Source organism: Solimonas marina, from assembly GCF_012241385.1.
GTDB classification, from domain to species: domain Bacteria; phylum Pseudomonadota; class Gammaproteobacteria; order Nevskiales; family Nevskiaceae; genus Solimonas; species Solimonas marina.
Window position 1 is genome coordinate 172114 of record NZ_JAAVXB010000004.1, and the last position, 115343, is coordinate 287456.

Annotated in this window: 101 protein-coding genes, 1 tRNA gene and 1 other RNA gene (2 of these 103 only partly in view); 68 read left to right on the forward strand and 35 right to left on the reverse strand. The window is 65.5% G+C overall.

From position 1 onward, the window contains the following. Positions 1 to 307: the 5' portion of a Maf family protein gene (locus G7Y82_RS09120; protein ID WP_168147737.1), read on the reverse strand. It extends 299 nt beyond the left edge of the window; the window shows 307 of its 606 coding nt (coding positions 1-307); the start codon lies at positions 305 to 307; the stop codon falls past the left edge of the window. Positions 308 to 495: 188 nt separating this feature from the next. On the opposite strand from G7Y82_RS09120, the gene G7Y82_RS09125 reads away from it, so the two are divergent. The 4 genes from G7Y82_RS09125 to glk all read left to right on the forward strand — a co-directional run bounded on the left by G7Y82_RS09125 (position 496) and on the right by glk (position 3275). Further along, positions 496 to 888 (forward strand): YceD family protein, encoded by a 393-nt coding sequence (locus G7Y82_RS09125; protein ID WP_168147738.1) that lies wholly within the window; start codon positions 496 to 498, stop codon positions 886 to 888. 25 nt (positions 889 to 913) lie between these two features. Beyond that, positions 914 to 1114 carry a 50S ribosomal protein L32 gene (gene rpmF, locus G7Y82_RS09130; RefSeq protein WP_168147739.1) on the forward strand — a complete coding sequence of 67 codons (201 nt, stop codon included), beginning with the start codon at positions 914 to 916 and terminating at the stop codon, positions 1112 to 1114. Positions 1115 to 1137: 23 nt separating this feature from the next. Beyond that, positions 1138 to 2178: a phosphate acyltransferase PlsX gene (gene plsX, locus G7Y82_RS09135; RefSeq protein ID WP_168147740.1), complete on the forward strand. Its 1041-nt coding sequence runs from the start codon at positions 1138 to 1140 to the stop codon at positions 2176 to 2178. A 101-nt stretch (positions 2179 to 2279) separates the two neighbouring features. After that, positions 2280 to 3275 (forward strand): glucokinase, encoded by a 996-nt coding sequence (gene glk, locus G7Y82_RS09140; RefSeq protein ID WP_168147741.1) that lies wholly within the window; start codon positions 2280 to 2282, stop codon positions 3273 to 3275. A 201-nt stretch (positions 3276 to 3476) separates the two neighbouring features. Here the strand turns inward: glk and gspF are convergent, their stop codons facing one another. The 4 genes from gspF to gspC all read right to left on the reverse strand — a co-directional run bounded on the left by gspF (position 3477) and on the right by gspC (position 9383). After that, entirely contained in the window at positions 3477 to 4691 is a 1215-nt protein-coding gene (gspF, locus tag G7Y82_RS09145; protein WP_168147742.1) for a type II secretion system inner membrane protein GspF, read from the reverse strand. Between the two features lie 107 nt (positions 4692 to 4798). Further along, positions 4799 to 6283 carry a type II secretion system ATPase GspE gene (gspE, locus tag G7Y82_RS09150; protein ID WP_168147743.1) on the reverse strand — a complete coding sequence of 495 codons (1485 nt, stop codon included), beginning with the start codon at positions 6281 to 6283 and terminating at the stop codon, positions 4799 to 4801. After that, positions 6283 to 8433, reverse strand: coding sequence for a type II secretion system secretin GspD (gene gspD / locus G7Y82_RS09155; protein WP_240954189.1), 2151 nt, complete (start codon positions 8431 to 8433; stop codon positions 6283 to 6285). The genes gspE and gspD overlap by 1 nt, the downstream gene beginning before the upstream one ends. Before the next feature lie 86 nt (positions 8434 to 8519). Then, a complete protein-coding gene (gspC, locus tag G7Y82_RS09160; protein WP_168147744.1) occupies positions 8520 to 9383 on the reverse strand; it encodes a type II secretion system protein GspC in 864 nt (287 codons plus the stop codon). A 287-nt stretch (positions 9384 to 9670) separates the two neighbouring features. On the opposite strand from gspC, the gene clpS reads away from it, so the two are divergent. From clpS to G7Y82_RS09175, 3 genes are all read left to right on the forward strand, one after another. Continuing rightward, entirely contained in the window at positions 9671 to 9994 is a 324-nt protein-coding gene (gene clpS / locus G7Y82_RS09165; protein WP_168147745.1) for an ATP-dependent Clp protease adapter ClpS, read from the forward strand. A 129-nt stretch (positions 9995 to 10123) separates the two neighbouring features. After that, positions 10124 to 12400 carry an ATP-dependent Clp protease ATP-binding subunit ClpA gene (clpA, locus tag G7Y82_RS09170; RefSeq protein ID WP_168147746.1) on the forward strand — a complete coding sequence of 759 codons (2277 nt, stop codon included), beginning with the start codon at positions 10124 to 10126 and terminating at the stop codon, positions 12398 to 12400. Positions 12401 to 12613: 213 nt separating this feature from the next. Continuing rightward, positions 12614 to 13795, forward strand: coding sequence for a S53 family peptidase (locus tag G7Y82_RS09175; RefSeq protein ID WP_168147747.1), 1182 nt, complete (start codon positions 12614 to 12616; stop codon positions 13793 to 13795). 198 nt (positions 13796 to 13993) lie between these two features. Here G7Y82_RS09175 and infA read toward each other — a convergent pair whose 3' ends face one another. The 4 genes from infA to G7Y82_RS09195 all read right to left on the reverse strand — a co-directional run bounded on the left by infA (position 13994) and on the right by G7Y82_RS09195 (position 16224). Beyond that, positions 13994 to 14212, reverse strand: coding sequence for a translation initiation factor IF-1 (gene infA, locus G7Y82_RS09180; RefSeq protein WP_168147748.1), 219 nt, complete (start codon positions 14210 to 14212; stop codon positions 13994 to 13996). Between the two features lie 80 nt (positions 14213 to 14292). Then, positions 14293 to 15012, reverse strand: coding sequence for an arginyltransferase (locus tag G7Y82_RS09185; RefSeq protein WP_168147749.1), 720 nt, complete (start codon positions 15010 to 15012; stop codon positions 14293 to 14295). Further along, a complete protein-coding gene (gene aat, locus G7Y82_RS09190; RefSeq protein ID WP_168147750.1) occupies positions 15009 to 15755 on the reverse strand; it encodes a leucyl/phenylalanyl-tRNA--protein transferase in 747 nt (248 codons plus the stop codon). The genes G7Y82_RS09185 and aat overlap by 4 nt, the downstream gene beginning before the upstream one ends. 133 nt (positions 15756 to 15888) lie before the next feature. Beyond that, entirely contained in the window at positions 15889 to 16224 is a 336-nt protein-coding gene (locus G7Y82_RS09195) for a hypothetical protein (RefSeq protein WP_168147751.1), read from the reverse strand. 166 nt (positions 16225 to 16390) lie between these two features. Here G7Y82_RS09195 and G7Y82_RS09200 point away from each other — a divergent pair, with 166 nt between their 5' ends. The 15 genes from G7Y82_RS09200 (at position 16391) to G7Y82_RS09270 (ending at position 35347) form a co-directional block, all read left to right on the forward strand. Next, entirely contained in the window at positions 16391 to 18838 is a 2448-nt protein-coding gene (locus G7Y82_RS09200; RefSeq protein WP_240954190.1) for a DNA translocase FtsK, read from the forward strand. 66 nt (positions 18839 to 18904) lie between these two features. Then, positions 18905 to 19558: an outer membrane lipoprotein periplasmic chaperone LolA gene (gene lolA / locus G7Y82_RS09205; RefSeq protein ID WP_168147753.1), complete on the forward strand. Its 654-nt coding sequence runs from the start codon at positions 18905 to 18907 to the stop codon at positions 19556 to 19558. Positions 19559 to 19768: 210 nt separating this feature from the next. After that, positions 19769 to 21028 (forward strand): replication-associated recombination protein A, encoded by a 1260-nt coding sequence (locus G7Y82_RS09210; protein WP_240954191.1) that lies wholly within the window; start codon positions 19769 to 19771, stop codon positions 21026 to 21028. A gap of 72 nt (positions 21029 to 21100) precedes the next feature. Beyond that, entirely contained in the window at positions 21101 to 22381 is a 1281-nt protein-coding gene (gene serS / locus G7Y82_RS09215) for a serine--tRNA ligase (protein WP_168147755.1), read from the forward strand. A gap of 456 nt (positions 22382 to 22837) precedes the next feature. Then, positions 22838 to 24688: a DNA mismatch repair endonuclease MutL gene (gene mutL, locus G7Y82_RS09220; protein WP_168147756.1), complete on the forward strand. Its 1851-nt coding sequence runs from the start codon at positions 22838 to 22840 to the stop codon at positions 24686 to 24688. 669 nt (positions 24689 to 25357) lie between these two features. Further along, the gene (locus tag G7Y82_RS09225) at positions 25358 to 26416 is read left to right on the forward strand and encodes a YjgN family protein (protein ID WP_168147757.1); all 1059 of its coding nucleotides are present in this window, start codon (positions 25358 to 25360) and stop codon (positions 26414 to 26416) included. A 3-nt stretch (positions 26417 to 26419) separates the two neighbouring features. Beyond that, the gene (locus G7Y82_RS21885) at positions 26420 to 27448 is read left to right on the forward strand and encodes a M48 family metallopeptidase (protein ID WP_168147758.1); all 1029 of its coding nucleotides are present in this window, start codon (positions 26420 to 26422) and stop codon (positions 27446 to 27448) included. A 92-nt stretch (positions 27449 to 27540) separates the two neighbouring features. After that, a complete protein-coding gene (gene miaA / locus G7Y82_RS09235) occupies positions 27541 to 28452 on the forward strand; it encodes a tRNA (adenosine(37)-N6)-dimethylallyltransferase MiaA (protein WP_240954192.1) in 912 nt (303 codons plus the stop codon). 77 nt (positions 28453 to 28529) lie between these two features. After that, positions 28530 to 28784 carry an RNA chaperone Hfq gene (gene hfq / locus G7Y82_RS09240; protein WP_168147760.1) on the forward strand — a complete coding sequence of 85 codons (255 nt, stop codon included), beginning with the start codon at positions 28530 to 28532 and terminating at the stop codon, positions 28782 to 28784. Positions 28785 to 28843: 59 nt separating this feature from the next. After that, positions 28844 to 30157, forward strand: coding sequence for a ribosome rescue GTPase HflX (gene hflX, locus G7Y82_RS09245; RefSeq protein ID WP_168147761.1), 1314 nt, complete (start codon positions 28844 to 28846; stop codon positions 30155 to 30157). A gap of 129 nt (positions 30158 to 30286) precedes the next feature. After that, positions 30287 to 31420, forward strand: a complete 1134-nt coding sequence (gene hflK, locus G7Y82_RS09250) for an FtsH protease activity modulator HflK (protein WP_168147762.1) — start codon at positions 30287 to 30289, stop codon at positions 31418 to 31420. Further along, the gene (hflC, locus tag G7Y82_RS09255) at positions 31420 to 32286 is read left to right on the forward strand and encodes a protease modulator HflC (RefSeq protein ID WP_168147763.1); all 867 of its coding nucleotides are present in this window, start codon (positions 31420 to 31422) and stop codon (positions 32284 to 32286) included. The genes hflK and hflC overlap by 1 nt, the downstream gene beginning before the upstream one ends. Continuing rightward, positions 32283 to 32486 (forward strand): DUF2065 domain-containing protein, encoded by a 204-nt coding sequence (locus G7Y82_RS09260; protein WP_366515646.1) that lies wholly within the window; start codon positions 32283 to 32285, stop codon positions 32484 to 32486. Before hflC ends, G7Y82_RS09260 begins: the two co-directional genes overlap by 4 nt. A gap of 34 nt (positions 32487 to 32520) precedes the next feature. Then, on the forward strand, positions 32521 to 33498 hold the full coding sequence (locus G7Y82_RS09265; protein WP_168147764.1) for an ATP phosphoribosyltransferase regulatory subunit: 978 nt from the start codon (positions 32521 to 32523) through the stop codon (positions 33496 to 33498). Positions 33499 to 34054: 556 nt separating this feature from the next. Further along, positions 34055 to 35347 carry an adenylosuccinate synthase gene (locus G7Y82_RS09270; RefSeq protein ID WP_168147765.1) on the forward strand — a complete coding sequence of 431 codons (1293 nt, stop codon included), beginning with the start codon at positions 34055 to 34057 and terminating at the stop codon, positions 35345 to 35347. A 60-nt stretch (positions 35348 to 35407) separates the two neighbouring features. Here G7Y82_RS09270 and G7Y82_RS09275 read toward each other — a convergent pair whose 3' ends face one another. Further along, the gene (locus G7Y82_RS09275) at positions 35408 to 36382 is read right to left on the reverse strand and encodes a pyridoxal-phosphate dependent enzyme (protein ID WP_206370516.1); all 975 of its coding nucleotides are present in this window, start codon (positions 36380 to 36382) and stop codon (positions 35408 to 35410) included. Positions 36383 to 36538: 156 nt separating this feature from the next. On the opposite strand from G7Y82_RS09275, the gene G7Y82_RS09280 reads away from it, so the two are divergent. Then, complete coding sequence (locus G7Y82_RS09280) at positions 36539 to 39061, forward strand: TonB-dependent receptor (RefSeq protein WP_168147766.1); 2523 nt, start codon at positions 36539 to 36541, stop codon at positions 39059 to 39061. 82 nt (positions 39062 to 39143) lie between these two features. On the opposite strand, the gene G7Y82_RS09285 is transcribed toward G7Y82_RS09280, so the two are convergent. Continuing rightward, a tRNA-Leu gene (locus tag G7Y82_RS09285) sits at positions 39144 to 39228 on the reverse strand. Positions 39229 to 39372: 144 nt separating this feature from the next. On the opposite strand from G7Y82_RS09285, the gene rnr reads away from it, so the two are divergent. The 8 genes from rnr (at position 39373) to alr (ending at position 47239) form a co-directional block, all read left to right on the forward strand. Then, positions 39373 to 41703, forward strand: a complete 2331-nt coding sequence (gene rnr, locus G7Y82_RS09290; RefSeq protein WP_240954193.1) for a ribonuclease R — start codon at positions 39373 to 39375, stop codon at positions 41701 to 41703. Then, the gene (locus tag G7Y82_RS09295) at positions 41700 to 42395 is read left to right on the forward strand and encodes a YiaD family glycine zipper/OmpA-like lipoprotein (RefSeq protein WP_168147767.1); all 696 of its coding nucleotides are present in this window, start codon (positions 41700 to 41702) and stop codon (positions 42393 to 42395) included. The genes rnr and G7Y82_RS09295 overlap by 4 nt, the downstream gene beginning before the upstream one ends. A gap of 111 nt (positions 42396 to 42506) precedes the next feature. Beyond that, complete coding sequence (gene rlmB / locus G7Y82_RS09300) at positions 42507 to 43262, forward strand: 23S rRNA (guanosine(2251)-2'-O)-methyltransferase RlmB (protein WP_168147768.1); 756 nt, start codon at positions 42507 to 42509, stop codon at positions 43260 to 43262. A gap of 237 nt (positions 43263 to 43499) precedes the next feature. Further along, on the forward strand, positions 43500 to 43913 hold the full coding sequence (gene rpsF / locus G7Y82_RS09305) for a 30S ribosomal protein S6 (RefSeq protein WP_168147769.1): 414 nt from the start codon (positions 43500 to 43502) through the stop codon (positions 43911 to 43913). Positions 43914 to 43916: 3 nt separating this feature from the next. Then, positions 43917 to 44147, forward strand: a complete 231-nt coding sequence (gene rpsR / locus G7Y82_RS09310; RefSeq protein WP_168147770.1) for a 30S ribosomal protein S18 — start codon at positions 43917 to 43919, stop codon at positions 44145 to 44147. A 12-nt stretch (positions 44148 to 44159) separates the two neighbouring features. After that, complete coding sequence (gene rplI, locus G7Y82_RS09315) at positions 44160 to 44618, forward strand: 50S ribosomal protein L9 (protein WP_168147771.1); 459 nt, start codon at positions 44160 to 44162, stop codon at positions 44616 to 44618. 126 nt (positions 44619 to 44744) lie between these two features. Further along, positions 44745 to 46121, forward strand: coding sequence for a replicative DNA helicase (dnaB, locus tag G7Y82_RS09320; protein WP_168147772.1), 1377 nt, complete (start codon positions 44745 to 44747; stop codon positions 46119 to 46121). Further along, positions 46118 to 47239, forward strand: coding sequence for an alanine racemase (gene alr / locus G7Y82_RS09325; RefSeq protein WP_168147773.1), 1122 nt, complete (start codon positions 46118 to 46120; stop codon positions 47237 to 47239). Before dnaB ends, alr begins: the two co-directional genes overlap by 4 nt. On the opposite strand, the gene G7Y82_RS09330 is transcribed toward alr, so the two are convergent. From G7Y82_RS09330 to G7Y82_RS09345, 4 genes are all read right to left on the reverse strand, one after another. Further along, complete coding sequence (locus tag G7Y82_RS09330; RefSeq protein WP_168147774.1) at positions 47219 to 47491, reverse strand: hypothetical protein; 273 nt, start codon at positions 47489 to 47491, stop codon at positions 47219 to 47221. The two genes, alr and G7Y82_RS09330, sit on opposite strands and share 21 nt — an antisense overlap. A gap of 74 nt (positions 47492 to 47565) precedes the next feature. Beyond that, positions 47566 to 48228 (reverse strand): FHA domain-containing protein, encoded by a 663-nt coding sequence (locus G7Y82_RS09335; protein ID WP_168147775.1) that lies wholly within the window; start codon positions 48226 to 48228, stop codon positions 47566 to 47568. A gap of 10 nt (positions 48229 to 48238) precedes the next feature. Then, complete coding sequence (locus G7Y82_RS09340; protein ID WP_168147776.1) at positions 48239 to 49060, reverse strand: Stp1/IreP family PP2C-type Ser/Thr phosphatase; 822 nt, start codon at positions 49058 to 49060, stop codon at positions 48239 to 48241. Between the two features lie 4 nt (positions 49061 to 49064). Beyond that, positions 49065 to 51695: a CHASE2 domain-containing serine/threonine-protein kinase gene (locus G7Y82_RS09345; protein ID WP_366515647.1), complete on the reverse strand. Its 2631-nt coding sequence runs from the start codon at positions 51693 to 51695 to the stop codon at positions 49065 to 49067. Between the two features lie 176 nt (positions 51696 to 51871). On the opposite strand from G7Y82_RS09345, the gene radA reads away from it, so the two are divergent. Then, on the forward strand, positions 51872 to 53239 hold the full coding sequence (gene radA / locus G7Y82_RS09350) for a DNA repair protein RadA (RefSeq protein WP_168147777.1): 1368 nt from the start codon (positions 51872 to 51874) through the stop codon (positions 53237 to 53239). An 18-nt stretch (positions 53240 to 53257) separates the two neighbouring features. Here radA and G7Y82_RS09355 read toward each other — a convergent pair whose 3' ends face one another. Both G7Y82_RS09355 and G7Y82_RS09360 read right to left on the reverse strand, forming a co-directional pair. Further along, entirely contained in the window at positions 53258 to 54550 is a 1293-nt protein-coding gene (locus G7Y82_RS09355; RefSeq protein ID WP_168147778.1) for an HlyC/CorC family transporter, read from the reverse strand. A gap of 83 nt (positions 54551 to 54633) precedes the next feature. Then, a complete protein-coding gene (locus G7Y82_RS09360; RefSeq protein WP_168147779.1) occupies positions 54634 to 55416 on the reverse strand; it encodes a cytochrome C assembly family protein in 783 nt (260 codons plus the stop codon). 75 nt (positions 55417 to 55491) lie between these two features. Here G7Y82_RS09360 and G7Y82_RS09365 point away from each other — a divergent pair, with 75 nt between their 5' ends. From G7Y82_RS09365 to G7Y82_RS09465, 21 genes are all read left to right on the forward strand, one after another. Continuing rightward, a complete protein-coding gene (locus tag G7Y82_RS09365; protein ID WP_168147780.1) occupies positions 55492 to 56259 on the forward strand; it encodes an MBL fold metallo-hydrolase in 768 nt (255 codons plus the stop codon). 170 nt (positions 56260 to 56429) lie between these two features. Beyond that, complete coding sequence (locus G7Y82_RS09370) at positions 56430 to 56651, forward strand: hypothetical protein (protein WP_168147781.1); 222 nt, start codon at positions 56430 to 56432, stop codon at positions 56649 to 56651. After that, entirely contained in the window at positions 56644 to 59367 is a 2724-nt protein-coding gene (locus tag G7Y82_RS09375) for a TonB-dependent receptor (RefSeq protein WP_168147782.1), read from the forward strand. The genes G7Y82_RS09370 and G7Y82_RS09375 overlap by 8 nt, the downstream gene beginning before the upstream one ends. Before the next feature lie 115 nt (positions 59368 to 59482). Further along, a complete protein-coding gene (locus G7Y82_RS09380) occupies positions 59483 to 61786 on the forward strand; it encodes a family 20 glycosylhydrolase (RefSeq protein ID WP_168147783.1) in 2304 nt (767 codons plus the stop codon). A 176-nt stretch (positions 61787 to 61962) separates the two neighbouring features. Continuing rightward, positions 61963 to 62673 (forward strand): GntR family transcriptional regulator, encoded by a 711-nt coding sequence (locus tag G7Y82_RS09385; protein ID WP_366515649.1) that lies wholly within the window; start codon positions 61963 to 61965, stop codon positions 62671 to 62673. Next, on the forward strand, positions 62670 to 63776 hold the full coding sequence (nagA, locus tag G7Y82_RS09390) for an N-acetylglucosamine-6-phosphate deacetylase (RefSeq protein WP_168147785.1): 1107 nt from the start codon (positions 62670 to 62672) through the stop codon (positions 63774 to 63776). The genes G7Y82_RS09385 and nagA overlap by 4 nt, the downstream gene beginning before the upstream one ends. After that, the gene (locus tag G7Y82_RS09395; protein WP_366515648.1) at positions 63773 to 64795 is read left to right on the forward strand and encodes an SIS domain-containing protein; all 1023 of its coding nucleotides are present in this window, start codon (positions 63773 to 63775) and stop codon (positions 64793 to 64795) included. The genes nagA and G7Y82_RS09395 overlap by 4 nt, the downstream gene beginning before the upstream one ends. Before the next feature lie 34 nt (positions 64796 to 64829). After that, on the forward strand, positions 64830 to 67382 hold the full coding sequence (gene ptsP, locus G7Y82_RS09400; protein WP_168147786.1) for a phosphoenolpyruvate--protein phosphotransferase: 2553 nt from the start codon (positions 64830 to 64832) through the stop codon (positions 67380 to 67382). Between the two features lie 46 nt (positions 67383 to 67428). Then, a complete protein-coding gene (gene nagE / locus G7Y82_RS09405) occupies positions 67429 to 69156 on the forward strand; it encodes an N-acetylglucosamine-specific PTS transporter subunit IIBC (protein WP_240954195.1) in 1728 nt (575 codons plus the stop codon). Between the two features lie 87 nt (positions 69157 to 69243). Beyond that, positions 69244 to 70605 (forward strand): signal recognition particle protein, encoded by a 1362-nt coding sequence (gene ffh, locus G7Y82_RS09410; protein ID WP_168147788.1) that lies wholly within the window; start codon positions 69244 to 69246, stop codon positions 70603 to 70605. A gap of 5 nt (positions 70606 to 70610) precedes the next feature. Continuing rightward, on the forward strand, positions 70611 to 71129 hold the full coding sequence (locus tag G7Y82_RS09415) for a TlpA family protein disulfide reductase (protein ID WP_168147965.1): 519 nt from the start codon (positions 70611 to 70613) through the stop codon (positions 71127 to 71129). 141 nt (positions 71130 to 71270) lie between these two features. Further along, positions 71271 to 71522, forward strand: a complete 252-nt coding sequence (rpsP, locus tag G7Y82_RS09420; protein WP_168147789.1) for a 30S ribosomal protein S16 — start codon at positions 71271 to 71273, stop codon at positions 71520 to 71522. 17 nt (positions 71523 to 71539) lie between these two features. Beyond that, positions 71540 to 72058 (forward strand): ribosome maturation factor RimM, encoded by a 519-nt coding sequence (rimM, locus tag G7Y82_RS09425; RefSeq protein ID WP_168147790.1) that lies wholly within the window; start codon positions 71540 to 71542, stop codon positions 72056 to 72058. Beyond that, the gene (gene trmD / locus G7Y82_RS09430; RefSeq protein ID WP_168147791.1) at positions 72058 to 72792 is read left to right on the forward strand and encodes a tRNA (guanosine(37)-N1)-methyltransferase TrmD; all 735 of its coding nucleotides are present in this window, start codon (positions 72058 to 72060) and stop codon (positions 72790 to 72792) included. The genes rimM and trmD overlap by 1 nt, the downstream gene beginning before the upstream one ends. A 20-nt stretch (positions 72793 to 72812) precedes the next feature. Further along, a complete protein-coding gene (gene rplS / locus G7Y82_RS09435) occupies positions 72813 to 73166 on the forward strand; it encodes a 50S ribosomal protein L19 (RefSeq protein WP_168147792.1) in 354 nt (117 codons plus the stop codon). A gap of 164 nt (positions 73167 to 73330) precedes the next feature. Continuing rightward, entirely contained in the window at positions 73331 to 74029 is a 699-nt protein-coding gene (locus G7Y82_RS09440; protein ID WP_168147793.1) for a CerR family C-terminal domain-containing protein, read from the forward strand. After that, positions 74022 to 74966, forward strand: coding sequence for an HlyD family secretion protein (locus tag G7Y82_RS09445; RefSeq protein ID WP_168147794.1), 945 nt, complete (start codon positions 74022 to 74024; stop codon positions 74964 to 74966). Before G7Y82_RS09440 ends, G7Y82_RS09445 begins: the two co-directional genes overlap by 8 nt. Then, positions 74963 to 75901 (forward strand): ABC transporter ATP-binding protein, encoded by a 939-nt coding sequence (locus G7Y82_RS09450; RefSeq protein ID WP_168147795.1) that lies wholly within the window; start codon positions 74963 to 74965, stop codon positions 75899 to 75901. The genes G7Y82_RS09445 and G7Y82_RS09450 overlap by 4 nt, the downstream gene beginning before the upstream one ends. Next, a complete protein-coding gene (locus G7Y82_RS09455; protein WP_168147796.1) occupies positions 75898 to 77037 on the forward strand; it encodes an ABC transporter permease in 1140 nt (379 codons plus the stop codon). The genes G7Y82_RS09450 and G7Y82_RS09455 overlap by 4 nt, the downstream gene beginning before the upstream one ends. 100 nt (positions 77038 to 77137) lie before the next feature. After that, positions 77138 to 79012: a molecular chaperone HtpG gene (gene htpG / locus G7Y82_RS09460; protein WP_168147797.1), complete on the forward strand. Its 1875-nt coding sequence runs from the start codon at positions 77138 to 77140 to the stop codon at positions 79010 to 79012. A 129-nt stretch (positions 79013 to 79141) separates the two neighbouring features. Further along, a complete protein-coding gene (locus G7Y82_RS09465; RefSeq protein ID WP_168147798.1) occupies positions 79142 to 80077 on the forward strand; it encodes a hypothetical protein in 936 nt (311 codons plus the stop codon). A 25-nt stretch (positions 80078 to 80102) separates the two neighbouring features. Here G7Y82_RS09465 and G7Y82_RS09470 read toward each other — a convergent pair whose 3' ends face one another. The 3 genes from G7Y82_RS09470 to trxB form a co-directional block, all read right to left on the reverse strand. Further along, on the reverse strand, positions 80103 to 80561 hold the full coding sequence (locus tag G7Y82_RS09470) for a C40 family peptidase (protein ID WP_168147799.1): 459 nt from the start codon (positions 80559 to 80561) through the stop codon (positions 80103 to 80105). After that, positions 80558 to 81184 (reverse strand): glutathione S-transferase family protein, encoded by a 627-nt coding sequence (locus G7Y82_RS09475; protein WP_168147800.1) that lies wholly within the window; start codon positions 81182 to 81184, stop codon positions 80558 to 80560. The genes G7Y82_RS09470 and G7Y82_RS09475 overlap by 4 nt, the downstream gene beginning before the upstream one ends. Before the next feature lie 134 nt (positions 81185 to 81318). Next, complete coding sequence (trxB, locus tag G7Y82_RS09480; RefSeq protein WP_168147801.1) at positions 81319 to 82275, reverse strand: thioredoxin-disulfide reductase; 957 nt, start codon at positions 82273 to 82275, stop codon at positions 81319 to 81321. A 246-nt stretch (positions 82276 to 82521) separates the two neighbouring features. Between trxB and phoB the strand changes: the two genes are divergently transcribed. Further along, complete coding sequence (phoB, locus tag G7Y82_RS09485) at positions 82522 to 83214, forward strand: phosphate regulon transcriptional regulator PhoB (protein WP_168147802.1); 693 nt, start codon at positions 82522 to 82524, stop codon at positions 83212 to 83214. A 70-nt stretch (positions 83215 to 83284) separates the two neighbouring features. Beyond that, positions 83285 to 84688: a phosphate regulon sensor histidine kinase PhoR gene (gene phoR / locus G7Y82_RS09490; RefSeq protein WP_240954197.1), complete on the forward strand. Its 1404-nt coding sequence runs from the start codon at positions 83285 to 83287 to the stop codon at positions 84686 to 84688. A 352-nt stretch (positions 84689 to 85040) separates the two neighbouring features. On the opposite strand, the gene pstB is transcribed toward phoR, so the two are convergent. From pstB to pstS, 4 genes are all read right to left on the reverse strand, one after another. After that, complete coding sequence (gene pstB / locus G7Y82_RS09495; RefSeq protein WP_168147967.1) at positions 85041 to 85832, reverse strand: phosphate ABC transporter ATP-binding protein PstB; 792 nt, start codon at positions 85830 to 85832, stop codon at positions 85041 to 85043. Between the two features lie 56 nt (positions 85833 to 85888). After that, complete coding sequence (gene pstA, locus G7Y82_RS09500; protein ID WP_206370523.1) at positions 85889 to 86746, reverse strand: phosphate ABC transporter permease PstA; 858 nt, start codon at positions 86744 to 86746, stop codon at positions 85889 to 85891. Continuing rightward, positions 86743 to 87717, reverse strand: coding sequence for a phosphate ABC transporter permease subunit PstC (gene pstC / locus G7Y82_RS09505; RefSeq protein ID WP_436286667.1), 975 nt, complete (start codon positions 87715 to 87717; stop codon positions 86743 to 86745). Before pstC ends, pstA begins: the two co-directional genes overlap by 4 nt. Positions 87718 to 87826: 109 nt before the next feature. Then, positions 87827 to 88870, reverse strand: coding sequence for a phosphate ABC transporter substrate-binding protein PstS (pstS, locus tag G7Y82_RS09510; RefSeq protein ID WP_436286668.1), 1044 nt, complete (start codon positions 88868 to 88870; stop codon positions 87827 to 87829). Between the two features lie 312 nt (positions 88871 to 89182). Here pstS and phoU point away from each other — a divergent pair, with 312 nt between their 5' ends. Further along, on the forward strand, positions 89183 to 89899 hold the full coding sequence (gene phoU, locus G7Y82_RS09515; RefSeq protein ID WP_168147804.1) for a phosphate signaling complex protein PhoU: 717 nt from the start codon (positions 89183 to 89185) through the stop codon (positions 89897 to 89899). Between the two features lie 99 nt (positions 89900 to 89998). Beyond that, a complete protein-coding gene (locus tag G7Y82_RS09520; protein WP_168147805.1) occupies positions 89999 to 90769 on the forward strand; it encodes a DUF2057 family protein in 771 nt (256 codons plus the stop codon). Positions 90770 to 90993: 224 nt separating this feature from the next. On the opposite strand, the gene G7Y82_RS09525 is transcribed toward G7Y82_RS09520, so the two are convergent. Further along, on the reverse strand, positions 90994 to 92019 hold the full coding sequence (locus G7Y82_RS09525; RefSeq protein WP_168147806.1) for a porin: 1026 nt from the start codon (positions 92017 to 92019) through the stop codon (positions 90994 to 90996). A 251-nt stretch (positions 92020 to 92270) separates the two neighbouring features. Between G7Y82_RS09525 and mrcB the strand changes: the two genes are divergently transcribed. The 4 genes from mrcB to tsaB all read left to right on the forward strand — a co-directional run bounded on the left by mrcB (position 92271) and on the right by tsaB (position 97996). Further along, positions 92271 to 94577, forward strand: a complete 2307-nt coding sequence (mrcB, locus tag G7Y82_RS09530; protein ID WP_168147807.1) for a penicillin-binding protein 1B — start codon at positions 92271 to 92273, stop codon at positions 94575 to 94577. A gap of 68 nt (positions 94578 to 94645) precedes the next feature. Continuing rightward, positions 94646 to 95197 carry a tetratricopeptide repeat protein gene (locus G7Y82_RS21890; RefSeq protein ID WP_168147808.1) on the forward strand — a complete coding sequence of 184 codons (552 nt, stop codon included), beginning with the start codon at positions 94646 to 94648 and terminating at the stop codon, positions 95195 to 95197. Positions 95198 to 95204: 7 nt separating this feature from the next. Then, complete coding sequence (gene yoaA / locus G7Y82_RS09540; RefSeq protein WP_168147809.1) at positions 95205 to 97118, forward strand: DNA repair helicase YoaA; 1914 nt, start codon at positions 95205 to 95207, stop codon at positions 97116 to 97118. Positions 97119 to 97297: 179 nt separating this feature from the next. Beyond that, positions 97298 to 97996 (forward strand): tRNA (adenosine(37)-N6)-threonylcarbamoyltransferase complex dimerization subunit type 1 TsaB, encoded by a 699-nt coding sequence (gene tsaB / locus G7Y82_RS09545; protein ID WP_168147810.1) that lies wholly within the window; start codon positions 97298 to 97300, stop codon positions 97994 to 97996. Between the two features lie 10 nt (positions 97997 to 98006). Here tsaB and G7Y82_RS09550 read toward each other — a convergent pair whose 3' ends face one another. The 8 genes from G7Y82_RS09550 to G7Y82_RS09585 form a co-directional block, all read right to left on the reverse strand. Then, positions 98007 to 98414: a DUF6691 family protein gene (locus tag G7Y82_RS09550; protein ID WP_168147811.1), complete on the reverse strand. Its 408-nt coding sequence runs from the start codon at positions 98412 to 98414 to the stop codon at positions 98007 to 98009. Next, positions 98411 to 98854 (reverse strand): YeeE/YedE family protein, encoded by a 444-nt coding sequence (locus G7Y82_RS09555; protein WP_168147812.1) that lies wholly within the window; start codon positions 98852 to 98854, stop codon positions 98411 to 98413. Before G7Y82_RS09555 ends, G7Y82_RS09550 begins: the two co-directional genes overlap by 4 nt. A 28-nt stretch (positions 98855 to 98882) precedes the next feature. Continuing rightward, positions 98883 to 99170 (reverse strand): cyd operon YbgE family protein, encoded by a 288-nt coding sequence (locus G7Y82_RS09560; protein WP_168147813.1) that lies wholly within the window; start codon positions 99168 to 99170, stop codon positions 98883 to 98885. Continuing rightward, positions 99167 to 99286 carry a cytochrome bd-I oxidase subunit CydX gene (gene cydX / locus G7Y82_RS09565; protein ID WP_168147814.1) on the reverse strand — a complete coding sequence of 40 codons (120 nt, stop codon included), beginning with the start codon at positions 99284 to 99286 and terminating at the stop codon, positions 99167 to 99169. Before cydX ends, G7Y82_RS09560 begins: the two co-directional genes overlap by 4 nt. Before the next feature lie 18 nt (positions 99287 to 99304). Beyond that, positions 99305 to 100441 (reverse strand): cytochrome d ubiquinol oxidase subunit II, encoded by a 1137-nt coding sequence (gene cydB / locus G7Y82_RS09570; RefSeq protein ID WP_168147815.1) that lies wholly within the window; start codon positions 100439 to 100441, stop codon positions 99305 to 99307. Between the two features lie 11 nt (positions 100442 to 100452). Beyond that, positions 100453 to 102018, reverse strand: coding sequence for a cytochrome ubiquinol oxidase subunit I (locus tag G7Y82_RS09575; RefSeq protein ID WP_168147816.1), 1566 nt, complete (start codon positions 102016 to 102018; stop codon positions 100453 to 100455). Next, the gene (gene cydP / locus G7Y82_RS09580; protein WP_168147817.1) at positions 102008 to 102235 is read right to left on the reverse strand and encodes a cytochrome oxidase putative small subunit CydP; all 228 of its coding nucleotides are present in this window, start codon (positions 102233 to 102235) and stop codon (positions 102008 to 102010) included. The genes G7Y82_RS09575 and cydP overlap by 11 nt, the downstream gene beginning before the upstream one ends. Positions 102236 to 102543: 308 nt before the next feature. Beyond that, positions 102544 to 103848 carry a sigma-54 interaction domain-containing protein gene (locus G7Y82_RS09585; protein WP_168147818.1) on the reverse strand — a complete coding sequence of 435 codons (1305 nt, stop codon included), beginning with the start codon at positions 103846 to 103848 and terminating at the stop codon, positions 102544 to 102546. A gap of 244 nt (positions 103849 to 104092) precedes the next feature. On the opposite strand from G7Y82_RS09585, the gene G7Y82_RS09590 reads away from it, so the two are divergent. The 7 genes from G7Y82_RS09590 (at position 104093) to ffs (ending at position 111179) form a co-directional block, all read left to right on the forward strand. Further along, the gene (locus G7Y82_RS09590; protein ID WP_168147819.1) at positions 104093 to 104977 is read left to right on the forward strand and encodes an MBL fold metallo-hydrolase; all 885 of its coding nucleotides are present in this window, start codon (positions 104093 to 104095) and stop codon (positions 104975 to 104977) included. 30 nt (positions 104978 to 105007) lie between these two features. Then, positions 105008 to 106675: a bifunctional protein tyrosine phosphatase family protein/NAD(P)/FAD-dependent oxidoreductase gene (locus tag G7Y82_RS09595; RefSeq protein WP_168147820.1), complete on the forward strand. Its 1668-nt coding sequence runs from the start codon at positions 105008 to 105010 to the stop codon at positions 106673 to 106675. Between the two features lie 2 nt (positions 106676 to 106677). Beyond that, entirely contained in the window at positions 106678 to 107502 is an 825-nt protein-coding gene (locus G7Y82_RS09600; RefSeq protein ID WP_168147821.1) for a sulfite exporter TauE/SafE family protein, read from the forward strand. A 107-nt stretch (positions 107503 to 107609) separates the two neighbouring features. After that, positions 107610 to 109238 carry a PgaA family protein gene (locus G7Y82_RS09605; protein ID WP_168147822.1) on the forward strand — a complete coding sequence of 543 codons (1629 nt, stop codon included), beginning with the start codon at positions 107610 to 107612 and terminating at the stop codon, positions 109236 to 109238. Continuing rightward, on the forward strand, positions 109235 to 110491 hold the full coding sequence (gene pgaC / locus G7Y82_RS09610) for a poly-beta-1,6-N-acetyl-D-glucosamine synthase (protein WP_168147823.1): 1257 nt from the start codon (positions 109235 to 109237) through the stop codon (positions 110489 to 110491). Before G7Y82_RS09605 ends, pgaC begins: the two co-directional genes overlap by 4 nt. Continuing rightward, entirely contained in the window at positions 110488 to 110973 is a 486-nt protein-coding gene (gene pgaD, locus G7Y82_RS09615) for a poly-beta-1,6-N-acetyl-D-glucosamine biosynthesis protein PgaD (protein ID WP_168147824.1), read from the forward strand. The genes pgaC and pgaD overlap by 4 nt, the downstream gene beginning before the upstream one ends. A gap of 109 nt (positions 110974 to 111082) precedes the next feature. Further along, positions 111083 to 111179, forward strand: an RNA gene (ffs, locus tag G7Y82_RS09620) — signal recognition particle sRNA small type. Between the two features lie 79 nt (positions 111180 to 111258). Here the strand turns inward: ffs and G7Y82_RS09625 are convergent. Further along, on the reverse strand, positions 111259 to 114360 hold the full coding sequence (locus G7Y82_RS09625) for an efflux RND transporter permease subunit (RefSeq protein ID WP_168147825.1): 3102 nt from the start codon (positions 114358 to 114360) through the stop codon (positions 111259 to 111261). After that, on the reverse strand, positions 114357 to 115343 hold the 3' portion of the coding sequence (locus G7Y82_RS09630; RefSeq protein WP_168147826.1) for an efflux RND transporter periplasmic adaptor subunit. Its footprint extends 168 nt past the window's final position; the window shows 987 of its 1155 coding nt (coding positions 169-1155); its start codon lies beyond the right edge, outside the window — the gene reads right to left on this strand; it ends in the stop codon at positions 114357 to 114359. The genes G7Y82_RS09625 and G7Y82_RS09630 overlap by 4 nt, the downstream gene beginning before the upstream one ends.

Genomic DNA, 115343 nt, shown 5'->3' on the forward strand with positions numbered 1-115343 from the left:
GCTGGGTGCGTGCCGCGTCCGCCGTGCCGGGTTTGCCGAGAGCGCGGCCGTCGAGCGCCGCAGCCTGGTCGGAGCCGATGATCCAGGCCTGCGGGTGGCGCTTGGCGAGCACCGCGGCCTTGCCGTCGGCGAGGCGTTGGACGAGTTCCTCGACGGGTTCCTCGGGCCATGGCGTTTCGTCGATGTCGGCGGCCTCGGCAGTGAAATCGAGGTGGAGACGGCGCAGCAATTCGGCGCGGTAGCGCGACGACGACGCAAGGGTCAGCGCGGCTTGCGCAGGAGACGGCGGCTGCAAAGATTTAATCATTGATTCTTTTTGACTTTTGAAGGGCGCGTGTCTATGATTCGCGCCCTTTTTCCGGGACCGGGTCAGGCATGCCGATTCCGCGCAAAGTGACGGTGTCTTCGGCGGTGGCGCAGCGGCAAGCGTACCGCGGCGAGCTGCCGGCGCGCAGTCTCGAACGCTTGTCGTCGTCGTTGGCCGATGATGCGGCCATGCTGGATGTGGCGCTGGAAGCGGGCAAGTCGCACGGGCGGCAGATGCTGAGCGGCACGATCGACGGCGAACTGACGCTACGGTGTCAGCGCTGCGAGGGGCCGATGCCGTGGACCCTGCACGTCGACGTCGATCTGCGTCTGGTCGAAACGGAAGAGGAAGAGGCGGCCGCTCTGCACGAAGCGGACCCGTATCTGGTGCAGGACGACAGCCTGCCCCTGCAGGAAGTCGTCGAGGACGAAATTCTGCTGGCGCTGCCGATGCTGCCGCGGTGTGAATCGTGCGAAAATATTGTTCAGGCTGCGCCGCAGGAAGATCGCGACGAGGCCGTCCGCCGGGAACCGAATCCTTTCGCGGCGTTGAAAGACCGTATAGGCAAACAGAAGCAGTAGGGCAGTCGCCCGACGGAGCACTAAGATGGCAGTTCAAGATTCCAAGAAGTCCCGTGCCAAGCGCGGCCACCGCCACGCGCACTGGAAGAACAAGGCGACCGTTCCGGCGCTGTCGACCGACCCGACCTCGGGCGAGACCCATCGTCGTCACCATGTGACGGCCGACGGTTACTACCGCGGCAAGAAGGTCATCGACACGACTCCGGCCTCCGAGGCCGGCGAGTAAGTCATTCGAACGACGCCGTCGGCATGAACGCCACGGCTCCCGTCGTTCTTGCGATCGACGCCATGGGCGGCGATCACGGTCTGAAGACGACCGTGGACGCTGCCCTTTTGGCGTTGGCTGAATTTTCCACGCTGCAGCTGATTCTGGTCGGCGACGAGCGGCAGATTCTGGCGGCGCTGAAGAAGCGCAAGGCCGCGGCCGATGCACTGGCGCGGATCGCCGTCCAGCATGCCAGCGAAGTGGTGGCGATGGACGAAGCGCCGTCAAAGGCGCTGCGCAACAAGAAAGACTCGTCGATGCGTGTCGCGATCAACCTCGTTCGCGACGGTCGCGCGCAGGCCATCGTCTCGGCCGGCAATACCGGCGCACTGATGGCCACCGCCAAGTTTGTGTTGAAGACGATGCCCGGCATCGACCGGCCGGCAATGATCTCGCCGATTCCGTCGATGAATGGCCATGTCCATATGCTCGATCTCGGCGCCAATGCCGAGTGCAATGCCGACCAGCTGTTTCAGTTCGCGGTCATGGGCTCGGCGCTGCTGACCGCGACGCAGGGCATCGCGGAACCGCGTGTGGCGCTGCTCAACATTGGCGAGGAAGAGATCAAGGGCAACGAGGTGATCAAGCAGTGCGCGCAGCTGCTGCAGACCTCGAAGCTCAACTACGTCGGCTTCATCGAGGGCGACGGGGTGTTCCTGCGCGATGTCGACGTCGTGGTCTGTGACGGCTTCACCGGCAATATCGCGCTGAAGACCGGCGAGGGCGTCGCCAAGCTGATCTACCACTTCATCAAGCAGGAATTCACGCGCTCGCCGTTGACCAAGTTGGCAGCCCTGGCGGCGATGCCGGCGCTCAAGGCGCTCGGCAAGCGTATGGACCCGCGCAACTACAACGGCGCGAGCTTCGTCGGCGTCAACGGCATCGTCATCAAGTCGCACGGCAGTGCCGATGCTCCCGCGTTCGTCGCCGCGATCCGTGCGGCGCTGCGTGAAGTCGAGAACGATGTTCCGACACGTATCGCGCATTTGCTCGTCGACGCGCTGCCGCAGAGCGCAGCCGCCTGAGCCGCGGCGCTGAGGCGCCGCCACCGTCATCGCTTGGCCATTCAGCGCGCGCCATGCCGCGTGTCATAAGCTAGACGCGTTCCCTGTCTCACGAGACGACGATGATGCAAGCATCAGCTTCGGTCCGACTGGTCGCCGACATCGGCGGCACCAATGCACGCTTCGCGCTTGCAAGCCCGGGCGCTGGCAGGCTTGAGCTGATGGCCATCGAGGAGCTGCAAGCTGCCGCGTTCCCGACGCTCGCTGATGCCGCGAGGGATTATCTGTCGCGTCGTGCCGAAGGCAGCGTGGCGCAGGCGGTATTCGCGGTGGCGTCGCCAGTCACCGGCGATCGCATCAAGATCACCAACAATCCCTGGGAGTTCTCGGTCGCGTCGCTGCGCGATGCGCTGGCACTGCAGGTGCTCGACGTCATCAACGACTTCGTTGCCGTGGCGGCAGCGGTGCCGCAGCTCGAACGTGCCGACGTGCAGCCGCTGGGGTGCGAGGCGCCGGCGTTGGCGCGCGAGCATACCGATGGTCACTTTTCTGTTCTCGGACCCGGCACCGGTCTTGGCGTCGCGCAGCTGGTCCTGCAGGGCGGCCGTAGCATTGTGCTGGGCACCGAGGGCGGGCATGTCAGCTTTGCGCCGACGAGGCCGGAACACGTCGAGCTGTTGAAAGTGCTGTGGCGCGAATGGCCACGAGTCTCGGCCGAGCGCCTGCTGTCGGGGGCCGGACTGGTGGCCTTGTATCGTGCGGTCTGTGTGGTTGCCGGCTGGCCAGCCGACGAGCTGACACCCGCCGAGGTCAGTGCCCGCGACGCGCAAGGCGATGACGAAGCCGCCGCGCGTGCCGTCACGCTGTTCTGTGAGCTACTGGGCGCCTTCGCCGGCGACACTGCGCTGATGCAGGGTGGCTGGGGCGGCGTCTATCTGGCGGGCGGCATCACACAGAAACTGCTGGCGCGCATCGAGGCGAGCGCGTTTCGCGAGCACTTCGAAGACAAGGGCCGCTTTCGACCGTTGTTGCGTACGGTTCCGACACTGGCGATCACCCATCCCCATGTCGGCCTGCTCGGCGCGGCGGCAAGGGCGTTCGCGGCGGGAAGGCTTTAACCGCAGATTACGCAGATTGCCGCAGATTTAACGGCAAGAATGTTTTGAGGCGTGGCGGCCTCACTTTTGAGCTAGCAGCCTGTTCGGCACGGTGATTGATGCGGATCGGGTCAAACGCTGGTTTGGCAGACGAACCGGAAATGAAGCCTCCGCTTCTCCTCTGTGAAATCTGCGTAATCTGCGGTTAAAAAGCTTTCGCTCTTACTTGACGAGCTGGTTGAGGTCGAAGATGGGGACCAAGATCGCCAGGACGATCAGCAGCACGACGCCGCCCATGACGACGATCAGCGCCGGTTCGAAGATGCTGACGGTGGTCTGCACCAGCATTTCGACTTCGCGTTCCTGATTTTCCGCCGAGCGGTCGAGCATTTCGTCGAGACGGCCCGACGACTCGCCGCTGGAGATCAGGTGCACGGTAATCGGCGGGAACAGCTTGCTGGCCGATAGCGAGCGACTCAGCGTTGCGCCTTCGCGGACCTTGATCGTCGCTTCGTCGATGGCTTCGCGCATCGGCAGATTGGTGACGACCTGGGTGCCGATGCGCATGGCGTCGAGAATCGGCACGCCGGAGCCGAACAGGATGCCAAGCGTGCGCGTGAAGCGGCCAGTGTTGGCGCCGCGCGTCAGGCGGCCGACCAAGGGCACGCGCAGCAGGAAGGCATGGACACGGCGGCGGAACGGCTGTGCCCGCATCATGCGTGCAAAGACAAAAATCCCGATGCCGATCAGGATCGCCAGGTAGACGCCCCATTCGCGCAGGAAATTCGAGACCGCAATCAGGCCGCGTGTCAGCAGCGGCAGCTGTGCGCCGATATTGTCGAAGACGCCGACGACCTGCGGCACGACATAGGTCAGCAGCGCGACCACCACGCCGATCGCGACGACGGTCAGGATCACCGGGTAGATCAGCGCCAGGCTGACGCGCGACTTCATGACCTGACGACGCTCGACGTAGTCGGCGAGGCGTTCGAGGATGTAGTCGAGCTTGCCGGATTGCTCGCCGGCTTCGACGGTGGCGCGAAACAGTGGCGGAAACGCGGCCGGAAACTGATTCAGCGAATGGGCGAGGGCGTTGCCTTCGATGACGCCGGCACGCACGCCGAGCGCGATGCGTTTGACGCGCTTGCTCTCGCTCTGCTCGGAGACGGCGGTCAGCGCTTCGTCGAGTGGCAAGCCGGAACGCACGAGGATCGCCAGCTGGCGCGTGAACAGCGCCAGCTCGGCGCTGCTGATGCTGCCGCCGCGACGAAACGGCGAACCGCCGTTGGCCTTGGCTTCGGAGACCTGATGCACTTCGAGCGGCGTCAAGCCGCGGTCGCGCAACATTTGTCGCGCGTGGCGCGGCGTGTCGCCTTCGATCAGGCCCTTCTTCTCGCGGCCCTTGGCGTCGAGCGCGCTGTATTCGTAGGCGGCCATTGTTGGTTACGTGAGGCGTGAGGCGTGAGGCGTGAGGCGTGAAGTGGCGCAGGTGGCCCGGTCCTGTTTTTTACGCCTCTCGCCTGTCGCCTCCCGCCTCACGTTAATCAATCTTCGATCGTCACGCGCATGACTTCCGGCAAAGTCGTCGTGCCGGCGATGACCTTGTTGCGCCCGGACTGCAGGATGCCGGGGCCTTGGGTTCGGGCATAGGTTTCGAGCTGTTGTTCGGAGGCATTGTCGTGGATCATCGATTCGAGCTTGCGATCGACTTCGATGACCTCGTGGATGCCGGTGCGGCCGAGAAAGCCGGTGTGACGGCACTGCGGACAGCCGACCGGCTTGTGCAGGGTCAGCGGCTGCGAGACGTCGACGTCGAGCTGTTCCTTCTCGGCGGTCGTCGCCTCGTACGGCTCCTTGCAGTGCTTGCACAGCTGGCGCACCAGGCGCTGCGCCATCAAGCCGATCAGCGAGCTCGACAGCTGGTAGGGTTCGACGCCCATGTCGCGCAGGCGCGTGACGGCGCCCACGGCAGTATTGGTGTGCAGCGTCGACAACACGAGGTGACCGGTCTGTGACGCCTGCACGGCGATTTCCGCCGTTTCGAGGTCGCGGATTTCGCCGATCATCACCACGTCGGGATCCTGGCGCAGGATCGCACGCAGGCCGCGCGCGAAGGTCATTTCGACCTTGGTGTTGACCTGGGTCTGACCGACGCCATCGATGTAGTACTCGATGGGGTCTTCGACCGTCATGATGTTGCGCGAACGGTCGTTGAGCACCGACAGCGCCGAGTACAGCGTCGTCGTCTTGCCCGAGCCGGTCGGGCCGGTAACGAGCAGGATGCCGTAGGGGTGATGGATGATGCGCTTGAGCGCAGAGATCGAGTGCGAGTCCAGACCCAGCTGTTCAAGATCGAGCTTCTCGGCCTGCTTGTCGAGAATACGCATCACCACGCGTTCGAGGTTGACGCCGGTCGGGATTGTCGACACGCGGACGTCGACCTTGCGGCCACCGAAGGCGCGTGAGATGCGGCCGTCCTGCGGCAGGCGCTTTTCGGCGATGTCGAGCTTGGCCATGACCTTGATGCGTGACACCAGGCGCGGCGCCAGCTGGCGCGGCGGGGCCATCACTTCGCGCAGCACGCCGTCGACGCGGAAGCGAATCTGCAGGCGCGCCTCGAAGCTTTCGATGTGAATGTCGGACGCGTTCTCGCGAATCGCCTCGACCAGTAGTCCATTGATGAACTTGATGACCGGTGCGTCATCATCGGATTCGAGCAGGTCCTGATTTTCCTGCAGCGCCAAGGCCAGTGCGTCGAGGTCCGCCTCGTCGTCCTGCAGGCGATCCATCAGGCTCGCGGTGGCCGAGGTCTGACCTTCATAGGTGCGCGACAGCAGCGCGTCGAACTCCGATGGCGTCACCGACTGCAGGCGCAGCGGACGTCCGACGAAGCGACGCGTCTCCTGCACGGCGTCGATCGCGATGCCGGGCCGCGCAACGGCCAGCACATGATCGCCGCGATCTTCGGTGACGATCAGACCATGCCGTTTCGCGAACGTGAACGGCGGGCGGCGCACACCGCTTTCCATCAGTTCTGCTGCGCCTCGCCGTCGTTGCCGTCGTCGGTCTTGGCCGGCGGCGGTGTTTCGCCGCTGGCGGCGCCCGGCGCCGTGTCGGTTGCCGGTGCGCTGCCCGGCAGCACGACCGGCGCATCGCCGGCCGGCGCCTGCGCTGCAGGCGTAGGGTCGGCGCTGCCAGGCGCGGTCACCGGGGAGGCGGGCGCCGTCGCTTCATTGGCCGGCGGCATCGTCAGACTGCCGTCGGCGGCGGGCGGCTTCGACGACACCGGCGGGCTGTCGTGCAGGAATTCGTCATAGGAGCGCAGCAAAGGCGCGTCCTTGCTGCCGCTGCGGTTTGCCGCATCGAGCAGCTGTTGCTGAACGACCATGTACTTCTTGCGCGAGTAGTAGTCGACGTCCTGCTGGTCGCGCAGGATCGACGGCCGGATGAACAGCATCAGATTCTGCTTGGTCTTCTTGACCGATGTGCTCTTGAACAGATTGCCGAGCAGCGGAATGTCGCTGAGGAACGGGATTGCCGACTTCGATGCCTGGATCTGATCATCGATCAGGCCGCCGATGACGAGGATCTGGCCGCTCTCGACGCTGACGACATTGCTCAGCGTGCGCTTGTTGGTGATCAGGTTCGACGAGCCCGCCGTGCCGCTGGCGATGCCGGAGATTTCCAGATTCAGCTTGAGCTTGACGGTGTCACCGGCGCCGCTGATCTGCGGCGTCACCGACAGCGTCACGCCGACGTCCTTGCGGTCGATGGTCTGGAACGGGTTGACGACGCCGCTCGACGAGGTGGTGCCAGAGTTCGAATAGCTGCCCGACAGGAACGGCACTTCCTGACCGACCGAGAACTTGGCTTCCTCGTTGTCGAGCGTGACCAGCGACGGCGTCGACAGCACATTGGTGTCGCCGTCGCTACGCAGCGCCTTGATCAACGCGCCGAACAGCGAGCCGGTCGACTCGTTGTAGCTGCCGACCAGGGCAGTTCCGCCGCTGCCGAGCAGCGACGCGCCGGCGGCGGCATAGCTGGCAGCGCTGCTGGTGCTCGAGGCGCTGGAGGCAAGGCTCGAAAGCGCGCTCGACGTCGAGCTGTTGAGGATGCCGGCGGCGGCGATCTTGCTCGGGTCGTAGGCGATCCAGTCGATGCCCAGGTCTTTTTGCTTGTTGGCGCTGACTTCGGCGATCACGCCTTCGACCAGCACCTGTGCCCGACGAATGTCGAGCTGCGCGATGACGTTGCGGATCTGCCGCATTTCCTTCGGCGGCGCGGTGATGATCAGCGCATTGGTGTCCTTGTCGGCGATCACCTTGACATCGCCATTGCTGCCGCCGCTGGCGGCGCTGGCGGTTTTGGTCGCAGCGGCACCGCCGTTGGCGGAATCCTGCTGCTTCACCTGCTGGGCATAGCCCTCGAGGATGGGCGCCAGGTTTTCGGCGCTGGCGTTGCGCAGGTAGACCACCTGCGTGCCGCCGCCGTCCGGCAGCTTGACGTCGAGCTGACGGACGATGGCGGCCAGCCGTGCGCGGTCGGCCTTGTCGCCGCTGATCAGAATGCTGTTGCTGCGCTCGTCGGCGATCACCGACGGCGGCTTGTTGCTCGGGTCGGCCTTGGCGTCGGACTGCGCCATTGACGTCAGAACGCGAACGACCTCGGAGGCCGACGCGTACTTCAGGTGAATGTTGTCGATGTCACGGTCGCCGGCCTGGTCCATTTCCGCGATCAACTTGCCGAGACGCGCCACATTGGCGGCGCGGTCGGCGATGATCAGCGTGTTGTTGGCCTGGTAGGCCGCCAGATGCGCCCACTGCGGCATCAGCGGGCGCAGAATCGGCACCAGCTGCGCGGCGCTGACGTTCTGCAACTGGAAGACGTGGGTGACGACCTCGTCGCGCGGCAGGTGACGGCTGTCATTGGTGTAGCCGCCGCCCTCCCACTTGACGTTGGCGTCCGGCACGATCTTGATCGCATCGCCGGCCGGTACGGTCGCAAAGCCGTTGACCTCGAGCACGGCGAGGAAGGTCGCGTAGAGGCTGTCCGAACTCATCGGCGACGCCGAGATCACCGTGACCTTGCCTTTCACGCGATTGTCGACGATGAAATTCTTGCCGGTGACATCGCTGACCGTGGCGATCAGCGTATTGATATCGGCGTCCTTGAGATTCAAGGTGATATCCGCGTACGCGGGCACGGCGCTCAACCAGATGAGCGATGCCGCCGCGCAAACCGCGAGTTTGCGGAGCTTCATAAGAATCAATTGAGGTTCACGTTGAAATTCTGCGTCTGACCGCCGCGCTTGACGGTCAACGAGATGTTGTTGGCCTTGCTCAACTGCGTGAGCATCTGCAGGGCTTTCTGACTATCGTCCAATTGTATGCCATTGACCGCAGTGACCAGATCGCCGGGGCGCAGACCGATCTGGTTGAATGCGCCGCGCTCGCGGCCAGGGTAGACGCGAAAGCCGGCGAGCTTGCCGTCGATATTGGCCGGCCGCACCCGAATGAACTGCGAGGCCTTGGCCGGGTCGGCGAGCACCTGATCGCGAATCTGCGTCAGCATCTGCGCAGTGCCCGGCGACACCGAGTTGGCCGCGACTGGCGCGGTGCCGGTGGTCGGGGCTTCCTTGTTGAGGCGCAGCGTTTCCAGGGTGCCGTTGCGCGACAGCACGACGCGGTCAGGGAAGATCGCCTGCAGGCTGACGCCGCGAATCACGTCGTCGCCGATCGCATAAGGCTTTTCATCACCGCCGGATGCGCCGATCAGGGCGCGCGATTCACCATCATTGCTGTCGGCGAGGATGCCCATCAGTGTCAGTGACAGCCGGGTTTCCGGCGCTTCGGCGGCATTCTGGTCGGTGGCTTGCGGTTGGTAGGCACCGAACAGGTGTTCATTGACGATGCCCTGCAGGTCGGCCTGGCGCGCTGCGCCGTTCGGGCCGGCCGGCAGCTGCGGGGGCTGCCAGCGCGCGGCCTGCGGTGTCGGCACCAGTGCCCACACCAGCCGGGCACCCAGCCAGGCGATGACAATGACGAGCAGCAGCATGACGACCGGCGGCAGTTTGCGGCCGTGCTGCTCGTAGAGCCGGGCGAACGGCTGCAGGCTGAAGCTGGGACTCATGGCGGCGATCATAACCGCGCTGTCGGCAAGGAAATAGCCGTTTTCGGTAACAAATTTACCCCCAAACCCCTGAACAGGACCGCCGGTCGGCGGTTCTTGGCCCCGCTGCGGCAAAGCCCGACATGATGACGCCGCTGGATGACGTTCGCGAGTCGGAAGCCCGGCGCGCTGTCGGCTTTGACCCGGCGCAGCCGCCCGCGTTCCCCGTGCGGACGGACTTGTGGATGGTACAGCTTGAGTTGCCCGCCGTAGTCCCCACAATGGAGGGACGACGGTAAACTGACACCATGAGCAACGACGTCAAACGCGGCGACAACGGGCAGGGCCTGGCGGTCGAGGAGGACAAGCCGAAGCTGGCGCGCCCACCGATGTGCAAGGTTGTCGTCATCAATGACGACTACACGCCGATGGAGTTCGTGGTCCAGGTCTTGCAGGACTTCTTCCGACATTCGCGGGAGAAGGCGGTACAGATCATGCTTGAGATTCATACGTCGGGTCGTGGAGTGGCCGGTGTCTATCCGGCGGAGATTGCCGAGACCAAGACCGCGCAGGTCAACGCCTACGCCCGAAAGAATCAGCATCCATTGCTGACCGTGATGGAAAAAGTCTAGGGCTTTGCAGTTGACGAAGGTCGCAAGGACCGGAAGGATGGATTGCAGGCTGGTCGGTGGTAGGCGGTTGCCGTTCGTAGTCGTCATGAATTCGAGTGCATACATCGCGCGCGAGCGCGGAGGTTGCTGATGCTCAGCGAGGAACTTCAAAAAGCCCTGGATGCCGCGTTCGTTTCGGCGCGCATGGAAGGTCACGAGCTACTGACGGTCGAGCACTTGTTGCTGGCCCTGTTGTCGGATACCCACGTTGCCGAAGCGCTGGGGTCCGGTGGTGCCGACACCGAGAAGCTCGAAGCGGCGCTGAAGGATTACATCCGCAATCACATCCAGTCGATCCGCGACGTCGAGAAGCACGAAGTGCAGCCGACGCTGTCGTTCCAGCGCGTGCTGCAGCGCGCGATCTATCACGTCCAGGCCGCCGGCAAGAAGCAGGTGTCGACGCTCAACGTGCTGGTGGCGATCTTCTCCGAGAAGGACACCCACGCCGTGTTTCTGCTCAACGAGCAGGGCGTGACGCGCCTCGACATCGTCAATTTCATTTCGCACGGCATCGCCAAGAACGGCGCCGCGCCGGAAAAGCCTGCCGATCAGGAAGCCAGCGAAGAGGGCGGCGAGAAAGGGCAGACGCAAAGCGCGCTCGAGCAGTACGCCGTCAATCTCAACGAACGTGCTGCCGAGGGCCGCATCGACCCATTGATCGGTCGCGATCTCGAAGTCGAGCGCGTCATGCAGACGCTATGCCGTCGGCGCAAGAACAACCCGCTGCTGGTCGGCGAGGCCGGCGTTGGCAAGACCGCGATCGCCGAGGGGCTGGCCTGGCTGGTCGTCGAGGGCAAGGTGCCGGATCTGCTGAAGAACGCGGTCGTCTACAGCCTCGACCTCGGCGCACTGATCGCCGGCACCAAGTATCGCGGTGACTTCGAGAAGCGCTTCAAGGCCGTCATCAACGAGCTGCAGAAACGGCCGGGTTCGATCGTCTTTATCGACGAGATTCACATGATCATCGGCGCCGGCGCAGCCAGCGGCGGCGTCATGGATGCGTCGAATCTGCTCAAGCCTTTGCTGGCCTCGGGCGAGCTGCGCTGCATGGGCTCGACCACCTATCAGGAATACCGCGGCATCTTCGAAAAGGACCGCGCGCTGGCGCGGCGCTTCCAGAAGATCGACGTCGGCGAGCCGAGCGTCGACGATGCCATCAAGATTCTCGAGGGCCTGCGCGCGCGCTTCGAGGAACACCATCAGGTGCAGTTCACGCGCGGCGCTTTGCGCACCGCAGTGGAGCTGTCGTCGCGGCACATCACCGACCGGCATCTGCCGGACAAGGCGATCGACGTCATCGACGAGGCGGCGGCGCGCCTGCGCTTGCTGCCCGAGTCGAAGCGCCGCAAGACCGTGCAGGTCCGTGATATCGAGGAAACGGTAGCGCGCATTGCCCGCATTCCGCCGAAAAGCGTGTCGAGCAACGACCGCGACAAGCTGGCAACGCTGGAACGTGATCTGAAGCTGGTGATCTTCGGTCAGGACAACGCGATCGAGCAGCTGACCTCGTGCATCAAGCTGTCGCGCTCGGGGCTCGGTAGTCCCGACAAGCCGATCGGCAACTTCCTGCTCGCCGGTCCGACCGGCGTCGGCAAGACCGAGGTGACGCGCCAGCTGGCGCAGCTGCTCGGCATCGAGCTGATCCGCTTCGACATGTCCGAATACATGGAGCGGCACACGGTGTCGCGCCTGATCGGTGCGCCGCCGGGCTATGTCGGTTTCGACCAGGGCGGTTTGCTGACGGAAGGCGTGATCAAGCATCCGCATTCGGTGGTGCTGCTCGACGAAATCGAGAAGGCGCATCCGGATGTCTTCAACCTGCTGCTGCAGGTCATGGATCACGGCACGCTGACCGACAACAACGGTCGCAAGGCGGACTTCCGTAACGTCATCCTGATCATGACGACGAACGCCGGCGCAGAAGAATCGTCGCGTCGCTCGGTCGGTTTCTCCGAGCAGAACCACACGACCGACGCCATGGAAGTCATGCGCAAGATGTTCACGCCGGAGTTCCGCAACCGCCTCGACGCGATCGTCCAGTTCGCGCCGCTGGAGCGTCGCGAGATTCTGCGCGTCGTCGACAAGTTCATCCTGCAGCTCGAAGAGCAGCTCAGCGCCAAGAGCGTGCAACTGGAGGTCGACGAGTCGGCGCGCTTGTGGCTGGCCGATCGCGGTTACGACGTGAAGATGGGGGCGCGGCCAATGGCGCGCGTCATCCAGGAAAGCCTCAAGCGCCCGCTGGCCGAGGAACTACTGTTCGGCAAGCTCGCCAACGGCGGCCGTGTGCACGTTCAGCTCGGCGAGGGCGATACGCTGACCTTCGAACTCGAGGCCCGTGAGAAGGCGACGCAGCTCGAACCGGTCTGACGTCGACATTTCGCTGTTTCGATGTAGGAAAAGCCCGCGACCTCGCGGGCTTTTCCTTTTTCCTACAGGACCTTGCACGAATCCTGGCGATCTGCACGAAGAATCGGTGCATTCCGACAGGCGCTAGGGGAATGTCTTCATTGACGGCCCGGCGTCAGCAAAAAGTAAATTCGGAACTGCCCAGTTCCGGGCGAATGTCAGGGAGAGCGCAACATGAAACCGATAGGCCTGGGCCGACTGTTGGTCGGACTGCTGCTGTCGGCATCCGCAGCCGTCAGCGCGAGCAGTGAAGCGGCGACGCCGAGTCGTGTGCCCTTGTTGTCCATCTTGCATGCGGCGGTTTGCGCAAGGCCAACAGTGGCGCTGACGGCGCGCTGCAACTCGCAGATCCTTGTCGACAAGCAGGGGCTGCCATTGGTGACGCGCACGCCGTCGGGCTACTCGCCGGCCGAACTGCGCGACGCATACAAGATCACCAGCAGCGGGAGCTCGAGCACCGTCATTGCGATTGTCGATGCCTATGACTACGCGAAAGCCGAGCGTGATCTGGGCGTTTACCGCGCGCAATTCGGCTTGCCGGAATGCACGACGGCCAATGGGTGTTTCAAGAAGGTCGATCAAAACGGCGGCAGCAACTATCCGCGACGCAATCAGGGCTGGAGCCAGGAAGCGGCGCTGGACCTCGACATGGCCAGTGCGATGTGTCCGAACTGCAAGATCGTACTGGTCGAAGCGGACAGCGCGTCGTTCCAGGATCTGGCGACGGCGGTCAACACGGCCGCGGCGATACCGGGCGTCCATGTCATCAGCAATAGCTACGGTGGCGACGAAGCCGGGAGTGCGAGCTTCGAGCCCTACTACGATCATCCTGGCATCGCCGTGACGGTGAGTTCGGGCGACGACGGCTACGGTGTCGAATTCCCGGCATCGTCGCCCCATGTGATCGCGGTCGGCGGGACGTCGCTGAGCCCGGCGAGCAATGCGCGCGGCTGGACGGAGACCGCCTGGAGCGGCGCCGGCAGCGGCTGCAGCGCGGTCTATGCCAAGCCCAGCTGGCAAACCGACAGCGGCTGCGCGATGCGCACCGTCGCCGACGTCTCGGCGGTCGCCGACCCGAATACCGGCGTTGCCGTCTATGGGCCACGCCTGGGACTGATCTCCGGCTGGTTGGTCTTCGGCGGGACCAGCGTGGCGGCGCCGCTGGTAGGCGGCATCTACGCCGTCAATGGCGGCACGGCGACCTATGCGAGCGAGCCGTACGCGCAGCCGGGCGGACTGTTCGACGTGCTGTCCGGCAGCAACGGCAGCTGCGGCGGCTCGTATCTGTGCACCGCCGGTAGTGGCTACGACGGCCCGACCGGGCTGGGTACGCCAGACGGCAGCGGCGCGTTCTGAGGCGGCCTTTCAGCGCGCGTGGCGCGCGACGACGAGGCCCGCTGCGGCGGGTCTCGTCACATTTGGCGCTCGCCGACGATGCTGCGCCCTGAAAACGACGAAGCCCGCTGATGCGGGCTCTGTCGTACTGGCCGATTGCAGATCGGCGATGCAGCCCGGACCGCGAACGTGGTCCGGCGAGTGGCTGGGCCACTCGTCTTACTTGTCGCGGAACGTGATGCGTCCCTTGGTGAGGTCGTACGGCGTCAGCTCGACCTTGACCTTGTCGCCGGTCAGGATACGGATGTAGTGCTTGCGCATGCGACCCGAGATGTGTGCGACGACGATGTGGCCGTTTTCCAGCTTCACGCGGAACGTCGTGTTGGGCAACGTTTCCAGGACCGTGCCCGTCATCTCGATGTGATCTTCCTTCGCCATACGCCCTTCGGTTCTCGTAGAAGGGCGGCATTATCGGGAAACCCCGGTCCCGCATCAACCTGCAATGTGCGATCGGCCGCCTATTTGGGCGCGGCAGCGGCTTCTTCGAGCTCGCGCCACTGCACACCCTGCAGGGCTTCGAGCGGGTGATAGCGGCGCTTGTAGTCCATCTTGCGGCTGCCGTCGACCCAGTAGCCGAGATAGACGTGGTCGAGCCCGGTGACACGTGCAATGCGGATCTGCTCGAGGATGGCCAGGGTGCCGAGCCCGCGGTCGCGAGCGCCCGGATCGAAGAAGGTATAGACGGCCGACAGCGCCTGCGGCAGGTGGTCGACGACGGCCACCGCCAACAGCTTGCCGGCGGCACGGAAGCACCAGAAGCGCACGTCCAGCCACGAGCATTCAAGGAAGGCGTGAAAGGCCTTGCGGTCGTGCGGATCCATGCCGCCGCCGGCATGGCGGGTCTGCAGATATTCGCGGTACAGCGCGTAGTGTTCGTCGGTCAGGCGCCGCTCGATCGTCATCTGCAGATCGGCGTTGTCGCGCTGGCAGCGGCGCTGGCTGCGATCCGCCCGGAACTGCTGGGCGTCGATGCGCACCGGCACGCAGCGCGCGCATTCGCGGCAGTGCGGCCGGTAGGTGTGATCGCCGCTGCGGCGAAAGCCCAGCTCGAGCAGGCGCTGATAGTGTGCCGCACCGAGACCGGCGTCCGGGTCGACGAAGGCGCTGCGCGCAAGCAGGCCCGGCAGGTAGCCGCAGGCGTGTTCGGTGCTCAGGAACAGACGCAGCGACTGGGTCATGTTCGCGGTCCGTGCGCTGCGAGGTCCGGCGTTTCGACGCTGAACTGCCAGGCGCGGTTGGCCGGTGTGGCATCGACGGCGATCGCCAGCTGCTTGAGAAAGGTGGTGCGGGCCAGCTCGCGAGCACCGAGACTGAGCAGGTGCGCCGAACTGACCTGGCAGTCGATCATTTCGAAGTCCCAGACTTGCAGCTGGCGGCTGAGCCAGTACAGCGCGATCTTCGAAGCGTCGGTGGCGCGTGAGAACATCGACTCGCCGAAGAACACGCGGCCCAGCGTGACGCCGTACAGCCCACCGATCAAGGCGCCGTCACGCCAGATCTCGACGCTGTGCGCGTGGCCGCGGCGGAACAGTTCGCCATAGGCGTGGCGCATGTCATCGCCGAGCCAGGTGCCGCGGCACTTGCTGCGGGCGGCGCCGCATTCGACCAGCACGGTGTCGAACGCGCGGTCGAAGCTGACGGCGTAGTCGGCGCGGCGGATCGCCTTGCCGAGGCTCCGCGAGACGTGCATTTCGTTCGGAAACAGGACGGTGCGCGGATCGGGGCACCACCACAGCACGGGTTCGTCAGGGTTGTACCAGGGAAAGATGCCCTGCCGGTACGCGCGCATCAGGCGCGTCGGGGACAGGTCGCCGCCGATCGCCAGCAATCCGTTCGGATCGCGCATCGCCAGATGCACCGGGGGAAACGGTTGGTGCGGATTGCGCGGGTCCAACCAATGCAGGCGGATCGGGCTTTCCATCGTCGGCGGAACAACCTCCTATCGTGCGCTTAGGATACGCACGACGCGCGCCATCGGGAATCGTCCGATGGTAATTTTTTATGCCCGATCGTCGCCTGGCCGCAGCCGTTCGGTCGTGTAGCCGGTTCCGGGGTCAGTGAAAGGTCGGTGCGGCGGTCGGTACATCGCGCAGCACCCACTGCACCACGGCGTCGTGCTCGAAGTGCGTGATCGGCTCGTTGTCCGACGGCGGGCTGGCTTCGGTCATGCGGCCGTCGCCGTCGAAATGCACCCGCGCACCGGCCGTTTGTATCTTCAATTCGCCATTCATGACGTTGTCGAGCATCGTCAACTGCAGGTAGCGCAGGTCACGATTCGCAAACTCCGGCACGCAATTGGCGCCTGCCGCGATGCTCGCGGCCTGGTCGGCCGAGAATTCGCGGATGCCGCCTTCCGGCGTCAGGATGAAATGGCGGATGTTCTGGTTCATTGCGTCGGGTTTCGATGCATATCGCTTGGACACGATATCCATATGAAGGTTTCGGCCGCCGATTCAAGAGTCTTGAGCGCGCTGAACCGGTACCGTCATGCTCGCTATACTCCCTGAATCGATGCTGTCCTTTCTTCTCGGGGACCTCAGGTCTCCAGTTTCCCGCATGTTCAGAGCAAAAACGCACGCCACCGATCAGTCCGTAGGCCCCGGTTGGCTGGAACGCCTGCCGCGCGAGGCCGCCATGCTTGGCTGCCTGGGGCTGTCGCTGTTCCTGCTGGTCACGTTGGCCAGTTTCAGCCCGGATGACCCGGGCTGGTCCTCGTCCGGCAGCGGCGCGCCCGTGCAGAATCTGGCGGGGCCGATCGGTGCCTGGATCGCCGACGTCCTGCTGTCGCTGTGCGGTTATGTGGCCTTTTTGTTGCCGCTGGCCGTGCTGCTGATCGGTATCCGCATCTTCAGCAATGCCGAGCCGGGCGCCGGCATGCCGCGCGGCGTGCGTGTCGCCGCCTGGATCGTGCTGTTGCTGACGTTGGCGGCGCTGGCGGCGCAGCATATCGGGGCCTCTCCGAACTGGGCGCCGCAGGGCAGCGGCGGCATCGCGGGCCAGGCTACGGCCGCCAGCCTGACGTCGGTGCTGGGCAATTTCGGCGGCAGTCTGCTGCTGCTGACGCTGGCCGTGGTTGCGGCACCGTTGGCGCTGACGTTCTCCTGGATGGACATCCTCGATCGGGTCGGCAGCTGGGTGTTCGCGCTGGCGTCGCGGCGCATCGAAAAAATTCGCAAGCCGGCCGCCGACGATGAGGCAGCCAGCCCCGATGAGGTGGCCGAGCGTGCCGACAAGGACGATTTCGAGTCGTTCGTCGGCAAGTCGACCAAACGTGGTCGTACGGCGCCGGCTGCGCGTATCGAGCCGCAGTTCGGTGAGGCGGCACTGTTCGCGGACGATGACGTGCCGCCGGTGGCGGCCGGCAAGCGCAAGGCGCGCAAAGCACCGTCACTGACCGGCAGCGAAGAAGAACAGCTGGGTCTGTTGCCGCCGCCCCCGGCGCCGGCTCCACGCGCCGTGAAGAGCAGCAGCAAGCCCGAGGCGATCGAAGTTCCTGCGTTCAGCGGCGACCCACTGCCGCCGTCGACGATACTCGATGCGCCGCGGCCCAGCGGTCGCCAGTACACGCCCGATGAACTCGAGCGCTTGTCGCGCGACGTTGAACATCATCTGGAATCGTTCGGCATCAAGGCTCAGGTCGTCGCCGCGACGCCGGGTCCGGTCATTACGCGGTTCGAGATTCAGCCGGCGCCGGGTGTCAAGGGCGCGCAGATCACCAATCTGTCGCGCGACCTGGCGCGCTCGCTGTCGGTGTCGAGTGTGCGCGTGATCGAGGTCATCGAAGGCAAGTCGGTGGTCGGCATCGAGATTCCGAACCAGAAGCGCGAGATGGTGATGCTGCGCGAGATCATCGACTCGAGTACCTACCGCAATTCGACTTCGCCGCTGACGCTGGCGCTGGGCAAGGACATCGCCGGCAATCCGATGTCCGGTGATCTGGCGAAGATGCCGCATCTGCTGGTTGCCGGTACCACTGGTTCGGGCAAGTCGGTGGCGATCAACGGCATGATCCTGTCGATGCTGTTCAAGGCGACGGCCGACGAGGTGCGCTTCATCTTCATCGATCCGAAGATGCTGGAGCTGTCGGTCTACGAGGGCATTCCGCACCTGCTGACGCCGGTCGTCACCGACATGAAGGACGCCGCCAACGCGCTGCGCTGGTGCGTCGCCGAAATGGAACGACGCTATCGCCTGATGGCGGCGCTGGGCGTGCGCAATCTGGCCGGCCTGAACCGCAAGGTGAGCGATGCCGCCGATGCCGGCGAGCCGATCCGCGATCCGCTGCAGACCAAGCCGGAGGATCTGTTCGATGCGGCCGACGCCGCGCCGGAAGCGCCGCTGCTGGAACATATGCCGCACATCGTCGTCGTCATCGACGAGCTGGCGGACATGATGATGGTGGTCGGCAAGAAGGTCGAAGAGCTGATCGCGCGTATTGCGCAGAAGGCGCGCGCTGCCGGCATTCATCTGATCGTCGCCACGCAGCGGCCCAGCGTCGACGTCATCACCGGCCTGATCAAGGCCAACATCCCGTCGCGTCTGGCATTCCAGGTGGCGTCGCGGATCGACTCGCGCACCATCCTCGACGAGCAGGGCGCCGAGACGCTGCTCGGTCACGGCGATGGTCTGTTCCGGCCGATCGGCGCCAGCCGCCTCGACCGCGTGCATGGCGCGTTCGTCGACGATCACGAGGTGCACAAGGTCGTTGCCTACCTCAAGCAGGTTGGTGAGCCGCGCTACCTCGAGGATATCTGCGCCGACGAGGCGCCGGCCGGTCCGGCCGGCGGCGACGGCAGCGATGCCGAGGCCGATCCACTTTACGACCAGGCGGTGGCGATGGTTCTGGAGACGCGCAAGGCCTCTGTGTCGTGGGTGCAGCGCCGCCTGAAGATCGGCTACAACCGTGCCGCGCGTATGGTCGAGCAGATGGAGGCGGCCGGCATCGTCGGCCCCAGCGGTCCCGGCGGCAATCGCGAAATCCTCGCGCCCGGTGGCCGCGACTGAGCCGTCCAGATTCGATTCAGGATCGGCGCCGATAGTGGCGCCACGTTCCGACAGGTTGATGCCGACATGAAAAAACTGCGTGCCCTGATCCTGCTGCTCGCCGCCGCGCTGTCGGCGCCGGCATTCGCAGGCCCTGGCGACGATGCGCTGAATCGTTTCGTCAATGATGTGAAGACGCTCAGCGCCACCTTCGAACAGACCCAATACGACGAACACGGCGAAATCCTGTCGCAGCGTAGTGGCGTGTTCGACCTGCAGCGGCCGGGCCGTTTCCGCTGGAAATACAGCAAGCCCTACGAGCAGCTGATGGTCTGCGACGGCGACAAGATCTGGAATTACGAGCCGGATCTGGCGCAGGTTACCGTGCGCCCGGCGAACATCGTGCTGAAGGGCACGCCGGCCTCGTTGCTGGCGCAGAAGGGCCAGCTCGGCGATTCGTTCAAGATCGAATCCGGCGGCAAGCAGGACGGCGCCGACCTGGTCAAGCTGGTGCCGAAGAATGACGGCGAGCAGACCAGCGATTTCGAGCTGATCGAGCTGTGGATCGCGCCCAATGGCGTGCCCAAGGAAATGAAGTTCCACGACGCGCTGGGCGGCATCACCGACGTGTTGTTCGGTGGCGTCAAGACCGGCGTTTCGTTCGATGCGTCGCTGTTCCGCTTTGCACCGCCCAAGGGCACGGAAGTGGTCGGCGCCGACGGCAATGATGCAGGGCAGTGATGTGCGATGTGTGCTTTTTTGATCGAGTGGATGGCTGAGTGATGGCTCGGCCGTGCATCGGGCGCGCATCGCCGAGTCCGGGCAGTGCCGCCCCTGGCGAGGCAGCGTATGGCTGATCAACCTCCGGCCCGGCCATCCTTGGCCGGGCGCGAGCCGGGGACGACGTCCACCGGACGTCGTGCTGATCCGGCTCGCCCACTCGCCGAGCGGATGCGGCCGCGAACGCTCGACGAGGTCGCTGGCCAGCAGCACCTGCTCGGCGACGGTGCGCCGCTGCGCGTGCTGCTTGAAGCCGGCAACGTACCGTCGATGGTGTTCTGGGGGCCGCCGGGCGTCGGCAAGACGACGTTGGCGCGCTTGCTCGCGCAGTTCTCGGAAGCGGAGTTTCTGACGCTGTCGGCGGTGCTCGCGGGTGTCAAGGAAATCCGTGAGGCGGTGGCGCACGCCAAGGCATTGCGCGACGGGCTCGCGCCGCGGCGCACGGTGCTGTTCATCGACGAAATCCACCGTTTCAACAAGAGCCAGCAGGACGCGCTGCTGCCGTACGTCGAGGACGGCACCGTCACGTTGATCGGTGCGACCACCGAGAATCCGTCGTTCGAGCTCAACGCCGCGCTGTTGTCGCGCTTGCGTGTCTTTGTCCTGCGTTCGCTCGAAGAAGCCGACATACAAAGCCTGCTGCGGCGCGCGCTGACTGACCCCGAGCGCGGCATGGGGCTGAGCGAAGACGCGTTGCCGGCAAGCTGGATCGAGCGTATCGCCGAGGCGGCTGACGGCGACGGTCGGCGCAGTCTGGTGTTGCTCGAAACGGCTGTCGAGCTGGGCCGTGCCGAAAGCAGCCGCGATGAGCGCGTGCTGGAGAAGTTGATCGGCCGCGGGCTACGCCGGTTCGACAAGGGCGGCGAGAATTTCTACGACCAGATTTCGGCCTTGCACAAGTCGGTGCGCGGTAGCGACCCCGATGCGGCGCTGTACTGGTTCGCGCGCATGCTCGACGGCGGTGTCGACGTCAGCTATCTGGCGCGGCGCCTGACGCGCATGGCGATCGAGGACATCGGCCTGGCCGATCCGCGCGCGCAGCGCCTGTGCCTGGACGGCTGGGATATCTACGAGCGGCTGGGCAGCCCGGAAGGCGAGTTGGGACTGGCGATCGCCGTCGTTTATCTGGCGTGCGCGCCGAAGAGCAATGCCGTCTACGCCGCTTACAACGCGTCGCGCGCCCTGGTTGAGCAGACTGGCAGCCTTGAGGTGCCGATGCACATCCGTAACGCGCCGACCAAGCTGATGAAGAACCTCGGCTACGGCGATGGCTATCGCTACGACCACGACGAATCCGGGGCGATCGCTGCCGGCCAGACCTTTCTGCCGGAACGCCTGCTCGGTACCGAGCTCTACGCACCGGTGTCGCGCGGGCTGGAAATCAAGATCGGCGAACGGCTTGCCCAACTGCGCGCGGCACGCAAGTCTTAGTCGGGTAGCTTAGGACTCGAGTGCCAAGGCCGGCTAAAATGCCGGCCCTTTTCGTATAACGCGTCCAGACCGATGCTCGATCCCAAGCGCCTCCGTTCCCAGCCCGAAGCCGTTGCTGCGCAGCTTGCGCGCCGGGGCTTCGTCTTCGACCTCGAACGTTTCGGCGAGCTGGAGTCGCGTCGCAAGCGCCTGCAGAGCGAGACCGAACAACTGCAGGCCGAGCGCAATGCCGGCAGCAAGCGCATCGGGCAGGCCAAGGCCAAGGGCGAAGACGCCGCGCCGATTCTCGAAGACATGGAGCGCATCAAGGCTGCGCTGGGCGCCAACGAGACGGAACTGTCGGTGTTGCAGGCCGAGTTCGATGGTTTTCTCGCCGGGCTGCCGAACGTGCCGCACGAGTCCGTACCGGACGGCAAGGACGAGGACGACAACGTCGAGCTGCGCCGCTGGGGCACGCCACGCCCGGCCGCCGGCGCCAAGGATCATGCCGATCTCGGCGAAGCCCTGGGGCTGATGGATTTCGCGGCGGCCGCCAAATTGACCGGCGCGCGCTTCACCGTACTGCGTGCCGGCTTGGCGCGGATGCATCGCGCGCTGATCCAGTTCATGCTCGATGTGCACACGCGTGAGCACGGCTATGAAGAGCTTTATGTGCCGTACATCGTCAACGAAGCGTCGCTGCGTGGCACCGGCCAGTTGCCGAAGTTCGGCGAAGACCTGTTTACGCTGGAAGGCGATCAGGGCTGGCGCCTGATTCCGACCGCCGAAGTGCCGGTGACCAATCTGCTGCGCGACGAAATCCTCAGCGCCGATGATTTGCCGCGTAAATGGGTGGCGCACACGCCGTGCTTCCGCGCCGAGGCCGGCAGTGCCGGCCGTGATACGCGCGGCATGATCCGTCAGCACCAGTTCGAAAAAGTCGAGTTGGTGCAGGCGACGCTGCCGGAGAACTCGCACGCGGCGCACGAACAGCTGACCAGCCATGCCGAGGCCATCCTCAAGAAGCTGGAGCTGCCGTATCGCGTCGTCGCCCTATGCGCCGGCGATCTCGGCGCCGCGTCGGCCAAGACCTACGATCTCGAGGTGTGGTTGCCGAGCCAGGATCGCTATCGTGAAATCTCCTCGTGCTCGAACTTCGAGGACTACCAGGCGCGGCGCATGCTGGCGCGCTACCGCAATCCGGAGACCAAGAAGAACGAGCTGCTGCACACGCTCAACGGCTCGGGCCTCGCCGTCGGCCGCACGCTGGTGGCGATCATCGAGAACTACCAGCAGGAAGACGGCTCGATCGCCATCCCCGACGCGCTGCGCCCGTACATGCCGGGCTACGATCGCATCGGCAGGGGCGAGTGACCGCAGAAAAGCGTTAGAACCACAGATTTCACAGATGACACAGACCAACAAGCTTGAAAAGCTGATTTGATCGGGCCTATCTCTCATTGCGGGCTGTTTTGAGAGATAGTGAAAGGAGTGTTTCGGTGAAGCTTTTGACCTCACTTTCCAACCTGATACCGGCGGGCTTTCTTCAGTAGGAGTACCCCGGCAGGACTCGGGTCTGATCACGAGCTTCAATCTGTGGAATCTGTGGTTTGAAAAATGATTCGCGTCCTCCCCGACACCCTCGTCAACCAGATTGCGGCTGGGTGAAACGGCGCGCTTGCGAAGCACCGCTTCGCGCGTCGTTTCACGCCCGGCCATGGATGGCCGGGCCGGGAGGCAATCTAGAGATGTCGTCGCGCCATGGATGGCGATCCTGTACCGCGCTCGACGACTTCGCCGGCCCACTTCCGAATCTGTTTAGACTTGCCCATGATTCGCGTTCTCCCCGACACCCTCGTCAACCAGATTGCGGCCGGCGAAGTCGTCGAGCGCCCCGCCGCGGTCGTCAAGGAGCTGGTCGAGAACAGTCTCGATGCCGGCGCGCGGGCGGTCGAGGTCGAGATCGAGCAGGGTGGGGCGGGACTGATCCGCATTCGTGACGACGGCAAGGGCATTGCCGCCGACGAATTGTCACTGGCGTTGACGCGGCATGCGACGAGCAAGATCGGCAGTTTCGATGATCTGGAGCGCGTCGCGACGCTGGGTTTTCGTGGCGAGGCATTGCCGAGCATTTTGTCGGTGTCGCGGCTCAAGCTGGTCTCGCGTACCGCCGATGCCGAGCACGCCTGGGAACTGGGCGGCGCTGGCCATATTGACGGCGCGGTGCCGCGGCCGGCCGCGCATCCGTTCGGCACCATGATCGAAGTGCGCGACCTGTTCTTCAATACGCCGGCGCGCCGCAAGTTCCTGAAGACCGAGGCCACCGAGTTCCGGCAGATTCAGCAGGCCGTGTCGCGCATCGCGCTGTCGCGCTTCGACGTCGGCTTCGCGTTGCGCCACAACGGGCGTCGCGTCTTCGATCTGGTGCCGGCTGCGGGTGATGAAGGGCGGCTGTCGCGCATTCGCGAGATTTGCGGCGACGAGTTCGTCACGCAATCGACGGCGATCGACGAATCGCGGCTCGGCATGCGCTTGCACGGCTGGATCGGCTTGCCAAGTTTTGCGCGCCCACAAGCCGACCTGCAGTACATCTACGTCAACGGCCGCTTGATCCGCGATCGCCTGCTGGCCTTCGCGTTGAAGCGCGCGTTCGCCGACGTCATGCATTCGACGCATCATCCGGCCTACGTCGTCTATCTCGAAGTCGATCCGGCGTCGGTCGACGTCAACGTCCACCCGCAGAAAACCGAAGTGCGCTTTCGTGAAGCGCGCCAGGTTCACGACCTGTTGTTTGGTGCCGTGCACCAGTTGCTGCGACGGCTGCGGCCGGAGCCGGAGCGGCATCATCAGATTCAACTCGCTGCCGAGCCGATGCCGGACGTGGTGCCTGGTTTCGTCGCGCCGTCCGGCGGTGCATCGGTATCGGTCTGGCGGCAGACCGCGAGGTTGGATTTGCGCGAACCTTCGGCGAACCGCTATGCCGCGCCGCGGACCAGCGAATCCCCGGGCGCATCGCTCTGGCAGCCGCCGAAGCCGGCACCGATTTCGGAATCGTCCGCCGAGATCGCCGCCACACCCGCCGCCGATGCGCGGCCGCTCGGTACGCCGCTGGCGCAGGTGCACGGTATCTACATCCTTGCGCAAAACGACCATGGGCTGGTGCTGATCGACGCGCACGCCGGGCACGAGCGCGTGCTCTACGAGCGGCTCAAGCAACAACTTGAAGAAGGCGGCGTGCCGGCGCAGGCCTTGCTGGTGCCGGAGGTCGTGACCATGGCCGAGGACGAGGCCGATGCGCTCGAAGCGCAGCACGAGCAGTTGCGCCGCTACGGCCTCGAATTCGACCGCAGTGGCCCCGGCAGCATTCTGGTTCGCGCCGTGCCGCCGCTGCTCGGCCGCGACGCTGTTGCGACCTTGCTGCGCGAGTTGGTTGGCGACGAGGTTCGCCGGGACAGCGACACGCACTTCGGTGAAGCCCTCGACGCCCAGCACCGTGTGCTCGCCGATGTTGCCTGCAAGTCCGCGATCAAGGCGCACCGCCGCCTGACGATCGCTGAAATGGACGCGTTGCTGCGCGACATGGAACGCACCGACCTCGCCGGTCAATGCAACCACGGTCGCCCGACCTGGATGCAAATCACCCTGGCCGAACTGGATCGCCTGTTTCTCAGGGGGCGCTGAAGCGCTGCTTTGCGAGCACGGCTCGCAAGCGCTTCAGCGCCGGCGGCCAGGGATGGCCGCCGTGGGGGTCAATCGAGAGATGAAGTCGCGCCAGGGATGGCATCACCGTTTCCATCATCGTCGGCGCTGCTTTGCGAGCACGGCTCGCAAGCGCTTCAGCGCCGGCGGCCAGGGATGGCCGCCGTGGGGCTCAATCGAGAGATGAGGTTCCGCCACGGATGGCATCACTGTATCCATCTCCAGCGGTCCTGCTTTGCGAGCACAGCTCGCAAGGGCGGCAACGCCGGCGGCCAGGGATGGTCGCCGTGGGGGCAATCGAGAGACAAGGTTTCGCCAGGGGTAGCGTCACCGCCTCCATCTGCGCACGCTGTCGTACGCGCTCGCCCCCGAGCCCCCTACAACCGTTCATGCCGAGTGCCGCGCGTCAGCGCGGTGTATCGAGGCACGCGCCCGGACCCCGCAGTACCGGTCGCCATGGTGCGTTTCCCAGCGAACACTGTGACGCAGTTCCACTTCGTGGGGGCATTCCCGGTTCCGTGCCCCCCGTGCGGGTGATTCAATGTGCCAACGGCATCGTCGCCACCGATCGTGACGGCATGCCGGTGATGGGGCGCCGGCATGGGAGTGCCCGCCGATCGCTCACGCCGATCTGTCTTTACTGGGGACCACATGCAAAGCGAGCAAACGCCTGCCGAGCGAACCGTCGAAGCGCTGCGCTTCAATGGTTCGGGCCGTGAGTATTTTGGGATCTGGATCGTCAACCTGCTGCTGACGTTGGTGACGCTGGGCTTGTATTCGCCATGGGCCAAGGTCCGGCGCCTGCAGTACTTCTATCGCAACACTGAACTGGCAGCTTCGACGTTCGATTATCACGGCCGGCCGCTGGCGATCTTCTGGGGCCGCTTGTTGGCGATCGTGATGTTGGTCGTCTATCACTTTGCGACGACTTATCTGTCGATCTGGACGGTGGTTGCCTTGATCGTGATTGGCTTGGCCTTGCCTTGGCTGCTGCACAACGCAATACGCTTTCGTCTGCATTACAGCAGCTATCGCGGCCTGCGTTTCAGCTTCCGAGGCTCGCGCGCGCAGGCCTATGTGGTGTTCCTGCTCTATGGCTTGCTGACGTTCTTCACGGCCTATCTGGCGGCGCCGCTGTTTCATCAGCGTCTGAAGCGCTACCAGCACAACAACAGCTGGTTCGGCGCCACGCCATTCTCGTTCGATGTCAGCGTCGGCCGTTTCTATCGTGCGTATCTGCCGTTCATGATCGCGTTCGCGTTGCTGTTCGTCGCCGCGTTTGTGCCGCTGGGGCTGGTCATCGCTGCGAGCAAGCACAGCGGTACCAAGCCGGACCCGCATACCGTGCAACTGATGATGATCGGCTTTGTCGCGATCGTCATGTTCGGAACGCTGGTGCTCACACCGCTGTGGCAGGCGGTGATCCAGAACCTCATCTGGAGCGGCACCAAGCTGGGGCCTCATCAGATGGTCAGCCGGGTTTCGCCGTGGCGCCTGGTCTGGATTCAGCTGTCGAACGCCGTGCTGGTGATGATCACGCTGGGGCTGTTCATGCCGTGGGCGACGGTGCGCGCCTTGCGCTATCGGCTGGGGTGCATGCATCTGGAAACCCAAGGCACGCTCGATGCCGTGATCGCTGGCGGCGAGCCGGAGATCGGCGCGTTCGGTGAGGAGACGGCAGACGTCTTCAACATCGACATCGGTCTGTAAGGCGTGGAGCCCGAGGGGCTGGTGGTCGCCGGCGTCTTTTTCGATGGGCGCAGTGCTCAGCGTCATGACGTGACGCTGAGCCTCGACGGCGCACAGCTGTATTTGCGTGGGGCGGGCTGCGAGCGGCGTGATGCGGTATCGGTGCTGCGCATCAGCGCGCCGTTGGGCCGTACGCCGCGGCTGATCCGCTATGCCGATGGTGCGGTATGCGAAGTGCGCGACGCGGCTGGCTTCGACGCGCTGCTGGAGTCGCAGGGGCAGGGTCGCTGGCTGCACCGCGCCGAGTCCAGTGCGCGCATCGTCGTCGCCAGCTTGCTGCTGGTTGCCGCGTTGATTGCGGCCGGACTCTATTGGGGCGTACCGCTCGCGGCCAATGGGGTCGCCGCAGAGATGCCGGCGTCGCTGGTGAGGCAGTTTTCGCGGCAGACGCTGGATGTGCTCGACCATCAGTGGTTGCAACCGTCGACACTGCCGAGCTCGCGCCAGGATGCCCTGCGCGTCGCTGCGCAGCGGCTGCGCTCAGCGGAGGGCTCACCGCTGGCGTTCAAGCTGGTGTTCCGCGCCAGCAAAACGATGGGGCCGAATGCCTTTGCCTTGCCGGACGGCACGATCGTGCTGCTCGATGAACTGGTGGCGCTGGCCGACAACGACGACGAGCTGATGGCGGTGGTCGCGCATGAACTCGGGCACGTCCGCCATCGACACGGTTTGCGCTTGATGGCGCAAGGGGCGGCGGTGGGGCTGCTGGCGACCTGGTGGTTCGGCGATGTGAGCACGCTATTGGCGACGGCGCCGACCGTATTGGCACAGGCGCACTATTCGCGCGAGTTCGAAACCGAGGCCGATGACGATGCCGTGCGAACCTTGCGCGCCAGCGGCATCGCACCTGAGTGCCTGGCGACGCTGCTGCGCAAACTGGCGGTGACGCAGAAGGGCCGCGAATCACAGGGGTTCGGCGGCTTGCTCGATTCGCATCCGGCATTGCTGGCACGCGCGCGGCGGGTCGACGGCGAGGTGTCGGCAGGACGTTGATTGCCAGTGCCGGCCGCCTGTGCGTGCAATGACCCCTTAAACTTCACGGCATGACGCCGCCGTTATCCGTATCTGCACCGACCGTTCTGCTGATGGGCCCGACCGCTTCGGGCAAGACAGCGCTGGCGATGGCGCTCGCCGAGCGCCTGCCGATCGAGATCATTTCGGTCGACTCGGCGCTGGTCTACCGCGGCCTGGACATTGGCTCGGCCAAGCCCGATGCGGCGATGCTGGCGCGCGTGCCCCACCATTTGATCGACATCCTCGATCCGGCCGACAGTTATTCGGCGGCGCGCTTTGCGGCCGACGCGCGGCGCTTGATCGCCGATATCCGCAGCCGCGGCAGGGTGCCGTTGCTGGTCGGCGGCACGATGCTCTATTTCCGCGCGCTGACACAGGGCTTGAGTACACTGCCATCCGCCGATCTGGCGCTGCGCCAGCGTCTGGAGGGCGAGGCGCGGCTGGCCGGCTGGCCGGCGCTGCATGCGCGGCTCGCCGCGCGGGACCCGGAAACTGCGGCGCGCCTGCACCCGAACGATCAGCAGCGCATTCAGCGCGCGCTGGAAATCATCGAAATCAGCGGCATGACGCCGACCGCCTTCTATGCGCAGGCCCGCGACGGCGCGGCGGCGGACGCGCGTTGGTGCCGCATTGCGCTGAACCCGCCGGCGCGCAGCGAGCTGCACGCGCGGATCGCGACACGCTTTCACGCGATGATCGCCGACGGTTTTGTCGACGAGGTGCGCCGACTGCACCAGCGTGGGGACCTGCACCCGGACCTGCCGGCGATCCGCGCGGTCGGCTATCGGCAGCTCTGGGGCTACCTGGACGGCGACTACGGTTTGCCGGAGGCCATCGAGCGCGGTATCGCCGCGACGCGGCAGTTCGCCAAGCGGCAGCTGACCTGGCTGCGCAGCGAATCGGAACTGCACTGGCTTGATCCGGCGCGAAACGACCTTATAGAGGCGGCACTAGCGCATTTTCGGCCCGCCGACAACGTATGACGCCCAAAGCGGTGCTAAACTTGCATATGAATAACCACCCGGCCACGTAAGCACGGGCACACAAAAGGGAAAATCCGATGTCGAAAGGTCATACGCTACAAGAACCGTTTCTGAACGCCCTGCGCAAAGAACGCATCCCGGTTTCCATCTACCTCGTCAATGGCATCAAACTCCAAGGCCAGATCGAATCTTTTGACTCGTTCGTCGTCCTGCTCCGCAACAGCGTCAGCCAGATGGTCTACAAGCACGCCATCTCCACGGTCGTGCCGGCACGTGCCGTCCGCATCTACGATCCGGAAAACGACAACGATTCGGCTGACTCGGCATCCTGACCTGCTGTGCGGGGGCGCATTGCGCCCCCAACCATCCCCCACGACCAGCGGCCTGACGCATGTTTGAGCGTCCGAAAGCGGGTCAAAAGGCACTGCTGGTCCATCTCGACTTTCCGGGTAGCGACTTCGAGTCGGACCGTCAGGAGTTTGTCGAACTGGCACGTTCGGCCGGTGCGGAAATCCTCGACGTCATCGGCGGCTCGCGGCGCGAGGCCGATCCGGGCCTGTTCGTCGGTTCCGGCAAGGCGCAGGAAATCGCCGACGCGGTGGCCGCGTCGGGCGCCGAGCTGGTGATCTTCAATCACGCGCTGTCGCCGAGCCAGGAACGCAATCTCGAGAAAATCGCCAAAGCGCGGGTCGTCGACCGATCCGGGCTGATTCTCGACATCTTCGCGACCCGAGCGCGCTCGCACGAGGGCAAGCTGCAGGTCGAGTTGGCGCAGCTTCAGCACGTGGCGACGCGGCTGATTCGCGGCTGGACGCATCTCGAACGTCAGCGCGGCGGCGGCATCGGTCTGCGCGGGCCCGGCGAGACGCAGCTGGAAATGGACCGCCGCCTGATTCGCGGCCGCATCGCCACGCTCAAGCGCCATCTGGAAACGGTGCGCAGCCGTCGCGCGCAGAATCGCGCGTCGCGTGTGCGCAACAACGTCCCGACCGCGTCGATCGTCGGTTACACGAACGCCGGCAAGTCGACGCTGTTCAATGCCGTCACCGGCGACGACACCTTTGCGTCGAATCAGCTGTTCGCGACGCTCGACACCACGGTGCGGCGGCTGCCGCTGCAGGCCGGCGACCCGGTGTTGCTGGCCGATACGGTCGGCTTCATCCGTGATCTGCCACACGATCTGGTGGCGGCGTTTCGCGCCACGCTGGAAGAGGCGCGCGACGCCGAACTGCTGCTGCACGTGGTCGACGCCGCCGATCCCGAACGCATGACCCGGATTCAGCAGGTCGAGGACGTACTGCACGAGATCGGCGCCGACGATGTGCCGACCCTGCAAGTCTTCAACAAGATCGACCTGCGTGAGGACGAGGCGCCGCGTATCGAGCGTGACGAACACGGCGTACCGTTCCGCGTCTATGTCTCGGCACGTGAGCGACTGGGCCTGGACCTGCTCAAGGACGCGATCGCCGAGCGGGTGCTGCCCCAGGTCGACGAACAGGCGCTGGTGTTGCCGCCGTCGGCTGCGCGTCTGCGTGCGCAGCTGTTCACGCATCACGCGGTGCGCGGTGAGGACATTGACACCGAAGGCAATTTTCATCTGCGCGTGGCGATGCCGTACGAACGCCTACGCGGGCTTTGCGTGGCGGCCGGCATCGAGCCCCCACCTTCGCCGCATCTCGTTGAGGAATGGGAGCTTTCTCCCTAGAATCCACGGTTCGCCGATACGCGCGAACGCAGCGCAACACCCAGCGGCCGACAGGGCCGGATATCGATCTCGCAATGCTCGCGCGTGGCGCGGGTCACCGTACGACGACCAGTTTTGAGGAGTCAGTCAATGGCTTGGAATGAGCCCGGCCCGGGCCGCGATCCCTGGAACCAGGGACCGAAGCGCGGCGGCGGCAAGCCCCCGCAGTTCGACGATTTGCTGAAGCGGCTCAAGGATCGCCTGCGCGGCGGCAAGGGCGGCGGCAGCGGTAACCAGAAACTGCCGACCGGCCTGTTCGGCGCCGCCGTGGTGCTGGTGGTGCTGCTGTGGATGGCGTCCGGCATTTACGTCGTCGATGAGCCGGAACGCGCCGTGGTCCTGCGCTTCGGCCAGCACGTCGACACCACGTCGCCGGGCCTGCACTGGCATCTGCCGTGGCCGATCGACGATGTCGAAATCATCAACGTCACCGGCGTGCGCTCGGTGCGCGAGCAGGCGACGATGCTGACCAAGGACGAGAACATCGTCGACGTCGAGCTGTCGGTGCAATACCGCGTATCGAACGTCGAGGACTACGTGTTCCAGGTCGCCGAGCCGGACCTGACGCTGAAGCAGGCGACCAAGGCGTCGGTGCGCGAGGTCGTCGGCCAGAGCAATATGGATTTCATCCTGACCGATGGTCGCGAAGAGATCGCCGACGAGACCAAGCGCCTCCTGCAGGAGCGCCTCGACGAGTACAAGACCGGCCTGACGGTGACCGAAGTCAACCTGCAGCAGGCGCAGCCGCCGGATCAGGTGCAGGCGTCCTTCGCCGACGCCATCAAGGCGCGTGAAGATCAGCAGCGCCTGAAGAACGAAGCCGAGGCCTATGCCAACGATCGTCTGCCGCGCGCACGCGGTGCGGCGGCACGACAGATTGCCGAGGCCACCGCCTATCGCGATCAGGTGGTTGCCAAGGCCCAGGGTGATGCGGCGCGCTTCGATGCCTTGCTGACCGAGTACCGCAAGTCCAAGGAAGTGACGCGCGAGCGCCTGTATCTGGACATGATGCAAAGCGTGCTCGGTTCGACGCACAAGGTCGTGATCGACGCGGACAAGAGCAATCCGATGCTGTACCTGCCGCTCGACCAGATTCTGAAGAACGCCAAGAAGGCGCCAGACGAGCCGTCGGACTACGTGTCGTCGTCGAGTGCCAAGCCGTCGTCGTCGGGCAGTGACTCGTCCCAGGACGCCCAGCGTTCGCGCGACCGGAGCCGCCAGTAATGAAGAACTCTACGCTTTTGTCGATCGGCATCGCGCTGATCATTGCCTGGGCGCTGGTCAACAGCTTCTTCATCGTCGATCAGCGTCAGCGTGCGGTGCTGTTCCAGTTCGGCGAGATTCGTGACGCCAACTTCAAGCCCGGCCTGCACCTCAAGCTACCGCTGCTGCAGACGGTGAAGACCTTCGACGGCCGCGTGCTGACGCTCGACAACCAGACGGAAAACTTCCTGACGGTCGAGAAGAAGAACGTCGAGGTCGACTACTTCGTGAAGTGGCGCATCGCCGACCCGTCGACTTACTACCGCGCGACGAATGGGCAGGAGCTGGTCGCGATGGACCGCTTGGCGAGCATCGTCAATCGCGGGCTGCGCGACGAATTCGGCTCGCGGACCATCCAGCAGGCGGTCGCCGATGACCGCAACGAGATCATGGAAGACCTGCGCCGCACGGTCGGTGACAAGGTCAAGGATCTGGGTATCAGCATCGTCGACGTGCGTCTGAAGGCGATCAACCTGCCGCAGGCGGTCAGCGATTCGGTCTATGACCGCATGCGCGCCGAGCGCGCGCGCGTCGCGTCCGATCTGCGCGCCCGCGGTGCCGAGGCGGCCGAAAAGATCCGCGCCACCGCCGACCAGGAGGCCCAGGTCACGCTGGCCAAGGCCTATGAACAGGCCGAGAAGCTGAAGGGCGAGGGCGATGCCAAGGCCGCGGAAGTCTATGCCAAGGCCTATGGTCAGGATCCGGATTTCTACCGTTTCTACCGCACGCTCAACGTCTATCGCGGCACGCTTGGCGGTGACGGCGATGTCATGGTCCTGCAAGGCGACAGCCCGTTCCTCAAGCTGTTCAAGAACGGGGTTCCGTGAACTGGAGCCTCGGCATCGACTGGCACGAGCTGCTGCGCACGCTGGCGCTGGTCATGGTGATCGAAGGGTTGTTGCCGTTCGCGGCGCCGTCGCACTGGCGCCGCACGCTGTTCACGATTGCGCAATTCGAGAACCGCAGCATGCGGGTGCTGGGCCTGGCGAGCATCGTCGCCGGCCTGCTGCTGTTGCAGCTCGTCTAGCGCAGCGTCAGATCAAGGAAAGTCTGCAAGTCACATGAAGAAGTGGATGTTGCCGGCCGGGGTCGAGGAGGCATTGCCGCCGGTGTCCTGGCAGCTCGAGGACCTGCGCCGCAAGTTGCTCGATCAATATCGCAAACAGCGTTATGAACTCGTGCACCCGCCGCTCATCGAGCATCTGGACGCGTTGCTGACGGGTACCGCGCAGGATAGCGAGCAGCAGGTGTTCAAGCTGACCGACCCGGACAGCGGCCGCCTGCTCGGACTGCGTTCGGACATGACGCCGCAGGCCGCGCGCATCGCCGCGCGGCATTACCGCGACCGCGACATCGTGCGCCTGTGCTATCTCGGCACGGTGTTGCGCTCGCGTACCGGCAGCCTCGGCGAGCCGCGCTCGCCGCGTCAGGTCGGTTGCGAAATCTTTGGCGAGGCGGGTATCGCTGCCGACCTCGAAGTGCTGCGCTTGATGCTGAAAACGCTCAAGCTTGCGGGCCTGAAGAAGGTGCACCTCGATCTCGGTCACGTTGGCATCTATCGCGCGGTGATCGCCAAGCTCGGCCTGAGCGTCGAGGACGAGGCGGCACTGTTCGAGATCGTGCAGCGCAAATCGCATCCGGATCTGGCCGAGTTCGTCAGCGTGCGCAAGCTCAAGCCGCGTGTCGCCAAGGCGATCTCGCAGCTGCTCGATCTCAACGGCGGCGTCGATGTGCTGGCGCGCGCCCGCGATGCATTCCCGAACGCCAGCGGCGAGATCGATGCGGCGCTGACCGCGCTGGAGAAGATCGTCGGCGAACTGCGCACGGAAATGCCGAAGCTGCCGATCCATCTGGATCTCGCCGAGCTGCGCGGCTATCGCTATCACACCGGCATGGTGTTCGCGGCCTTCGTGTCCGGCCATGGCCGCGAGATCGCCCGCGGCGGGCGCTACGATGGTGTCGGCGCAGAGTTCGGCGCGGCGCGACCGGCGACGGGCTTTTCGGCCGATCTCAACGAACTGTTGCGCCTCGGCGCCTGATTGAAAATCTCGCGAGCGCCGATGACGGCGACGCTTTATCGGTAAGAGGACGTGTTATGGGCAAGTCAGTTGTCATCATTGGGGCGCCCAGGCTGCGTCTCGACGCAGCCGACGAACAACCGGGGCTGTGCCCCATTGCGCGCATGGAGGTGGGTCATGGGTAAGTCAGTCGTCATCATCGGCGCGCCCGGCCTGCGTTTTGACGCAGGCATCGAACAAGCGGGGCTGTGCCCCATTGCGCGCCTGGAGGTGGGTCATGGGTAAGTCAGTTGTCATCATCGGCGTGCCCGCGCTGCGTCTCGACGCAGCGATCGAACAACGGGGCTATTACCCCATTGCGCGCCTGGAGGTGAACCATGGGTAAGTCAGTTGTCATCATCGGCGCGCCCGCGCTGCGTCTCGACGCAGCGATCGAACAACGGGGCTATTACCCCATTGCGCGCCTGGAGGTGAGCCATGGGTAAGTCAGTTGTCATCATCGGCGCGCCCGCGCTGCGTCTCGACGCAGCGATCGAACAACGGGGGTATCACCCCATTGCGCGCCTGGAGGTGAGCCATGGGTAAGTCAGTTGTCATCATCGGCGCGCAATGGGGTGACGAAGGCAAGGGCAAGGTCGTCGACCTGCTGACCGACCGCGTGCAGGCGGTGGTGCGCTTCCAGGGTGGTCACAACGCCGGCCATACCCTCGTCATCAACGGCGTGAAAACGGCGTTGAACCTGATTCCGTCCGGCATCATGCGCCCGGGCGTGGCCTGCCTGATCGGCAACGGCGTGGTGCTGTCGCTGCCGGACCTGATCAAGGAAATCGAGAAGGTCGAGTCGACCGGCGCGTCGGTTCGCGACCGCCTGTTCATCTCCGAGGCGACGCCGCTGGTGCTGCCGGTGCATGCCCGCCTCGACCAGGCGCGCGAGCTGGCACGCGGCGAGAACAAGATCGGCACCACCGGCAAGGGTATCGGCCCGGCGTACGAGGACAAGGTGGCGCGTCGCGCAGTGCGCGTCGGCGATCTGTTCCATCGTGAGCAGCTGGCGGCGAAGCTTGGTGAGCTGCTCGGCTATCACAACTTCGTCCTGCAGAATTTCTACAAAGAGGAGCCGGTCGACTTCCAGGCAACGCTGGACGCGCTGCTCGGCTATGCCGAGATCGTGCGACCGATGGTCGCCGACGTCACCGAGTTGCTGCGCGTGCACCTGAAGCGTGGCGACAACGTACTGTTCGAAGGCGCACAGGGCGCGCTGCTCGACGTCGACCACGGTACTTACCCGTTCGTGACTTCGTCGAACACCACGTCCGGCGGCGCTGCCACCGGTACCGGTGTCGGCCCGCGCCAGCTCGACTACGTGCTCGGCATCGTCAAGGCGTATGCAACACGTGTCGGTTCCGGCCCGTTCCCGACCGAGCTGGTCGACGACATCGGCCAGCAGATTCGCGACAAGGGCGCCGAGTACGGCACCGTCACCAAGCGTCCGCGCCGTTGCGGTTGGTTCGACGCGGTCGCCGCGCGTCGCTCGATCTTCAACAACAGCGTCACCGGCCTGTGCGTGACCAAGCTCGACGTGCTCGACGATCTCGACGCGATCCGCATCTGTACCGGTTACAAGGTCGACGGCAAGCCGGTGGAAGTGCCGCCGATCGGCGCCGAGGGCTTCGCCAAGGTCGAGCCGATCTACGAGGAGCTGCCGGGCTGGAAGTCGAACACTTTCGGCATCAAGCGCTACGAGGATCTGCCGGAAGCGGCGCGCACCTATCTCAAGCGCATCGCCGAAGTGACCGAGACCGAGGTGGCAATCATCTCGACCGGTCCGGACCGCGATCACACCATGGTGCTGCACAACCCGTTCGACTGACGTCGAGCAGCTTGTGGCGGGCGAAGGCCGCTTCCGGAGACGGAGGCGGTCTTCGTCGTTTCAGGGCTGCCAGGGCAGGTGGTCGAGGTCGACGTTGCCGCCGGTGACGATGATGCCGACGCGTTGACCGGCCAGGCCGAGCCGCTCGCGGTGCTCGAGCAGCGCGGCGACCGGCACGGCACTGCTCGGTTCGATGACGATCTTGAGGATTTCCCAGACCAGGCGCATCGCCTGCACGATGCCGGCTTCGCTGACGGTGACGAAGTCGTCGAGCAGTGCGCGCAGGATGGTGAAGTTGTGCGCGCCGAGCATCGTGCGCAGGCCGTCGGCGATCGTATTTGGCACGGCGTCGGTGACGCGCGCGCCACTGCGCCACGAGCGGAACGCATCGTCGGCCTGCGCCGGCTCGGTGGCGACGATGCGGATGTCGGGTTTGAGGTGGCGTGCGGCAATCGCGGTTCCCGCCATCAGGCCGCCGCCGCCGACCGGCGCCAAGATCGCATCGAGCTCGGGGGCGTCGTCCAGCAGTTCGAGCGCCGCCGTGCCCTGGCCGGCGATGATGCGCGGGTCGTCGTAGGGGTGAATGAGGGTCGCGCCGCTGTCGCGGACGATGGCGGCCGCGCCGGCTTCGCGCGCCGCCAGCGTCGGTGCACAGAACTGGATGTGGCCGCCGAGCCGGCGCACCGATTCGACCTTCGCGCGCGGCGCGTTGTCGGGCATGACGATATGCGCGGCAATGCCGCGATGGCGCGCGGCCAGGCAGAGTGCCGCGGCGTGATTACCTGACGAATGCGTAACGACCCCCCGCTGCGCCGCCTCGCTGGACAGCGAGAACACCGCGTTGTGCGCGCCGCGCGCCTTGAACGCGCCGATGCGCTGGAAGTTCTCGCACTTGAAGGCGGCACGCACGCCGAGCAGCGCGTCGAGCCGTTGTGAGTGCAGAACCGGCGTGCGGTGGACATACGGCTGAATGCGCGCAGCGGCGGCGAGCACATCGTCACCGCAGACCGGCAGACCATCGAAGGGCGCGGACAAGGCAGTCGTCCTCGGGGCAGGGGGCGGCAGTAGAGCGGCAGGCGGGCGCCGGCGTCAACGTCTCACCTCACCTGTACGGAGGAGGTTTGCCGGTGCGGCTGCCGCACCATAGGCCGGGGACGTGTAAAGACGCCGTCAGTGCGTCGGGGGAGCGCGGTGAACGGACGCAAATGGCTGGGCGGCGGACTGTGCGCCGCGACGATGCTGCTCGGCAGCACCGTGGCACTGGGGCAGGGTAGCAGCGAGACGGAGACGGTGGACGCGATTACGTTGCCGGCCGATGCGCCAGCGCCACTGCCCGCCGCCGCGCCGTCGGCGCCAGCGCTTGCGGAGATCATTGTCACTGCGCAAAAGCGTGCGGAACCGATTCAGAGGACGCCGATCTCGATGATGGCCTTCGACGCCGCCGCGCTCGCACAGCGCGGCATCGACGGCGTCGACAAGTTGCAGGGGCAGGTGCCGGGGCTGACGGTCGAGCCGTTCCCGACCAGCAGCTCGGCGCTGCGCCTGTTCATTCGCGGCGTCGGCGTGTTCGATGCGCAGGTCACGCAGGACCCGGCGGTCGGGGTCTATCTCGACGGCGTCTATATCGCGCGTTCGACCGGCTTGGCGCTCGAGGTTGCCGACCTCGAGCGCGTCGAAGTGCTCAAGGGACCGCAAGGCACACTGTACGGCCGCAACACCACCGGTGGCGCGATCAACCTGATTACCAAGAAGCCCGACCCGGGCGGCTTTTCGATCGTGACCGCCGGGACGGTCGGACAACGCGATCTGCTCAGCGCCAAGAGCACGATCAACGTGCCACTGAGGTCCGATGCCGCCATCAAGTTCGGGGTGCTTGCCAAGCGGCAGGACGGCGATGTCGAGAATGACGGCCCCGGCGGCGACTTCGGCGATCGCGATGCGCTGGGCCTGCGCTTCGACGCACGCTGGACGCCGCAGGACTGGCTGTGGCTCGACTACGGCTTCGACAGTACATATGTGAAGCAGTACGCCCCGATGACGCAGGCGGTCCTGCCGCCGGATTCCGACAAGGGCGCGGCCAATCTGATCAAGGGCTATGCGCAGATCAACACGGTCTACGCGTCGCAGCGTCTCGATCATCTGGCGACCGGTGCGCCGCTGGAGCCGTCGCGAACCCGCATCGACGGGCATGCCCTGAGCTTGACGATGCCCTTCGGCGATGCGTTTCAACTCAAGTACATCGGTGCTTATCGGACGCTCGATGATCGCTACTACAGCGACCTGGGCGGCGGCGCTGGCTCATTGGACTTTCGCCTCGATACCAATGCCTATGACGGGCCGGCTGCCACGGCCGCATATGGAGGGCCGACGCCGCTGGCGATTCCCGAGCTGCGTCAGCACCAGTGGTCGCACGAGTTGCAGATCAGCGGCGACTTGTTCGACCGCCAGCTCGACTACATCGTCGGCGGCTTCGTGTTCAGCGAGCATGCGCGCGATGCCACGCCGTACAGCCACGAATCGAGCTCCGGCATCCTGCCGGCGCAGGCGGCCTTGCTCTATCAGCGGTTTCCGCAGTTGATCGATGCGGTGGCGACGCTGGCGCTGCCGCGTGTGGTCACCTTCAACCTGCGTGACTATCGGGCCGACAATCGCGCCGCTGCGGCATTCGGACAGCTGACGTGGACGCCGCCGTGGTTGGACGAGCGCCTGCACCTGACGCTCGGTTACCGCTACTCGCACGATCGCCGCGAGGCGATCAAGACCTATCAGCAGGACAATTATCTGGAGGTGCAGGTCGCCGGCCTCGGCACCGCGCTACCGTTGAGCAGCGCCGAGGCCTTCGACCACGTGCGCGGCGAGCGCAGCTATTCCAACGGCTCGTACAGCGTCATCGGTGCCTATGATCTGCTGCCGGATGCACACCTGTACGCCAAATACGTCGAAGGCTATCGCAGCGGCGGCTTCAATCTGCGCGACCCACAGGTCTCCGGCGCGTCCGGGCCGGCATCCGATGGCACCGACTATGGCTACGGCTTCGAGGAAGGGTTTGCGCCCGAGTCTGCCGATTCGTCCGAGATCGGCATCAAAAGCGAGTGGTTCGGCCGGCGCCTGCGCCTGAATCTCGACGGGTTCTGGACGCGCTTTCGCGACATGCAAATCAATTTCCTGATTCCCGGCACGCTGGGTGACACCAAGGTCACCAACGCCGGCCGTGCGCGCATTCGCGGTATCGAGTTCGAGGGCATGCTGGCGGCGACCTCATGGCTGCAGCTGGCGCTGAACTACAGCTACCTCGATGCCAAGGTCCAGGAGGTGCGCGATGCGTCGGGCAACAACGTCGCCGACCAGTACCCATTTCCGTCGGCGCCGCGTCATTCCGGCACCGCCTCGGCCGACTACGTGTTCTACACCGCACCCTGGGGGCAACTGCGCGGCTCGACCGACTATCACTACACTGCGCGTCGCGATGGCGGCGGTATTCCCGGGCGCTCCGATCTGACGTATCTGCCGTCGTACGGCGTGCTCAATAGCCGCCTCGCGGCCGGCGACCTTGCGCTGGGGCGCGGGCGCTTGGACCTGGCGGTCTATGTGCGCAATCTGCTTGGCAAGGACTACATCACCGAGGCCGTTGCGCAATTGCCGCAGACCGATCGCGGGGTCCTGTGGGGTGAGCCGCGGACCTGGGGCGTCGAACTCAGTTACGCCTGGGATTGAGCTGGCCGGACGTCGGAAAACAAAAAGCCCCGCATGAAGCGGGGCTTTCAATTCGTGTTCGCTACAGCGAACCCGTATCATTTGGTGCCGAGAAGAGGACTCGAACCTCCACGGTGTTACCCGCCAGTACCTGAAACTGGTGCGTCTACCAATTCCGCCATCTCGGCTTTGTCACCGACTCAAGTAAAACTTGCGGTCGGCTTCAAGGGCGCGCATTGTGGCGACGCCAACTACCTTTGTCAATGAAAAAAACGAAGTCTAAAAACAATACCCGCAGCGGCCGCCGCGCCGAATCCCCCGACGCCGACTGGATGTCCAAGGACGCCGAGTTCGCGCAGGAGCAAACGCGCTACGCCGATCCCATTCCCAGCCGTAATCTGATTCTCGATACCCTGGCCGACCACGAAGGCCCGCTGACGCTCGACGAGCTGATCGGCGCCTTTGGGCTTGGCAAGCTGTCACAGCAGGAAGCCCTGTCCAAGCGCCTGGTGGCGATGGTTCGCGACGGCCAGCTGATGCAAAACCGTCGCGGGGCCTACGGCCCGGTCACGGAAATGAACTTGATTGCCGGGTCGGTGCAAGCGCACCGCGACGGCTTCGGCTTCCTGATTCCCGATGCAGGTGGCAAGGACGTGTTCCTGTCGCCGCGCCAGATGCGTTCGTTGATGAACGGCGACCGGGTGCTGGTGCGCGTGGTCGGTACCGACTACAAGGGCCGGCCGGAAGGCGTGGTCGCCGAGGTCATCGAGCGCGTCAGCCGCAGCGTGGTCGGCCGCCTGCACACCGAGCGCGGCGTTTCCTACGTGATCCCGGACAATCCGCGCGTGCAGCAGGATCTGCTGATTCCGGCCGACGACCTGGCCGGTGCACGGCACGGACAGATGGTGGTCGCCGAGATCGTGCAGCCGCCGGGGCATCGGACACTGCCGGTCGGGCGCATTACCGAAATCCTCGGCGAGCATCTGGCGCCGGGTATGGAGATCGAAGCGTCGATACGCGCACACAGCCTGCCCAATGAATGGCCGGACGCCGTCGTGCGCGAGGCCGCGCAGATTCCGGATACCGTCCTGCCGGAGCAGTACGCGGGCCGTGAGGATTTGCGCAAGCTGCCGCTGGTGACGATCGACGGCGCCGACGCGCGCGATTTCGACGATGCCGTCCACGCCAAGCGCGAGCGCAAGGGTTGGACCTTGTGGGTCGCGATTGCCGACGTTTCGGCCTACGTCAAACCGGAGGCGCCGCTCGACAAGGAAGCCTTCCGTCGCGGCAACTCGGTTTATTTCCCGCAGCGCGTCATTCCGATGCTGCCGGAGAAGCTGTCGAACGGCTTGTGCTCGCTGAACCCCGACGTCGAGCGCTTGTGCATGGTCTGCGAAATGCGCGTGATGCCGGACGGCGAGGTCGCCAAGTCGCGCTTCTACGAAGCGGTGATGCGCAGCCACGCGCGGCTGATCTATGAAGACGTCGCCGAAATGTTGGAACAGCCGGACGGCGAGAAGGCGCAGGCGCGTGCGGCGGTGCTGCCGCATCTGAAAACGCTCAGCGATGTGTTCGACGCGCTGTTCGCGGCGCGCGGCCGCCGCGGCGCGATCGATTTCGAGTCGACCGAAACCAAGATCGTGTTCTCCGACGAGCGCAAGATCGACCGGATCGTGCCGGTCAAGCGCAACCGCGCGCACCGCATGATCGAAGAGTGCATGGTCGCTGCCAACGTCGAGGCCGCCAAGTTCGTCGAGAAGGCCAAGGTGCCGACGCTGTACCGCGTCCACGAAAATCCGGACGCGATGAAGGTGGCGAGCTTGCGAGAGTTTTTGGCGCTCAAGGGCCTCAGCCTCGGCGGCGGCGACAAGCCGCAGGCCGGCGACTTTGCGCTGGTGCTGGAGCAGGCGCGGACGCGGCCGGACATCACGCTGATCCAGACCGTGTTGCTGCGTACGCTGATGCAGGCCCGCTACAGTCCGGTCAATGTCGGCCACTTCGGTCTGGCGCTGACGCATTACGCACACTTCACGTCGCCGATCCGTCGCTATCCCGATTTGTTGCTGCATCGCGCGATCAAGCATGCGTCGACCAAGCGCGGCCTGCTGCGCCGCCGGCCCAAGGACTTCCTCTATACGCAGGAACAGATGGAAGGCTTCGGTACGCATTGCTCGATGACCGAACGCCGCGCCGACGAGGCGACGCGCGAGGTCACGACCTGGCTCAAGTGCGAATACATCAGCCATCGCGTCGGTGAGGAGTTTGATGGGGTGGTCGCCAGCGTCGCGCCGTTCGGGCTGTTCGTCGAGCTGTCCGGGCTTTACGTCGACGGTCTGGTCCACGTTTCGACGCTGAAGAACGACTACTACGAGTTCGACGACCGCTCGCATCGCCTCAACGGTAGTCGTAGCGGCATGAGCTACGGTCTCGGCGATCGGCTGCGGGTCAAGCTGGTGCGCGTCAATCTCGATGAGCGCAAGATCGATCTGGAATTGCTGCAGCAGTTGTCGCGCGGCGCGCAGGCGCGCGGCGGTGCCGATGGCGCGGCCAAGAAGCGCACGGCTCGCGGCAAGGGACGTTCAGATGGAATTCAGCGCGCGCCCAGACAATCGGCCGAAAAGGACGCCCCGCGTTCCGCACGAAAGCCCAGGAAGCGCAAATGAAATACGCCCGAATCGCCATTGTCGCGGTCACCATCGCCACGCTGTCGGCGTGCGCCACCGATGATCCCAATCGTCGTGCCAAGACTGGCGCGGTCATTGGCGGCATTGCTGGCGCCGTGCTCGGCAACAACGTCAGTCATGCGACGGGCGCGCCGTATGTCGGGGCGGCGCTAGGCGCGTTGGCCGGCGGTGCGGTTGGCCATTACATGGACAACCAGAAGGCCGAACTGAATCGTCAGCTCGCCGAGGAGCAGCGCAACAAGGAACTGCAGGTCACGCAGCTGTCGGATGGCTCGTTGAAGGTCGGTATCGCCAGCGACGTCAGCTTCGATCTGAACAGTGCGCAGCTCAAGCCGCAGGCGCTCGATACCTACGGCAAGATCGCCGCGATCCTGAAGAATTACGACAAGACTGTCATCCACGTCGTCGGCCATACCGATACGACCGGCAGCGATGAATACAACATGCGACTGTCGGAATCGCGGGCCAATGCGGTCGCCACCTACCTCGAGGGGCAGGGCGTGCCGAGCCAGCGGGTCCGCACCGAAGGCCGTGGTGAGCGCGAGCTGCTGGTGAAGACGCCGGACAACACGCCGGAAGCACGGAACCGCCGCGTCGACATCGTCATCAAGCCGATCGTGCAGGGCAACGAACAGGCTGCCTGGGCGCCGCCGCCTTATCTCGGCAGCTGATCGCACCTCGCCGAAGCGAAAAAGCCCCGCAGCTGCGGGGCTTTTTCGTTCATGCCGGCCCGCGATTCTGGGACAATACCTGCTGATCACAAACAAGGACGCGAGACGCTCGTGGCGAAATCGACACTGATCGGCGGTTTTCATGCGGTAACGGCAGCGCTGGAAGATGCGCACGACAAGCCGTTCGAGATTCTGCTGGCGGCGACCCGCAACGACGAACGCTCCAAGCGCGTGCAGGCCTTGGCGCGTCAACACGGCGTGCGGCTGCGCACCGTGCCGCGCGACGAGCTGGACCTCAAGGCGCCGGAGCTGCGCCATCAGGGCGTGCTCGCCTATGTGCCGGAAAAGGCCTTCGATGCCGAAGATGCGCTCTACCAGCCGGCCGAGCCGGGCCGCTGGTTTCTGGCGCTCGATGGCGTACAGGATCCGCACAATCTCGGCGCCTGCCTGCGTACCGCCGAAGCGGTCGGCGTTGCGGCGGTCATCATTCCCAAGGACCGGGCCGCCAGCCTCACTGCCGCCGCGCGTGCCGCCGCTGCCGGCAGCGCCGAGCGCGTGCCGCTGATCGCGGTGACCAATCTGACGCGCACGTTGGAGCGGCTCAAGGAACTGGGCTACTGGACGACCGGCCTGGCCGGCGAGGCCACCGACACGCTTTACGATGTCGACTTCACCGGACCGACCGTGCTGGTGATGGGCGCCGAGGGCGAGGGGCTGCGGCGCCTGACGCGCGAAACCTGCGACCGTCTCGTGAAAATCCCGATGCAGGGCAAGACCGAAAGTCTCAATGTCTCGGTGGCCACCGCCGTCTGCCTCTACGAGGCCTACCGCCAGCGCCGCCCGGCGCCGCGAAAGCAAAAGCGCTAGAAGCCGAAACCGCAGATTACGCAGATTAAAAGCGATGAAGGCGCGCAGGTATGATCTGCGTCATCTGCGAAATCTGCGGTTTTAAACGCTTTTTCGTTGCTTCGGGGCCCGGACTGCCATAGAATGCGCGCCCTCGTGCCGCTTGCGGTGCGGGATTCACTTGCTCCACCGGTCGGTCACCGTCGTGATCGGGTGGGGAGCCGCAGATAGAAATATCCGCGTCCACAAGGAGTTACGATGCGACATTACGAAATCGTCGTCATGGTGCACCCGGACCAGAGCGAACAGGTCCCGGCCATGATTGAACGCTACAGCAACATGATTCAGGCCGGCGGTGGCACCGTGCACCGTCTGGAAGACTGGGGCCGCCGTCAGCTGGCGTACCCGATCGCCAAGGCCCACAAGGCGCACTACGTGCTGATGAACGCCGAGCTCAGCAACGAAACGCTGGACGAGCTCGAAAACGCGTTCAAGTTCAACGACGCCGTCATCCGCAAGCTGGTGATCCGTACCGAAGAAGCCGTGACCGATCAGTCGCCGCTGTTCAAGGCGCCGGAAGAAGAGAAGAAGCCGGGCGAGTTCCGCACGCGCGGTTCGGATGCGGACGGTGAGAACGCCGCCGAAGAGACCAACGCCGAGGAAGGAGCATAAGCCATGGCTCAGCATTTCTACCGTCGCAAGAAGTCCTGCCGTTTCAGCTCGGAAAACGCGCCGAAGATCGATTACAAGGATCTGGCGATGCTCAAGGGCTACGTCGGCGAGAACGGCAAGATCGTTCCGGCCCGTATCACTGGCACCCGCACGCGCTACCAGCGTGAGCTGGCGCTGGCGATCAAGCGCGCGCGTTTCCTGGCGCTGCTGCCGTACACCGACAAGCACGTCTAAGGGAGGCAGACCATGGAAGTGATTCTGCTCGAAAAGATCAAGAAGCTGGGCGACCTGGGCGAGACCGTCAAGGTCAAGCCGGGCTTTGGCCGCAACTACCTGCTGCCGCAGGGCAAGGCGCTGCCGGCGACCGCCGCCAACGTCAAGGTGTTCGAAGCGCGCAAGGCGGAGCTGGTCAAGAAGGCCAGCGAGAGCGTCAACGCTGCCAAGATTCGTGCCGAGAAGATCGCCGGCCAGACGCTGACGATCAAGGCGCTGGCTTCGGAAGAAGGCAAGCTCTACGGTTCGGTCGGCGTTGCCGAAGTGCTCGATGCGGCGACGGCCCTGGGCCTGGACCTGCACCGGAACGAGCTGGAGATCGTCGGCGGCCCGATCCGTGCGGTTGGTAGCTACAGCGTCGCCGTGCATCTGCACAGCGAAGTCGAGACCAGCGTGACCGTCGTCGTCGAGGAAAGCCGCAGCGCTGCCTGAGGCTCGGTCCTTCGCGACTGATGTGCAACCGGCCCGCCTCGTGCGGGCCGGTTCGTTTTTGCCCCGCGAAAAATGCCGGGCCGGCGGCTCCCGCGCCGCCCCGAATTCGCAGATAATCGAGCGCCGATGAGCACCCCTTTGAAACTTCAGCAGCAGCCGAAGGCGCCGCCGTATTCGGTGGAGGCCGAGCAGTCCGTACTCGGCGGTCTGATGCTGGAAAACCGGCATTGGGACGATCTCGCCGACAAGCTCAGTGCCGACGATTTCTATCGCGAGGATCATCGCCTGATCTTCGAGGCGATCGCGGAGCTGGCGTCCAGCCACAAACCCTGCGATTTCATCACGCTGTCCGAGCATCTGAAGGCGCACGGCAAGCTCGAGGACGCCGGCGGCCTGGCCTATCTCGGCACGCTGGCCAACGACACGCCGAGCGCGGCGAACGTGATGGCCTATGCCGAGATCGTCCGCGAGCGGGCGGTGCTGCGTTCTCTCGTCGCGGTCGGCGGCGAGATCGCCGAGCTGGGCTACCGGCCCGAGGGGCGCGAATACGCCGAATTGCTCGACATGGCCGAGCAGCAGGTGTTCCGCCTGCGCGCCAAGGCCGACCGCGCCAAGAACGATTACTACGCGATGCCGCTGCTCATGGAGCAGATCGAGCAGAAGATAGAGTTCTTGCGCAGCAACCAAGGTCAGCTGGCTGGCCTGCCGACCGGCTTCAACGATCTCGACGACAAGACCACGGGCTTCCACGCGGGTGATCTGGTGATCGTCGCCGGTCGTCCGTCGATGGGTAAGACGACGTTCGCGCTGAACATCGCCGAGCACGCGGTGATGTACGAAAAGAAGCCGGCGTTGGTGTTCAGCATGGAAATGCCGGCCGAGCAGCTGGCGATTCGTATGCTGTCGTCGTTCGCACGCATTCCGATGGGTAAGCTGCGCGCCGGCGACCTCGATGATCGCGACATGGATCGCCTGGTCTCGCAGAGCGGCATCCTGCGCGAGGCGCCGCTGTATATCGATGAAACCGGCGCAATGTCGCCGCTCGACGTGCGCGCGCGCGCGCGCCGCGTCAAGGCGCGCCACGGCCTGGGCCTGATTGTCGTGGACTACATCCAGCTGATGCAGGTGCCCGGCACCAAGGACAACCGAACCGGCGAAATTGCCGAGATCTCGCGTAGCCTCAAGGCGCTGGCCAAGGAGCTGGAAGTGCCGGTGATCGCGCTGTCGCAGCTCAACCGCGGTGTCGAGCAGCGCGACAACAAGCGTCCGCGCATGTCCGACCTTCGCGAATCCGGCGGTATCGAGCAGGACGCCGACTTGTGCCTGTTCATTTATCGCGACGAGGTCTACAACCGCGAGTCGCCGGACAAGGGCACGGCGGAAATCATCATCGCCAAGCAGCGTAACGGCCCGCTCGGCGTCGTGAAGACCGCCTTCCTCGGCGAGTTCACGCGCTTCGAGAATCTGGCGCAGGGCTACGACAGCTTCGATCCGGGCGAATGATCCCGCGCGTTACCGCTACCGTCGATCTGGCCGCGATCCAGCACAATCTGCACGTCGTGCGCGGTCTGGCGCCACGTTCGCGGATCATGGCGGCGGTCAAGGCCGATGCCTACGGTCACGGCGCGGTTCCCGTCGCACGGGCGCTGGAAGCCGCCGGCGTCGATGCCTTGGCGGTGGCCTGCCTCGAAGAGGCAATGGAATTGCGCCAGTCGCATGTCATCGCGCCGATCGCCTTGCTCGAAGGTGTGATCTCCAGCGAGGAAGCGGCGCTGGCGGTCTACGAGCGCCTGCAGATCGTCGTCCACGATCATTGGCAGCTGGCGCTGCTCGAAGCTCTACCGGCCAGCGCCCAGCTGTCGCTGTGGTTCAAGCTCGACAGCGGCATGCACCGCCTCGGCTTTCCGTTGGCCGACGTGCCGAGGCTGGCCGAGACGCTACGCCGGCACCCGAACTGGAAGCTGGAAGGCTGGATGACGCATCTGGCCTGCGCCGACGAGCCCGATAGCGACGTCACACCCGCGCAGATCGCGCGCTTCGACGCGGCGTTGGCGCAGACCACGGGGCCGCGTTCGATCGCCAATTCGGCCGGCATCATCGCCTGGCCGCAGGCACGCCGCGATTGGGTGCGGCCGGGTCTGGCGATTTACGGATGCTCGCCGCTGGCCACGCACAGCGCCGCGAGTCTCGGTTTGCGCCCGGCGATGACGCTGGAAAGCCGGCTGATCGCCGTCCGCGAGTTCGATGCCGGCGAAAAGATCGGCTACGGCGGCACCTACGTCTGCCCGCAGCGCATGCCAATAGGGGTGGTGGCGATTGGTTATGCCGATGGCATCCATCGCGCATTCGCCAATGGTACGCCGGTGATCGTCAATGGACGTCGGGTACCATTGGCCGGCCGCGTCTCGATGGACATGATTACCGTCGATTTGCGTGGTGCGCCTGATGCACGCGTTGGCGATGCCGCACGACTCTGGGGCGCGGATCTACCGGCCGAAGAAGTCGCCGGCCACGCCGGAACCCTGGCTTACGAGCTGTTCTGCGGCCTGACGCAGCGCGTGCATTTTCGGCATCTGCCGGCGCCGGCCGCAGCGCTGCGCTCAGTGAATCGAGGGGTCTAGCATCCGCAGCGAATCAGCCAGATTGGTTTGCCCGGTCTGCTGAAGCTGCTCTTGCGTGTAGACGCGGCCACTGACGTCGAGGCACTCGCCATTCTTCGGCTTGATGCGGCTGCCGGTTTGCTCGATGCAGTTGACCGGCTGGGACTTTTTATCGGCCGTCACGGTCGACTTGGCATCATTGCCGGCGGCAAAAGCCGGTGCGGCGACGCCCGCGGCGAGCGTGGCGGCAATGAGCATGCGGGGGAGGTTCATGACCGTCTCCGTAAGCGGAATCACGATTTCATTATGCGCCCGCCGCGAGCGCATGCAAGTAACAGCCCGTAAGTTTACGTAAGGCTGAACCGCATCTGAGTGCCGAGCAGTTCGATGGTGTCGCCGTCGTTGAGGCGGCGTGCCTGCAAGGTGATTTCCTGGCCATTGACGAGCGCGCGGCGGGTCTCGCCGCCACCGCCGACGTGGACGATGTAATAGCCGTCGGCGCGGCGCGTGATTGCAGCGACCTGGACGCCGGGCTTGCCGATCGTCGTCAGCGCCTTGGCCAGATCCAGGGTCTTGCCGAGATTTGGTCCGCTGACCACGTTCAAGGTGCCGAGCTGTGGCTTGGCCGGTGCCGCGGGCGGCGGGGGCGCCGGCGGCGGAGCGGCGCGGATCACCGGATCCGGGCGCAGTACCAGCGTCTGCTCGAGTTCTTCGCCGAGCGGGTTCTGTGACTGATAGTGCAGGGTATTGCGGCCGATGGTGACGATGTCGCCATGGCTCAGCGGATGCTTGTCGATGCGCCGGCCATTGACCTGCGTGCCGTTGGTCGAGCCCAGATCCTCGAGGAACGAATCGCCGAGCACGGTGATGATCAGCGCGTGGCGGCCGGACACGGCCTTGTCGCCGAGCACGATGTCGTTGTCGGGATGACGACCGACGCTGGTGCGTTCCTTTTCCAGCGTGAATTCGCGGATCTGGCCGTTGCCGTCCGTGACGATCAGTGTGCCCATTCGGTTTGCTTCAGATCCATTGCTTCAGACGTTCGTACCAGCGACGTCCACGCGCGAATGACGCGTCGGCGCGCACCAGTACGACCGAGATATTGTCCTTGCCGCCCGCTGCGTTGGCGAGCTCGATAAGTCGCTGCGCGGCGGTTTCGAGGTTGCGAGTGTAACGCTGCAAGGTGGCGCTGATCGTTTCGTCGTCGATCATGTCGGTCAGGCCATCCGAGCACAGCAGCAGCAGGTCGTCGACTTCGACCGCGTCCTCGATCAGGTCGACCTCGACGTCGTCCTCGACGCCGAGGGCGCGCGTGACGATATTGCGCCGCACCAGACGTGCAGCCTCTTCGCGCGAATAGTGTCCGCGCTCGACCAGCTCTTCGAGCAGGGAATGGTCACGGGTCAGCTGTTCGAGCGTGCCGTGGCGCAGGCGATAGAGGCGCGAATCACCGACATAGGCGATCGCGATGCGGTCGTCGTGCAGCGCGGCGGCGACGAGGGTGGTGCCCATGCCGGCACACTGCGGTTGCGCGTCGGCAACCTGCTGGATGGTCGTGTGCGCCATCTGCACGGCGCTGCGCAGCGCCAGACCCTCGACGCTGTGGCCGCTGGCGCTGTCGATGTCGCCCAGCCGCAGCGTTGGCCACTGGCGACGCGCCACGTCGATGACCGTCGTCACCGCGATGCGGCTGGCGATTTCGCCGGCGTTGTAGCCGCCCATGCCATCGGCAAGCACCACCAGCCCAAGCTCGGCGTCCTCGCCGATCGTGTCTTCGTTGTTGCTGCGCACGCGGCCGGGATCGGTCAGCAGCGCGGTGCGGATCTTGTCCTTGATCGACATGGCGTCAGCTTGCCAGAGCGTTGAGCAGGGCGCGCAGGTCACGTGCGAGTTCGGTGCCGCGCGCGTAGCGGGCGTCCGGTGACTTCTGCAGCGCGCGATCGATGATCGTGCCGAGCGCGGCCGGCAGGCCCGGCCGCGCGGTGCGCAGCGGGGTATGCGGCTCGTTGGCGATCTTGAACATCAGCGTCGCCATCGATTCGGCCTGGAAGGGCAGCACGCCGGTCAGGAACTGGTACAGCGACACGCCCAGCGAGAACAGATCGGAGCGGCCGTCGACGTGCTGGCCGGCCAGCTGCTCGGGGGACATATAGCTCGGCGTGCCGAGCACCATGCCGGTCTTGGTCTTGCTCGAATCGGTGATGCGGGCGATGCCGAAATCCATCAGCTTCACGCTGCGCGTCTCGTCGACCAGCATCATGTTGCCGGGCTTGATGTCGCGGTGAACGATGCCGTTGGCGTGCGCATAGTCCAGCGCTTCCGCGGCGTCGGCGACGATGCGCAGCGCGTCCGGCAGCGGCAGCAGACTATTGGCGCGCGTGTGGCGCGTCAGATCGATGCCTTTGACGAACTCCATGGCGATGTAGGCCAGGTCGTGGTCCTCGCCGGCATCGTAGATGGCGACGATATGCGGATGCGCGAGGCGCCCGGCGGTTTCCGCTTCACGGAAGAATCGCGCCTTGACCGCTGCCAGTTCGTCCGGTTCGAACTCTTGCGACAGTGCCATGGTCTTGATCGCGACCAGACGGCCGATCTTCGGATCGCGGCCGACATAGACCACGCCCATCGCGCCCTTACCGAGCTCGCGTTCGACCTGGTAACGACCGAGCATCGGCTTTTCGACCTTGTGCGCGGCGTCGAGCACCAGGGTGCCGCCGGCATGCGCGGTTGCGCCAGGGCCGCCCAGAATGACGGTTTCCGCCAGCTTGCGTGCGCGCGGCAGTTTTTCCTGGACGTCGCGGAAATTCGGCTTGTGGCTGGAGATGAACTGATAGGCCGACTCGGCCTTGTTGAATTGACGGCGGCGCTCGAAGTCTAGGGCGAGGTTGTAGACCAGTTCCAGCAGTCGGTCGTCGACGGGCCGCACGCGGCGGAACTTGTCGAACGCCATGTCGAGCTGACCCTGCCCCTGAAACGCGAGGCCGAGCATGCGCTCCGATTCGCCGGCGTCGCTGGTCGTGGCCACCGCTTGCGAGCGCGGGCGACGCATGCTGCGGCGCACCGCCATCAGCAGATGACCGCAGATCAGGAACAACACGGCTGCACCCAGTTGCAGCCACAAGCCGGGGCCGACCAGCAGCGCGTACTCGGCCCCGATCAGCGCAGTCCCGATGATCAAGGTGGTGATCAGCGTCAGCGCCGTGTGCCGACGTGGCACCACGGTGGTGATATACGCCAGCAGCAGGGCGTAGATGCCGAGCTCTGCCCAGAGCGCCCAGGCGGGGCGCTGCAGGCTGTCGTCCTGCAGCAGACTCGACACCTCATGTGCGAGCAACAGCACGGTCGGCAGCGCCGCCGCGACGGGCGTCGCGTAACGGCTGCCGGTATCGGCGGCAGCCATGCCGAGCAGGACGATGCGGTCCCGGTAACGGTCCGATGCCCCTTTGCCGGCAAGCACGTCGGCCGCGCTGTCGATGACGAACGGTGCTTTGCCGTCACGGACGGCGTAGAACTGCGGGTAAGTGCGCAGGTCGGCGGTGGTCGGGATCAAATGCTCGCCGAGGCGGATGCCATGGCCGGGGTCGATGCGGATCGCATCGGCCGCAAGCCCGAGCGCGTGGGCTGCAATCTGCAAGGCCATTGACGGGTAGTCGGCGCCGTCATAGCGGACCACGAGCGCCTCGTCACGGACCACGCCGTCACGATCCGGTCGCGGCGTCAGATGGCCGACCGCGAGTGCGGCGCTGCCGAGCGTCGCGATCGGTGTTTGTGCGGCGCGGGCCATGGTGGGCAACGGACTGCGTTGGTGCGTGTCGGTGCGCGCGTCGGCGGCTAACGCGTCGCGCTGCATGTAGTCCGGCATCGGCGTCTCGGGGCGGCCCTGCGGCGTCCCGAGTTCGAAGCGCATCGGCAGGATGACGTGGTCGGCCGCCAGCGATGCGGCGAGCGTCGCGTCGGCCGTCGTGCCGTCGCGGGTGCTGGCCTGAATGCGGGCGGTGAGACCGCTGATCAGGTCCTTGTAGTCGCGCGCCAGCGTCGACTCGCGATAGTGCTTGGCGATCGGGGCGAGTTGGCGATCGCGTTGTGCCGCGCTGTCGAGCAGCGTGCGGATCGCATCGATCTCGGCGGGAATCTTCTGCGTCAACGGCGAGCGGCCGAGGTCGTCGGCCAGCGCGCGCAGCGCTTTGGCGCCGCCCCCGGCGTCCGGGTCCAGATACAGCGCAGTACTGGCGACCAGCATCGCGCCCTGCGCATGCAAGCGGTCGATCAGCTGAGCTTGCAGCGGGCGCGGCCAGGGCCAGGGGCCGTAGCGGCGCAGCGCCTCGTCGTCGATGGTGACGACGCTGATTTGCGGCGCCGGCGCACGCACACGCTGCCGCAGGCCGACGTCGTAAACGCGGCCCTCCAGCAACTGCACACGATCGGCGAAAATGCCGTATGCCAGGGCGGCGAACACGATGGCGAACAACAGCGCCACGAATCCGTCCCGGCTCCCTCGTTTTTCGGTCAACTCCCGGTCCCCCGACCTGCGAGCGGCGATACTAGCGGTTCGCGTGGTCGCTGTGCGTGGCAATGGCTACGGCGGCGGCACGCAACGGTTGCGACACGCCGGCCGCTTGTGGCCATTCAAAGAAGATTCGTAACGTATATCGCATGGCGAAGGCAAAAACCCAATACGTCTGTCAGAGCTGCGGCGGCATCAGCCCCAAATGGGTGGGGCAGTGCCCGGATTGCGGCGCCTGGAATACCCTGAGCGAGACCGTCGCCAGTGCCGCCAGCGCAAGGCCGCGCGGCGGCGGCATCAGCGGCACGGCGTCCGGCCGCATCCAGCGCCTCGACGAGGTGGAACTGCGCGAGGAGCCTCGCGCCGCAACCGGCTTGCCGGAGATGGACCGCGTGCTCGGCGGCGGCATCGTGCCCGGCGCCGTCATCCTGATCGGCGGCGACCCGGGCATTGGCAAGTCGACGCTGCTGCTGCAGATGCTCGCGCAAGTCCAGGAGCAAGAGCGCCTGCCAACGCTGTACGTGACCGGCGAAGAATCGCTGACGCAGGTGCATCTGCGCGCCAAGCGGCTGGGGCTGACGCGGCTCGATTTGCCGGTGCTCGCCGAAACCGGCGTCGAGGCGATCGTCGCGCAGCTGCAGTTACAGAAACCGGGCTTGGTCGTCATCGACTCGATCCAGACGCTCTATACCGAGGCGCTCGACTCGGCGCCCGGCTCGGTCTCGCAGCTGCGTGAATGCGCGGCGCAGCTGGTGCGTTTTGCGAAGTCCTCGCAGACCGCCGTGGTGCTGGTGGGGCACGTGACCAAGGAAGGCGCGATCGCCGGGCCGCGCGTGCTCGAGCACATGGTCGACACCGTGCTCTATTTCGAGCACGACCCGGGCTCGCGTTTCCGCATCATCCGCGCGGTCAAGAACCGTTTCGGTGCCGTCAACGAACTCGGCGTGTTTGCGATGACCGACGGCGGCCTCAAGGAAGTCAGCAATCCTTCGGCGCTGTTCCTGTCGCGACACGGCGGGCCGGTGCCGGGCAGCGTCATCACCGTCACCCGCCAGGGCAGTCGGCCGATGCTGGTCGAGGTGCAAGCCTTGGTCGACCAGTCGACGATCGGCAACCCACGGCGCGTGACGCTCGGCCTCGAAGGCAATCGACTCAACATGTTGCTGGCGGTGCTGCACCGCCATGGCGGCATCTCGCTCGGCGATCAGGACGTGTTCGCCAATGTCGTCGGCGGCATCCGCATTCAGGAGCCGGCGGCTGACCTGCCGCTGCTGCTGGCGGCGCTGTCGAGCCTGCGCAGCCGGCCGGTGCCGGGCGACTGGGTGGTATTCGGCGAAATCGGTCTGGCTGGCGAAGTGCGACCGGTCGCCGGCGGTGAGGAGCGTTTGATCGAGGCCGCCAAGCAGGGCTTCAAGCGCGCCATCGTACCGGAAGCCAACAAGCCGCGGCGTGGCACCAAACTCGATATCGACGTGCTGGCGATCTCGCGCCTCGACGAGGCGCTGTCACAGATCTGAGCGAATTCGCGACCGGGGTCAGGCGGCGGCGCGTGCGCGCGTCTTGCTGCCTGGCGTTGGCGGCCAGATGCGCGCCGACTTGATGACGTTGGCGCGCGCATCGGTGATTTCCAGCGTGTAACCGTCGATGCTGACCGATGCACCGGTCTGCGGCAGCGCCTCCAGCTGTTCGAGGACCAGGCCGTTGATGGTCTTCGGTCCCTTGGTCGGCAGCCGCCAGTTCAGATTGCGGTTGAGGCTGCGCACCGTCACCGAGCCGGATACGCGGTACGAACCGTCGGGGTCGGCGTAAACGTTCTTGATGCGCGTCGCCGGATCCGAGGTGAATTCGCCGACCACTTCTTCGAGGATGTCCTCGAGCGTGATCAGGCCCTGGATGTCGCCGTACTCGTCGACGACGAAGCCGACACGGCGCTTCTGATTCTGGAAGTTCAACAGCTGCTGGTTCAACGGCGTGCCTTCCGGGACGAAGTACGGCTCGGACGCCAGCGCCAGCAGGCTTTCGGTGTCGAGCTTGTCGTCGGCGGCGAGTTTGACCGCGCGACGCAGGTGCAGCACGCCCTTGAGGTGATCGATCGAGCCGTCGAAGACCGGCAGGCGCGTGTGCTGGCTGCCGATCACCGCCTCGCGAATGTGCTCGCGGTCGTCGGTGATGTCGATGCCGACGATTTCGTTGCGCGGCACCATGATGTCCTCGACGGTGGCCTTTTCGAGGTCGAGGATGGACAGCAGCATGCGCTGGTGGCGCTGCGGGATCATCGCGCCGGCTTCGAGCACCACGGTGCGCAGTTCCTCGGAACTCAGGCTGTGCTGCGCCGCGTCCTCGGGTGTGACACCGACCATGCGCAGCATGCCGTTGCTGACCAGGTTGACGGCCCAGACGAACGGAAAGAGCGGCAGGCGCAGGAACCAGAATACGTACGAAGCCGGCATCGCCACGCGTTCGGGATGCAGGGCGGCCAGGGTCTTGGGCGTGACTTCGGAGACGATCAACATGACCAGCGTCATCAGCGCCGTCGTCACCAGCACCGCCGTGCTATTCGTGAACATGCGTGTGGTGATCATCGCGACGATCGCCGCCGCCAGATTGTTGGAGAAGGTGTTGCCGAGCAGGATGGTGCCGATCAGCCGGTCGGGCCGGCGCAGCATGCGCCGCGCGTAGCGGGCCGGACGTTCACCGTTACGCGCCCGGGTCTGGAGGCGATACCGGTTGAGCGTCATCAGGGCCGTCTCGGACCCAGAGAAAAACGCGGAGATGAGCAGCAGGGCGATCAGCAGCCCGAACAGTACAGCTAGCGGTATGTCGTCCAAGAGCGCGGTCGAATGAGGCCGTGGCTTTTCCTTGTTATCGAAGCCGGCCCGGAGATGTCAACGGGGGACATGAAGTTTAGCGCTCAAGTCCAGTGTTTGCCGAGAATTTCTTCCAGGATCAACTTGCTGCCGAAGTACGCCAGGATCAGCATTGCGTAACCAGCGAGGGCCCAGCGGATCGCCGTGCGGCCGCGCCAGCCGTGACGGAAGCGCCCCCACAGCAGCGTGCCGAAGATCAGCCAGGCGGTGATCGACAGGATGGTCTTGTGCGCGAGGTGCTGCGCCATCCAGTTACGGATGAACCACATGCCGGAAATCAGCGTCAGCGACAACAGCACGAAGCCGATCGCGATCAGCTGGAACAGCAGGCGTTCCATGGTCTGTACCGGCGGCAGGGCGCGCGCCAGGTGGGTCAGCTGACTGCGATGCAGCAGCCGGTCCTGAACCGCGAGCAGAATGGACTGCACCGCGGCCAGCGTCAGCAGGCCGGCCGAGAACAGCGACAGGGCGATATGCAGCTGTACGTGCCAGTCGTCGACCATGATGTCGCCGGGCGGCGACGGCCAGATCACGACCGAGGTCGCGGCCACCGCGGCCAGCGGGTAGATCGCCACACCGAGGATGCGCAGCGGTTCGCGAAAGCACAGAACCCACAACAGCAGCGCCGACTGCCAGGCGAACAGCGATAGCGATTCGTTGAAGCCGATCGTGATGCGGCCACCGTGAAAGACATAAGTCGCCAGCACCGCGGCGTGCAGCAAAAGCGCCACGGGCGGCAGCAGACGCTCCAGAACCAGGTTCGGGCGCCGCCAGATGATCCAGGCCGTGATCAGATAGAGAAGGGCAGCGAATATCGTCGCAAACATGACGGCAGCATAGCATCGCGTCTGTCGTCGATCGCGGCCGTGCTAGCATCGGCGGACCTTTCGGATCGGAACGGCATGCGGATCAAAGTCCTGGGCTGCAGCGGCGGCGTCGGGCCGGGTTTGCGGACGACGAGCCTATTGCTCGACGACGAGATTCTGATCGACGCCGGCACCGGCGTCGGCGATCTGACGCTGGCGCAGCAGCAGCGCATCCGCCACGTGCTGCTGACGCACGCCCACCTTGATCACGTCTGCGGCCTGGCCTTCATGGCCGACAACCTGTTCGATCTGATCGAAGCGCCGATCGGCGTTCACGCCAGCCGCGAAACCCTGCAGACCTTGCGCCAGCACATCTTCAACTGGGAGATCTGGCCGGATTTCTCGAGGCTGCCGGACGAAGAATCGCCGCTGCTGCGCTGGCACGAGCTGGCAATGGAAGAGGTCATCGAACTCGGCGAGCGGCGCATCACGCCGTTTCGTGTACTGCACACGGTGCCCGCCAACGGTTATGTCATCGACGGGCGGCACGGGACGTTCGCGTTCACCGGCGACACCTATGCCGACGATGTGCTGTGGACCTTCCTCAACCGGCTGCCGCGCCTCGACAAGCTGATGATCGAGATTGCGTTCCCCGACCACGAAGCGGCGCTGGGCCATGCGTCCAAACACTTCACGCCGGCACTGCTCGGCGGCGAACTGCGCAAGCTCGACCACCGCCCCAAGCTGTATCTGACCCACCACAAGCCCGGCACCGAGGCGCAGATCGAGCGCGAGTGCCGCCAGGCGTTACGCGGTTACGACTACGTGCATCTGAAGCGTGGCGACACGATCTCGCTGAGCTGAATCCTGTACCGCTTCGATCGCGTGTGACCGCGGTCGGCGGCGGCCGTCTGCTGCGCGTGCGCCTCATTCGATTGGTGGTTGACAAAACCAAACTAATACCTTCTTAATACCATTGTCATACAGGTATTACGTGAGCGTCATCGTGCGCTCATCGCGGGAAGGGGGCGGTCATGACGGCACGCAACAGTGAATACGGCGCGTCGCGGCAGGTACAGGCCTGTCGTCGGCGTCCGATCGCGTGCGGGGTCGCGGTATCTCGTGGGGTCCTCTACCGGTGTGCGCCCGCGACAGCGGGCGCCGTGTTTCGTCACCGCAGCATCCGCCGCTTCGTCGGCGAACGTCACGTCATCGAAAACGCCGTCACTAGTATCGAGGTCTATTCCCATGCGTAAGCCATACCGAGATTATCGAGCAGTCCTCACTGTCGGCGTTTCCGCGCTGGCCCTGTACCCGGCCCTGAGCCGTGCCGAGCAGACGACGCCGGCAAGCGACAAGGCAGCGCCCGCCGATGCCGCATCGGACTCCAATGATTCGACGATCGCCGAGATCGTCGTTACCGGCATTCGCGCCAGCCTTGCCAAGTCTCTCGAGACCAAGCGCAACAACGACACGATTTCCGAAGCGCTGACGGCCGACGATATCGGCAAGTTCCCGAACACCAATGTCGCCGAGGCGATGGCGTTGATGCCGGGTGTGACCATCGATCGGCGCTTCGGCCAGGGCGAGCGCGTCAGCATCGACGGCACCGACCCGAGCCTGAACCTGACGCTGCTTGATGGGCATCCGGTCGCGCAGGCGATCTGGCTGTACGGCGAAACGCCGAACCGTGGCTTCGACCACACGCTGCTCGCACCGGAAATGCTGGGCAACCTGGAAGTCATCAAGTCATCCGAAGCGCGCCTGCCGGAAGGCAGTCTCGGCGGCACCGTGCTGCTGCATTCGCGCAAGCCGCTGGATCTCGACGCCAACACCTTCAGTGGCTCGGTCAGCTATGACTACAGCGACCAGGCCGACACCGGCCATCCCAGCGCGTCGATGCTGTACAGCTGGAAAAATGCCGGCAGCACTTTCGGTTTCGACGTCGCCGCGCAGCACTACGAGGAAGAGGTCAACCGCCAGGGTATCGAGGTCTTCGGCTATCACCCGGTCTCGTATTACGCGGCAAGCAATGCCAACGTCCAGGGGCAGGTCGACAACGGTGAACTCAACGCCGACGACATGGTGCCGGACGAAATCAACACCGCCTATTTCCAGCAGAAGCGCAAGCGCGACAGCGTGCTCGCGAACCTGCAGTTCGCGCCGATCGACAATCTCGATGTGAACCTGTCGGGTCTCTACATCAAGGAGAACTTCGACAACTACAACCAGTCGATGTACAACTTCATGAGCTGGAATTCGCAGTCGATCGGAGCCGTCACGCACTTCGATCGCGGTCCCAGCGGCGTCATCACCGGCGGTCATTCGGATGCCACCACCGATGCCGGTGTCGTCTATGACAACCAGCTACGTCAGTCGGAGGTCAAGACCAAGGGCGTCGATCTTGCCAGCACCTATCAGGGCGAAGGCTGGAGCCTGGGCGGCAAGCTCGGGGCGTCAAAGTCGGACAATCCGCACATCAGCCAGTATCTGCTCGAGCCGGTTTACCACGGCGGCTTTTCGTGGGACATCAACAAGGGCTTCGAATTCGACAAATCGGCCGAAGCGCATGACCCGGCGAATTGGGACGGGACCGGCTGGATGGGCAATAACGGCGTGTTCTCGTCGCACGCCAAGGACAAGTACGCACAGCTCGATTTCAGCAAGAAGTTCGACGGCTTCTTCCGCGAGTTGCTGGTCGGCGCGCGCTACAACCAGCACGACGAAGACTATGGTCTTTACGTCTACGGTGGCGTCAACAAGGGCACCCTGGCCGACGTCGGCACGATTGGCGAAACCAACACGCTCAACGAGTTCGACGTGTTCGAGGACTTCGCGCATCACGTACAGGTCGGCAAGCACAACATTGAGGACTGGATCGGTGCCAGCGATCTGGATTACGACAACCCGGATCCGGGCTCGACGCTCAATAACACCTGGGATCTGACGCAGAAGAACGCCGCCGGTTATGCGCAGCTGAACTTTGCCAACGAGTCGGTGCGCGGCAACATCGGCGTGCGCCAAGTGCACACCAAGACCGAGAGCGCCGCCTACGTCATTCCCAACAATGCGGCGCCAGTGCTGCCGGCGCCGGAAGGCTGGTGGCAGAGCCAGTCGAACACCAAGAACAACTTCCTGCCGTCGTTCAACATCGCCTGGGACGTCACCAACCAGATCGTGCTGCGCGGTGCGGCCGCCAAGGTCATCGCCTGGGCGCCATACAACCTGATGGTCAACCAGACCTTCCTCAACGACACGGTGCTGACCGGCAGCGGCGGCAACCCGGACATCGATCCGTACAAGTCGTACAACTACAACGTCTCGGCCGAGTGGTACTTCGCGCCGCAGTCGGTACTTGCGGTGTCCGGCTTCTACAAGGACGTGCAGAACTACATCTTCATCACGCCGGCGACCGAGCGTCATTACAACTCGATCAAGGACACCGATCCGGATTCGTGGCGTGCGATGGAGGGCTCCGGTGGCTGCACCGCGGACGGCTATTGCGACTACTCGATCTCGCGGCCGCACAACGAGGGCGGCGCGAAGATCTACGGCTACACCGTGTCGTATCAGCAGCCGTTCGGCGGCACCGGCCTCGGTCTGGCGGCGAACTATACCTTCGCCAAGGGCAAGACCGATGCCGGCACCAAGATGCCGTACCAGTCGCGCAATTCGCTGAGCGTCAGCCCGTACTACGAGAAGGGGCCGCTGAGCGCGCGCATCAACTACAACTATCGCAGCGACTATCTCGGCGCCGGGTACGTTGCTGGTGCGCAGCCGGCGACGACCGACAGCTATACCGATGTTTCCGCGTCGGTCGGCTGGGCATTCACCGAGAACGTCTCGATCTCCGTCGATGGCATGAACCTGCTCAACGAAAAGTACTTCCAGTACCAGGGTTCGAAGGACATGCCGGTGGCGCGTTATACGACCGGGCCACGTTACATGGCGGGCCTGCACGTCAAGTTCTGAAGCTCGGCGCCTGCAGAACGCGAAGGGGCCTGGCGTAGTCCAGGCCCTTTTGCGTGACGCACGGCAGACTTCACGGACAATGGCGCGAACACGGCGCACATCGGGAGAGGCGGCAATGTATCGCAGCGGTACGCGCGTCAAGACAGGGTGGTATCTGCTGTGCGCAGCTTGGGGCATCTGGATGATGCCGGCGTTGGCGTCCGCACCGGCGTTGTTGCCAGCGCCGGCGCAGCTGTCACTGCGCGACAATGCGGGATTGCCGCGCGCGGCGGCGGTGGAAATCGTCGCGCCGGCGAACGATGCGGCGGCGCAGCGCGTTGCGCAGTGGCTGCGCGGCGCGCTTCAGAAACAGATTGGCGTGACGCCGCACATCGTCGAGTCGGCGAGTGGACCGCATCTGTCGCTGATCTTGCGTGACGACGCCGGTGTCGATCACGCGTCGGGCTATGTAGTGGACGTCGATGCGCGCTGTGCATGTGTCGTGGCGCGCGACGAGGATGGGTTGTTTTACGGGGCCGTGACCCTGCTGCAATTGCTGACGCCGCAGGCCGGGTCGGGTGACGTTACCGTCCCGGCGCTGCATATCGTCGACTGGCCGCGCTTTCGCTGGCGTGGCGTCATGCTCGACGTTGCCCGGCACTATCTGCCGGTTGCCGATATCGAACGCCTGCTCGATGCCATGGCGCTGCACAAGCTCAATGTCTTTCACTGGCACCTGACGGACGATCAGGGCTGGCGCCTGCAGATCAAACGCTATCCGCAGTTGACCGATGTCGGTTCGTGGCGCACGGCGCCGCTGCCGGACGATCACGGCCGGCCGCAGCGCTACGGCGGCTATTACACGCAGGACGAGGTGCGCCAGATCGTCGCCTACGCGGCGGCGCGGCACATCACCGTGGTGCCGGAGCTCGACATGCCGGGACATGCGCAAGCGGCGGTCGCAGCACTGCCGTGGGTCGGGGTGCCGGGCATCGTGCGGCCAAGCGTGTCGCATGACTGGGGTGTACACCCGTATCTCTACGGCGTCGACGAGCGCACGTTCACGTTCATCGACAATGTGCTCGACGAAGTGATGGCGCTGTTTCCGTCGCGTTATATCCATGTCGGCGGCGACGAGGCGATCAAGGATCAATGGCAGGCATCGGCGGCGGTGCAGCAGCGTATGCACGCGCTGGGCATCGCCGACGCAAACGCCCTGCAGGCTTGGTTCATGGCTCGTATCGGCCGCTATCTGGATGCGCATGGCCGTCGCCTGATCGGCTGGGACGAAATCCTCGAAGGAGGCGTGCCCGCCGATGCAACGGTGATGTCATGGCGCGGCACTCAAGGTGCGATCGATGCCGCGCGAGCCGGGCACGACGTCGTCCTGTCACCGTCGCCGGCGCTGTATCTCGACAATCTAGAAAGTCGCCGCGGTGACGAGCCGGCGGGCCGCTTGATGCCGCAGACCCTTGAAGCGGTCTACGGCTTCGAGCCGGTGCCGGGGGTGCTCGATGCGCAGCAGGCGCGGCATGTGCTTGGCGCGCAGGCCAACTTGTGGACCGAGTACAAGACCTCGGCGCGCGATGTATTCGATGCCTTGTTTCCGCGCGTCAGTGCGCTGGCCGAGGTGGATTGGACGCCCGTCGCGGATCGCGACTGGTCGTCGTTCATTGCGCGTCTCCCGGCGCAGCTCGCGCGACTGCGCCGGCTCGGCGTGGTCGCGTCAGACACGGCATTCGCCCCGGTCATCGATGCAACGCCGATCGATGGCGGCCGTGCGCGCATCCGCCTGTCGACGCAGATCGATGGCGTGACCCTGCGCTATCGGCTGGTCGATACGACGCGGATGCACCCTTACACCGGGCCGTTCACCGTGTCGCTGCCGGCCACGATCAGTGCACAGGCGGTCGATGTGCACGGTGCGCCGCTGTCTGCGCCGCGCACCCGGCATGTCGATATTGCAGATGCGCGTACGCGCGACAACGCCGCGCTGCGGCCGTGCAATGCCGGTGGTGTGCCGCTGCGCGTGCCGATGCACGCCGACGATGCCGATGCCGGGCCGCGTTACAACGTCGAGTTGTTTGATCCGTGTGCGGTGTTTGTGGCGGCGCCGCTCGATGGCACGGCCGGCATCACGATCAATGCGGCGAGTCTGCCATGGAATTTCCAGCTCGCGCATGACGCCGCGTCGCGCGTGCAGCGGTCATCGCCACTGGCCCATGGCGATATCGAGGTGCGCCTGGACCATTGCGACGGGCCGCTGCTGGCGCGCATCGCCCTGCCGGCCGGTGCCGATCGGGCCGGGGTGCGTTATCGGGTGCGGGCGCGCTGGGCAGCGGCGGTGCAGGGTGATCACAATCTCTGTCTGCGCTTCGACGGTACGCCGGCATCGGTGCTGCCAGCCTTCGAAAGCGCGCGGCTCGATGTTGCGCCATGAGCGGTCGCCGCGTTGTGAGTGCAGCCCGTATGCTCCACGGAGCGCGATGCCGTTGCGTGACAAGGGCGTCACCCTCCATTGATGCTTGCAAGTGGTATTAGAAAGGTATTATAAAGGTCACAGTGATGCCGGCCAAAAAATCCAAACCGTCCCGCGATCCGCGACTGCAGGCCCTGATGCCCGGGGATGGCGACGCGACGCCGCGCTATCTGCAGCTCGCCCGCAAGCTCGCCGACGCGATTCAGGGCGGCTCGTGGAAGCCCGGTGATGCACTGCCGCCGGAACGCGTGCTCTGCGAGGAGCTGAAGATCTCGCGGGTCACGCTGCGCATGGCGCTCGACGCTGTCGAAGAGCAGGGCTTGATCGCGCGCCGTCAGGGCGCCGGTACGTTCGTCACTCGGCACATCGAGCACCCGCTGACCAGCCTGACCAGCTTCACCGACACGCTGCGACGCAAGGGCTACGAGCCGGGCACGCACTGGCTCGAGCGCCAGCTGCGACCCGCCAGTGCCGAAGAGATCATGCGCCTGGGCCTGTCGCCGCAGGCCGAGGTCAGCGCCCTGACGCGTCTGCGCAGTGCCGACGGCAAGGTCATCGCCTACGAGCGTTCGGTGCTGCCGCGCCGCGTGCTGCCCGACCCGCAGGCGGTCGGCGAGTCGCTGTACGGCTGGCTCGATGCGCATGGCATGCCGGTGGTGCGCGCGCTGCAGTATTTCCGCGCGGTCAACGTCGACAAGCGTCTCGCCGGCTTTCTCGAGATGAAGGAAGGCGCGGCAATCCTGCGCGTCATGCGTATCGGCTATGCCCGCGACGGCGTGGCGATCGAGTTGACCGACACCTATTGCCATGGCGACTACTACGACTTCGTCGCAGAGCTGAATCGATGAGTGCACATCACACCGCAGGACGGTATCTCACGCCACAGGGCTGGCGTCGCGGTGTGATCCACATCGAAGACGGTCGTATCGCGGTGCTCGATGGTGCGCCGGCGCCGACCGCGATCGACGGCGAATGGACGATCCTGCCGGGCTTTATCGATTTGCACGTGCACGGCGGCGGCGGCGCCGATGTGATGGACGGTGGCGACGCGTTCACGACGATCGCGCGCACGCATGCGCGGTACGGCACGACGTCGCTGTTGACGACGACGATGACGGCGCCGCGCGAGGAAATCGAAGCCGTGCTGGCGGCGATCGGCCGCCATGCCGCGGCGCCGCGGCCGACGGGCAGCGCGCGCGTGCTCGGCGTTCATCTGGAAGGGCCTTACATCAATCCGCAGAAGCTCGGTGCGCAGCCGGACTTCGCGACCACGGCGGCGCTCGAGGACCTCGAACGGCAGTGCGCAATGGCGCCGATCCGCGTGGTCACCATCGCCCCGGAGATTGCCGGGCATCTGGATGTTGTGCGTTTTCTCAGCGCACGCGGCATTCGTGCGCAGGTCGGCCACTCGGTTGGCACCTATGAGGATGGCGTGCGTGCGCTCGAACATGGCGCCAGCGGCTTCACGCACTTGTTCAATGCCATGACCGGTCTGCATCACCGCACGCCGGGCATCACCGGCGCGGCTTTCGCGCACGCCGACTACTGCGAACTGATTCCCGATCTGGTGCACGTCCACCCGGGCGCGATCCGTGCCGCACTGCGTGCGATTCCGCATCTGTACTGCGTCAGCGACTCGACCGCGGCGACCGGCATGCCGGACGGCCATTACCACCTGGGCCGTCACCGCGTCACCAAGTCGCTCGGTTGCGTGCGACTCGCTGACGGCACGCTGGCCGGCAGTACGCTGACGCTCGATCAGGCGCTGCGCAATCTGGTGCACATGGGCTTGTCGGTCGAGGACGCCTCGCGACGCCTGTCGACCTATCCGGCGGACTATCTCGGCATTGCCGACCGTGGCCGCATCGCCGTCGGCGCCTGGGCGGACCTGGTTGCGCTCGACGCGGACCTGAACGTCGTTGCCGTCCATATCGAAGGAGAATCTTTGTGATGTCGCGGATGCTCGAAGAGGCGTTGTCCGCTGGCGACGCGGTCGCGGCGCAGGCCGCGCCGAGCGCCGCGACCCTGGCGGCGCTCGGCGCACGCCTGCGCACGCTGGCGCCGAAGGTTGCGTTGACGGTGGCGCGCGGCAGCTCGGATCACGCCGCCAACTACCTCGGCTATTTGCTGATGAGCCGGCTCGGAGTGCCGGTGGCGTCGCTGCCGATGTCGCTGGTGACGCTGGGGCAGACGCCGCTGCAGGTCCGCGATCAGCTGGTGCTGGCGTTGTCGCAGTCGGGGCGCAGTCCCGACCTGGTCGAGACCACGCGTGCGCTGACCGCCGCTGGCGCGCTGAGCGTGGCCATGGTCAATGCCGAAGGCTCGCCGCTCGCCGAGGCGGCGACCGTCTCGTTGCCGCTGGGCGCCGGTCCGGAATTGAGCGTGGCGGCGACCAAGAGCTATATCGCGACGCTGGCGATGGGCGCACGGCTGGTCGCGCATTGGCAGCAGGATGCCGCGCTGCTCGATGCCCTCGCATCGTTGCCGGCGGCGCTGCACGCGGCCTCGCAACTCGACTGGACGCCGGCGGTGACGGCGCTGCGCGATGCGTCGCGAATGATGGTGATCGGCCGCGGCCGGACGCTGTCGATCGCGCTGGAAGCGGCGCTCAAGTTCAAGGAGACCTGCGCGCTGCAGGCCGAGGCCTTCAGCGGTGCCGAAGTCCGGCACGGACCGATGGCGCTGGTCGACGACCGCTACCCGATGCTGGTCTTCGCGCCGCGCGGGCCGGAGCAGGCCGGCCTGCTCGAGGTCGCCCGGGAGATGCGTGGGCGTGGTGCACGCGTGCTGTTGGCGGCGCCGGACGACGTCGTGGACCGCGATCTGCCGCTGACGAGCAGCGCGCACGTCGATCTTGATCCGCTGCTGGCCATCCAGAGCTTCTATGTGATGGCCGCGCAGCTTTCGCAGGCGCGCGGCCTCGATGCCGACGCTCCGCGTCATCTCAACAAGGTGACGTCGACGCGCTAGCTGTCAGGCGTCGCCGTGCCGCCAGGAAACGCCGATGGGAGAATTCCGCGTGACCGAGCCGCCCCAGGCCACCGACGATGAAACGATCGCGGCCCCGCTGGCCGGCGTCGTCTTTCCGCTGCGCGACGTGCCGGACCCGGTGTTCGCCGACGGTCTGGTCGGCGACGGCTGCGCGATCGATCCGCTGGTCGGCGAGTTGCGTGCGCCCTGCGACGGCACGGTCGTCCAGCTGGCGCGCACCGCACATGCGCTGACCCTGAAGACCGACAGCGGCAGCGAGCTGTTGATGCACATCGGCGTCGAGACCGTGCAGCTGCAGGGCGAGGGCTTTGCCGCGCACGTCGCGCAGGGCGCGCGGGTGCGGGCCGGGCAGTTGCTGATCGCATTCGATCTGGATGCGCTGGCATCGCGCGCCAAGAGCCTGCTGACGGTGGTCGCCGTCGCCAATGGCGAGCAGCGCGACATCGCCGCCCGCGAGGTGGCCGACTACCTGCCAGTCGACAGCGGTGCGCCCTTGCTGCGACTGTCGGCGCGCGCGACCGCGGCGCCCATGAGCGGGCCGACGGCGGCCGCTGAGATCGTCGAAGCCGCCGCCGTTGTCCGTCAGAGCGGCGGCCTGCATGCGCGGCCCGCGGCGCGCGTCCGGCAGGCGTTGGCGCCGTTCACGGCGCGCGTGCAGTTGCGGGCCGGCGAGCGGCAGGCCGACGCGCGCAGCGTCGTCGCGTTGATGGGGCTGGGCTTGCGCGAGGACGATGCGGTCAAGGTGCGCGGTGAGGGCGGCGACGCCGCCGCCGCCGTGGCGGCGGTCGTCGCGGCGCTGGAGACGCGGATCGCCGGCGAGGTCCATGCCACGTCATCGGCCGGCACGATGGCCAGCGGTGGCGGTCTGCTGGCGCCCGATGTGATCGGCGGTGTCAGCGCGGCGCCGGGCATCGCCATCGGCACGCTGGTGCGTTGGGCGGCGGAGCGCTTCGAGGTGCCGCAGCGCGGCGAATCGCCGGCCCGGGAAACCGACAAGCTCGATCGCGCGTTCGGCGACGTCAGTGCCGCGATCATCGCCGCGACGGTTGCCGCGCGCGCCCGGCAAAGGACGGCCGAAGCCGATATCTTCGATGCGCACCTGGCGCTGCTCAACGATCCGCAGATCGTCGCTGCCGCGCGCACGCGCATCGCTGCCGGCGACAGCGCCGCGGCGGCCTGGCAGACCGCGATCGATCAACAGTGCCAGCTGCTGGCCGAACTCGAACACAGCCTGATCGCCGAACGCGTCAACGACCTGCGCGATCTCGAACGGCGCATGCTGCGCGCGCTTGGCGTCGGCTCGCAGAGCGGCCCGGCGCTGCCGGATGCCGCGGTGGTGCTCGCCGACGATCTGACGCCATCGGAATTCTCGACGCTGGACGCCGCGCGCCTGAAAGGCCTGTGCCTGATCCGCGGCGGCGTGACCTCGCATGTGGCGATCATTGCTCGCGCACAAGGCGTGCCGGTGCTGGTAGGGCTCGGCGATGCCGCAGCGACCTGCGCCGACGGCGCGACGGTGATCGTCGATGCCGATCGCGGCCGCTTCGAGTTCGCACCGGACGGCGAGCGTCTGGCGGCGGTGCGGGCCGAGCTTGCGTCGCGCCAGCGCCGTCAAAGCGAATTGCAGGCCCGGGCGCAGGAAGCGGCGCTGACGCGCGATGGCACGCGTATCGAGGTCGCGGCCAACATCACCGATCGCCGCGGTGCGCAGGCCGCTTATGCGGCCGGTGCCGACGCGATCGGCCTGCTGCGCACGGAAATCCTGTTCCTCGATCGCGATGCCGCGCCGGACGCCGATGCGCAACGCGCCAGCTACGAGGTGATTCTCGATGCGATGCATGAGCGGCCGGTGATCATCCGCACGCTCGATGTCGGCGGCGACAAGCCGGTCGGCTATCTGCCGTTCCCGCATGAGCCGAACCCGGCGCTGGGCTTGCGTGGCGTGCGTATCGTCGAGCTGCATCACGACGTCTTTGAACAGCAGTTGCGTGCCTTGCTGGCGCTGCGTCGACCTCAGCAGTGCCGGATCATGCTGCCGATGGTCACCGAGGTCGCCGAGATCATCGCGGTGCGCGAACGGCTGACGGCGCTGGCGGCCGAAATGGGCATCGACGCGCTGCCGCCGCTCGGCGCGATGATCGAGGTGCCGGCCGCCGCGTTGCTCGCCGAGCAACTCGCCGCGCACGTCGACTTTCTGTCGATCGGCACCAACGATCTGACGCAGTACGTCCTGGCGATGGATCGCGGCCACGCCGGCCTGGCGCCGCGTCTCGACGGGCTGCATCCGGCGGTGCTGCGACTGATCGCGCAGACCGTCGAAGGCGCCAGCCGGCATGGCGTCTGGGTCGGTGTCTGTGGCGCGCTGGCGTCCGATCCGGATGCGGTTGCGGTGCTGGTGGGGCTCGGCGTCAGCGAGCTGTCGGTGGACGCGCCGAGTGTGGCGCGCGTCAAGGCGCGCGTGCGTGAGCTTGATCTGCCGGCCTGCCGCGATGCGGTACGCGAGTTGTTGGCGCTCGATTCGGCGGCCGCCGTCCGTCGCGCCGCCAAGGCCAAGTGGCCGGCCTGATCGGGCGGCTGACGCAAACGCCCAAGCTCAGGGAACGGGGAAACACATGTCGATGAAATTCTTTGCGCCGCTGCAGAAGATCGGCCGCGCGTTGATGCTGCCGATTGCGGTGTTGCCGGTCGCCGGCCTGATGCTGCGCTTCGGTCAGCCCGATCTGCTGGGCCTGGGCTGGCTCGCCGATGCCGGCAACGCGGTGTTCGGCAATCTGCCGCTGATCTTCGCGATCGGCGTCGCGGTCGGCTTCGCGATCGAGAATAACGGCGTCGCCGGGCTGGCGGCGGTGATCGGCTATCTGGTGCTGAGCGCCGTGCTCAAGGCCATCGATCCGCATATCGACATGGGCGTGCTTGCCGGCGTCATCGTCGGTGTCGTCGCCGGCGTGCTCTACAACCGCTTTCGCGACATCCGCCTGCCTGAATATCTGGCGTTCTTCGGCGGCAAGCGCTTCGTGCCCATCGTCACCGGTCTGAGCTGCCTGCTGCTCGGTGCGGTGTTCGGCCTGATCTGGCCGCCGGTGCAGTCCGGCATCGATCACGTCGGCCAGTGGCTGGTCGGCGCCGGCTCGCTCGGCAGCTTCGTCTACCTGGTGCTGAACCGCTTGCTGTTGGTCGCCGGCCTGCACCACATTCTCAACAGTCTGGTCTGGTTCGTGTTCGGCAGCTTCACCGACGCCAGCGGCGCGGTCGTCAATGGCGACCTGCATCGCTTCTTCGCCGGCGATCCGAGCGCAGGCGCGTTCATGACCGGCTTTTTCCCGATCATGATGTTCGGCCTGCCGGCCGCGTGTCTGGCGATGTACCACGCCGCGCCACGCGAGCGGCGCGGGCAGGTGGCCGGCATGTTGTTCTCGATGGCGCTGACGTCGTTTCTGACCGGCGTCACCGAACCGATCGAGTTCACCTTCATGTTCCTCGCGCCGGGGCTCTACGCACTGCACGCGCTGCTGACCGGCATTTCCGGCGTCGTCATGTCGCTGCTGCACGTGCGCCTCGGCTTCACGTTCTCGGCCGGCGCCATCGATTACGTACTGTCGTTCGGACTCGCCAGCCATCCCTTGCTGCTGTGGCCGGTCGGCGCGGTGTTCGCCGGTATTTATTACACGAGCTTTCGCTGGGCGATCGTGCGCTTCGGCCTGAAGACGCCGGGCCGCGAGCCGGATGCCGTCGGTGCTGCATCGGCGGTGCCGGCGGACGCCGACATCGAGGTCCCGGCCGGTGTGACGGCGCGGGCCGCAGCGTTTCTCACCGCGCTCGGCGGCAGCGGCAATCTGCTCGTCATCGACGCCTGCACGACGCGCCTGCGGCTGACGGTGCGCGATGTGCAGCGCATCGACGAGCCGGCGCTGCGCGGGCTTGGCGCGCGCGGCGTGTTGCGGCCGTCGGCCGATGCGCTACAGGTCGTGCTCGGACCGCAGGCCGACATCGTCGCCGGCGAACTGCGCACGGCGGCGCGGGCGCTGCCGGATGCCGTGCCGCTTCCGGCCGCCGCCGAAGCGCATCCACCATCGAGTGTGACGAACGCCGGGCCGGTGTCGATGCCGCCCGCCGTCGACGCCGGTGCCTGGCTGGCGGCCTTGGGCGGTCGCGACAATCTGTTGTCGCTGGTCTCGGCCGCGACGACGCGCTTGCGCGTGACGCTGCGCGATCCGGCGCGGGTCGATGTTGACGCGCTGCGCCGGCTCGGCGTGCTCGGCAGTGTGACGGCCGGTGACGGCCTGCAGCTGATCGTCGGCCGTCACGCGGCGCATTACGCCGAGGCGCTGACCGGCGGCTAGCACGCTCTGTCAGGGCGCGCGCCGATCGTGCCAACGCCGGCGGCCGGCACCGCTACAATAGGCGCTCTCATCCGTTCAGCCGGTCCCATGTTCGAAAACCTGACGTCACGCCTCGGGCGCGTACTCGACTCCATTCGCGGTCAGGGTCGCCTGACCGAAGACCAGATCAATGCCGCGAGCCGCGAGCTGCGCATGGCGCTGCTCGAAGCCGACGTGGCGCTGCCGGTCGTCAAGGAGTTCGTCGACAAGATCAAGACGCGCGCATTGGGCGTCGAGATCACGCAGTCGCTGACGCCGGGCCAGGAATTCCTGCGTGTCGTCCAGCAGGAGCTGACCGCGACGCTCGGCGGCGTCACCGAGCCGCTGAATCTGCGCGCGCAGCCGCCGGCGATCATTCTGATGGCCGGCCTGCAGGGTTCGGGCAAGACCACCAGCACCGGCAAGCTGGCGCTGTGGCTGAAGGAACAGAAAAAGAAGGTGATGGTGGTCTCGTGCGACGTCTATCGCCCGGCGGCCATCGAGCAGCTGCGCATCGTCGCCGGCAACGTCGGCGTCGACTGCTTCCCGTCCAGCGTCGGCCAGAACCCGGTCGACATCGCGCAGGCCGCGCTGGCCGAGGCGCGCAAGCAGTACGCCGACGTGCTGATCGTCGATACCGCCGGCCGCACCACGGTCGACGAGGAGATGATGAAGGAGATCGCCGCGCTGCACGCGGCGCTCAACCCGGTCGAGACGTTGTTCGTGGTCGACAGCATGACCGGTCAGGACGCGGCGAAGACGGCGCGCGCGTTTGCCGACGTGCTGCCGCTGACCGGCGTGATCCTGACCAAGGTCGACGGCGACGCCCGCGGTGGTGCGGCGCTGTCGGTGCGCAGCGTCACCGGCAAGCCGATCAAGTTCCTCGGCGTCGGCGAGAAGTCCGACCGCCTCGAAGTCTTCCATCCGGACCGCATTGCGACGCGCATCCTTGGCCAGGGCGACATGCTCAGCCTGATCGAGGAGACGGCGCGCAAGGTCGACCACGACAAGGCCAAGAAGCTCGCCGAGAAGCTGAAGAAGAACAAGCGCTTCGATCTCGAGGATTTCCGCGAGCAGATGTTGCAGATGCAGAACATGGGCAGCATGCAGTCGCTGATCGAGAAGCTGCCGGGCGCCGCGCAGATTCAGGCGCAGTTGAAGAACGTCGACACCGAGAAGCAGGTGCGCCGCACGGTCGCCATCATCAACTCGATGACGGCGCAGGAACGCCGCTTTCCGGATCTGATCAAGGCCTCGCGCAAGCGCCGCATCGCGGCTGGCAGCGGCGTCGAAGTGCAGCAGGTCAATCAGCTGTTGCGCCAGTTCGAAACCACGCGCGACATGATGAAGAAGGTCGCCAGCGGTGGCATGGCGAAGATGATGCGCGGTCTGGCCGGGCGCCTGCCGCCCGGCATGATGCCGCGCCGTTGAGCCGCATGCGCCGCCTTTGCGCCGCGGCGCTGCTGGCGCTGGCCGTCAGCGGGCCGGCGCAGGCCATCGCCATCGACCAGCAGGCGCCGGAAGCGGGCGGGGTGGTGCTGCAGGGGCCCAAGGACATTCGCCTCAGCAAGCTGCGCGGCAAGGTGGTGGTGGTCGATTTCTGGGCGAGCTGGTGCGGGCCGTGCGTCGAGTCGATGCCGAAGATCGCCGCGATCCGTCAGCACTTCATCGATGCGGGCTATGGCGACCGCTTCGCGGTGCTGTCGGTCAGCATCGACGACAACGTCGAGCAGGCGCGGCGCTTCCTCACGGCGCATCCGATGCCGTATCCGGTGGTGGTCGATCCGGTTGGCATCGCCACCAAGAACTTCAATTTGTGGCGCCTGCCGGCGACCTTCATCATCCGCGCCGACGGCACGATTGCGCAGATCTACTACGGCTTCGGCGACAGCTTTGCCGGCGACATCCAGGCCCGCGTCACGGCCCTGCTCGAAGGCCGGCCGCTGCCGCCCTGAGCGATGCCGGTGCGGCGGCCGCCGGACGGTGTGCCGAAACAGGGCTAAGCCTCTGGATTTTCGCGCACAAATCGCTACAATACGCCCCCTTTCAGCGGCCCTCGGTCCGTCTGAGGACTGTCCGAAATTCAGGAAAACAGCATGGTTACGATTCGTTTGGCTCGCGCCGGCGCCAAGAAGCGCCCGTTCTATCACGTCGTTGCGACCGAAAAGAGCAGCCGCCGTGACGGCCGCTTCATCGAGCGCCTCGGCTACTACAACCCGAACGCCAAGGGTCAGGAGCAGAAGCTGGTTCTCGACGTGTCGCGCGTTGAGCACTGGACCAAGAATGGCGCGCAGCTGTCGGATCGCGTTGCCTATCTGGTGAAGACGGCGCCGAAGGCCGCCGCCTGAGTTTGTCGGACCCGGGCGTGACGACGCATCGGGTGACGCTGGGCCGCGTGTCCGGCGTTTTTGGTGTCAAGGGCTGGATCAAGGTGCATTCATACACCCGTCCGCCCGACAACATCCTGCGCTATCGCCAATGGTGGTTGACCAGTGGCGACGGTTTCGAGGCCAAGGTCTTGGCGTCGCAGATCCAGGGGCAGGGCCTGATCGCGCAGCTGTCTGACGCGAACGGCTCGCCGATCGACGATCGCGATGTCGCCGCCGCCCTGATTGGCGCTGAAATCGCCGTGCCGCGCGAAGCACTGCCGGCGTTGCCGGAAGGCGAGCACTACTGGGTCGACATGGTCGGCCTGCGGGTCGAGAACCCGGACGGGGTGTCGCTGGGCACGGTGAGCGATGTCACCAGCAATGGTGCGCAGGATGTGCTGGTGGTGATGGACGGCGACACCGAGCGAATGATTCCGTTCGTGACGCCGCAGATCGTCCTTGATGTCGATCGGGTTGCCGGACGCATCGTCTGCGAGTGGCAGCCGGACTGGTGATGAAGATCGAGGTCATCACGCTGTTCCCTGAACTGGTGGAGCAGGTGACGCGGCACGGAATGCCGCGGATCGCGGTCGAAGGCGGTCAGTTGTCGCTGTCGACGCGCAATCCGCGCGACTACAGCACGAACAAGTGGCGGCGGGTCGATGACCGGCCGTACGGAGGCGGGCCCGGCATGGTGATGGAAGCCGAGCCGCTCGCCGCTGCGATTGCCGAGGCCAAGGCCACGGTTGGTCCGGCAAAAGTGGTCTACCTGTCACCGCAGGGCAGTCGCTTCGACCAGCAATGGGCGCAGCGGCTCAGTGCAGAACCGGGTCTGGTTCTGCTTTGCGGGCGCTATGAGGGGCTCGATGAGCGCCTCGTGCAGCAGGAAGTGGATTTGGAGTTGTCGCTGGGTGACTTCGTATTGTCCGGCGGCGAACTGGCGGCGATGGCGATGCTGGATGCCATTGCGCGGTTGTTGCCAGGTGTGCTGGGACACGAGCAGTCGGCCGTGAGCGATTCGTTCACCGACGGCGTGCTCGACCATCCGCACTGGACACGACCGGAAATGTGGCGCGATGCAGGAGTGCCGGAGGTGCTGATGTCCGGCGATCATGCGAAAATCGCGCGCTGGCGCCGGCAGCAGGCGTTGGGGCAGACCTGGCTGAAGCGGCCGGAACTGCTGGACGGCCTGGAGCTGGACGACGATTCAAGGGCGCTGTTGCGCGAGTTCATCGCGCGGCAGCGGTAGGTTCAATAGAGGTATCAGACATGCGTACGAACAAGATCATTGCCGCCATTGAAGCGGAACAGATGGACAAGACGGTTCCGACCTTCAACGCCGGCGACACGGTCGAGGTGAAGGTCAAGGTCAAGGAAGGCGACCGTGAGCGCCTCCAGGCCTTCGAAGGCGTCGTTATCGCCAAGCGCAACCGCGGCCTGAACTCGGCATTCACCGTGCGCAAGGTTGCGCATGGCGAAGGCGTCGAGCGCGTGTTCCAGACGTACAGCCCGCAGGTCGCCGAGATCAGCGTCAAGCGTCGTGGCGCCGTGCGCCGCGCCAAGCTGTACTTCCTGCGCAACCTGTCGGGCAAGAAGGCGCGTATCGCCGAGAAGCTCGACTAAGTGCTGCGCCGCCGGCGCATCGCGCCGGCTGTTGCCGTACCGTCGTATGCAAGCCACGGCGGACCTTCGAGGTCCGCCGTGGTTTTTTGCGTCCGGACTTCCACGGATTGACGCTGAGCGGGAGTATCGATATAAGCAGATGATTAAAGCAACTGTTTATATCGATGCGCGAGCGCGATGACCGTTGGCTGCAGGCGGCCGCGACGAAGGGTGGTGCCGAGTCGGGCGCGGCCGATGGGACGCGGCGTGCGCTGATCGACGCGGCGACTGCCGTCTTCGTCGAGCAGGGTTACGCCGGCGCCCGGGTCCGCGACATCGCCGCAAGGGCGCAGGCCAACGTGGCGGCGATCAACTATCACTTCGGCGGCAAGCAGCGCCTCTATCTAGCGGTGCTGCGCGAGCAGGCCGGCGCGCGGATCGAGCGGTTTCCGTTGCCGGTGGCGTCGGATGCCGATGTCGACGAACAAACCCTTCGCGATGCGATCGCCATGGTCCTGAGCCGCTTCCTGGCCGGCGACGAGCGCGCCGCGGTGCCGAAGCTGCTGATGCGCGAGCTGCTGGCGCCGACCTCGGCGCTGGAGATGCTGGTGAGTGAAATCGCGCTGCCGCAGTTTCGCCACCTGGCGACCATCGTCGCCGCCCTGCTGGGGCCGGCCGCCGACCCGGAGACGGTCCTGCGCTGCACGCTGAGCATCGTCAGCCAGTGCATGTTCTATCTGTTCGCGCGGCCGCTGGTCGAGCAGTTGGCGCCGCACAGTTACGCCGATGGCGCCGAGCGACAGCTGGCTGAGCATATCGCCCGTTTCTCGTTGGCGGCGCTGCGTCAGCGCCGCGCCGAACTCGAAGGGAAAGCAGATGACTAGACTCGGTGCCGGCTTGCTGATCGTCGCACTGCTCGGCGGCTGCCATGCCGCCGACAGCACCTACCAGGGCTATGTCGAGGCCGAGTTCGTCGACGTCGCCTCGTCGCAGGCCGGCCGTCTGGAAACGCTGAGCGTGCGCCGCGGCGATCAGGTGCCGGCGCAGGCGCCGTTGTTCGCGCTCGACGCGCAGCCGGAGCGTGCGCAGCAACAGCAGGCGGCACAACAGCTGGCCGCGGCGCAGGCACAGTTGGCCGATCTGCAGACCGGCAAGCGACCGCCGGAGGTCGCGGCCGTGCGCGCGCAGCTTGCCGAAGCGCAGGCGACGGCACGCAATGCCGCCACGCTGCGCGCGCGCGACGAGGCGCTGATCGGCAGCGGTGCGATTTCGCAGGCGCAGTTCGACGCCAGTCGCGCGGCCGACGACGAAAGCGCAGCGCGCGTTCGTCAGCTACAGAACGAGCTGACCGTGGCGTCGCTGCCGGGGCGTGCGCAGCAGTTGGCGGCGCTGAGCGCACAGGTCGAGGCGGCGCGCGCGGCACTCGATCAAGCGAACTGGCGCTTGTCTGAAAAAACCATGAGCGCGCTCCGCGCCGGGCGTGTCTACGACACGCTATACCGTGCCGGCGAGTGGGTGGCGGCTGGCAGCCCGGTGGTTCGACTGTTGCCGGCCGATCACATCAAGATCCGCTTCTTCGTGCCGGAATCGGTGGTCGGTGCGTTGCATGCCGGCCAGACCGTGACCCTGCATTGCGACGGCTGTGCCAAGCCGGTCGCGGCGACGATTCGCTATGTCTCGTCGCAGGCCGAATACACGCCGCCGGTGATCTACAGCAACGAGACGCGCGCCAAGCTGGTATTCATGGTCGAGGCCTGGCCGGCGCCGGCCGATGCCGCTGCGCTGCATCCGGGGCAACCGGTGTCGGTGACGCGGCCGTGAGCGATGCGCTGGCGATCGACGTCCACGGTCTGAACAAGCGCTTCGGCGACAAGCAGGTCGTCGACGATTTGTCGCTGCAGGTCCGGCGCGGCGAGATCTTCGGTTTTCTCGGCCCCAACGGCAGCGGCAAGACCACGTCGATCCGGCTGATGTGCGGGCTGCTGACGCCGGACTCGGGTGGTGGTACTTGCCTGGGCTACGACATCGTTCGCGAGTCGGCGCAGATCAAGCGCCGGGTCGGCTATATGACGCAGCGCTTCTCGTACTGGGAAGACCTGACGATTCGCGAGAACCTCGACTTCGTCGCGCGGCTCTACGAGATGCCCGATCGCCGTCGCGTGGTCGATGCCGCGCTCGAACGGCTCGGCTTGGCGACGCGCGCCAAGCAGCTGACCGGCTCGCTGTCCGGCGGCTGGAAACAGCGCCTGGCGCTGACAGCCTGCATGCTGCACCAGCCGCAGTTGCTGCTGCTCGACGAGCCGACCGCCGGCGTCGATCCCAATGCGCGCCGCGATTTCTGGGAGGAGCTGCACCGGCTCGCCGCCGACGGCATTTCGGTGCTGGTCAGCACGCATTACATGGACGAAGCCGAGCGCTGCCACAAACTGGCCTACATCGCCTACGGCAAGCTATTGGTGCAGGGTACCGGCGAGCAGGTCATCGCCGAGCAGCGGCTGACGACGTATGCCGTGCACAGCGAGGGGCTGTCGGAGTTGTCGACCGCGCTGCGCGGCCAGCCCGGCGTCGAGCAGACCGTGGTGTTCGGCAGCGTGCTGCACGTCACTGGCACCGATGCGGCGCTGCTGGCGGCGACGCTGGAGCGTCTGGCGTCGCGGCCGGGTCTGCGCGTCGAGCGTATCGACACCGGGCTCGAAGACGTCTTCATTCACCTGATGAAGCGCTCGACCGACAACTATGCCGGGGGGCGCTCATGACGCTGAGCGGTTTCTCGTTTGCGCGCTGGTGGGGCGTGGTGCTCAAGGAGTTTCTGCAGCTGCGTCGCGATCGGGTCACCTTCGCGATGATCGTCGGCATTCCCATCGTGCAGCTGGCACTGTTCGGCTTCGCCATCAATTCCGATCCGCGCCATCTGCCGACCGCGGTGATCAGCGCCGACCACAGCGAGTTCACGCGCAGCCTGGTTGCGGCGATGCAGAACTCATCGTACTTCGACATCACCGAGACCCTGCCGGACGAACAGGCCGGTCGCGATGCCCTGGCGCGCGGGCGCGTGCAGTTCGTGTTGAACATTCCGGCCGATTTCACCCGGCGCCTGCTGCGCGGCGAGCGGCCGGCAGTGCTGCTAGAGGCTGACGCCACCGATCCGCAAGCGACCGGCATGGCGCTGTCGACGGTGTCGCAGTTGGTGTCATCGGTCGCGCAAAAGGATTTGCGCGGGCCGCTGGCGCCGCTGGCCGGCGGCGAGCCGCCATTCGAGATCCGCGTGCACCGGCTCTACAACCCGGAAGGCATCACCCAGTACAACATCGTGCCGGGATTGATGGGCGTGATCCTGACGATGACGCTGGTGATGATGACCGGGCTGGCGATGACCCGTGAACGCGAGCGCGGCACGATGGAAAACCTGTTGTCGACGCCGGTGCGGCCGGTCGAGGTCATGAGCGGCAAGATCGTGCCGTACATCGTCATCGGCCTGATCCAGGCCAGCATTATCCTGCTCGCGGCGCGCTGGGTGTTCGGCGTGCCGTTCGTCGGCAGCGTGATCGCGATCTATCTGGCGGCGCTGCTGTTCATCGCCGCCAATCTGACGGTCGGCATCGCGATGTCGTCGCTGGCCAAGAACCAGCTGCAGGCGATGCAGATGACGATGTTCTATTTTCTGCCGAACATCTTGTTGTCCGGCTTCATGTTTCCGTTCGCCGGCATGCCGCAGTGGGCGCAATGGATCGCCAGCGTGCTGCCGTTGACTTATTTCAATCGCCTGATCCGCGGCATCGTCCTCAAGGGCAACGGCTGGTTGGATCTGTGGCCGGACATCTGGCCGCTGGCGGTGTTCACGCTGGTGGTGATGACGATGGCCGTGCGCTTCTACCGGCGAACCCTGGATTGAGGCACATTTCCGACGAGTGGTGCGGCAAGCCCTTGAAAAGTGACCGGATCGCCTCTACAACGCCGTCACTTTCGCAAATCACGATGAGGATGAGACGACGATGACGGTCGAAACGGGCCCGCAGAAGCACGAATTCCAGACCGAGGTGCGGCATCTGCTGCAGCTGATGATCCACTCGCTGTACTCGAACAAGGAAATCTTCCTGCGCGAGTTGATCTCCAATGCCTCGGATGCCTGCGACAAGCTGCGCTTCGCGGCGATCGCCGACGCCTCGCTGCTCGGTAGCGACGAGCTGGCGGTGCAGTTGATTCCGGACGCCGACGCCGGCACGCTGACGATCAAGGACAACGGCATCGGCATGTCGCACGACGACGTGATCGACAATCTCGGCACGATCGCGCGCTCCGGCACGCGCAAGTTCATGGAATCGCTGTCCGGCGACCAGAAGAAGGATTCGCAGCTGATCGGCCAGTTCGGCGTCGGCTTCTATTCGGCCTTCATCGTCGCCGACAAGGTCACGGTGCGGACCAAGCGCGCCGACGCCGAGGCCGTGAGCTGGGAATCGGACGGCCAGGGCGAGTTCACGATCGAGCCGTCGGACAAGACCGACCGCGGCACCGAGGTGGTGCTGCACCTGCGCGACGACGACAAGGAATTCCTCGAGCCGATGCGCCTGTCGGCGCTGGTGCGCAAGTATTCGGATCACATCAGCCTGCCGATCAAGCTCGCCAACGACAAGGGCGAGATCGAAACGATCAATCAGGCGCGCGCGTTCTGGGCGCGGCCGAAGTCCGAGCTCAAGGACGAGGACTACAAACAGTTCTACGAGCAGCTGACGCACGACTACACGGCGCCGCTGGCCTATGCCCATCACAAGGTCGAGGGCACGATCGAGTACACCTCGCTGCTCTACATTCCGGCGCGCGCGCCGTTCGATCTGTGGGACCGCGAGCAGTCGCGCGGCGTGCAGCTTTACGTCAAGCGCGTCTTCATCATGGACAAGGCGGCCGAGCTGCTGCCGCCGTATCTGCGCTTCGTGCGCGGCGTGGTCGACACGCCGGACCTGCCGCTCAATGTCTCGCGCGAGATCCTGCAGGGCAATCGCACGGTCGAAAAGATCAAGAACGCGTTGGTCAAGCGCGTGCTCGACCTGCTCGACGACATGGCGGCCAATCGCCCGGACGATTACGCGACCTTCTGGCAGACCTTCGGCCCGGTGCTGAAGGAAGGTCTGGTCGAGGATCAGGCCAATCAGGCGCGCATCGCCAAGCTTTGCCGTTTTCATTCGACGGCATCGCCGGACAAGGCCGATGTCGGCCTCGAAGCCTATGTCGCGCGCATGCCGGCCGAGCAGGACGGCATCTACTATCTGACTGCCGACACGCTGGCGGCGGCGCGCAACAGCCCGCACCTGGAGGGTTTCCGTGCGCGCAATTTCGAAGTGCTGCTGCTGACCGACCGCATCGACGAGTGGGTCGTCAGCCATCTGACCGAGTTTGAGGGCAAGAAGCTCGAATCAGTGGCGCGCGCGTCCAAGGATCTGGAATCGAAGATCGAGACGCCGGAAAAGGCGCGGCTCGAAGGCGAGTACCAGGATGTCGTCGAGCGCCTGACCAAGGTGCTCGGTGAGCGCGTCGAAGCGGTACGCCTGTCGTCGCGCCTGACCGAATCGCCGTCGTGCCTGGTCGCCGGCGAGTACGCGCTGTCGCGGCGGCTCGAGGAGATGCTCAAGCGCGCCGGTGAGGCAGCGCCCGCGTCGCGGCCGATCCTCGAGCTGAACCCGACACATCCTTTGGTCGAGAAGCTCAAGACGGTCAAGGACGACGACAGCTTCGCCGATCTCGGCGAGCTGTTGTTCGGTCAGGCGCAGCTCGCCGAGGGCGGGCAGCTCGACGATCCGTCGGCCTTCGTCAAGCGGCTCAACAAGCTGCTGCTGGGCGGCGTCCCGGACGCCGGGCGCATCATCGTCGGCTGATCACGACCGCCCGTCGGGGCGGCATCACGGGCGGCGGTCGGCGAAAGCGCTGAGTCAGTTCTGACTGATAGCTTTTCGCCGATCGCCCCGATACCGTCGGGGCTCCCCTAAGCGATGAGAGGAGTCGTCATGAACGCTGAGCGCCGCGCCTGTCGCAAGCTGTTCGCCGTCGTTGCCCTGCTGGCCGTTATGGCGCCAGCAGCCTATGCCGCCGATCGTACGGACGCGGCGCGCAATGCGGCGCAGAACGATGAGGATTGCAAGAAGATCGGCGACTTCTATTGGGAAATCGGCGACGTCAACGGCGTGCTGGCCAATGGCTCGATCGGGACCGAGTACAACGCCAATACCGAGATGAAGCTGGCGTCGGCGTCGAAGTTCGTGTGGGGCGCTTATGTGCTGCAGAAGCTCGGCAGCAAGCAACCGACCGCCGAGCAGCTGTCGTTCCTTGAAATGCGCTCGGGCTATACCAAGCTCAATCCGTTCCTGTGCCTGTTCAGCAAGACCTCGGACGACTGCCTCAAAAAGCGTGACAACGGCGAGCAGGTCAGCTCCGATGTCGGCCGCTTTCATTACAGCGGCGGCCATGACCAGAAGCTGGCGCAGATCCTCGGTCTTGGCGGCGACAATGCCCAGCAGTTCACCAACGAGGTGATGGGCTATATCGGCCGCGACATCAAGCTGTCGTACGCGCAGCCGTCACCGGCGGGCGGCATGCAGGGCACGCCGTCGGCCTACGGTGCGTTCCTGCGCAAGATCCTGGCCGGCAAGCTGCGCATGCACGACTTCCTCGGCGCCGATCCGGTCTGCACCAAATGCTCGACCGCCAGCTACAGCCCCGCGCCCTGGGCCTGGCACTACAGCATCAATCATTGGGTGGAAGATGATCCGAATGGTGACGGCGCGTTCAGCAGTCCGGGCCTGATGGGCTTCTATCCGTGGATTTCGGCCGATAAGAAGACCTACGGTCTGGTCGCGCGGCAGAAGCTGTCGAAGTCGGCCTATGTCGATTCGGCGGTCTGCGGCCGCGATATTCGCAAGGCCTGGATGTCGGCTTCGAACTAAAACCGTGAAGCGCGTGCTGCCGCCGCTAGGGCAGCACGCGCACGGCGTCGACGAAATGCTGACGCCAGAACTTCAGGTGGACGCTGGCGACGATGACATTGCGCCCGGTCGCCGGCGCATGCACGGCCTCGTCGTCGCCGAGGTAGATCGCCACGTGATCGATGCCGTGGCCTGAGAAGCTGTAGAACAGCAGGTCGCCCGGCACCGCGTCATCCATGTCGACCACGCGTCCGTCGGCATGCTGCTGGCGCGTCGTGCGTGGCAGCTTGACACCACTCTGCGCGAATACGTACTGCACCAGCCCGCTGCAATCGAAACCCGACGGCGTGGTGCCGCCATAGCGATACGGGCGGCCGACCTGGCCGAGTGCGTCGAGCACGATCTCGCGACGTGTCGCGTCGTTCTTCGGATCTGGGCGGATGGAGCCACCGCCCAGGCAGGCGCTCAGTGACAGCAGCAGGGCCGCGACGATCAGTGCCCTCATGCGCCCTGCGAGGCTGTCTTGAGCATCGACGGCCGCTCGGAAAATGTTGCGTACCAGGCGGCGAGTGCGTCGTGGCCGCGGCGCCATTCCAGATAGGGCATGCGCAGATCCAGATAGCCGAGCGCGCAGCCGAGTGTGATCTCGACGGTGGTCGGTGTTTCCTGCAGCAGTTCGCCGGCTTCGGCATCGAGGCGTGCGATGGCGCGCTGGATCGCGGCGGCCTGCCGATCGAGGAAGACCTGATAGATGATGCCTTCCGGTCGGCGCTTCTCGTTGGTCGATGCGGCGGCGGCATCCATGATGCCTTCGGCCAGATACTGGCGTCGCAAGGCGCCCCAGCGCCGTGCACCGCTCGGCAGCGCCGCAATGCCGTGGCCGCGCGTCAGCAGATAGATGCTGACGAGATTGGAGTCGAGTAGGGGCTCGCCGGCCTCGGTGATCAGCACCGGGACTTTCGACAGCGGATTGAGCTCGAGAAAATCGGCCGGCGGATCGTAGGGGTCGATTTCGACCTCCTCGACCTGTTCGCTCAGGCCCAGTTCTTCGATGAGCACGCGCACGCGCCGCGAGTACGGCGAGGGCAGGGCACTGTACAGGCGCATCTTGCCAGCCGGCTCAGCCATGGGCGATCACGTTGGTCGTCATTCGCCGATTATCACCGCGCCGGCGTCACACTGCCAAAGGCAGATGTCACAAATGCAAACGCCCGCGGCCGGGGCCGCGGGCGTCGGTGACGCAGGGGTGGCGCTGTCGCGCTTTAGCCTTCGCTGAGCTTGTCGAGATAGCGCTCGGCATCGAGCGCCGCCTGGCAGCCGGTCCCGGCCGACGTGATCGCCTGGCGATAGACGTGGTCCATGACGTCGCCGGCAGCGAACACGCCCGGCACCGACGTCGCCGTCGCGTCGCCATTGCTGCCGGAATGCACGGTGATGTAACCGCCGTTCATCTTCAGCTGGCCTTCGAACATCGCCGTATTCGGCGAATGGCCGATGGCGATGAACACGCCCTTGAGCGCGATGTCGCGCGTCGAGTCGTCCTTCAGGTTCCTGATGCGCATGCCGGTCACGCCGGAGTCGTCGCCGAGCACTTCTTCGAGCGTCGAATCCCAGACGATTTCGACCTTGCCTTCCTGCTCCTTCTTGAACAGCTTGTCGTGCAGGATCTTCTCGCCACGCAGTTTGTCGCGGCGATGGACCACGGTCACCTTGCTGGCGATGTTGGCGAGGTACAGCGCCTCCTCGACCGCGGTGTTGCCGCCGCCAATGACCGCCACTTCCTGGCCCTTGTAGAAGAAGCCGTCGCAGGTGGCGCAGGCCGACACGCCCTTGCCGCGGAACGACTGTTCGGTCGGCAGGCCGAGATACTTGGCGCTGGCGCCGGTGGTGATGATCAGCGCGTCGCAGGTGTATTCGCCCTGGTCGCCGGTCAGGCGAAACGGCCGGTTCTGCAGGTCGACCGCGTGAATGTGGTCGTAAACGAATTGGGTGTCGAAGCGCTCGGCGTGCTGCTGCATGCGCGCCATCAGGTCCGGACCCATCAGACCTTCGACGTCGCCCGGCCAGTTGTCGACCTCGGTCGTCGTCATCAGCTGCCCACCGACCTCGAGGCCGGTGATCAGCGTCGGCTTGAGATTGGCGCGGGCCGCATAGACGGCGGCGGTATAGCCAGCCGGGCCGGAGCCGAGGATGATGAGGCGGTGGTGCTGGTTGCTCATGGGCATCTCTGGTCATGCGGGCCGCGATGGCTGCCGGAAGCCGGCAGGCAGGGACGGTCCGTGCGGAACGTGTGAGCTCCCTATATGGGGGCTTGGGCTGCGCATGCTAAGGAGCAGGCTTTGATAGGTCAAAGCATTTGTCGAAATGCATGCAATAGCTTCTGACAATGAATCTGGACGATGTCATTGAAACGTCACCGTTTGTTCATATGCTGGCGGCATGACAAAAGTGAAGGTTGAAGAGACATGCAGGGCAAACTGATCCTGATCGTCGATGACGAGGCGCCGATTCGCGAAATGTTGCGTTTCGCGCTGACGCGCGCGCACTTCCGCGTCGTCGAGGCCGGTGACGCACAGACCGCCCGTTTGCGGATCGCCGACGAGCGTCCGGACCTGGTCCTGATGGACTGGATGATGCCCGGCATTTCCGGTGTCGAACTGACGCGGGAGCTGAAATCGCAGTCGACGACACGTGACATCCCGGTGATCATGGTTACGGCGCGGGTCGAAGAAGAAGACAAGGTTCGCGGACTCAACGTCGGCTGCGACGACTATGTCTCCAAGCCGTTCTCGTATCCCGAACTGATTGCGCGCATCCAGGCCGTACTGCGACGCGCGACGCCGGGTGGCGAGGAAGAAAAACTGGCAGTCAATGGTCTCGAAGTCGATGCCGCCAGCCAACGTGTCACGGCCAAGGGTCAGCCGATTCACCTCGGCCCTACCGAATATCGCCTGCTGCATTTCTTCATCAGCCATCCTGAGCGTGTTTATTCGCGCGAGCAGGTGCTGGACCGCGTCTGGGGCCAGAACGTCTATGTCGAGGAGCGCACAGTCGATGTGCATATCCGCCGCCTGCGCAAGGCCCTCGAGCCATTCGGCTATGATGAGATGGTGCAGACGGTGCGCGGCTCCGGCTATCGTTTTTCAGAGAAAATCTGAAAGCAGCCGCTACCGCCAGATCCCCGCAAGCGCGGCGCAGGCTCTCTGAAGCTGTGCCGACCGAACCTGGATGTTCGCCGTGCCGGACCCGCAGCCGACACCCCGTAATTCCGATATGTCGCCGTACCTGAAGCTGCTCGGGCAGATCTTTCTGCGGGTGGCGATTGTCGTCGCGATCGGCTTGATCTGCGGGGCGCCGTTCGGGCACCCGGCACTCGGCGCGTTGCTGCTGCTGATCCCCTACGTGCTGCTGCAGATGCGCCAGCTGGTGCGCCTGCGGGCGTGGCTGATGGCGCCGAAGCGCTATTTCCTCCCGGACGCGCACGGCATCTGGGGCGAAGTCTTCGATCTGTTGATCGATCTGCAGCGCAAGAACCGCAAGCGCAAGAAGCGTCTGGCGCTGATGCTCGCCGAATTCCAGTCGTCGACCGCAGCGCTGCCGGATGGCGCGGTGGTGCTCGGCGACCGCGGCGAGATCTCGTGGTTCAACACCGCGGCACGCCAGCTTCTGGGGCTGCGCGCGCCGCAGGATCTCGGCATTCGCATCCCGAATCTGATTCGCCATCCGAGCTTTACGGAGTTCTTCGAGCAGGGCGATTTCGAGCACGAAACCGAAGCGCCGTCGCCGCTGAATCGCACGCGGATGCTGTCACTGCGCATCATTCCGTACGGTAACGACCAGAAGCTGCTGATCGTCCGCGACATCTCCGAGCGTCGCCAGCTCGAAGCGGCGCGCCGTGACTTTGTTTCGAACGCGTCGCATGAACTGCGCACCCCGCTGACCGTACTGCGCGGCTATCTCGATCTGATGGACGCCGAAGCGCAGCAGGCCGGCCCGCTCGGCGCCTGGCAGTCACCGATCGTCGAGATGCGCAATCAGGCCCTGCGCATGGAGGCCCTGGTCAACGACATGCTCAAGCTCGCGCGGCTCGAAGCCGACCGCGCGGCCATGACCGACGAGCTGCTGCCGGCGCCGGCGCTGATCGCCCGCGCCATCGAGGAAGCGCGCGCCGTGTCCAAGGGCCAGCACCGCTTCGAGCACGACATCAGCGACGGCTTGCTGCTGCTGGGTGGCGAAGCTGAATTCCACAGCATCATCATCAACCTGATGACCAATGCCGTGCGCTACACGCCGCCCGGTGGTGTGATTCGCGTCAGTTGGTCGCAGCTCGACGACGGCAGTGCCCGGTTTGCCGTCGCCGATACCGGTATCGGTATTTCGGCCGACGATATCCCGCGACTCACCGAGCGCTTCTACCGCGTCGATGTCGGCCGCTCACGGGCGTCTGGCGGCACCGGCCTGGGCCTGTCGATCGTCAAGCACGCGTTGGAAGCCTTCGACTCGCGCCTGGAGATCGACAGCGAGCCGGGCGTCGGTTCGACCTTCTTCTGCCGCTTTCCCGTACATCGGGTGCAGGTCGCGCCGGGCGCGGCGCCGGCGGCGATCCCGAACGAGACGCGCTCCGGCGCCTAGCGCTCGGCGGCGTCGTCGATTTCGGACGGTGAGGCGCCTTGCCGAGCTTCGCGGGATCTGCCGAACGGCCGCCAAACGGGCGCCCGTCGAGATCTCAGCAACAGGGGGCGAGTCTTGCCGGCGGTAAAGCGTGCTATCGCTGTAAGTGAGCCGAGGGGACGGTGAGGGCGACAGCAGCCGCGATCAGTGGCCGCGTTCTCGCCTGGGCCGGCTCGGCTTCAGTGCTTGATTGAAAGCCAGCCCAGTGATGGCGGCACTCGGCATGACGTTGCGTCATGTCTGGCGGTGAGCAAACGCTCCATGGCCGGGCGTTCGAAAGAACTAATTGCCATTCAAGGCAATTAGTTCTTTCTCACCCAAACCGGCCGGTGATGTAGTCTTCGGTGCGCTGTTCGCGCGGGTGGGTGAAGACTTGGTCGGTGGTGCCGAATTCGACCAGTTCGCCCAAGTACATGAAGGCCGAGAAATCGGCGGCGCGGGCGGCCTGCTGCATGTTGTGGGTGACGATGGCGATCGTGTAGTCGACCTTGAGCTGGTAGATCAGTTCTTCGATCTTGGCCGTCGAGATCGGGTCGAGTGCCGAGGTCGGCTCGTCGAGCAGTAGTACCGACGGACGCACGGCGATCGAGCGCGCGATGCACAGGCGCTGCTGCTGGCCGCCGGACAGGCCCAGGCCGGACGACTGCAGCTTGTCCTTGACCTCATCCCACAGCGCGGTGCGCTTGAGCGCGTCTTCGACGCGGTCGTTCATCTCCGACTTCGGCACTTTCTCGTAGAGGCGAATACCGAACGCGATGTTGTCGTAGATCGACATCGGGAACGGCGTCGGCTTCTGGAACACCATGCCGATCCGCGCGCGCAGCAAATTCAGGTCGGCCTTCGGATCGAGAATGTTCTCACCGTCGAGCAGTACTTCTCCCTCGGCACGCTGGCCGGGGTAGAGGTCATACATGCGGTTGAGGATGCGCAGCAGCGTCGATTTGCCGCAGCCGGACGGCCCGATGAACGCCGTCACCTTGCGGTCGTAGAGCGGCAGCGAGATGTCCTTCAGCGCGCGGTAGTCGCCGTAGAAGAAATTCAGGTTTCGCACGGAAACCTTCTCGCGCAGCGCTTCGGCCACGGGATCTGAGAGCTCGGTCTTCATGAGTTCGACGTTGGGACGTGATTGCATGGTAGTCGATTGTCCGGGCGCATGGTCGTTCATCGCTCGCCCCCGCTGGGCTTGGACAGCGAGCGGGCGATGATGTTGAGGAAGAGAACGGTGAGGGTGATCAGCAGGGCGCCGACCCAGGCCAGGCGCTGCCAGTCTTCGTACGGTGACAGCGCGAACTGGAAGATCACGACCGGCAGATTGGCCATCGGCGCGTTCATGTTCGTGCTCCAGAACTGATTGTTCAGCGAGGTGAACAGCAGCGGTGCCGTTTCGCCGCTGACGCGCGCCACGGCGAGCAGCGTGCCGGTGATCAGGCCGGCGCGGGCGGCGCGGTAGCAGACGCGCTGGATGACCATCCAACGCGGTGCGCCGAGCGCACTGGCCGCTTCGCGCAAGCTGTCGGGCACCAGCAGCAGCATGTCCTCGGTCGTGCGTACGACGACCGGCAGGACCAGGATCGCAAGCGCGACGCTGCCAGCCCAGGCCGAGAAATGGCCCATCGGCTGCACCATGATTTCGTAAACGAACAGGCCAACGACGATCGACGGCGCCGACAGCAGCACGTCGTTGATGAAGCGCACCACCATGGTCAGCTTGGTGTTGCGTCCGTACTCGGCCATGTAGGTGCCGGCAAGGATGCCGACCGGTGTGCCGATCAGCGTCGCGATCAGCGTCTGCACGACGCTGCCGAAGATGGCATTGAGCAGGCCGCCGTCGCTGCCTGGCGGCGGCGTCATCTGCGTCAGCACGCTCAGCGAGACACCGGACGCGCCCTTCAGGAACAGGGTCGCGAGAATCCACACCAGCGCCACCATGCCGGCGCCGGCGGCGCCGACCGACAACACCATGGCCGCACGGTTCTTCAGGCGGCGACGGCGGTACAGCGTCATGTCGAGGTTGTTCATTTGCCCTCCGCGCGGCGCATGCGGGCCAGCATCAGGCGGGCCGCCGCGAGGACGATGAAGGTGATCACGAACAGGATCAGGCCGAGGGCGATCAGCGACGAGGTGTACAGCTCGCCGTCGGCTTCGGTGAATTCATTGGCGATGCTGGCGGAGATCGTGGTCCCCGGCGCCAGCAGTGAACTGCTGATGCGATGTGCATTGCCGATGACGAAGGTCACGGCCATGGTTTCGCCGAGTGCACGGCCGAGGCCGAGCATGACGCCACCGATGACGCCGGTCTTGGTGAACGGCAGAACGACGTGACGCACGACCTCCCAAGTCGTGCAGCCGAGACCGTAGGCCGATTCCTTGAGCATCGGCGGCACGGTCTCGAACACGTCGCGGGTAATCGACGTGATGAACGGCAGCACCATGATGCTGAGGATCAGGCCGGCGGTGAGAATGCCGATGCCGTACGGCGGGCCGGCGAACAGGTTCTGCAGGCCCGGCACGCCGTCAAAGGTGTTGATCAGCACCGGCTGCACATATTTCTGCAGCAGCGGCGCGAGCACGAACAGGCCCCAGATGCCGTAGATGATGCTGGGAATGCCAGCGAGCAATTCGATCGCGGTGCTGATCGGGCGCTTCAGTTTGGGCGGGCACAGCTCGGTAATGAAGATCGCAATGCCGATGCTCAGCGGGATGCCGATCAGCATGGCGATCAAGGAGGTCATCAAGGTGCCGTAAATCGGCGCAGCGGCGCCGAACTTCTCGGTGACCGGATTCCAGGATTCGGTGTGGACGAACGACAGGCCGAACGTCTTCAGGGCCGGCAATGAGCCCTCTATCAGCGACAGGATGACGCCGCCAAGCATCACCAGCACGGCGATGGCGGCGCTGCGCGTCAGGATGCGCAGCAGATTGTCGAGCAGCTTGTTGCGGCTGAGCGCCGAGGAGTTGCTACCGGCTGTGGTGCTGGCGACGGTATTCACGGCACTCCAGGGTTCGTTTCTGGGATTGGAAGCGGGCATTGTAGTGAGACGAAGCGGGAGAGGGCAGTCGCCCTCTCCCGCTCGTGACTCAAGGGATCAAGCTGGAGGCTTAGTTCCAGATCGACTTGCCGCCTTCCTTGATGTTGTCCATCCAGGACTTCTCGACGAGCTCGATGACGCTGGTCGGCATCGGCACGTAGTCGAGTTCGCCGGCCATCTTCTGGCCGTTCTTGTACGCCCAGTCGAAGAACTTCAGGGCCGTCATCGAATCGGCGGCGCTTTCCGGCTTCTTGTACATGATGATGAACGTCGCAGCGGTCATCGGCCAGCTGTCGGCGCCCGGCTGGTTGGCCAGGATCAGGTAGAAGTTCTTGGTGTTCGACCAGTCGGCATTGGCCGCGGCGGCCGCGAAGGTATCGCTGCTCGGCGCGACGGTCTTGCCGTCCTTGTTGACCATGTCCGTGTAGGTCATCTTGTTCTGCAGCGCGTAGGCGTACTCGACGTAGCCGATCGAGCCCTGCGTCTGCGTCACGGTGGCCGCAACGCCTTCGTTGCCCTTGCCGCCGATGCCGACCGGCCATTCGACCGAGGCTTCGACGCCGACATCGCTCTTCCACGCCGGGCTGACGTCAGCCAGGTAGTAGGTGAAGTTGAAGGTCGTGCCCGAACCGTCCGAGCGATGCGCGACGGCGATCGCCATCTTCGGCAGCTTCACGCCCGGGTTCAGCTTGGCGATGGCCGCGTCGTTCCACTTGGTGATCTTGCCGAGGTAGATGTCGGCCAGCGTGGCGCCGTCGAGCTTCATTTCGCCCGGCTTGATGCCCGGAATGTTGACGACCGGCACGACGCCGCCCATCACCATCGGCCACTGGATCGCGCCCATGGCGTCGAGCTCTTCCGGCTTCAGCGGCTTGTCCGACGCGCCGAAGGTCACGGTCTTGGCCTTGATCTGCTTGATGCCGCCGCCCGAGCCGATCGACTGATAGTTCAGACCGATGCCGGTTTCCTTCTTGTAGGCGTCCGCCCACTTGGCATAGATCGGGTACGGAAAGGTGGCGCCGGCGCCCGAGATGTCGGCGGCCATGGCGGAGGTGGCGAAAACCGCACCGGCCGTGGCCAGAGCGACACGCGCGAGGGTCTTGCGAATGGTCACTAGGATGCTCCAGAAAAAGGACAGGATCGTCGATGAGCGGCGCAAGGGTAGTCCGGGACTTTTACAGTTTCGTTGCAAAGCCGGAATTTGCCTGTCTCCGACCCGTCCCGGCGGGGTCGTTCCTGCAAAAAGCCCCTTTTCACGCAACTGCATGCGGTCTGTCATCATTTCGTCATCTATCACGCGCAGAGTGCTCGCCTTCGCGCGCCCGCGCCCGTCGGGGCGCCGGCACAACGGCGGACACCGATCACGCCGATAGTCTTTAATATTTGCGATCTGCGTCGCAGCCGACAGTCCCATCAACGAGAACCCATGGACAAGACGAGCTTTCGCCAACACATCTCGAGTCAGTTCAACGCCGAGCTCGAGGACGTCCGCCAGCGCGTGATGGCGATGGGCGGTCTGGTCGAGCAGCAGATCGTCGACGCGACGATTGCGCTGATGGACCTCGACGCCGGCATGGCCGAACAGGTCAATCTCAACGACTTCAAGATCAACCAGCTTGAAGTCTCGATCGACGAAGAGTGCTCGCGCATCCTGGCGCGTCGCCAGCCGACCGCCAGCGACCTGCGTCTGGTCTACGCCGTCATCAAGACCATCACCGACCTCGAGCGTATCGGCGATGAGGCGGGCAAGATCGCGCGCATGGCCAAAGACCTGGCGTCGCAGGAGCGCATCCACGAAAACATGCGCGAGGTCCAGCATCTGTCGCGCCAGGTCTCGCAGATGGTGCGCGATGCGCTCGACGCCTTCGCGCGCATGGATACCGACGCCGCGCTCAACGTCGCCCGCCAGGACCGCGATGTCGATCGCGAGTACGAAGCACTGCTGCGCCAGTGCATCACCTTCATGATGGAAGACCCGCGCACCATCGGCCGGGTCATGGACATCATCTGGTGCGTGCGTGCGCTCGAGCGCATCGGCGATCACGCCAAGAACATCTCCGAGTACGTCGTCTACTTCGTCAAGGGCAAGGATATTCGTCACTTGTCGCTCGAGGCGGCGGAAAAGGAAATCACGCAAGGCTGAGACGGCATCCGTCCAGTCGATTTCTCGGGCCGCGGCATTGCCGCGGCCTTTTTTGATGGGGCGCGACGCACGGCGCGGACGCCGTCCCGTGGAGTGAAGATGCTGAAGCTGACCCGTATCGCGACCGCCGCGTCGCTGCTGAGCCTGGCCGCCTGCGCGAGCCCGGACGTACGCCTCTACAACGGTCCGTCGCGTGCGGCAACCGATGTGGCGGTCATTACCATGCCCGAGCAGCTCGAGGTGGCCACCATCAATGGCGCCGACGTCCCCGGCGCGCGCGGCATGGCGGCTGGCGACAAGCGCCTGGAACTGCTGCCCGGGCATTACGACCTGCTGGTGTTCTATCGCGAATTCTGGGAGCGTGACGACGCTGGCGCCCTGCGCTCCGATCCGGCGCGCTTCAGTGTCGATGCCGTGGCTGGGCACACCTACCGCATCGATTACCCGCATCCGGCCAATTACCAGGACGCGCGCACGCTGGCGAAGGACTTCCACGGCTGGATTGAAGACCAGGCCTCGGGACAGCGCACCGAGTCTGCGGACAGTGGCGTGACTTTCAACGGCGGCATTCTGGCGCAGCTCAATGGTGGCGACATGCTGCACAGCAAGAGCGAAGTGAGCGCCGGTAATACCTCGGTTGAGAACATCCCGCCGCGGCCGACGGCGACCGGATCGGCTGCCGATGCGGCGCCGCCTGCCGCGATGCCCCGCGCCCTGCCGCCGGTGCCGGCCGTCGTGCCGCCGTCGGCCGCGGCGCCCACAGCGAAGGGCGACAAGGACTGGCTGCTGCTGATGCAGGGCTGGTGGCAGCAGGCCAGCAATGACGAGCGCCGAGCGTTCCTGCGTTGGGTCGGGCAGCAGCCGAACTGAAGCGGCTGTCGGTGTCGACGGCCGGACGTCACGTCTCCCGCAGCAGGTGAGATCGCGTTTCGCCCAGATGGGCACCGAATCTGTTGCAAGAGGATGACGCATGCATGCACGCAGGCCGCGCCCCGCTAGGGCGCGGCCTTTTTGCTCGGTCGTGTATTTCGGGCAAAAAGAAAGGGCGGGTCCTTGCGGACCCGCCCTCGTGACGCCGGTCGGCGTCGGCCGACTTAGAACTTGAATTCGCCGAACACGCCGAATTCGTTGAGCTTCTTCGTCGTCGCGCTGTCGCCCGTGTCGAGCTTGTCGAACTTGTAGGCCGCAGCGAACGAGATGCCCTTGGCTGCTTTGTACTGAACGCCAGCGTTCGCGTACTTGCGCTTGGTGTCCGGCGCCAGATCCTTGCTCGGCTTGGCCTGATCGTAGCGCGCGAAGACCGCGATCGCGTCGGACAGGTCATAGGACGCCCAGGTCGAGAAACCCGTCGCCTTGTCCTGCGGGCCGGTGGTGATCGCCGTGGCGCTGAAGTTCTTCGCTTCGAAGTACTCGCCACCGATACGCAGGCCGTTGCCGACGTACGAGATCAAGCCGTCGTAACGCTGAGCGGTGTTTTCGGCATCGGTCGATTCGGTTTCATTGCCGAGCGCACCGTTATAGAAGCCGGCGGCAACGGTCACGCCCGCGACCGGCGTGACGGCCAGGCGGCCTTCGACGTCCATGCGCTTGCTGCGGCCGCTGACGTTGCTGTAGCCCTTGCCGTTGACGACCGACACTTCATAGTCGATGTAGTCGTTCGAACCCAGGGCATGCACGCCCCAGTCGGCCGAGTTGCCGAACTTCAGGCGGTCGATCGTGGTCGGCTCGACGTAGCGGAAGCCGTACTGGTTTTCGACGAACGGAATCCACGGCATGTCGGTCGAACCGGCGCGGACCTTGAACAGCGGATTGACGGCGGCCTGCAGATAGGCCTTCTTCACGAACAGCTGCGACTTGCCGTCGGTGGAGCTGTAGTTGAAGTCGGTCGTCAGGTTGATCGACCACATGTCGTCGAACTTGTGATCGACCGTCAGATAGAAGCGCGGAACGTCGACGCCGTAGCCACTGTTGTCCGTCTTGTCACCGCCGAGCTTTTCGGACTTGTCGGTGAGGTCGAAGTACATCTTGCCACCGACTTTGGTATCGGCGGCAGCGTGCGCGCCGAAACTGGCCGCACCCAGGGCGAGGGCCGCGGCGACCGCGGTGAGATTGTCACGCATGTTCAGAAAACTCCTTCGATGATTGGCGTCGAGCTGCTTTGCAGCTGGCCTGGCCGAGCTAGCCCCCCGACTCAAGGCGAGCGAAGTCTGAACAAGCTGTATGACGAGTCCTTTGCCGAAAGATGACGGATCTGTGACGGTTGTCATGAGCGCAAGACGCTGGCCGTCGAGCCCGAGTGTGACCCGCGCCTGTCGTGCGGCCGACAGGTGATCCCGCCCGCGTGCGCAATTCCTTTAAACTCCCGACCCTTATGGCCGTCAATTCCCGCTCCATCAAGATCGGCGTCATTTCCGTGCTGGTGCTGGCGATCAGCATCGGTGGCGTGTTGTTCGCCGGTTATCTGCTCAAGCTCGACAAGGAGATTCGCGACCGCTTCGCGGGTGCGCGCTGGGCCTTGCCCGCGCAGGTCTATGCGGCGCCACAGGAGCTGTACGTCGGGCAGGGCATCAATGCCCACGATCTGGTGCACGAGCTGCAGCGCCTCGGCTATCGCCAGGATGCGACGCTGGGCAACACCGGCACCTATGTCGGTGGTGCGCAGCATGTCGACTTATATGTGCGCGGCTTCGACTTCTGGGACGGTGTTCAGGCGCCGGAGCGGCTCAGCGTCGATTTCAGCGGCGACCTGGTCACCGCGCTCAAGGATCTCGACTCGTCCAAGGACCTCGACATCGTCCGTCTCGATCCGATGCTGATCGGCAGCATCTATCCGAAGCAGGGCGAGGATCGCGTGCTGATCAAGCTCAGCGACGTGCCGCCGATGCTGGCCAAGGGCCTGGTCGCCGTCGAGGATCATGGCTTCTACGAGCATTCCGGCATCAGCCTCAAGGCCATCTTTCGCGCCAGCATCGCCAATCTGCGTGCCGGGCACGTGGTGCAGGGCGGCAGCACACTGACCCAGCAGCTGATCAAGAATTTCTTCCTCAGCAACCGCCAGACCTTCACGCGCAAGATCAACGAAGCGTTGATGGCGATGCTGCTCGAAAGCCATTACAGCAAGGACCAGATCCTCGAGGCCTACATGAACGAGGTTGCCCTCGGCCAGGATGGCAATCGCGCCGTTCACGGCTTCGGGCTGGGTTCGCACTTCTATTTCAACAAGCCGCTCAATGAGCTGCGGCCGCAGGAGATTGCGCTGTTGGTGGGCCTGGTCAAGGGACCGACCTACTACAACCCGCGGCGCTATCCCAAGCATGCGCTGGCGCGCCGCAACCTGGTGCTGTCGGTGTTCCGCGATGAAGGCCTGATCAGCGACGCCGAGTACAAGAAAGACATCACCCTGCCGCTTGGCGTTGCCGGCGGTCGTGGCGGCGGCGCCGAGCGCTATCCGGCGTTCGTCGATCTGGTCAAGCGCCAGCTCGAAAACGACTACAAGGACGAGGACCTCACCAACGAGGGCCTGCGCATCTTCACCACGCTCGATCCGCGCGTGCAGGAATCGCTGGAGAACCGCATCGTCGAAGAGCTGCCGGAGATCGAGAAGCAGCGGCGCATGAAGCCCGGTACTCTGGAAGGCGCCGGCGTCGTCACCAGCGCCGATCGCGGCGAGGTGCTGGCGCTGGTCGGCGGTCGCGACGTTCGCTTCCCGGGCTTCAATCGCGCGCTCGATTCGCGGCGCTCGATCGGTTCGCTGGCCAAGCCCTTCGTTTATCTGACCGCACTCGAGCATCCCGAGCAGTACAACCTCGAGACGATGATCGACGACGAGCCGATCGAGCTGCGCATGCCGGGCGCGCCGGTCTGGTCGCCGCACAATTACGATCGCAAGCTGCACGGCCCGCAGCACCTCTATAACGCGCTGGCGCATTCGATCAATCTGCCGACCGTGCGTCTCGGCCTGGCGTTGGGCCCGGCCAATGTGCTGAAGACCATGCGTCAGGCCGGTTATGACGGCGACGCCAAAGCGCTGCCGTCGATCTTCCTCGGCGCGGTCGATGCCTCGCCGCTGCAGATCGCGCAGATGTACGGCACGCTGGCGTCGGGTGGCTTCCAGTCATCGCCGTCGGCGATTCGCGAGGTGCAGACCAAGGACGGCAAGCCGCTGCAGCGCTTCCCGCTGCAGCTCAAGCAGACGTTTGCGGAAGGGCCGATCTACCTGATCACCTGGGCGATGGAAAAGGTGATGACGATCGGCACCGGCCGCTCGGCCTATACGCAGCTGTCGCCGGACACCGTGGTCGCCGGCAAGTCCGGCACCACCGACGATTACCGCGACAGCTGGTTCGCCGGCTTCGGTGCCGACCGCGTGACCGTCGTCTGGGTCGGTCGAGACGACAACCAGTCGACCGGGCTGACCGGCTCCACCGGTGCGCTGCAGGTCTGGTCGCGGGTGATGAAGGATATCCACGTGCGCAGCATCGACAATGTGCCACCGCCGACCGTCGAGGAAGTCCAGATCGACCCGGACAGTGGCTTGCGCGCCGACGACAACTGCTACGACGCCGTCACCGTGCCGTATCTGCAGAACTCCGGACCGCAGGAATGGGCGCCGTGCTCGGCGCAGGCGAACCAGACGCAAGGGCCGATGCAGTGGCTGAAGGATATCTTCGGTCACTGAGATCGCCCTGACCGGCGCGTGGCACCGTTACAATGGCCGGGTCCCAAGCCTCTGCCGGTGCTCCCGTCGTGCGTTCGAAGCTGATCGTCATCCTGCTGGTGTCCCTGTTGGCCGCGTGCCAGACGACGACCGGTACTCACAAGGTCTACCCGGGGACGACCGGTCCCGAAGCCGAGCCGTTGACGCCGCCGCCACCAGCGGTCGAGGCCAAGCCGATCGAGCCGCCGCCAGCGCCGCCGAAGCCGGTCTATCCGCAGAGTGCCAGCGAAATCAGCGGCGCCGCGGTGACGTCGCTGATGAAGAAGGCCAACGAATATCGCGCCGCCGGTCAGCCCGATCAGGCCGCCGGCGTGCTCGAGCGCGCGCTGCGCATCGAGCCGCGCAACTACTTCGTCTGGTCGGCGCTCGGCCAGGCGTATCTGGCGCAGAAGAACTATGCGCAGGCCGAGTCGGTTGCACAGAAGTCGACTGCTCTGGCGCGCGGTAACTACTACGTGGCGCTGGAGAACTGGAAGACCATCCAGGCGGCGCGCATGGCGCGTGGCGATGCCGCTGGTGCGGCACTGGCCGGCGCCCAGGTCGCGTCACTGCAGGCGCAGATCAGCGGCGGCACGCCCTGAAACGGCGGTGACGCCGGAAGAAACGGCCGAACTGCTCGGGACCGGCGGACCGTTCGCCGATCTGCCGGGCTTCGCGCCGCGCGCGCCGCAGCAGCAGATGGCGTCGGCCGTCGCCGATGCCTACGAGCGCGCATCCAGCCTGATCGTCGAGGCCGGCACCGGCACCGGCAAGACCTATGCATATCTGGTGCCGGCGCTGATGTCCGGCAAGCGCACGCTGGTGTCGACCGGCACGCGCACGCTGCAGGACCAGCTCTTCCACCGCGATCTGCCGCGCGTCCGCGACGCGCTGCGCGCACCGGCGCGCGTCGCGCTGCTCAAGGGCCGCGCCAACTACCTGTGCCTGTATCGCATGAAGCGCGCACGGGGGTTGCCGGCGCTGCGATGGGCCTGGGACCGGCTGCGCGCGATCGAGGACTGGGCGCGGCGCACCGTGGCCGGCGAGATCGCCGAAATGGGCGAGTTCGGCGGCGAGGACGCGCTGGTTCGGCAGATCACGTCGACGGCCGACAACTGCCTGGGCAGTCGTTGCGACGATTTCGAGAAATGCTTCGTTGCGCAGGCGCGGCGGCGCGCGCAGGGCGCCGATCTGGTGGTCGTCAATCACCACCTGCTGCTGTCGGATTTCGTGCTCAAGGACCAGGGCTTCGGCCAGATCCTGTCCGGCAGTGACGCCATCATCGTCGATGAGGCGCACCAACTGCCGGAGCTGGCCGCGCAGTTCTTCGGTCGTCGCGTGTCGACGCGCCAGTTGCAGGAACTGGCGCGCGACGTACAGGCCGCTTCGCAGCTGCACGGCGATCTGGCCAACGTGACCGAAGCTGCGCAAGTCTTTTCCGGCGACGTCACGCGTTTCGAGATGCTGTTCTCCGGTCAGCCGCAACGCCAGCCGCTGCAGGGCTTTCTCGCCGACCGCGAGCGTCACGCCACGGCCGGGCAGGTCGGCGAGTCGCTAGCTGCGCTGCGTCACCTGCTGTCGCCGCTCGAAGAACGCAATGCCGAATTCTCGTCGGCGCTCGAACGTGCCGTCGGCCTGTGCGAGCGCTGGCAGCATGTGCTCGACGCACAGGAAAACGACGATGGGCGCGAGGTGCGCTGGGTCGAGGCGCTGCAGCGTGGCGGCAGTCTCAATGCGACGCCGATCGAGGTCGCCAGCGATTTTCAGCGCATGCGCGAGACCTATCCGGGCACCTGGCTGTTCACGTCGGCGACGCTGGCAGTCGGCGACGACTTCAGCCATTTCAGCCAATCGCTGGGTCTCGACGATGCGCAACAGCTGCGCCTCGACAGCCCGTTCGACTACGCCACGCAAGCGCGTCTGTATCTGCCGCGCGGGCTGCCCGAACCCAATGATCCGTCCTATTCGAATGCCGTGGCTGCCGCCGCGCTGCCGGTCATCGAGGCGGCCGGCGGCGGCGCGTTCGTGCTCTGTACGAGCTACCGTGCCCTGCGACAGATCGCCGAGCGCTTGCGCGCGCAGCTCGATCTGAAAGTATTGGTGCATGGCGAGGACAGCCGCTCGGCGCTGCTCGACGCGTTCGCCGAGGACGGCAATGCGGTGCTGGTCGGTACCAGTAGTTTCTGGGAGGGTGTCGACGTCAAGGGCAGTGCGCTGCGTGTGGTCATCATCGACCGCCTGCCGTTCGCCGCGCCGGGCGACCCGGTTTTCGAAGCCAAGCTCGACGCCGTGCGCCGACGTGGCGGTACGCCGTTCTTCGAACTGCAATTGCCGGAGGCGATCGTCATGCTGCGCCAGGGTTGCGGCCGCCTGATCCGCGATCCGGATGATCGCGGCCTGTTGATGCTCTGCGATCCACGCATCGTGTCGAAGTCGTATGGGCGACGGGTGGTGACGAGCTTGCCGAAGATGACGGTGGTGCGGGAGCTGGAGGCGGTGAAGGGGTTTTTGGCGACCTTGTGATCAGCCGCTGCTGTTCTTGATCGAGCCTTCTGTTTCGCGCTGCGGCGCGACATGAAAGGTTCGGACAAGCCTTCGAGCGGACGGCGCCAGCTGCGTTTCTGGCGAGCCCCTTACATCGCGACAACGCAGCCGCTCGCGTACCATCCCGCGCCACCGCATCAAAAAGCACGCCGCACCCGATGAATATCCTCGCCCTCGATACCGCCACCGAAGCCTGCTCCGCCGCCCTGCAGGTCGCCGGCCGGACGCTGGCTCGTTTCGAGATTGCCGGGCGCACGCATACGGAAAAGCTGGTGCCGATGGTGCACGGCTTGCTCGCCGAGGCGGGGATCGGCTTTGCGCAGCTCGATGGCTATGTCTGCGGTGTCGGTCCCGGCAGCTTCGCTGGCGTGCGGATCGGCGTCAGCTTCGTCAAGGGGCTGGCGCTCGCGCACGACCGGCCCGTGGTCGACGTGTCGTCGCTGGCGATGCTCGCAAGACCGCCGCTGGCGCTCGGCGCGCAGCAGGTGACCTGTGCGATCGATGCGCGCATGAACGAGGTCTATGTCGCAGCCTATCGTCGTAGCGCAGACGGCTCGCCGGAAGCGCTGCTCGACGAGCAGGTCTGTGCGCCCGCCGATGTGCCGGCGGTTGCCGGCGCTGCGGTGGCGGTCGGCAGCGGCTGGGGCAGTTACGAGTCGGCGCTGCGCGCGGCGGTCGGTGCCGATTTGAGCGCTATCGACGCGGCGGCGTTGCCGACGGCAGCCGATGCGCTGGCATTGGCCCTACCGCGCTTCGCGGTCGGTACAACGATCAGCGCTGCGGCGCTGTTGCCTCGCTATCTGCGCAACAAGGTGGCGTTGACGCTGAACGAACAGCGCGCCGCGCGCCGCGGCTGAGCGGTCCGCTCTACGGCGCCAGCTTGCGCTGCAGCCACATGCCGGCGATCAGCGCCGCGCAGAAGATCAGCGTGCCGGGATGCAGGGCCGACAGTGCGGCGATCGCCGGGCCGGGGCAGTAGCCGGCCAGGCCCCAGCCGGCGCCGAACAGCAGTGCACCGATCAGCAGCCGCTTGTCGATGTCGCGCCGCGTCGGAATCTGAAATTTCACGTCGAACAGTGGACGGCTGCGCCGCGCGGCGATGGCGAACGCCGGGAATGCGACCAGCAGGCCGCCACCCATCACGAACGCCAGACTCGGATCCCAGCGGCCGGCAAGGTCGAGGAAACCGAGCACCTTTTCCGGCTGCGTCATGCCACCGATGGCAAGTCCGGCGCCGAACAGCAGACCGGCGATCAGGGCCACGAGCTGGTTCATGGCGCGTCCCCCAGCAGGTGACGGACGACGTAGACGGTGACGAAGCCGGCGACCATGAACGTCGCCGTGGCGATCAGCGAGCGTGGCGACATCCGGCTGATGCCGCAGATGCCGTGGCCGGACGTGCAGCCGCTGCCGAGTCGCGTCCCGAAGCCAACCAGCAGGCCAGCACCGATTAGCCACGGCACGCCGACGCTAGGGGCAGCGGCTGCCAGTCCCGGCTTGATCAATGCGACCAAGCCGGCACCGGCAATCAGGCCGACCACGAACAGTGCACGCCAGCCGCGATCGCCGCCTCGTTCGAACAGCAGGCCGCCGGCGATGCCGCTGATGCCGGCGATGCGGCCGCTGCCGAGCAGCAGCACGGTGGCGGCCAGGCCGATCAGCAGCCCGCCGATCAGGCTCAGCAGCCAGCTGTGAACGTCGACGACCACATCCATGCGCGCTTCCCCGTATTGCGACGAAAGATCAGGCGCCGATGATAGCGAGGCGCAGCACCGTCAGGGCACCAGCGAGCGCGCACGCCCAGCCCGACAGCAACCAGCGCGGCACGCGGTGCTGCGGCACGAAGCCGACGCCACGGACGATGCCGGCCGCCATCGCCCAGCCGGCCAGCGTCGCCGCAAGATGATCGGCGTGGCCGCCGGCGTCGGTAAGCAGGCGCGGATCGGCCGTGAGGCCGATCATCAGCGCCAGCCCGACCAGCAGCGCCGGCCAGAACAGAGCCGTGTCGCGCGGGGCGCTGCGCGTGGTCATGGCCCCGGCTCCTCGTGGCCGTTGCTGCGGCCTTCCTCGTTCTCGCCCCACATCGCATTGAGGATGGCCAGCAGCACCGCGAAGCCGACGCCCAGAATCCAGCTGAAATACCACATGGTGTGCTCCTTGATCGCTTAGTAGGCGCTGTGCGCGTTGCGGCGGATCTGCTCGTCAGTGACCTTGCCGCGCATCACGCGATAGGCCCAGGACGTGTAGACGATGATGAGGGGCATGAAGATGATCACGGCCCACAGCATGATGCCCAGCGTCAGATGGCTGGAGACGCTGTCCCAGACCGTCAGGCTGGCATTCGGATGCGTCGAAGACGGCATCAGGAACGGGAACATCGACACGCCGGCGGTGCCGATCACGCCGGTCAGCATGATGGACGAGGCGATGAACGCCAGGCCGGTGCGGCCGGCGCGCAGCAGCAGCAGCGCCAGGATCGCGCCGACATAGCCGAGCACCGGCACCAGGATCGTCGCCGGCACGTGCCGGTAGTTGGCGAACCAGGCGCCAGCCTCGCGCACGACCGTCTTCGCCAGCGGGTCCGGCATGCCGGACGGGTCGAGTGCCGAGGTGATCACATAGCCCTGGATATGCGTCAGCCACAGGCCGGCGGCGCTGAAGCCGAGCAGCACGACCAGGCCGGCGCCGTAGGCGGCGAGCTTGGCGCGCTGGGCGATGGCAGCTTCGGTGCGGTGTGCCAGGTAGACCGCGCCGTGCAGCGTGATCATCGCGCTGCTGACGATGCCGCAGAGCAGGGCGAACGGATTCAGCAGCGCCCAGAACGAGCCGGTGTAGGTCGACATCAGGTTGTCGTCGAAGCCGAACGGTACGCCCTGCAGCAGGTTGCCGAAGGCGACGCCGAAGATGATCGGCGGCACCGCGCCACCGACGAACAGGCCCCAGTCCCAGGTCGAGCGCCAGCGCTGGTTGTGAATCTTGCTGCGGTAGTCGAAGCCGACCGGGCGGAAGAACAGTGCCCACAGCACCGCCAGCATCGCCCAGTAGAAGCCTGAGAATGCGGTGGCGTAGATCAGCGGCCAGGCGGCGAAGATCGCGCCGCCGCCGGTGATGAACCAGACCTGGTTGCCGTCCCAGTGCGGGCCGACCGTGTTGATGACGACGCGGCGCTCGACATCGCCGCGGCCGACGAACGGCAACAGGGTGCCGACGCCCATATCGTGGCCGTCCATGATGGCGAAGCCGACCAGCAGCACGCCGACCAGCAACCACCAGATGATTTTCAGTGTTTCGTAATCGAACATGACGTGATTCCTCAGTGGGCGTCCGCGAGCGCGGGCTCAGAGCTGTAGCGACCGGTGCCGAGGCTGCCGGGCCCCTGGCGCGCGAAGCGCACCATCAGGTACATCTCGACGATCAGCAGTACGGTGTAGAAGCCGACGAAGCCGGCCAGCGAGCCGTACAGGCTGCCGACGCTGAGCGTGGATACCGACATGTGCGTCGGCAGCACACCGTAGATCGTCCACGGCTGGCGGCCGTATTCGGCGACGAACCAGCCGAGTTCGCAGGCCAGCCACGGCAGCGGCAACGACCACAGCGCCCACTTCAGCAGCCACGGGCGCTTGCCGGAGTAGGGACGCAGCGTCGCCCACGCGCAGGTGGCGAACAGCGCCAGCATCAGGAAGCCGATGCCGACCATGAAGCGGAAGCCCCAGAACATCGGCGTTACCCGCGGAATCGTGTCGTCGACGGCGCGATTGATCAGCTCCGGCGTGACCTGGTCGAAGTCGGTGACGTACTTGCGCAGCAGCAGGCCGAAGCCGAGATCCTGCTTATGCAGCTCGAAGACCGTCTTGGCTTCGGTGTCGCTGCGATTGGCGCGCAGCTTTTCCAGCGCCTTGGCCGCTTCGATGCCGGACAGGATGCGTTCGCGATTCTTGGCCTTGATCTCGAGGATGCCGGGAATCTGCTGGCTGACCGAGCGTGTGCCGATCAGGCCCATGACCCACGGAATCTTCACCGCCCAGTCGTTCTTCTGCTGGGCTTCATCTGGCCAAGCGATGAGGTTGAACGACGCCGGCGCCGGTTCGGTCTCCCACATGGCCTCCATGGCGGCGAGCTTGGTTTGCTGTGCCTCGCCGACCGTGTAGCCGGACTCGTCGCCGAGCACGATCACCGAGCAAACGGACGCGAGCCCGAACGCAGCGGCGATGCGGAAGCTACGCTTGGCGAACTCGACGTCGCGACCGCGCAGTAGATACCAGGCGGAAATCGACAGCACGAACATCGCGCCGGTCACGTAGCCGGCGGAAACCGTGTGCACGAACTTGGCCTGCGCCACGGGGTTGAAGATCACCGACCAGAAGTCGGTCAACTCCATGCGCATGGTGTCGTAGTTGAATTCGGCGCCGACCGGATTCTGCATCCAGCCGTTGGCGATCAGAATCCACAACGCCGACAGGTTGGTGCCGATCGCCATCAGGATCGTCACCAGCAGATGCTGCGGCTTGGACAGTCGGTCCCAGGCGAAGAAGAACAGGCCGATGAAGGTCGATTCGAGGAAGAACGCCATCAGGCCTTCGATCGCCAGCGGTGCACCGAAGATGTCGCCGACATAGTGCGAGTAGTAGGCCCAGTTCGTGCCGAACTGGAACTCCATGGTGATGCCGGTGGTGACGCCGAGGGCAAAGTTGATGCCGAACAGCTTGCCCCAGAAGCGGGTCATGTCCTTGTAGATGACCTTGCCGGTCATCACGTAGATCGACTCCATGATGACGAGAATCCAGACCATGCCGATGGTCAGCGGCACGAACAGGAAGTGGTAGAGGGCGGTGGCCGCGAACTGTAGTCGCGACAGATCGACGAGATGCTCACTGATCATGGCGGGCGCTCGGTTGGGTAGAGGTGGACGGAGAGTCGTCGTGGCCGAAGATGCTGGCCGCGGTTCCTGCGGTGTCGACGTGCACCTGCTGTGGGTGAATGAACCACTGCCACAGCAAGGCGAGCACGATCAGCTTGATGACGATCACCCAGACGATCTCGCGCTTGAGCCGGCGGTCGCCGGCGGCAGCACGGGGAATGGCGGAGGTTGGCGGCATCGTCGACGGCATCCGGGAAGTTGCGGAACGCGCGCATGGTCGGAGCTTCGGCCGGCCGTCACCATGACGCCGGTCAAGTCGGGCGTCGCCTGATCTGTGTTGGATGGGGCCTGGGGTCATCGCCGCTTCCTGGTGGACGTGCGGGACCCGAAGATCACGACCCGTGCCAATCGGACGCTTGCTGTTTAGGCCTTATGAATCAATCGAGTGGCGACTTCGACGCGGTGCGGCGCGCTGCTGCCGGACTGCCGATGGCAGTGCGGTGGCAGTTTCTGGCAGCGACATGGCAGCCGCAGCCGGTGCAGCACTCAGCCGAGTCCGAGCTCGCGCAGGCGTCGGTACAAGGTGCGTTCGCTCATGCCCAGGTGCGCGGCCAGCTCGCTGCGCGTGCCATTGAAGACCTCCAGCGCATGCGCCAGTTGTGCCCGATCATATTGGCGCCGTGGCCGGCCGCCGGCCGGCGCCGTCGTCAGCGCGTGCTGCAGCTCCGGCGGCAGGTGCGCGGCGTGAATCACGCCGTCGTCGGCGAACAGGCGAGCGCGTTCGAGCACATTGCGCAGCTCACGGACATTGCCGGGCCATGCGTGCAGGCTCAGCAGCTTCATCGCGTCGTCGGCGACGCGCGGTGCGCCATGTCCGGCGATGCGCTGCAGCAGGCTGTCGACCAGCAGCGGCAGATCCGCCGCGCGTTCGCGCAGCGCCGGCAGGTGCACCGGAAACGCGCTGATCCGGTAGTAGAGATCCTGGCGGAAGCTGCCTGCGGCGACCATCGCCGTCAGCGGTTTGTGCGTGGCCGAGACCAGGCGAAAGTCGGCGCGCAATGGCTCGACGCCGCCGACGCGACGAAAGGTGCCGGACTCGATCAGGCGCAGCAGCTTGACCTGCATCGGCAGCGGCACGTCGCCGATCTCGTCGAGAAACAGGGTGCCGCCATGTGCGGTTTCGACGAGGCCGATCTTGCGCTGCGTGGCGCCGGTGAACGCGCCTTTTTCATAGCCGAACAGTTCGCTTTCGAACAGCGATTCGGTCAACCCCGTGCAGTCGACGACCACCAGCGGGCCGCGTGCGCGATCGCTGCTCTCATGCAGGGCGCGCGCGAACAACTCCTTGCCGGTTCCGGATTCGCCCTGCAGCAGCACCGGGATCTGCGACGGCGCAGCGCGCTGCAGCGCCGACAAGGCTTCCTTGAAAGTCGGCGAGCGGCCGACCAGACCGTGCCGCTGCGGTTGAGCGGATGCGACGGCGACGCTGCTGAGACGCTCGACGTAAGCGACCAGCGTGCCGTCGGCATCGAGGATCGGCCGCAGCTCGACGTCGACGTGCTCGGGGCCGCGCGGCGTGTGGTGAATATGCAGCACGCGATCGGGGGCCAGGCTCTCGCTGGCCTTGCGCATCGGGCAATGCTCGCCGGCCTGGTCGCACGGCACGCTGTACTGGTGCGACACGCGGAAGCACTTGGCGCCGATCGGCGCCTTGCCGGAGGTGGCGAACTGCCGCTGATAAGCGGTGTTGGCGGCGAGGATGTTGTAGTCGGTATCGAGCACGATGGTCGGCTGCGGATCGTGCTCCAGATACGAAATCAGCGACTGGACTTGCGGGGCGGCAGTGCTCATATGCGGTCGGCTCGGCGGCGGCGGCAGTGTCCGCCAAGGCTGCCAAAAACTGCCAGAGGCTGCCAGTTCCGCCGCCATTGTCAGTGCCAATCTGTTCTCCAAGGGGCAAACCTTGGAAATTTAAAGTCAATCAGTACAGTGATTTGCTGTGATTCTTTGCATGCCACGGCAGCTGGCATATGTCTTGAAATAAAAAGCACATGCTGGCAGCTCGCGCTGCCCGAAATCTCATGGAGGTGATCGCGTGTCCGCGTCCAGCAACATCCAGATTGAAGCGTTTTTCGACAAAGCGACATGGACGGTCAGTTATCTGCTGCTCGACCGTTCGACGAAGCAGTGCGCACTGATCGACAGCGTGCTCGACTACGACCCGAAGTCCGGGCGCACGCGACACGAATCGGCCGATCGCCTGATCGCCCGCGTTCGCGAGTTGGGCGCTACGGTGCAGTGGTTGCTTGAAACGCATGTGCACGCCGACCATCTGTCGGCGGCCGGCTACCTGAAGGAACACGTCGGTGGCCAGCTGGCGATCGGCAGCCACATCACCGCGGTGCAGGACGTGTTCGGCAAGCTGTTCAACGCCGGCGCCGGCTTTGCGCACGACGGCAGCCAGTTCGACGTGTTGTTCGACGACGGCCGCGAATTCAGGATCGGCAGCCTGAAAGCGCGCGCGATGCATACGCCGGGTCACACGCCGGCATGCATGACCTATGTCGTCGAGGATGGCGACGAAACCATCGCCTTCGTCGGCGACACGCTGTTCATGCCGGACTACGGCACGGCGCGCTGCGATTTTCCCGGCGGCGATGCACGGACCTTGTATCGCTCCATCAACAAGGTGCTGAGCCTGCCGCCCGCGACGCGGTTGTTCATGTGTCATGACTATCTGCCCGGCGGCCGCGAGCTGAAATACGAAACCACGGTTGCCGAGCAGCGTGCGCAGAACATTCACGTGCGCGACGGCATCAGCGAAGAGGCGTTCGTGGCGATGCGCCAGGCGCGCGACGCGACGCTCGACATGCCGGTGCTGATCCTGCCGTCGGTGCAGGTCAACATGCGCGCCGGCCATTTGCCGGAGCCGGAAGACAACGGCGTGCGCTATCTGAAGATTCCGCTCAACGCGCTCTGAGCGGCGGCCCCTGATCGAAGGAAGACCATCATGCACGTTCGTACCCTGACCCAGGATCTGTCGGTGGCCGGCCAGATCAGCGCCGCCGACATTGCCGAGCTGGCCGCGCGCGGCTTTCGCAGCGTGATCTGCAATCGCCCGGACGGCGAGGGCCCGGATCAGCCGACCCACGAGGAGATCGGTCGCGCGGCGCAGGTCGCGGGGCTGGGCATGCGCTATCTGCCGGTCGAGTCCGGCAAGGTCGACGATGCCACGGCGCAGCAGTTCGGCGAGTTGATGCGCGAGCTGCCGAAGCCGGTCTTCGCGTACTGCCGCACCGGGACGCGCTCGGCGACGCTGTGGGCGCTGTCACAGGCCGGCGAGCGGCCACTACCGGACATCCTCGAACGCGCACGGCGCGCTGAATACGATCTGTCGGCCGTCGTGCGCCGCATCGCCAACGGCGGCCGCACGCCGCTGACGCATACCGATGCGCAGCACCAGATCGTCATCGTCGGCGGCGGCGCCGCCGGCATTGCCACCGCGGCCAGTCTGTTGGCGCGTGATCCGAAACTCGACATCGCCATCGTCGATCCGGCCGACGTGCACTATTACCAGCCGGGTTGGACGCTGGTCGGTGCCGGCGTCTTCCAGCCGGCGCAGACCGCGCGCACCCTGGCGTCGCTGATTCCGCGCGGCGTGCATTGGATCAAGGCTGCGGTCGCGGCGTTCGAGCCGCAGGCCAACTCGCTGTTGCTCGACGGTTGCCGCGTGGTGCGCTACGAGCAGCTGATCGTCTGTCCCGGCCTGAAGCTGAACTGGGCCGGCATCGACGGCCTCAGCGACACGCTCGGCCGCAACGGCGTGACGTCGAACTACCGCTACGATCTGGCGCCTTACACCTGGGAACTGGTGCAAGGTCTGCGCAAGGGGCGGGCGCTGTTCACGCAGCCGCCGATGCCGATCAAGTGCGCGGGCGCGCCGCAGAAGGCCATGTACCTGTCTTGCGATCACTGGCGGCGCATGGGGGTGCTGTCGCAGATCCAGACCGACTTCTACAACGCTGGTGGCGTGCTGTTCGGCGTCGCCGACTATGTGCCAGCGTTGATGGAATACGTGAAGGCTTATGGCATCAACCTCAACTTTGGGCAGACGCTGGTCGCGGTTGACGGGCCGGCGCGGCGCGCGACCTTCGCGCGCGCGCTGCCGGATGGCGGCCGCGAAACCTTCGAGCGCGAGTTCGACATGCTGCATGTGGTGCCGCCGCAGACGGCGCCGGATTTCATACGCGTCAGTCCGCTGGCCGATGCCGCGGGCTGGGTCGACGTCGACCCCGCCACGCTGCGCCACCGTCAGTACATCAACGTGCATGCGCTCGGCGACTGCACGAATACCAGCAACGCCAAGACCGCAGCCGCCGCGCGCAAGCAGGCACCGGTCGTCGCGCACAACGTGCTGGCCGCGCTGGCCGGTCGTACCGAAGCCGCGCAGTACGACGGCTATGGTTCGTGCCCGCTGACGGTCGAGCGCGGCAAGATCGTGCTCGCCGAGTTCACCTATGGCGGCAAGCTGGCGCCGAGCTTCCCGAGCTGGCTGCTCGACGGCCGCAGACCGACTCGTGCGGCGTGGTGGCTCAAGGAGCGCATCCTGCCGCCGTTGTACTGGCAAGGCATGCTCAAGGGCCGTGAGTGGATGGCGCAGCCCGAGCTGGTGGGCTGACGATGCCGGATCACGCGCTGCTCGGCGCGGGGCTGGGCGCCATTGTCGGTGCGATTCTGGCGCTGACCGGCGCTGGCGGCGGCATCCTCGCCGTGCCGCTGCTGGTCTTTGGCCTCGGCCTGTCGATGGCGCAGGCGGCGCCGGTCGGTTTGCTTGCCGTCGGGCTGGCGGCCGCGCTGGGCGCGGCGCTGGGTCTGCGTGAGGGCATCGTCCGTTACCGCGCTGCCGGATTCATCGCGCTGATCGGCGTGGTCTTCGCGCCGGCCGGACTGTGGTTGGCGCACCGGGTGCCGAACGCGCCGCTGGCGTTCGCGTTCGCCGCGCTGCTGCTGTACGCGATGCAGCGCATGTATTTCAAAGCGCGCCGTGAGTTGAGCGGCGACGCTTTGCAGGCGCCGCGGGAGCTGCTGCCGTGCGTCGTCAATCCGGTGCAGGGACGTCTGCGCTGGACGTTGCCGTGCGCGCGCGCGCTGGCGCTGACCGGCGTGGTGTCCGGCGTGCTGTCGGGGCTGCTCGGTGTCGGCGGCGGCTTCGTCATCGTGCCGGCACTGACGCGCTATTCCGATCTCGACATGAAGAGCGTGGTGGCCACGTCGCTGGCGGTCATCGCGCTGGTGTCGGCCGGCAGCGTCGCGGCCGCGTCCGCGGGCGGAGTCATGCACTGGGGCATCGGTGCGCCGTTCGCCGCCGGCGCCGTTGCCGGGCTCGCCGCCGGACGTCTGTTCGCGCATCGTCTGGCCGGGCCGCGGTTGCAGCAGTTGTTCGCCGTGGTCGGCGTGATCGCCGCGTTGCTGCTGATCTGGCGCGGGGTCCTGGACCTGCACTGAGACGGGTTGTCCACAGACTGTGGGGCCATCATCTCCAGCGGTGTCGTATCAAATTTGCGTTGAAATTGCCGATAGGCCGAATGGGTCTATCAGGGAATTGATCAGGGATGAATCAGCGGCGCAGTCGCAATGGGGCGGCAGCGTGGATGGCGGGTGGCAGCGCGTTGGCGGTGCCGCTCCTGGCCATGCATGTTGCGGCTGCCGACCCGCGTCACGACACGACGCCAGAGAACATCGCACAACGGATCCGCACGGCGCTGCAGGCCACACCCGCTGACCGTGACGCTGCGCTGCTGGCCGCCGCCAACGATGCCGCGATGCGTGCCGCGACATTCGACGCCAGCGATGGCCGCTGGCGGCGCTTGCAGTGCGATCGCCTGTTCGCGTTGGTGCACGCCGGACAGATGACGGCGGCGGCCGGCGTCTACGATGAAATTCACGAGCACGGCGTCGCGCTGCGCCCCTATGTCGTGCCCGATGCCGTGCAGGCGCTGCGCGCACGCGGCCGCATCGATGAGGCCGAGGCGTTGGCGCGTGAGCAATTGCAGTCGACCGAAGCCGATGTCGGCGACCGTCTTGTCAGCGGCCTGTTGCTGGCCCGCATGCTGCGCTGGCATGACGACTTCGAGGGCAGCGACGCGGTGCTGCGCCAGCTCGCCGATGCACACCCCCAGGATCATGCGGTGGCCGACGAACGTGCGGCGCTGGCGCGTCAGCGTGGCCGGCCGCGCGTCGCGCTGCAATTGACGACGGGCCTCGAGCGCGCCGAAGCCTGGCTCGATCTCGGCCGCACGGACCGTGCGACGGCTGAGCCGATGCCGGCGCCACCGGCAAGCTTCGAGCGTCGCGTCGCGGCCTTGCGTGCGGCACGTGGCGAGGTGGCGCTGCGCTACGTCAACGCGCAATCACCGGCGATGTCGTCGCCGACCGGCAACACTGAATTCAGCGCCTCGCTGACCGCGGACAGCGCGCGGATCGACGATCTCTGGCGCGTCGGCGTGCACGCGCAGACGTCCCAAGCCGATTTTCAGGGCGACGTCCCGCGTGCCGACGTCGTTGGCCTGCGTCTGGTTCGGCAACTGAGCGGCGGTGAGGCGAGCCTGGAAGCCGGTCGCGCTTTCGACGCCGATGCGCCGGGCGGTTATGCGGTACTCGATGCCAGCGCCTGGGTGCGCGACACCGTGCGTCTCGGCCTGCGCGCGGCGATCGCCGATCCGGGCGGCTCGTTGCAGGCGCGCGCCAGCGGTATCACCGTCAATACCGTGTCGCTGTCCGCCAGCTACAAGCCCGATGCGCGCTGGCGCTTCGACGGCGAGAGTGGCCTCGCGCACTTCGACGACGGCAACACGCGGTGGTGGAGCACCGTGACCGGTGAGCGGCAGCTCGGTGTTGCACAGGGTTACCGCGCATCGGCCTTCGCGCAGCTTTATGCCAGTGGCAACGACCGCGATCAGCGCCCGTATTTCAATCCGCCGCGCGCGCAGAGCGTCGAGACCGGATTGATCGTCCGCTACTTCGCGACGCATGGCGTTGAGCTGCATCTGCGACCGAGCGTGGCATCGGTGTGGCAGGCCGACTATGAGCAGGTCTGGGTGCCGTCGCTGAGCGCCGGCTTGGCGCTGCCGCTCGGCGACCTGCGCTGTGATCTCGGCGGGCTGTTCTCGCGACCGGTCTATGACGGCACGCGCGAAACGCACCTGGGCGCAACGCTGTCGTGCCGTTGGGGTGCGCTATGAACCTTGCGTTCGGCCATCTCGGTCTGCTGCGCGATTTCATCTTTTTCTATCCGCTGCTGATGGCCTTCATCTGGATGGTCGGCGGCGTCTACTACTACTGGCGCCGCGAGCGCGGCCGCCCGGACTGGACCGAGCCGCCGCCACTGCGGGTATTCCCACCGGTGTCGATCCTGGTGCCGTGCCATAACGAAGGCGAGACCGTCGAGGAGACGATGGCGGCGCTGGCGCTGCAGCAGTACCCGGATTTCGAGGTCATCGCCATCAACGACGGCTCGCGCGACGACACCGGTGCACGGCTGGACGCAATGCTGTCGGACTATCCGTGGCTGCGTGTCATCCACCTGCACCGCAACGCCGGCAAGGCGGCGGCGCTGAAGGTCGGGGCAATGGCGTCGAGCCATGAGTTCTTCGTCTGTATCGACGGTGATGCCTTGCTCGAACCGCATGCCGTGCAGTGGATGATGTCGCACTTCGTCGACGGCGTGCGGGTCGGTGCGGTGACCGGCAACCCGCGCATTCGCAATCGTTCGACCTTGATCGGCAAGCTGCAGGTCGGTGAGTTCTCGTCGATCATCGGCCTGATCAAGCGCGGCCAGCGCTCGTACGGCCGGCTGTTCACGGTGTCGGGCGTGATCAGTGCGTTCCGCCGCACGGCGCTGCATCGCGTCGGCTACTGGGCCGACAACATGATGACCGAGGACATCGACATCAGCTGGCGACTGCAGCGTGATCACTGGGATATCCGCTACGAGCCCAATGCGCTGTGCTACATCCTGATGCCGGAGACGCTGCGCGGTCTCTGGCGTCAACGCTTGCGCTGGGCACAGGGCGGCATCGAGGTTTTGATCAAGGAAGTGCGCCGTCTGTTGTTCTGGCGCGAAAGGCGCATGTGGGGCGTGCTGCTCGAATTTCTGCTGAGCGTGACTTGGTCGTACGCGATGCTGCTGCTGATCGTGCTCTGGGGGCTCAGCCACGTCATCGATGTGCCGGCTGAGTTTCGCTCGGACCCGCTGCTTCCGCGCTGGAACGGGGTCGTGCTCGGCATGGTTTGCCTGACGCAGTTCGCGGTCAGTCACTGGATCGATCGGCGCTACGAACCCAAGGTCTGGCGCGGCTATTACTGGATGATCTGGTATCCGATCGCCTACTGGCTGCTCAACATGTTGACCGTGGTGGCCGGCGTGCCGAAAGCCTTGCTGCGTCGCGGCCGCGGTCGCGCCGTCTGGGTCAGTCCGGACCGGGGGCTACGATGAAAAGAGTCAGGACACTCGACGAGATCATCCCGGAGCTGATCATCGAGCGGCCGGAGCGGCAGGCGCCGTTGCAGCGCACCTTGTTCGGCACGCTGACCCTGCTGGCATGGCTTGCTTACATCTATCTGTGGCTGCCGCTGCTGACGCTGATCGCCTGGTGGTTGGCGCTGCGCACCGGCCTGCGGGTCCATGTGCTGTCGCAGGCCGCCGGCGAGATCGACTATGGCGTGCTGCTGCTGACGGCGAAAATGGTATTGCTGGCGTGTGTGTTGATGATCGGCTGGGCCGAATACAACCGACGTCGCTTTCAGGGCCGTGAACGTCGTCGCCCGATCGAGCAGATCGATGTGGGCGCCAGTGCCGCGGCCTTCGGAGTCGGCGACCACACGGCGCAACAGCTGCGCACGGCGCGCGTGGCGGTGGTGCACGTCGGCGAGGGCGCGCTGGTCGACGCGGTCGAGCCCGTCCGCGATCGGCGTTGAGGTGTAGGGGCGTTTTCACGGTCGGCCGCTGGCAGGTCGCGGCCGATTCAGGCACACTGCGCGTCCCTCGCGGTGGCCCTGCGCGATCGCGAGGTTTCGATGGTGGCCCGTGCCGGCCCTCCGCGACGGAAAACCGTGAACCCCGCCAGGCCCGGAAGGGAGCAACGGCAGCGGCGATGCCGGGCGCCGGAGTCAGCTGGTACGGGCTGCCGCCTTCGAACACCGAATCCAACAAAAAAGCCCGCGATGCAGCTCGCGGGCTTTTTTGTTGGCGGCGTACTTCGTTCAGTGCTGTTGCTGCACCTGTCCGGCCTTGCTGTTGCGACGGCGGCTGGCGCGCTCGCTGAGGCCTTCCATCGTCAGATAGAACGCCGGCGTGATGTACAGCGTCAGCAGCTGCGAGGTCAGCAGACCACCGACCACGGCAATGCCGAGCGGCTGTCGCGATTCGGCGCCGGCACCGAAGCCCAGTGCGATCGGCAGCGTGCCAAAGATCGCCGCCAGGGTGGTCATCATGATCGGCCGGAAGCGCACGGTGCAGGCTTCGAAGATCGCATCGCGTGCCGAGGCGCCTTCACGTCGCCTGGCGATCGCGAAGTCGACCATGATGATGCCGTTCTTCTTGACCAGGCCGACCAGCAGGATCAGCCCGACGAAGCTGAAGACATTCAACTCCGAGCCGAACAGCCATAGCGACAGCAGGGCGCCGATCAGGGCCAGCGGCAGCGCCGTGAGAATCGTCAGCGGATGAATGAAGTGCTCGTAGAGGATGGACAGCACCATGTAGATGACCGCGATGCTGAACAGCAGTAGCAGCGGCAGCTCGACCAGTGATTTCTGGAACGTCGCCGCAGTGCCGGCGAAGGTGCCGAACACGGTTGGCGGCAGGGTCTCCGCGGCCAGCTTCTCGATCGGCTTGGTGACCGCGCCGAGCGACACGCCCGGCAGCAGATCGAAGGACAGCGTCACCGCCGGCAACTGCTCGTAGTGATTGACGGCGACCGGGCCGACGCTGCGCTTGACGGTCGCGACGCTGCCCAGCGGCACCAGCTTGCCGCTCGCGGTCGGCACGTACAGTGCGCTGATCGCGTCGGCGTCGCGCTGGTAGCGCTGATCGACTTCGAGGATCACCTTGTACTGATTGGTGCTGGTGTAGATCGTGCTGACCTGCTGCGTGCCGTAGGCGGCGTACAGCGTCTTCTGGATGTCGGCGACCGAAACGTCGAGGGCGCTGGCGCGATCGCGGTTGATGCTGACGTTGATCTGCGGATTGTTGATTTCCAGATCGCTGTCGACGTCGCGCACGCCGGGCACCGTCTTCATCTTGGTCTGCAGCTGCTGCGCCGCCTTGGCCAGCGTGTCGAGGTCGTCGGACTGCAGCACGTACTGGTAGTTGCCGGAGCCGCCGAACGCGCCGATGCGGATCGCCGGGCGGTTCTGCAGGAAGACCTGCAGCTGCGGCACGGCGCGAAACTCCTTGCGGAATTCGGCAATCACGTCGTCGACGGTGACGTTGCGCTGGCCGAGCGGCTTGAGCTTGATCATCAGGCGCCCGCCGTTGCCGCTGGCGACGCCACCCTGGCCCTGACCGACCGACGATTGCACGCCTTCAACGGCCGGGTTCTTCATGACGATATCAGCGATCTTGCGCTGCAGTTCCTGCATTTCGTCGAAGGTCGTGCCATCCGGCGCCTGCACGCTGGCGAAGAACAGGCCGATGTCCTGCGACGGGATGAAGCCGGTGTGGACGATGCGGAACGCAAAGCCGGTGGCGACCAGCGTCGCAGCGGCGACGCCGAGCATCAGCCGGTAGTGGTCGAGCGCCCAGCGCAGCGTCCGCGCATAGAAGCCGAGCAGATTGTCGAAGGCGCGCTCGGTCCAGATGAAGAAGCGCGAATTGGCTGGCTGGTGATCGCGCAGGAAGCGCGAGCAGAGCATCGGCGTCAGCGTCAGCGAGACGAGCGCCGACAACAGGATGGCGATCGCCACCGTCATCGAGAACTCGCGGAACAGGCGACCGATGATGCCGCCCATGAACAGGATGGGGATGAACACCGCCACCAGCGAGATCGTCATCGACACCACGGTCGGGCCGATTTCCCTGGCGCCGACGCTGGCCGCTTTCGGGCCCTGCATGCCGTGCTCGCGGTGGCGCGCGATGTTTTCCAGCACGACGATGGCGTCGTCGACGACGAAGCCGACCGACAGTGTCAGCGCCATCAGCGACAAGGTGTCGAGCGAGTAGCCGAACAGCGACATCACGCCGAAGGTGCCGAACAGCGATGCCGGCAGCGCCAGCGCGGCGATCAGCGTCGCACGGTTGTCACGCAGGAAGATGTAGATGACGCCGATGACCAGCACGATCGACAGCAGCAGCGTCAGCTTGACGTCGTCGATCGACTCTTCGATGAATTCGCTGCGGTCGAACATGACGTCGACCTTGGTGTCGCCGGGCGCCTGCAATTCGAGATCGGGCAGCAGCTTGCGCACTTCGCGGGCGATGGCGACGGTATTGGTGCCCGGCTGCCGCGAGACGGCGACGACGATCGCCGGCCGGCCGTTGAATTCGGTCGCCTGCTTGTTGCTCTCGATGCTGTCGACGGCCTTGCCGACGTCGCGCAGCCGCACCGGTGCGCCGTTGCGATAGGCGATGACCGCATCGTTGTAGGCCGCGGCGTTACGCAACTGACCATCGGCCTGCACGGTGTAGCTGCGCTGCGCGCCGTACAACGTGCCGCCCGGCTGGTTGCTGTTGGCGCCTTCGATGGCGTTCGACACCTGTAGCAAGGACAGGCCACGGGCGTTGAGCGCCTGCGGATTGATGTAGAGGCGCGCCGCGTATTTCTTGGAGCCGTAGACGACGACCTGGGCGACGCCATCGACCTGCGACAGGCGATCGGCGACGCGCGTCTCGGCGAAGTCGTCGAGCTGCGTCAGCGGGATCGTGGTCGCCGTCATCGCGATGAACATGATCGGCGAGTCGGCCGGGTTCACCTTGCGGATCGTCGGGTCCTGCGGCATGTCGGTCGGCAGCTGCCGGCGTGCCTGCGTGATCGCCGTCTGCACGTCCTGCGCAGCCGCGTCGATGTTGCGGTTCAGCGCAAACTGCAGCGTGATGTTGGTGCTGCCGAGCGTGCTGCTCGAGATCATCGAGTCGATGCCCGGGATCTGCGTGAACTGGCGCTCGAGCGGCGTCGCCACGGTCGCCGCCATGGTGTCCGGATCGGCGCCCGGCAGACTGGCCGAGACGCGGATGGTCGGGAAGTCGACGTTCGGCAGCTCGGCAACCGGCAGCGAGCGATACGCGAAGATGCCGAACAGCACCAGCGCGACCATCAGGGTCGTGGTCGCGACCGGTCGGCGGATGAAGATTTCGGAAATGCTCACGGCGCGGTGCTCGCCTTCGCCGGGCTGTCGTCGTGTGCGCCGTCACCGATGCCGGAGACGATGGTGCCGGGCTGCATGTTGTGCGGAATCATCTTGACGATGGTTTCGCCCGGCTTGACGCCGCTGTTCACGACCAGATCGCGGCCGACCTGACGATCGACGGTGACCGTGCGCAGGCTGGTCTTGCCCTTGCCGTCGACGATGAACACGTACTGGCCTTCGGCGCCCGGCTGCACCGCGGTTTCCGGCACCAGCAGCGCATTCGGCTCCATCGCCAGGCGGATCATCGCGGTGACGAAGGTGCCGGGCCACAGGCGATGCGCCTGGTTGTTGACCTCGGCTTTGAGCGTCACGGTGCCGCTGGCGGCATCGATGCTGTTGTCGATGAAGGTCAGCTTGCCGGTGCCGAGCGGGGTTTCGGCGGCGTTGTCGTCGAAGATCTGCACCTGCACCGGCCCCTTGGCCAGCGAGGCCTGGACTTCCGGCAGATGACTTTGCGGAATCGCAAACTGCACTTCGACCTTGTCGATTTCGTTGAGGACCACCAGCGGCGTGGTGTCGTTGCTGCTGACCAGGTTGCCGGTCTTGGCGCCGATGCTGCCGGTGCGGCCGGAAATCGGCGCGCGGATCAGGGTGTAGCCGAGGTTGATCTCGGCCGTCTTCACTGCCGCCTCGTCGGCCATCAGCTTGGCCGAGCCTTCGGCGGCGGCGGCGCGGGCGTTGTCGTATTCCTGCGAGGTCACATACTGCTTGTCGACCAGCGGCTTCATGCGATCGTACTGCGCCTTGGCGGCGGCCAGCGCTGCCTTGTCGATCTGCAGCTGTGCCTTGGCCTGCGCCAGCGCCGCTTCGTACGGCGCCGGGTCGATCAGGAACAGCTTCTGACCGGCACTGACGGCGTCGCCTTCACGGAAAAAGATCTGCTTGAGCTGGCCGGATACCTGGGCCCGCACATTGACGACATGCGGGCTGATGACATTGCC

Coding starts and splice junctions, on each gene's coding strand:
- G7Y82_RS09125 (WP_168147738.1), top strand. CDS start 496: ATGCTGGATGTGGCGCTGGAAGCGGGCAAGTCGCACGGGCGGCAGATG.
- rpmF (WP_168147739.1), top strand. CDS start 914: ATGGCAGTTCAAGATTCCAAGAAGTCCCGTGCCAAGCGCGGCCACCGC.
- plsX (WP_168147740.1), top strand. CDS start 1,138: ATGAACGCCACGGCTCCCGTCGTTCTTGCGATCGACGCCATGGGCGGC.
- glk (WP_168147741.1), top strand. CDS start 2,280: ATGATGCAAGCATCAGCTTCGGTCCGACTGGTCGCCGACATCGGCGGC.
- gspF (WP_168147742.1), bottom strand. CDS start 4,691: ATGGCCGCCTACGAATACAGCGCGCTCGACGCCAAGGGCCGCGAGAAG.
- gspE (WP_168147743.1), bottom strand. CDS start 6,283: ATGGAAAGCGGTGTGCGCCGCCCGCCGTTCACGTTCGCGAAACGGCAT.
- gspC (WP_168147744.1), bottom strand. CDS start 9,383: ATGAGTCCCAGCTTCAGCCTGCAGCCGTTCGCCCGGCTCTACGAGCAG.
- clpS (WP_168147745.1), top strand. CDS start 9,671: ATGAGCAACGACGTCAAACGCGGCGACAACGGGCAGGGCCTGGCGGTC.
- clpA (WP_168147746.1), top strand. CDS start 10,124: ATGCTCAGCGAGGAACTTCAAAAAGCCCTGGATGCCGCGTTCGTTTCG.
- G7Y82_RS09175 (WP_168147747.1), top strand. CDS start 12,614: ATGAAACCGATAGGCCTGGGCCGACTGTTGGTCGGACTGCTGCTGTCG.
- infA (WP_168147748.1), bottom strand. CDS start 14,212: ATGGCGAAGGAAGATCACATCGAGATGACGGGCACGGTCCTGGAAACG.
- G7Y82_RS09185 (WP_168147749.1), bottom strand. CDS start 15,012: ATGACCCAGTCGCTGCGTCTGTTCCTGAGCACCGAACACGCCTGCGGC.
- aat (WP_168147750.1), bottom strand. CDS start 15,755: ATGGAAAGCCCGATCCGCCTGCATTGGTTGGACCCGCGCAATCCGCAC.
- G7Y82_RS09195 (WP_168147751.1), bottom strand. CDS start 16,224: ATGAACCAGAACATCCGCCATTTCATCCTGACGCCGGAAGGCGGCATC.
- G7Y82_RS09200 (WP_240954190.1), top strand. CDS start 16,391: ATGTTCAGAGCAAAAACGCACGCCACCGATCAGTCCGTAGGCCCCGGT.
- lolA (WP_168147753.1), top strand. CDS start 18,905: ATGAAAAAACTGCGTGCCCTGATCCTGCTGCTCGCCGCCGCGCTGTCG.
- G7Y82_RS09210 (WP_240954191.1), top strand. CDS start 19,769: ATGCGGCCGCGAACGCTCGACGAGGTCGCTGGCCAGCAGCACCTGCTC.
- serS (WP_168147755.1), top strand. CDS start 21,101: ATGCTCGATCCCAAGCGCCTCCGTTCCCAGCCCGAAGCCGTTGCTGCG.
- mutL (WP_168147756.1), top strand. CDS start 22,838: ATGATTCGCGTTCTCCCCGACACCCTCGTCAACCAGATTGCGGCCGGC.
- G7Y82_RS09225 (WP_168147757.1), top strand. CDS start 25,358: ATGCAAAGCGAGCAAACGCCTGCCGAGCGAACCGTCGAAGCGCTGCGC.
- miaA (WP_240954192.1), top strand. CDS start 27,541: ATGGGCCCGACCGCTTCGGGCAAGACAGCGCTGGCGATGGCGCTCGCC.
- hfq (WP_168147760.1), top strand. CDS start 28,530: ATGTCGAAAGGTCATACGCTACAAGAACCGTTTCTGAACGCCCTGCGC.
- hflX (WP_168147761.1), top strand. CDS start 28,844: ATGTTTGAGCGTCCGAAAGCGGGTCAAAAGGCACTGCTGGTCCATCTC.
- hflK (WP_168147762.1), top strand. CDS start 30,287: ATGGCTTGGAATGAGCCCGGCCCGGGCCGCGATCCCTGGAACCAGGGA.
- hflC (WP_168147763.1), top strand. CDS start 31,420: ATGAAGAACTCTACGCTTTTGTCGATCGGCATCGCGCTGATCATTGCC.
- G7Y82_RS09265 (WP_168147764.1), top strand. CDS start 32,521: ATGAAGAAGTGGATGTTGCCGGCCGGGGTCGAGGAGGCATTGCCGCCG.
- G7Y82_RS09270 (WP_168147765.1), top strand. CDS start 34,055: ATGGGTAAGTCAGTTGTCATCATCGGCGCGCAATGGGGTGACGAAGGC.
- rnr (WP_240954193.1), top strand. CDS start 39,373: ATGTCCAAGGACGCCGAGTTCGCGCAGGAGCAAACGCGCTACGCCGAT.
- G7Y82_RS09295 (WP_168147767.1), top strand. CDS start 41,700: ATGAAATACGCCCGAATCGCCATTGTCGCGGTCACCATCGCCACGCTG.
- rpsF (WP_168147769.1), top strand. CDS start 43,500: ATGCGACATTACGAAATCGTCGTCATGGTGCACCCGGACCAGAGCGAA.
- rpsR (WP_168147770.1), top strand. CDS start 43,917: ATGGCTCAGCATTTCTACCGTCGCAAGAAGTCCTGCCGTTTCAGCTCG.
- rplI (WP_168147771.1), top strand. CDS start 44,160: ATGGAAGTGATTCTGCTCGAAAAGATCAAGAAGCTGGGCGACCTGGGC.
- dnaB (WP_168147772.1), top strand. CDS start 44,745: ATGAGCACCCCTTTGAAACTTCAGCAGCAGCCGAAGGCGCCGCCGTAT.
- alr (WP_168147773.1), top strand. CDS start 46,118: ATGATCCCGCGCGTTACCGCTACCGTCGATCTGGCCGCGATCCAGCAC.
- G7Y82_RS09330 (WP_168147774.1), bottom strand. CDS start 47,491: ATGAACCTCCCCCGCATGCTCATTGCCGCCACGCTCGCCGCGGGCGTC.
- G7Y82_RS09335 (WP_168147775.1), bottom strand. CDS start 48,228: ATGGGCACACTGATCGTCACGGACGGCAACGGCCAGATCCGCGAATTC.
- G7Y82_RS09340 (WP_168147776.1), bottom strand. CDS start 49,060: ATGTCGATCAAGGACAAGATCCGCACCGCGCTGCTGACCGATCCCGGC.
- radA (WP_168147777.1), top strand. CDS start 51,872: ATGGCGAAGGCAAAAACCCAATACGTCTGTCAGAGCTGCGGCGGCATC.
- G7Y82_RS09360 (WP_168147779.1), bottom strand. CDS start 55,416: ATGTTTGCGACGATATTCGCTGCCCTTCTCTATCTGATCACGGCCTGG.
- G7Y82_RS09365 (WP_168147780.1), top strand. CDS start 55,492: ATGCGGATCAAAGTCCTGGGCTGCAGCGGCGGCGTCGGGCCGGGTTTG.
- G7Y82_RS09370 (WP_168147781.1), top strand. CDS start 56,430: ATGACGGCACGCAACAGTGAATACGGCGCGTCGCGGCAGGTACAGGCC.
- G7Y82_RS09375 (WP_168147782.1), top strand. CDS start 56,644: ATGCGTAAGCCATACCGAGATTATCGAGCAGTCCTCACTGTCGGCGTT.
- G7Y82_RS09380 (WP_168147783.1), top strand. CDS start 59,483: ATGTATCGCAGCGGTACGCGCGTCAAGACAGGGTGGTATCTGCTGTGC.
- G7Y82_RS09385 (WP_366515649.1), top strand. CDS start 61,963: ATGCCCGGGGATGGCGACGCGACGCCGCGCTATCTGCAGCTCGCCCGC.
- nagA (WP_168147785.1), top strand. CDS start 62,670: ATGAGTGCACATCACACCGCAGGACGGTATCTCACGCCACAGGGCTGG.
- ptsP (WP_168147786.1), top strand. CDS start 64,830: ATGGGAGAATTCCGCGTGACCGAGCCGCCCCAGGCCACCGACGATGAA.
- nagE (WP_240954195.1), top strand. CDS start 67,429: ATGTCGATGAAATTCTTTGCGCCGCTGCAGAAGATCGGCCGCGCGTTG.
- ffh (WP_168147788.1), top strand. CDS start 69,244: ATGTTCGAAAACCTGACGTCACGCCTCGGGCGCGTACTCGACTCCATT.
- G7Y82_RS09415 (WP_168147965.1), top strand. CDS start 70,611: ATGCGCCGCCTTTGCGCCGCGGCGCTGCTGGCGCTGGCCGTCAGCGGG.
- rpsP (WP_168147789.1), top strand. CDS start 71,271: ATGGTTACGATTCGTTTGGCTCGCGCCGGCGCCAAGAAGCGCCCGTTC.
- trmD (WP_168147791.1), top strand. CDS start 72,058: ATGAAGATCGAGGTCATCACGCTGTTCCCTGAACTGGTGGAGCAGGTG.
- rplS (WP_168147792.1), top strand. CDS start 72,813: ATGCGTACGAACAAGATCATTGCCGCCATTGAAGCGGAACAGATGGAC.
- G7Y82_RS09440 (WP_168147793.1), top strand. CDS start 73,331: ATGCGCGAGCGCGATGACCGTTGGCTGCAGGCGGCCGCGACGAAGGGT.
- G7Y82_RS09445 (WP_168147794.1), top strand. CDS start 74,022: ATGACTAGACTCGGTGCCGGCTTGCTGATCGTCGCACTGCTCGGCGGC.
- G7Y82_RS09455 (WP_168147796.1), top strand. CDS start 75,898: ATGACGCTGAGCGGTTTCTCGTTTGCGCGCTGGTGGGGCGTGGTGCTC.
- htpG (WP_168147797.1), top strand. CDS start 77,138: ATGACGGTCGAAACGGGCCCGCAGAAGCACGAATTCCAGACCGAGGTG.
- G7Y82_RS09465 (WP_168147798.1), top strand. CDS start 79,142: ATGAACGCTGAGCGCCGCGCCTGTCGCAAGCTGTTCGCCGTCGTTGCC.
- G7Y82_RS09470 (WP_168147799.1), bottom strand. CDS start 80,561: ATGAGGGCACTGATCGTCGCGGCCCTGCTGCTGTCACTGAGCGCCTGC.
- G7Y82_RS09475 (WP_168147800.1), bottom strand. CDS start 81,184: ATGGCTGAGCCGGCTGGCAAGATGCGCCTGTACAGTGCCCTGCCCTCG.
- trxB (WP_168147801.1), bottom strand. CDS start 82,275: ATGAGCAACCAGCACCACCGCCTCATCATCCTCGGCTCCGGCCCGGCT.
- phoB (WP_168147802.1), top strand. CDS start 82,522: ATGCAGGGCAAACTGATCCTGATCGTCGATGACGAGGCGCCGATTCGC.
- phoR (WP_240954197.1), top strand. CDS start 83,285: ATGTTCGCCGTGCCGGACCCGCAGCCGACACCCCGTAATTCCGATATG.
- pstB (WP_168147967.1), bottom strand. CDS start 85,832: ATGAAGACCGAGCTCTCAGATCCCGTGGCCGAAGCGCTGCGCGAGAAG.
- pstA (WP_206370523.1), bottom strand. CDS start 86,746: ATGAACAACCTCGACATGACGCTGTACCGCCGTCGCCGCCTGAAGAAC.
- phoU (WP_168147804.1), top strand. CDS start 89,183: ATGGACAAGACGAGCTTTCGCCAACACATCTCGAGTCAGTTCAACGCC.
- G7Y82_RS09520 (WP_168147805.1), top strand. CDS start 89,999: ATGCTGAAGCTGACCCGTATCGCGACCGCCGCGTCGCTGCTGAGCCTG.
- G7Y82_RS09525 (WP_168147806.1), bottom strand. CDS start 92,019: ATGCGTGACAATCTCACCGCGGTCGCCGCGGCCCTCGCCCTGGGTGCG.
- mrcB (WP_168147807.1), top strand. CDS start 92,271: ATGGCCGTCAATTCCCGCTCCATCAAGATCGGCGTCATTTCCGTGCTG.
- tsaB (WP_168147810.1), top strand. CDS start 97,298: ATGAATATCCTCGCCCTCGATACCGCCACCGAAGCCTGCTCCGCCGCC.
- G7Y82_RS09550 (WP_168147811.1), bottom strand. CDS start 98,414: ATGAACCAGCTCGTGGCCCTGATCGCCGGTCTGCTGTTCGGCGCCGGA.
- G7Y82_RS09555 (WP_168147812.1), bottom strand. CDS start 98,854: ATGGATGTGGTCGTCGACGTTCACAGCTGGCTGCTGAGCCTGATCGGC.
- G7Y82_RS09560 (WP_168147813.1), bottom strand. CDS start 99,170: ATGACCACGCGCAGCGCCCCGCGCGACACGGCTCTGTTCTGGCCGGCG.
- cydX (WP_168147814.1), bottom strand. CDS start 99,286: ATGTGGTATTTCAGCTGGATTCTGGGCGTCGGCTTCGCGGTGCTGCTG.
- cydB (WP_168147815.1), bottom strand. CDS start 100,441: ATGTTCGATTACGAAACACTGAAAATCATCTGGTGGTTGCTGGTCGGC.
- G7Y82_RS09575 (WP_168147816.1), bottom strand. CDS start 102,018: ATGATCAGTGAGCATCTCGTCGATCTGTCGCGACTACAGTTCGCGGCC.
- cydP (WP_168147817.1), bottom strand. CDS start 102,235: ATGCCGCCAACCTCCGCCATTCCCCGTGCTGCCGCCGGCGACCGCCGG.
- G7Y82_RS09585 (WP_168147818.1), bottom strand. CDS start 103,848: ATGAGCACTGCCGCCCCGCAAGTCCAGTCGCTGATTTCGTATCTGGAG.
- G7Y82_RS09595 (WP_168147820.1), top strand. CDS start 105,008: ATGCACGTTCGTACCCTGACCCAGGATCTGTCGGTGGCCGGCCAGATC.
- G7Y82_RS09600 (WP_168147821.1), top strand. CDS start 106,678: ATGCCGGATCACGCGCTGCTCGGCGCGGGGCTGGGCGCCATTGTCGGT.
- G7Y82_RS09605 (WP_168147822.1), top strand. CDS start 107,610: ATGAATCAGCGGCGCAGTCGCAATGGGGCGGCAGCGTGGATGGCGGGT.
- pgaC (WP_168147823.1), top strand. CDS start 109,235: ATGAACCTTGCGTTCGGCCATCTCGGTCTGCTGCGCGATTTCATCTTT.
- pgaD (WP_168147824.1), top strand. CDS start 110,488: ATGAAAAGAGTCAGGACACTCGACGAGATCATCCCGGAGCTGATCATC.